General features: G+C 44.7%; 85 protein-coding genes, 3 pseudogenes and 2 riboswitches. Of the genes and pseudogenes, 53 read left to right on the forward strand and 35 right to left on the reverse strand.

The features are described 5' to 3' along the window. The first annotated feature begins 584 nt into the window (after positions 1–584). From AC0TWI_RS12745 to AC0TWI_RS12765, 5 genes are all read left to right on the forward strand, one after another. Complete coding sequence (locus tag AC0TWI_RS12745; RefSeq protein ID WP_488126718.1) at positions 585–4157, forward strand: AAA domain-containing protein; 3573 nt, start codon at positions 585–587, stop codon at positions 4155–4157. Continuing rightward, a complete protein-coding gene (locus AC0TWI_RS12750) occupies positions 4158–5639 on the forward strand; it encodes a phospholipase D-like domain-containing protein (RefSeq protein WP_488126719.1) in 1482 nt (493 codons plus the stop codon). Positions 5640–6565: 926 nt separating this feature from the next. Next, the gene (locus AC0TWI_RS12755) at positions 6566–7819 is read left to right on the forward strand and encodes an ATP-binding protein (RefSeq protein ID WP_488126798.1); all 1254 of its coding nucleotides are present in this window, start codon (positions 6566–6568) and stop codon (positions 7817–7819) included. Positions 7820–7958: 139 nt separating this feature from the next. After that, positions 7959–8543: a site-2 protease family protein gene (locus tag AC0TWI_RS12760; RefSeq protein WP_488126720.1), complete on the forward strand. Its 585-nt coding sequence runs from the start codon at positions 7959–7961 to the stop codon at positions 8541–8543. 14 nt (positions 8544–8557) lie between these two features. After that, entirely contained in the window at positions 8558–9193 is a 636-nt protein-coding gene (locus AC0TWI_RS12765) for a PadR family transcriptional regulator (RefSeq protein WP_488126721.1), read from the forward strand. Positions 9194–9226: 33 nt separating this feature from the next. Here AC0TWI_RS12765 and AC0TWI_RS12770 read toward each other — a convergent pair whose 3' ends face one another. The 7 genes from AC0TWI_RS12770 to AC0TWI_RS12800 form a co-directional block, all read right to left on the reverse strand. Further along, the gene (locus AC0TWI_RS12770; RefSeq protein WP_488126722.1) at positions 9227–9637 is read right to left on the reverse strand and encodes a DUF3021 domain-containing protein; all 411 of its coding nucleotides are present in this window, start codon (positions 9635–9637) and stop codon (positions 9227–9229) included. Between the two features lie 2 nt (positions 9638–9639). Then, positions 9640–10092 (reverse strand): LytTR family DNA-binding domain-containing protein, encoded by a 453-nt coding sequence (locus AC0TWI_RS12775; RefSeq protein WP_488126723.1) that lies wholly within the window; start codon positions 10090–10092, stop codon positions 9640–9642. Positions 10093–10150: 58 nt separating this feature from the next. After that, on the reverse strand, positions 10151–10879 hold the full coding sequence (locus AC0TWI_RS12780; RefSeq protein ID WP_488126724.1) for an ABC transporter permease: 729 nt from the start codon (positions 10877–10879) through the stop codon (positions 10151–10153). Positions 10880–10893: 14 nt separating this feature from the next. Then, positions 10894–11613: an ABC transporter ATP-binding protein gene (locus AC0TWI_RS12785; RefSeq protein WP_488126725.1), complete on the reverse strand. Its 720-nt coding sequence runs from the start codon at positions 11611–11613 to the stop codon at positions 10894–10896. Between the two features lie 141 nt (positions 11614–11754). Further along, the gene (locus AC0TWI_RS12790; RefSeq protein ID WP_488126726.1) at positions 11755–13347 is read right to left on the reverse strand and encodes a YndJ family protein; all 1593 of its coding nucleotides are present in this window, start codon (positions 13345–13347) and stop codon (positions 11755–11757) included. Continuing rightward, positions 13340–13945, reverse strand: a complete 606-nt coding sequence (locus AC0TWI_RS12795) for a DUF4166 domain-containing protein (RefSeq protein WP_488126727.1) — start codon at positions 13943–13945, stop codon at positions 13340–13342. The genes AC0TWI_RS12790 and AC0TWI_RS12795 overlap by 8 nt, the downstream gene beginning before the upstream one ends. Positions 13946–13947: 2 nt before the next feature. Beyond that, positions 13948–14859, reverse strand: a complete 912-nt coding sequence (locus tag AC0TWI_RS12800; protein WP_488126728.1) for a DoxX-like family protein — start codon at positions 14857–14859, stop codon at positions 13948–13950. A 200-nt stretch (positions 14860–15059) separates the two neighbouring features. On the opposite strand from AC0TWI_RS12800, the gene AC0TWI_RS12805 reads away from it, so the two are divergent. After that, positions 15060–15539 carry a CarD family transcriptional regulator gene (locus AC0TWI_RS12805; RefSeq protein ID WP_488126729.1) on the forward strand — a complete coding sequence of 160 codons (480 nt, stop codon included), beginning with the start codon at positions 15060–15062 and terminating at the stop codon, positions 15537–15539. Positions 15540–15641: 102 nt separating this feature from the next. Next, complete coding sequence (locus AC0TWI_RS12810) at positions 15642–16457, forward strand: DUF368 domain-containing protein (protein ID WP_488126730.1); 816 nt, start codon at positions 15642–15644, stop codon at positions 16455–16457. Positions 16458–16495: 38 nt separating this feature from the next. Here AC0TWI_RS12810 and opp4C read toward each other — a convergent pair whose 3' ends face one another. The 6 genes from opp4C to AC0TWI_RS12840 all read right to left on the reverse strand — a co-directional run bounded on the left by opp4C (position 16496) and on the right by AC0TWI_RS12840 (position 22757). Then, positions 16496–17407, reverse strand: a complete 912-nt coding sequence (opp4C, locus tag AC0TWI_RS12815) for an oligopeptide ABC transporter permease (protein ID WP_488126731.1) — start codon at positions 17405–17407, stop codon at positions 16496–16498. A gap of 12 nt (positions 17408–17419) precedes the next feature. After that, positions 17420–18370 (reverse strand): ABC transporter permease, encoded by a 951-nt coding sequence (locus AC0TWI_RS12820; RefSeq protein ID WP_488126732.1) that lies wholly within the window; start codon positions 18368–18370, stop codon positions 17420–17422. A gap of 133 nt (positions 18371–18503) precedes the next feature. Continuing rightward, positions 18504–20171 carry a peptide-binding protein gene (locus AC0TWI_RS12825; protein ID WP_488126733.1) on the reverse strand — a complete coding sequence of 556 codons (1668 nt, stop codon included), beginning with the start codon at positions 20169–20171 and terminating at the stop codon, positions 18504–18506. Between the two features lie 81 nt (positions 20172–20252). Continuing rightward, on the reverse strand, positions 20253–21278 hold the full coding sequence (locus AC0TWI_RS12830; protein ID WP_488126734.1) for an ABC transporter ATP-binding protein: 1026 nt from the start codon (positions 21276–21278) through the stop codon (positions 20253–20255). Beyond that, on the reverse strand, positions 21275–22258 hold the full coding sequence (locus AC0TWI_RS12835; RefSeq protein ID WP_488126735.1) for an ABC transporter ATP-binding protein: 984 nt from the start codon (positions 22256–22258) through the stop codon (positions 21275–21277). Before AC0TWI_RS12835 ends, AC0TWI_RS12830 begins: the two co-directional genes overlap by 4 nt. Positions 22259–22610: 352 nt before the next feature. Next, a complete protein-coding gene (locus tag AC0TWI_RS12840) occupies positions 22611–22757 on the reverse strand; it encodes a lmo0937 family membrane protein (RefSeq protein WP_488126736.1) in 147 nt (48 codons plus the stop codon). 120 nt (positions 22758–22877) lie between these two features. On the opposite strand from AC0TWI_RS12840, the gene AC0TWI_RS12845 reads away from it, so the two are divergent. The 3 genes from AC0TWI_RS12845 (at position 22878) to AC0TWI_RS12855 (ending at position 25524) form a co-directional block, all read left to right on the forward strand. Beyond that, complete coding sequence (locus AC0TWI_RS12845; protein WP_488126737.1) at positions 22878–23327, forward strand: GNAT family N-acetyltransferase; 450 nt, start codon at positions 22878–22880, stop codon at positions 23325–23327. 103 nt (positions 23328–23430) lie between these two features. After that, positions 23431–24873 (forward strand): phospholipase D family protein, encoded by a 1443-nt coding sequence (locus AC0TWI_RS12850; protein ID WP_488126738.1) that lies wholly within the window; start codon positions 23431–23433, stop codon positions 24871–24873. Positions 24874–24921: 48 nt separating this feature from the next. Further along, a complete protein-coding gene (locus AC0TWI_RS12855) occupies positions 24922–25524 on the forward strand; it encodes a spore coat protein (protein ID WP_488126739.1) in 603 nt (200 codons plus the stop codon). 68 nt (positions 25525–25592) lie between these two features. Here AC0TWI_RS12855 and AC0TWI_RS12860 read toward each other — a convergent pair whose 3' ends face one another. Then, entirely contained in the window at positions 25593–25910 is a 318-nt protein-coding gene (locus AC0TWI_RS12860) for a thioredoxin family protein (RefSeq protein ID WP_488126740.1), read from the reverse strand. A gap of 221 nt (positions 25911–26131) precedes the next feature. Here AC0TWI_RS12860 and AC0TWI_RS12865 point away from each other — a divergent pair, with 221 nt between their 5' ends. Beyond that, on the forward strand, positions 26132–27304 hold the full coding sequence (locus AC0TWI_RS12865; protein WP_488126741.1) for an FtsW/RodA/SpoVE family cell cycle protein: 1173 nt from the start codon (positions 26132–26134) through the stop codon (positions 27302–27304). 61 nt (positions 27305–27365) lie between these two features. On the opposite strand, the gene AC0TWI_RS12870 is transcribed toward AC0TWI_RS12865, so the two are convergent. The 6 genes and pseudogenes from AC0TWI_RS12870 to AC0TWI_RS12895 form a co-directional block, all read right to left on the reverse strand. Next, the gene (locus AC0TWI_RS12870; protein ID WP_488126742.1) at positions 27366–28694 is read right to left on the reverse strand and encodes a (Fe-S)-binding protein; all 1329 of its coding nucleotides are present in this window, start codon (positions 28692–28694) and stop codon (positions 27366–27368) included. Then, entirely contained in the window at positions 28691–30103 is a 1413-nt protein-coding gene (glcD, locus tag AC0TWI_RS12875) for a glycolate oxidase subunit GlcD (protein ID WP_488126743.1), read from the reverse strand. The genes AC0TWI_RS12870 and glcD overlap by 4 nt, the downstream gene beginning before the upstream one ends. 614 nt (positions 30104–30717) lie before the next feature. Beyond that, the gene (locus AC0TWI_RS12880) at positions 30718–30870 is read right to left on the reverse strand and encodes a hypothetical protein (protein ID WP_488126744.1); all 153 of its coding nucleotides are present in this window, start codon (positions 30868–30870) and stop codon (positions 30718–30720) included. Positions 30871–30908: 38 nt separating this feature from the next. Continuing rightward, positions 30909–31111: pseudogene (locus tag AC0TWI_RS12885) on the reverse strand (transposase); the annotation flags it as partial. Positions 31112–31467: 356 nt separating this feature from the next. Then, a complete protein-coding gene (locus AC0TWI_RS12890) occupies positions 31468–31800 on the reverse strand; it encodes a spore coat protein (RefSeq protein WP_488126745.1) in 333 nt (110 codons plus the stop codon). 11 nt (positions 31801–31811) lie between these two features. Then, positions 31812–32090, reverse strand: a complete 279-nt coding sequence (locus AC0TWI_RS12895) for a hypothetical protein (RefSeq protein WP_488126746.1) — start codon at positions 32088–32090, stop codon at positions 31812–31814. A gap of 298 nt (positions 32091–32388) precedes the next feature. On the opposite strand from AC0TWI_RS12895, the gene AC0TWI_RS12900 reads away from it, so the two are divergent. The 16 genes from AC0TWI_RS12900 to sufB all read left to right on the forward strand — a co-directional run bounded on the left by AC0TWI_RS12900 (position 32389) and on the right by sufB (position 47921). Then, positions 32389–34728, forward strand: coding sequence for a 3-hydroxyacyl-CoA dehydrogenase/enoyl-CoA hydratase family protein (locus AC0TWI_RS12900; RefSeq protein ID WP_488126799.1), 2340 nt, complete (start codon positions 32389–32391; stop codon positions 34726–34728). 33 nt (positions 34729–34761) lie between these two features. Continuing rightward, positions 34762–35937: an acetyl-CoA C-acetyltransferase gene (locus AC0TWI_RS12905; protein ID WP_488126747.1), complete on the forward strand. Its 1176-nt coding sequence runs from the start codon at positions 34762–34764 to the stop codon at positions 35935–35937. Positions 35938–35965: 28 nt separating this feature from the next. After that, positions 35966–37750, forward strand: a complete 1785-nt coding sequence (locus AC0TWI_RS12910) for an acyl-CoA dehydrogenase family protein (protein ID WP_488126748.1) — start codon at positions 35966–35968, stop codon at positions 37748–37750. Positions 37751–37834: 84 nt separating this feature from the next. Then, positions 37835–38200: an arsenate reductase family protein gene (locus tag AC0TWI_RS12915; protein ID WP_488126749.1), complete on the forward strand. Its 366-nt coding sequence runs from the start codon at positions 37835–37837 to the stop codon at positions 38198–38200. Between the two features lie 75 nt (positions 38201–38275). Continuing rightward, positions 38276–38659 (forward strand): glycine cleavage system protein GcvH, encoded by a 384-nt coding sequence (gene gcvH, locus AC0TWI_RS12920; RefSeq protein WP_488126750.1) that lies wholly within the window; start codon positions 38276–38278, stop codon positions 38657–38659. Between the two features lie 72 nt (positions 38660–38731). After that, positions 38732–39082, forward strand: a complete 351-nt coding sequence (locus AC0TWI_RS12925) for a toprim domain-containing protein (protein ID WP_488126751.1) — start codon at positions 38732–38734, stop codon at positions 39080–39082. A 9-nt stretch (positions 39083–39091) separates the two neighbouring features. Further along, positions 39092–39403, forward strand: coding sequence for a thioredoxin family protein (locus AC0TWI_RS12930; RefSeq protein WP_488126752.1), 312 nt, complete (start codon positions 39092–39094; stop codon positions 39401–39403). A gap of 105 nt (positions 39404–39508) precedes the next feature. After that, positions 39509–39614, forward strand: a riboswitch (SAM riboswitch). A gap of 77 nt (positions 39615–39691) precedes the next feature. Further along, complete coding sequence (locus AC0TWI_RS12935; RefSeq protein WP_488126753.1) at positions 39692–40720, forward strand: methionine ABC transporter ATP-binding protein; 1029 nt, start codon at positions 39692–39694, stop codon at positions 40718–40720. Beyond that, positions 40713–41381, forward strand: a complete 669-nt coding sequence (locus tag AC0TWI_RS12940) for a methionine ABC transporter permease (protein WP_488126754.1) — start codon at positions 40713–40715, stop codon at positions 41379–41381. Before AC0TWI_RS12935 ends, AC0TWI_RS12940 begins: the two co-directional genes overlap by 8 nt. Positions 41382–41410: 29 nt before the next feature. Beyond that, entirely contained in the window at positions 41411–42277 is an 867-nt protein-coding gene (locus tag AC0TWI_RS12945; protein ID WP_488126755.1) for a MetQ/NlpA family ABC transporter substrate-binding protein, read from the forward strand. 136 nt (positions 42278–42413) lie between these two features. Further along, positions 42414–42560, forward strand: coding sequence for a YuzK family famiily protein (locus AC0TWI_RS12950; RefSeq protein ID WP_488126800.1), 147 nt, complete (start codon positions 42414–42416; stop codon positions 42558–42560). A 172-nt stretch (positions 42561–42732) separates the two neighbouring features. Then, complete coding sequence (gene sufC, locus AC0TWI_RS12955) at positions 42733–43518, forward strand: Fe-S cluster assembly ATPase SufC (protein ID WP_488126801.1); 786 nt, start codon at positions 42733–42735, stop codon at positions 43516–43518. A 17-nt stretch (positions 43519–43535) separates the two neighbouring features. Next, positions 43536–44849, forward strand: coding sequence for a Fe-S cluster assembly protein SufD (gene sufD, locus AC0TWI_RS12960; RefSeq protein ID WP_488126756.1), 1314 nt, complete (start codon positions 43536–43538; stop codon positions 44847–44849). Beyond that, a complete protein-coding gene (locus AC0TWI_RS12965; RefSeq protein ID WP_488126757.1) occupies positions 44849–46078 on the forward strand; it encodes a cysteine desulfurase in 1230 nt (409 codons plus the stop codon). Before sufD ends, AC0TWI_RS12965 begins: the two co-directional genes overlap by 1 nt. Continuing rightward, on the forward strand, positions 46068–46508 hold the full coding sequence (gene sufU / locus AC0TWI_RS12970) for a Fe-S cluster assembly sulfur transfer protein SufU (protein ID WP_488126758.1): 441 nt from the start codon (positions 46068–46070) through the stop codon (positions 46506–46508). The genes AC0TWI_RS12965 and sufU overlap by 11 nt, the downstream gene beginning before the upstream one ends. Before the next feature lie 15 nt (positions 46509–46523). Then, complete coding sequence (sufB, locus tag AC0TWI_RS12975; RefSeq protein WP_488126759.1) at positions 46524–47921, forward strand: Fe-S cluster assembly protein SufB; 1398 nt, start codon at positions 46524–46526, stop codon at positions 47919–47921. A 229-nt stretch (positions 47922–48150) separates the two neighbouring features. Here the strand turns inward: sufB and AC0TWI_RS12980 are convergent, their stop codons facing one another. The 5 genes and pseudogenes from AC0TWI_RS12980 to AC0TWI_RS13000 form a co-directional block, all read right to left on the reverse strand. Beyond that, positions 48151–48282 carry an anti-repressor SinI family protein gene (locus AC0TWI_RS12980; RefSeq protein WP_488126760.1) on the reverse strand — a complete coding sequence of 44 codons (132 nt, stop codon included), beginning with the start codon at positions 48280–48282 and terminating at the stop codon, positions 48151–48153. A 200-nt stretch (positions 48283–48482) separates the two neighbouring features. Further along, positions 48483–51032: a winged helix-turn-helix domain-containing protein gene (locus AC0TWI_RS12985; RefSeq protein WP_488126761.1), complete on the reverse strand. Its 2550-nt coding sequence runs from the start codon at positions 51030–51032 to the stop codon at positions 48483–48485. Between the two features lie 556 nt (positions 51033–51588). After that, positions 51589–51781 (reverse strand): annotated as a pseudogene (locus tag AC0TWI_RS12990) (MgtC/SapB family protein); the annotation flags it as partial. An 83-nt stretch (positions 51782–51864) separates the two neighbouring features. Then, positions 51865–52983, reverse strand: a complete 1119-nt coding sequence (locus AC0TWI_RS12995) for a 5-methyltetrahydropteroyltriglutamate--homocysteine S-methyltransferase (protein WP_488126762.1) — start codon at positions 52981–52983, stop codon at positions 51865–51867. Between the two features lie 88 nt (positions 52984–53071). Continuing rightward, a riboswitch (SAM riboswitch) is annotated at positions 53072–53170 on the reverse strand. 278 nt (positions 53171–53448) lie between these two features. Continuing rightward, the gene (locus tag AC0TWI_RS13000; RefSeq protein WP_488126763.1) at positions 53449–54159 is read right to left on the reverse strand and encodes a ZIP family metal transporter; all 711 of its coding nucleotides are present in this window, start codon (positions 54157–54159) and stop codon (positions 53449–53451) included. A 366-nt stretch (positions 54160–54525) separates the two neighbouring features. Here AC0TWI_RS13000 and AC0TWI_RS13005 point away from each other — a divergent pair, with 366 nt between their 5' ends. From AC0TWI_RS13005 to AC0TWI_RS13035, 7 genes are all read left to right on the forward strand, one after another. Next, positions 54526–55371 carry a DUF72 domain-containing protein gene (locus AC0TWI_RS13005; RefSeq protein ID WP_488126764.1) on the forward strand — a complete coding sequence of 282 codons (846 nt, stop codon included), beginning with the start codon at positions 54526–54528 and terminating at the stop codon, positions 55369–55371. Positions 55372–55393: 22 nt separating this feature from the next. Further along, positions 55394–56794, forward strand: coding sequence for a bifunctional metallophosphatase/5'-nucleotidase (locus AC0TWI_RS13010; protein ID WP_488126765.1), 1401 nt, complete (start codon positions 55394–55396; stop codon positions 56792–56794). 78 nt (positions 56795–56872) lie between these two features. Beyond that, a complete protein-coding gene (locus AC0TWI_RS13015; RefSeq protein ID WP_488126766.1) occupies positions 56873–57175 on the forward strand; it encodes a YunC family protein in 303 nt (100 codons plus the stop codon). An 85-nt stretch (positions 57176–57260) separates the two neighbouring features. After that, a complete protein-coding gene (yunB, locus tag AC0TWI_RS13020) occupies positions 57261–58019 on the forward strand; it encodes a sporulation protein YunB (protein WP_488126767.1) in 759 nt (252 codons plus the stop codon). Between the two features lie 219 nt (positions 58020–58238). Then, a complete protein-coding gene (locus AC0TWI_RS13025; RefSeq protein WP_488126768.1) occupies positions 58239–59834 on the forward strand; it encodes a Na+/H+ antiporter NhaC family protein in 1596 nt (531 codons plus the stop codon). Between the two features lie 223 nt (positions 59835–60057). Then, entirely contained in the window at positions 60058–61578 is a 1521-nt protein-coding gene (locus tag AC0TWI_RS13030; RefSeq protein ID WP_488126769.1) for a sodium-dependent transporter, read from the forward strand. Continuing rightward, positions 61578–61685 (forward strand): methionine/alanine import family NSS transporter small subunit, encoded by a 108-nt coding sequence (locus tag AC0TWI_RS13035; RefSeq protein ID WP_488126770.1) that lies wholly within the window; start codon positions 61578–61580, stop codon positions 61683–61685. The genes AC0TWI_RS13030 and AC0TWI_RS13035 overlap by 1 nt, the downstream gene beginning before the upstream one ends. A 36-nt stretch (positions 61686–61721) precedes the next feature. Here AC0TWI_RS13035 and AC0TWI_RS13040 read toward each other — a convergent pair whose 3' ends face one another. Beyond that, positions 61722–62699: a M23 family metallopeptidase gene (locus tag AC0TWI_RS13040; RefSeq protein ID WP_488126771.1), complete on the reverse strand. Its 978-nt coding sequence runs from the start codon at positions 62697–62699 to the stop codon at positions 61722–61724. Between the two features lie 80 nt (positions 62700–62779). Continuing rightward, positions 62780–63451, reverse strand: a complete 672-nt coding sequence (locus AC0TWI_RS13045; RefSeq protein WP_488126772.1) for a YhcN/YlaJ family sporulation lipoprotein — start codon at positions 63449–63451, stop codon at positions 62780–62782. Positions 63452–63567: 116 nt separating this feature from the next. On the opposite strand from AC0TWI_RS13045, the gene AC0TWI_RS13050 reads away from it, so the two are divergent. Then, entirely contained in the window at positions 63568–63843 is a 276-nt protein-coding gene (locus tag AC0TWI_RS13050) for a YutD family protein (protein ID WP_488126773.1), read from the forward strand. A 38-nt stretch (positions 63844–63881) separates the two neighbouring features. Here AC0TWI_RS13050 and AC0TWI_RS13055 read toward each other — a convergent pair whose 3' ends face one another. Continuing rightward, the gene (locus tag AC0TWI_RS13055) at positions 63882–64187 is read right to left on the reverse strand and encodes a cytosolic protein (RefSeq protein WP_488126774.1); all 306 of its coding nucleotides are present in this window, start codon (positions 64185–64187) and stop codon (positions 63882–63884) included. Positions 64188–64272: 85 nt separating this feature from the next. On the opposite strand from AC0TWI_RS13055, the gene AC0TWI_RS13060 reads away from it, so the two are divergent. After that, positions 64273–64710 carry a DUF86 domain-containing protein gene (locus AC0TWI_RS13060; protein ID WP_488126775.1) on the forward strand — a complete coding sequence of 146 codons (438 nt, stop codon included), beginning with the start codon at positions 64273–64275 and terminating at the stop codon, positions 64708–64710. 27 nt (positions 64711–64737) lie between these two features. Next, positions 64738–65502, forward strand: coding sequence for a TIGR01457 family HAD-type hydrolase (locus AC0TWI_RS13065; RefSeq protein ID WP_488126776.1), 765 nt, complete (start codon positions 64738–64740; stop codon positions 65500–65502). A gap of 44 nt (positions 65503–65546) precedes the next feature. On the opposite strand, the gene AC0TWI_RS13070 is transcribed toward AC0TWI_RS13065, so the two are convergent. Beyond that, a complete protein-coding gene (locus AC0TWI_RS13070; RefSeq protein WP_488126777.1) occupies positions 65547–66050 on the reverse strand; it encodes a phosphatidylglycerophosphatase A family protein in 504 nt (167 codons plus the stop codon). 104 nt (positions 66051–66154) lie between these two features. Here AC0TWI_RS13070 and yutH point away from each other — a divergent pair, with 104 nt between their 5' ends. Then, a complete protein-coding gene (gene yutH, locus AC0TWI_RS13075) occupies positions 66155–67144 on the forward strand; it encodes a spore coat putative kinase YutH (protein WP_488126778.1) in 990 nt (329 codons plus the stop codon). Between the two features lie 212 nt (positions 67145–67356). Here yutH and AC0TWI_RS13080 read toward each other — a convergent pair. Beyond that, a pseudogene (locus AC0TWI_RS13080) lies at positions 67357–67697 on the reverse strand (NifU family protein). A gap of 23 nt (positions 67698–67720) precedes the next feature. Here AC0TWI_RS13080 and AC0TWI_RS13085 point away from each other — a divergent pair. Beyond that, positions 67721–68041 (forward strand): YuzD family protein, encoded by a 321-nt coding sequence (locus AC0TWI_RS13085; protein WP_488126779.1) that lies wholly within the window; start codon positions 67721–67723, stop codon positions 68039–68041. Between the two features lie 221 nt (positions 68042–68262). Here AC0TWI_RS13085 and AC0TWI_RS13090 read toward each other — a convergent pair whose 3' ends face one another. Further along, positions 68263–69330 (reverse strand): NAD(P)/FAD-dependent oxidoreductase, encoded by a 1068-nt coding sequence (locus tag AC0TWI_RS13090; RefSeq protein WP_488126780.1) that lies wholly within the window; start codon positions 69328–69330, stop codon positions 68263–68265. Between the two features lie 192 nt (positions 69331–69522). Between AC0TWI_RS13090 and AC0TWI_RS13095 the strand changes: the two genes are divergently transcribed. Both AC0TWI_RS13095 and AC0TWI_RS13100 read left to right on the forward strand, forming a co-directional pair. Beyond that, positions 69523–69759: a YuzB family protein gene (locus tag AC0TWI_RS13095; protein ID WP_488126781.1), complete on the forward strand. Its 237-nt coding sequence runs from the start codon at positions 69523–69525 to the stop codon at positions 69757–69759. Between the two features lie 82 nt (positions 69760–69841). After that, on the forward strand, positions 69842–70204 hold the full coding sequence (locus AC0TWI_RS13100; protein ID WP_488126782.1) for a HesB/IscA family protein: 363 nt from the start codon (positions 69842–69844) through the stop codon (positions 70202–70204). Between the two features lie 427 nt (positions 70205–70631). On the opposite strand, the gene AC0TWI_RS13105 is transcribed toward AC0TWI_RS13100, so the two are convergent. Next, positions 70632–71627 carry an NAD(P)/FAD-dependent oxidoreductase gene (locus AC0TWI_RS13105; protein WP_488126783.1) on the reverse strand — a complete coding sequence of 332 codons (996 nt, stop codon included), beginning with the start codon at positions 71625–71627 and terminating at the stop codon, positions 70632–70634. A gap of 327 nt (positions 71628–71954) precedes the next feature. Between AC0TWI_RS13105 and AC0TWI_RS13110 the strand changes: the two genes are divergently transcribed. The 4 genes from AC0TWI_RS13110 (at position 71955) to AC0TWI_RS13125 (ending at position 75003) form a co-directional block, all read left to right on the forward strand. Continuing rightward, the gene (locus AC0TWI_RS13110) at positions 71955–73175 is read left to right on the forward strand and encodes an NAD(P)/FAD-dependent oxidoreductase (RefSeq protein WP_488126784.1); all 1221 of its coding nucleotides are present in this window, start codon (positions 71955–71957) and stop codon (positions 73173–73175) included. An 84-nt stretch (positions 73176–73259) separates the two neighbouring features. Beyond that, positions 73260–73742, forward strand: coding sequence for an NUDIX domain-containing protein (locus tag AC0TWI_RS13115; protein ID WP_488126785.1), 483 nt, complete (start codon positions 73260–73262; stop codon positions 73740–73742). 90 nt (positions 73743–73832) lie between these two features. Beyond that, positions 73833–74156 (forward strand): YuiB family protein, encoded by a 324-nt coding sequence (locus AC0TWI_RS13120; protein ID WP_488126786.1) that lies wholly within the window; start codon positions 73833–73835, stop codon positions 74154–74156. A 142-nt stretch (positions 74157–74298) separates the two neighbouring features. After that, on the forward strand, positions 74299–75003 hold the full coding sequence (locus AC0TWI_RS13125; protein ID WP_488126787.1) for a 3D domain-containing protein: 705 nt from the start codon (positions 74299–74301) through the stop codon (positions 75001–75003). A 44-nt stretch (positions 75004–75047) separates the two neighbouring features. On the opposite strand, the gene AC0TWI_RS13130 is transcribed toward AC0TWI_RS13125, so the two are convergent. Then, complete coding sequence (locus tag AC0TWI_RS13130) at positions 75048–75530, reverse strand: divergent PAP2 family protein (protein ID WP_488126788.1); 483 nt, start codon at positions 75528–75530, stop codon at positions 75048–75050. Between the two features lie 204 nt (positions 75531–75734). Between AC0TWI_RS13130 and AC0TWI_RS13135 the strand changes: the two genes are divergently transcribed. From AC0TWI_RS13135 to AC0TWI_RS13160, 6 genes are all read left to right on the forward strand, one after another. After that, complete coding sequence (locus tag AC0TWI_RS13135) at positions 75735–77243, forward strand: leucyl aminopeptidase (RefSeq protein ID WP_488126789.1); 1509 nt, start codon at positions 75735–75737, stop codon at positions 77241–77243. Positions 77244–77432: 189 nt separating this feature from the next. After that, entirely contained in the window at positions 77433–78752 is a 1320-nt protein-coding gene (locus tag AC0TWI_RS13140; protein WP_488126790.1) for a Na+/H+ antiporter family protein, read from the forward strand. A 92-nt stretch (positions 78753–78844) separates the two neighbouring features. Then, positions 78845–79063, forward strand: a complete 219-nt coding sequence (locus tag AC0TWI_RS13145; RefSeq protein ID WP_488126791.1) for a hypothetical protein — start codon at positions 78845–78847, stop codon at positions 79061–79063. Positions 79064–79167: 104 nt separating this feature from the next. Then, positions 79168–79551 (forward strand): hotdog fold thioesterase, encoded by a 384-nt coding sequence (locus tag AC0TWI_RS13150; protein WP_488126792.1) that lies wholly within the window; start codon positions 79168–79170, stop codon positions 79549–79551. A 110-nt stretch (positions 79552–79661) separates the two neighbouring features. Then, positions 79662–80030 carry a DUF2188 domain-containing protein gene (locus AC0TWI_RS13155; RefSeq protein ID WP_488126793.1) on the forward strand — a complete coding sequence of 123 codons (369 nt, stop codon included), beginning with the start codon at positions 79662–79664 and terminating at the stop codon, positions 80028–80030. Between the two features lie 163 nt (positions 80031–80193). Next, positions 80194–81402, forward strand: a complete 1209-nt coding sequence (locus tag AC0TWI_RS13160) for an MFS transporter (RefSeq protein WP_488126802.1) — start codon at positions 80194–80196, stop codon at positions 81400–81402. Between the two features lie 38 nt (positions 81403–81440). On the opposite strand, the gene AC0TWI_RS13165 is transcribed toward AC0TWI_RS13160, so the two are convergent. Both AC0TWI_RS13165 and kapB read right to left on the reverse strand, forming a co-directional pair. After that, on the reverse strand, positions 81441–82859 hold the full coding sequence (locus AC0TWI_RS13165) for a PAS domain S-box protein (protein ID WP_488126794.1): 1419 nt from the start codon (positions 82857–82859) through the stop codon (positions 81441–81443). A gap of 102 nt (positions 82860–82961) precedes the next feature. Continuing rightward, entirely contained in the window at positions 82962–83354 is a 393-nt protein-coding gene (gene kapB / locus AC0TWI_RS13170) for a kinase-associated lipoprotein KapB (protein ID WP_488126795.1), read from the reverse strand. A gap of 112 nt (positions 83355–83466) precedes the next feature. Here kapB and AC0TWI_RS13175 point away from each other — a divergent pair, with 112 nt between their 5' ends. Next, positions 83467–84243, forward strand: a complete 777-nt coding sequence (locus tag AC0TWI_RS13175) for a peptidylprolyl isomerase (RefSeq protein WP_488126796.1) — start codon at positions 83467–83469, stop codon at positions 84241–84243. Positions 84244–84431: 188 nt separating this feature from the next. Continuing rightward, a complete protein-coding gene (locus tag AC0TWI_RS13180) occupies positions 84432–84659 on the forward strand; it encodes a hypothetical protein (protein WP_488126797.1) in 228 nt (75 codons plus the stop codon). Positions 84660–84800 lie beyond the last annotated feature (141 nt).

Genomic DNA, 84800 nt, shown 5'->3' on the forward strand with positions numbered 1-84800 from the left:
ACAATAATATCTTCTCCATCTCTCCAAGCCCCCAGCTAAGTTATCTTGAAGCACAAGCATAACTTAACAGGAGTGATATTTGATAGAAGAGTGTTTATTCCTGTTTAGCAAGAACTGTTAACTTTAGTTTAGCAGTCACACTATCCTGTTACTGTTTTTTTTCATAACATTCAATCCAAATATTACAGATTTCCAAATGCTTTTTAGCAGTATATTTTTTATACGTTCCTTTACGTACTTCTAGTTGAATTTAGCAAGCTCAGCTTTTGTTTTAAACCTACTCTTTGTAGTAGACATCTATATACCTATTAACGGATCTGTACCTAAATATATCTTAACTTGATATCGTGTTTCTTTATTAAACTTAATTTCGTAAGACATTATTAAATTATGAACGTAAATTAGGTGATTATTAATAAAAACGAAAATAATAAGAGGAAAGAATATCTAGAATTGAATTATACAAAAGCATTTAAAAACACACATATAAAATGGTTCTTTTGTTATGACTTTCTTCCTTTTTCTTCACAAAATGTAATATAATTATATTATATTTTGTTCAGAAGAAAGAAGAGGTGTCTACAATGAAATTTATTAAAGATAGGTATAAGATTTTAAAAAAATTGAACGGTGGTAATATGTCTAATGTATACTTATGCATAGATTTCGATCGAGATCAAGAAACAGTTGTAATTAAAACATTTGAGTGGACAGACAATGACTCTACTGATTTATATAAGGCACTTTTTAATAGAGAAATAGAAAATTTAGAGAAACTTCAAAATGAGCATATAGTTCACCTTTTAGAAAAAGGTATAGATATAGAAAATAAATTGAACTATATTGTTTTAGAATATTTTGCTGGAGATTCTTTAAATAAAGTAATTTATAATGGATTATTTAGTGAAAAACAAAAGATAAAAATTATATTAGATATTTTAGAAGGGTTAGATTATGCACATTCTAAAGGTGTAATACATAGAGATATTAAACCATCAAATATTCTAATAAACGAGTCGAATGAAATAAAAATAATCGATTTTGGTATAAGTAAGATTAAAAACAGTATGTATAAAGATTTTACAATGAAAAATTACTTAACACCAAAGTATGCATCTCCTGAACAATTTCTATTAAAAAATATAGATTTTAGAAGTGATATTTATTCGGTAGGAATTGTTATTGCTGAAATTTTGTTGGAAAAAGAATTTGAATTTGAAGAAAATATCATTGATTATGTAAAAAATAGCGAATTGGATGAACGTTATATAAGCATAATATTATCAATGATAACTGTAGAAGTTGATAATCGTATTAATACAGTGAGCGAATTAAGAAATAGGTTTCAAGAATTTAATAAAAAAGAAAGTAAAGTTTATGGATTAGGATTTGCAGATTCAGTTCTAAAAAGACTATGTCAGTTTGGTTACCTCGAAAATGAAAGTCGTAGTGAAGCTAGTAGACTTATTGCTAATGATCTGAGTACGTCAATAATTTATATGGCTAATGATAATAATTTGAGAAGTGACCAGAATACTTATAAATTGTACGGAAAGCAATATGAATATAAGTGTGTAGTTGATAAAAGAACGGATACTACATTTACAATTATAGCAATACATTTCCCAAGTAAATCTCAACATACAACCAACAAAGAATGGGCAATTACTCAGGATGGTGAATTTGAAGTTTGTGTTAGTGTAACTAAAGATAATGATTTCGATAATATTCATGAATTGATTTCAAACTTTGAACTCGAATATAGAGCGAAAAAACTAAAAAATGATCAAGAAATTAGTGAAAAAAATAGTATACAAAGATGGGAAAAAGTACTTCGTGTATTAGAACAAGATATTGAAGAAAATAAATCTACATTGCAATATCGTAACTTTGAAGTAGACTCTTTGGGAGAGAAAGTCATTGTTGAACTAAAAAATGAGATTTCAGAAAAAGTATTTGATGATGAACAGTTGTTATGTATGACTTCAGCGTATAGCATAAATAGAACTAAATTAGCAGGATATTGTATAGACTCCGACGGTGATAAGCTTATTATTCAACTTAGTAAAGATGCAAGTCCAGATGATTTTGCTAAGTCAGGGGAGATTTCTGTTGATAATAGAATGATAGAAACAGCACTAAATCGACAAAAGAAAGCTCTCAAATCTATTCAGTATAGGGAGTTAAGTAACCCTAAAATTGCAGATTTATTAATTAATCCTGAAGAGGCCATGTTTTCCGATTTGTTTATTGATTTGGAATATTATAGTGAAATGGACGATTCTAAGCAAAAAGCTGTTGAAAAGGCAATGTTAGCTAAAGACATGTTTATATTACAAGGGCCGCCTGGCACAGGGAAAACTACTTTTATAAGTGAACTTGTTAATCAAATATATAAAGAGAATCCAGATAGTAAAGTATTAATTTCTTCTCAATCAAACGTAGCTGTAGATCATGCATTAAATAAAATTAAAGATATGCTACCGAAATTATCTCTTTTACGTATAGGTAGAAAAGAAAAGTTATCGTTAGGTGCAGAAAAATATATGATTGAGGAACAATTGTTTGAATTAATTGAGGGTATTAAAAAGAACAGTTTAGAGTATATAGATGGCTTAAAAAGTCATATTAATTTAGATGATTCTTTAATAGAAAAGTATGAAAAAATTATTGAAATAGACCGTTTAAAAGAAAACTTAGAAACGGTAGATGAAGAAATTTTAAAAACTCAAACTAGACTCGACATTATTATAAAAAATTATGATGAGCTTAATAAGTTAAATGATGAACTGGAAAAGATTATTCATACCTTTAATAAAGAAACCAAGGAATCGGATGATATTGAATTAAATAAGATTAGCAAAATGTTTAGGGATAAATTTATAAATTTTGGTAACCAATTTTTACTTAATTTAGATAAAGTAAAGAACTTATCAGGTGAAAAAAATGAACTTGAAAATTCTTTAATTGAAACTATGTACAAATCTGATGAAGTTAAGCGTCAATTGAAAGATGGATATCTATATTTGGATGTCGAAGATACAGAACAACTATTTAATTTGAGAGAAGAAGTAAACTATACTATGCAAGGAAACAAAGAAGAGTTAGAGTTTATTTCTAAAATTGAAGGTATTCAAAGTGAATGGTTTTCACGTATAGGTACAGACGAAAAATTATTAGATGTATTGATAAAAAGAACCAATATAATAGGGGCAACGTGTTTAGGAATTTCAAGTCTTTCATACAATAGTGATATTGTTTTTGATTGGGTAATAATTGACGAAGCTGGAAGAGCAACAGCTCCAGAATTACTAGTGCCAATTACATTGGGTAAAAAAATAGTCTTAGTAGGCGATCATAAACAATTGCCCCCTATTTTAGATAAAAATATACAAAATTTAGATTTACAACAAATAAATATTAAATTAAAGGATTTAGAAAAAAGTTTATTCGAAGAATTAATGTTAAATATTAACGATAATTGTGTTGGTAGATTGGAACAACAGTATAGAATGCATCCTGCTATAGGTAACTTAGTAAGTAAAGTATTTTATGAAGGAATGTTAGAATCCAAGACGACGGTAACTCAAAGAGACCATGGTATTAAAAAATGGACTGGAAAAGGTGCTGTGTGGCTTACAACTGCTAAAAGTCCAAAAAGATATGAACAAATTATAAAAAGTAATTCACATCAAACATATCAAAATGAATTCGAGGTTAATGTTATTTTTACAAAATTATTAGATATGGAGAATGAATACTCTGCTAAAAATTTATTTAAAGATGTTGGAATTATTGCAGGATATCAGGCTCAAAAATCCCTAATTCGTAAAGAATTTGAAACCAAATATAAAGATAAATTTAAATTTCTAAATATCGAAATTAATACTGTAGATGCCTTTCAAGGAAGGGAAACTGATATAATTTTTTATAGTATTGTAAGAAGTAATGAAAAAGGTAAAATTGGGTTTTTAAGTGATGCTAGACGTTTAAATGTAGCCTTATCTAGATCGAAAGAGTTACTAATTATTGTTGGTGATCACCTTTCAGTAACTAAAGAATCTATGACGTTTGATAATTTAGAAAATCCTTTTTTAAAAGTATACGAATATATTACTTTAAATGAAAATATTTGTTCTTTAGAGGAGGTATTATAGATGATAGAAAAATTAGCGGAGAAATACAAAGATTCAGTTCCTGAAGGGAAGTTAATGAAGTATGTTTATGCAGCTTTTCCTGTATATAAAGTTCATCTTAATATAACGCTCCTCAAGAAGAAAGATATAGGTATAGTAGAAGAATTTATACTGAAATTATTAGATATAAATATTAATGATATAGCGCAAATGTCAAATATTTTAGGCATTGAAACTAAACTCATTATGGATTCTATTGCAGTTTTATTTAAAGATGATTTAGTGGTTATCTTAAATGATAAACCAAAGATAACAGATAAAGGTAAGGACGTTTTACGTAATTCGAAATTAATAGTACCTGAACAAGTAAGCTTTCATTTTTTAATAGATGGTTTTACGGGAGAAGCCTTACCCCATAAAGCGTCTTATTCAGCAAAAGAGGTAAAACAAAAAGATTTCCATGTGTTGTTACCAGATAAGGAAATGCCTGTTGTAAAAGAGATTGCATTTAATGATATTGCAAAATTAATTAAAAAACATAGATCTGAATCCTTAGATGATACATTTAATGGAGATTTAATTTCTATTAATGAAATAGAAAAGGCTTATACTATGTATAAAAAAAGGAGCTTATTAGTTTTCTTAGATAAGAATAATAACTTAGATGTAAAAATATTTGATGGTTTAGATAGAGAAGTTGAATATGAAAATATACTTTTAAAAATGCAAGAATCTGGATTAAATCAAATTCCGCTTGATAAAAAAGACAAAATTGATGATATAAAAGTCACTAATGATTTAACGCAACTAATTACAGAAGAAACAATTCAACAAGCTAAGGCAAACATTATTGAAAGTAAAAATACAAAGATAAATGAATTCGTTGTAACGAGGTTAATTAAAGAGCACGAGAGTATTTTGAAAAATCCAGATGACTTACCAGAAGAGGAAGTATACTCAAAAACACAAGAAATTAAAATTCTAAAAAAACAGCTAGACGAGTTGAAAAACAATAAAGTAAATACTACGAGATTTATAGAGACATATGAGCATAGATCTATTCTAATTAATGCTTTAAAGAAATCAAAAAAACTAGTGGTAATATTATCTCCTTGGATAAAATTTAGTGGTTTTGATAATGAACTCCAAAATGAAATAAAAAGTTGTTTAAGACGTGGCGTTAGGGTAGTTATTGGTTATGGTATAGACATAAAAGATGATAGTGATCCAAGAGCTATTGAAAAAATAAATGATATGAAAAAACGAAAGTATGGGAATAAATTAACTTTTAAAAAATTAGGGAACACTCATGAGAAAGTCTTATTAGTTGATGGTGAATACGTCGTAATTACTAGCTTTAATTGGCTATCGTTTAGAGGGAACCCAAATTGGGGCTTCCGTCAAGAGTCTGGAGTTTATACGGAGAATAAGGATACAATTAATCAAGTAATTAATAGTGTCAGTGAAAGGATGGAAATACAAATTGAAAACTTTTTGAAATAGAATAATAAAAAAGGTATTGATGATGTACAAATTTTCTTAGATACAAAGGAAGGTCAAGTTTTACATACACATAGGCTATATTACAGAATGAAAACAATGATTTTATCAAAAGCAAAATCACGATTCATTTATTATGAAGAAAAGATAGGGTTTCTAATGGCAAACTTAATCCTAAAAATATTTGTTTATTGGGCTTTCTTTTGAAGAAAAATAATGTTTTGTTTGATGCATACGAAGGGATGTTCAGGAACTGAAGGATTTATATAATTTACAAGTTATATCACTTAAAGCTTAAGTTATACAGGAATCTTTAAAAAGACTATTAGATTACTTAATTGAATAGTTAGTGTTTGGCTATTGATATTTATAAAATATCTCCGTATGCATTTTTGTAAACCTAGCTATTTCCTGGTTAGTCTAATAAATGGAGGGGCGAAAACCTTTGAATTGCCTAATATTGAGGAGTTTCTAAGTAACTATGTAAGAATATCCGCCGTCTCCATTTTAATTGTTATGGAACTATGAGAATATAACCGTAAAGCCATCCTTGGAGGATGGCTTTTTCTAATAGAGATCAAAAACATCCCAGCTGATCCCTTTCGACCTATTAGAAGTGCCTACTTAATCTCTGTGCAACTTCTGTGCAAACTTTTGTGCTATGAAAATTGTTCAGTGTGCTTCTGTTTTGTTGCAAAAGAGTGCGATTAATGATAATATTTTTGCTAGAAAGTACAGTTTTTCTGTTAATTGTTGCAATTTGCATAGAGAACTTCGTTTCGTCATCCGCTTTTTTGGATTCACGCCTTGTCCATGCTATCTTTTCCACCAAATCTATGATTGGTGGATGTTCTTTTTATTAGGGGAAATTACTGAATATTACAATTTGCACAAAAGCTGCCATATAGAAAGGATTATATGTATTGAATGTGGGACTTAACCTTTTATTGAATTTATTACTTATCATCTTGATCACGAGCATTCAGCAGTTCTGGATAGAGAGCCGGCCGCGCAATAGATTTGAAAGTAAATGGTTGATCCTGCTTTCAGCTGCTTTCATCATCCTGTTTTCTATGGCGTTCAGCACGCATGAGGTGGATGGTTTGCAATTTGATTTGCGCAGGGTGCCCCTTTGGTTCGGAACTTTATACGGAGGCCCTTTTGTCGGGCTCGCTTTGGCATCTGAAACGGTACTGATCAAGCTTTTGTATGGGACTCCGGGTCTTGACGGAACAGTCATCAGCACATTTGCCTTACTATTGGCGACAATGGTGATACGAAACTATTATTTTAAATGGACCCTCTTCGTTAAAATGGCTGTAGGGGCAGGCATCAATGTCATATTTTCAATCGTCGTTATTCAGCTTTATGGAGTCGGCGACTATAATCCTTGGCAGCTGTCCATAGGCTATATACTGACAAATGTTACGGGAATTTTGTTTGTCGGGCTGTCAATGGCCTTGTTGAGCAAGAATTATAAATACAGGATGAAGCTTCACCAGGATGCAAAACAGGAGATTATCAGCCATCTGGCTGCTTCTGTGAATGATCAAGTGAAGAATCCTTTAGCCACGATAAGAGGGCTGTTGCAATTGCTTGAAAGCGACCCATCTTCAACTCCGGAAAAGCGATCGGAGTTTTATAAGCTTGCGATTGAAGAAATAGATCGGATTGATGAGGTCATAACCGATTACTCGATTTTTGCAAACCCATACTATGATGGCCTTCAGGTGTTGAATACGAGAACATTGATTGCTGAAGCACGGGAAGAAATCCAATCGCTCGCCGATCAGGCAGGTATCCATGTTGATGATATGAATGTCGGCAGCTGTTATTTCCTTGGGGAAGGCAAGCAGATGAAGCAAGTAGTTGTTAACCTGATGAAAAACAGCATAGAAGCAATGGATAGAGAAGGAATCCTTCATCTTTCAGCAGAGTACAGCAAGCGCCAATGCATCATTCGTGTAAAGGATAACGGGTCTGGGATGGATGAGGAAACACTTGATCGACTTGGAGAGCCTTATTTTTCAACGACTCAGGCCGGTTCTGGGCTAGGGATGATGATAGTTTTCAAAGTGGTCGAGAGCCTTGACGGGAGAATTGATATTACAAGCAAGGTAAGGGAAGGGACGGAGGTCACTCTTTCTTTTCCGGCAGTAAAGCAACCGCATATTCACCAATGATCTGGACAGCGAGAAATGGCCGGCAATATTGCTGGCCATTTTTATTGCCATGATTATAAATATTTATATATAAATATTTACATATTAAAAAGAATGCATTATGCTGTGGATACATCATCCTAGCAAGGGGGATTCAAATATGTATCTGTTTTACTTTCTCGTTGGTTATTTTGCATTGTATTCGGTAATTTGGTTACATGAAGTGGGCCACGGTGTCATGTACGCCAAATACAATTGCAAGCTCAATCCTTTTCATGTGCAGGTACCATTGTATTTGTTTTTTTCAACGCCGAGGCCGATTGATGAGGAAAGAGCACGTGCTCTCAGTTATAAACAACTTTTTCATGTAGGAATTGCTGGAATTGTGTTGAATTTATTGATTGGAGTTCCACTTTCTATCGTGTTGTTGATCTTGGAGTTCCCACATACGATCGGCTATTTTTTCGTGTTTTCATTTGCTTTGTTTCACTTGGTCGAAGCGGCGACGTACCTCGTTATCAGCAATCTGTTTCTTTCAAGTGATATGCTGCTCGTTCAACAATACAGACCAGCGTACAGACTGCCGTGCATGATAATTGGCTTATTTACGGTGCTGCTTATCTGCGTTTTTCTATATACTTGTCCAGAGAGCTGGAGGCTTGTGCTAGTCCTATTTACAAGTATCATCACAATCAGCATGGGAGCCGGACGGATTGTCTTTACAAAAATTAGCTTGTCCAGATAAAAGGAGGAAAGAGAATGTCATTGCGTCATGGGATATTAGGGTTGCTTAGTAAGTGGGAGGCATCGGGATACGACATAAAAAAAGAATTTGATGAGTATATGAGTGTGTTTTGGCATTCACATTTATCACAGATTTATCCGGAATTAGCGAAGCTCGAGAAGGCGGGGCTTGTAAAAAGCAGGCTCGTACCCCAAGAGGGGAAGCCGGATAAAAAGATGTATGCCATTACAGACGAAGGAAAGGCTGAGCTTTTTGAATGGATGACAAAGCAGCCGGATTCTCCGAAGATTAAGGATCCTTTTCTGATGCAAACGTATTTCATGGACAATTTATCACCAGAAGAAGCGATCTATCATCTTACCTATTATCGGAAAGAGAGAGAAAAACGGCTTGAAAGTATGGAGAAGATCGTAAAGGAGAAAATGAAAAGCCTCAAGGAGAGAAATGTATTTTCTGGGCGGATTCTATTTGCCATGGCGGTTATGGTCAGGGGAATGGAAGAGGAGAGGCAATATATTTCATGGTGCAGCAGAACAATTGAACTTGTGGAATCATCCCAATTCATTTGGGACGATGAAACAACAACCCATACATATGCTGATGCTGAAAATCTGATCCGCAAGTATGCCGGACCCGACTTTCTTGAATAACGGAACAGAGCCGGCGAGATGTCCGGCTCTTTCTTAAAGTCCATTTAATTCTTCATTCAGCTTGTCAGCTGTTTTCCTGAAATAAAGGTAGAATGCGGTCCAAATTATGGCATAGATGACGAGAAAGAGGAGACCGAATCCGGCAATCGCTACCCCGGTGAATGGCACCCAGCCTACCCAAAAGCCAACGAAGAAAAATAGAATGCAAACCGAAATGAAGTGGTACAATGTTGCTCGGGACAATGACAGCCTCTCGTTTTCGAAAAACAAAGGAGTGACCGTATAAAACCAGCCGCAGGCAATAGAGCCGAGCGCATTTTTCGCCAAAATGGCGGAATCCAGCGTTTCTTTTTTTCCAATATAGATGATGGCGAAAATCATCAGCAAGGCCAGAAATGAGCCGAAAAAGATCCCAAGCACGCTTCTTTGAATGAATGTTTTCATTCTCATTTCCTCCTGTTCATCTTTAGGGCTTCTTTGATGCCGCTCACATATGTACGTGAGACATATTCTTTTGCACCTGATTTAAAGTAGACACATAACGTTCCATTAAATGACGCTTCAAAGCGGCTCAGTTCATGCAAATTGGCAATGACGGATTTGGATAGCCGGATAAATTTCGAGGATGGCAGCATTTCCTCAAGTTCATAAAGCTTTTCCCTGAGAGAGTAGGAGCCAGTTGCCGTCACGGCTACAACCCCCTCGTTTTCAGTATGAAAATAGTGGATATCCTCAGGCTTCAGTATATGCTGCATTTCCTCAATCCTGCCGACAAGGAATTCGGTCTTCCGCCCTTTGACGAAGTCGACAATTTCCTTGACGTTATCATCCAGCTCCTGGCAATGAATGGTTACTCGCGTTTCGCTGTGGCTGCTGTCAATGTCTAAAGATACCTTCATACCCATGCCCCCCTCTATCTATACTTCTATCGTACCATCAGAAGGGCTTAGTTACGAATCATTTTTTTCTTCTCAGGAGAATCAGGCAGACAGCTGTAACACCTACTGTATAAGCGATTGACAGCAGTGCCGAGCGGTCGAAGGGCAGCCCGTTCCAAACAATGGTGAAAAGCTGATTCATATGATAAAGGGGATTCAGTTCCGCTATCATTTGTACGGACTTTGGCATCATATCAATCGGCAGTGAGAATCCGCCGGTGATCATCACGATTTGGAAAGCGACGATCGAAAACACTAGAGCACTGTTCATCGAGTTGAAAAAGGAAAAGATGGCAGATGACATGATGAGCAGCACGGCATTCAATAATATGAAAGCAAGATAGGATAAAAGAAACTGCATCCAACTGATAGAGAGACCATAGACTGCTAAACCGATTCCTGTAACGAGCATGTAGCCGAAGCTGGTAATGATGACTGATTTGGCGATGCTGGACAATAAGAGAATCTTTTGCGGAACAGGGGAAAGACTGATCCGTTTTTCAACACCTGTCGTCCGGTGCACAACTTGTTCAAACCCGAAGGCGAAGAAGGTGACGCCGAACGTGATGAGGAGAATGAATGAAGGGGTATAAGTCTCGGCATAGCTTAAATTCCCCGCGTATGTTGCATTTCCAAACAATTCTCCCATGAAAAGGTATGTGACCGGCGGTACGATAATGGTAAAGACTAGATAGAACAACTCCCGTGAAAACATAATCAAGTCGTATTTCAATTGCGTTGCAAACATATTTAATTCCTCCCTTATTGTGCTACTTTTTCAAGATAGAAATGGTGGATCGATTTGTGGCCGGATGCGAGTATGTCAGTCGTTTCCGCAAATACTTCGGCTTTTCCTTCATTTAAGAGCATGACTTTGTCACAGTACAATTCAATTTCGTCCATATTATGAGTTGTTAAGATCACCGTTCCTCCAGTCCGTTTGTTGTAATCGGTAATGTAAGACCAGAGCGTGTTGCGCATATGCGGGTCAAGGCCGGTTGTCGGCTCGTCGAGTATGAGCATTTTCGGTTCGGATAAAAAGGCGATCGCCAAGCTGACAATTTGCTTCCAGCCTCCTGAAAGTTTATCAAAATAGGTTTTCCGATGAGGCTCAAGTCTGAAGTCCTGGATCATCTTGTCAATGTCCGCTTTCGAACGATAATAAGCCTTGAATAATTTCAGCAGCTCTTGGACTTTCAATGTTTTATAAAATTGAGTCGGCTGCAGAACCGCGGAAATTTGCTGGCGGATTTGTTCAAGCGAGTTGGTTGGCAGTTCCGCTATATTTTGATCAAAAAGGAGGACTTCTCCTTCGTCAAATTGTTTAAGTGTCATCAGAATTTCAAGAAAGGTGGATTTTCCGGCTCCGTTTTTACCAATAACCCCGATGATTTCCCCGGGCCCGGCTTCAAAGTCGATTCCATTCAGTACAGTTTTTTCCCCGTAAGCTTTTCGCAAATTCTTTACTTCGACGATTGTCATTCGTCATCCCTCCAACTTGTTTGTACTCTTAGTATAAGAAGGGATAAAAGAAAAAGCCGCCAATTTTCAGTGACCCGCATGTATTTGACGGTCACTTGCAAAAATTGAGCGGCGAATTGCAGATCATAAAAAACAACCTGCTTAGCGAATACGGTAAATCTCATATTCAATTTTTAAAAAGGGAATTTGAAAAATCCACATCTGGTGAATGGCAGTCAATGTATCAGGATCCTTTTCTTGAACGATGAAGCATTCCTCAATCGGGAGCTTCATGGTAAAGCGGGAAAAGCTTACATAGATGCCAGCCTGCGTGCTTGGCGATGTTCTGCCTGAGCTTGAACTCGTAAGCTTTAAGGAATGTCCGCATTGTTCCAATGCCAGAATGCCTGTCATCGTCGACCAGGGGAGGGGAAGGGCTATGTTCATGTATGTCTGGTCGGCAGTATGCAAGGAATAGAGCGCAAGGAATGCCGTCTCGCCATATATATCCCGAACCCAAGCGCGCACGTCCCTTCGTCCATCCATACCGCTCTGAACCGGATAGAGACCGCCTTTCATTTCGACCGGTTTCTGAGACAAAGGCAAGTTGATCTGTTCGGTCCATCTGCTGAAAACCCGGTAAACTGCAGCCGAGGGAATAAACCAAGGTGCCCATTTTACCCGGGCAAACAAATGATAATCAATCGTGTTTTCATAGAAGTGGATAATGGAAGGAGAAAGAGTTTTTGTATCGATTGCCGGTTCATATGCTGACATATCTTCCACAAGGCCATACACTGTTTTTTGACTGTGGAAATCTTGTATTTGGCTGAGCAGCTGCCGGCCGATTTTTCTCTTCCCGCGGATTTTGCTGACAGGAAACTCTTTGGCCGGAGAAGGAAGAGGAGGTTGCAATCCCCAGCCGATAACACCGAGCAGTCCGAAGATGACAGCATTTGCTGCTCCGTGAAAGATCAGCATGGCATTGATTGAAACAGACCGAAATGCAAAGAAGAGCGACAGGACAATCGTAATGGCGAGCCCTGCAAAAGAGGTCCGGATGCAAAAGGCTTGAGCTCTGCTGGCAAATCGGACTTTGAACGCTAAAACGATCAGTCCATAGATACCGATACTATAAAGAATGACCGACAGGACTTCCAGCCATTGTGAAACGGCTATCCCCGCAGCGACAAGGAGGGGTGACAGGATGAGGACAAGACTCACTGCTGTGTACCCTCCAGGTTTTCGGATCCTTCCGAGTAATCCTGTGTAAACAGGCAGAAGGCAGGCGGAATAATGAAAATGGATGGCTGTCAGCCAGGTAATAAGCGGCGGATAGCCTGTATTCCACTCTGCGGTATAGGCGAGAAACCACCCTCCGCCCATAATCAGGAAAATGAGTCCAATAGTAATCGAAAATTCTTCGATTGCCGTAAAGCCGGTATGAAGAAATCGCCAGATCCCGTAGAGTCCAATACAGATGGTAAAAGCAAAGTATACACCTGCAAGAACTGTCTTCATTGCAGGCTCCTCGATGAGCGGAAGCATGGATACGGCTAGATAGACGGGGATGGCTATATAGGGGTAAACCCTTGAAAACCATTTCCTTTCCCTTACGATGATTTTAAGTATGAGCGGTAAGAGAACGAGCTGGGCAAATGTCAGCAAAAGATAAGGCCAGGCAAAGCCGCTGAGTGCGGCAGCGGCTAAAAAAATAAAAAGATGCAAAATCAGATACCTGCTGTTGTTAATCAAGAGCAAATACCCCCTTATATAGGAACAATGTTCCGATTAACGGATTGGCGACATGGACGTCAATGCAATACTTACTGATGGAGTCATCGTAATTCTCCAATACAGCAGCATCTGCCTGCAGGAGGCGCGGCAGCGGTATGCTCGTCTTTCCGAGGATAAGTTTCTGGCCAGATGAGCGTATAGCCAAACCGCCATTCTCTGCTACAGAGAGATGCAGATCGGAATAGAGCAAAGCCGGTTCGCCGAGATAGTCTTGAATTACACTCCGACGCGAATCCAAGCTCATCAGTGCATTAAAGTATCTTGGTCCTTCCGGAAAGTAAAAAATCCTTTCCCAGTGTACTTGCTGCTCTTGGTTTTTGCCTTTAGCAGGCGTATTTATAATGGTAAAAGGTACATCATGCCCCCGCTCGGAAAATAGCAGTTTTTTCCCCTTGTAGAGCCGGCTGAATGGAGCAGCGATCAGCGGGACTCCTCTTATGTAATTCATCGTTCCATGCGCCGATGCAGGCCGGTTGTCTGTAAAAGCGTAACGATGCTGGAGCATGGGATGCAGGCGCTTGAAATCGTCACCCAGTACGTATTCATAAATTGACAAGTTTACCTTCTCCTCCTGCGGCAGTTTCTCGCGGTTGGCACATCTTTGCTGACGAGAAAACCAACGATCGATAGTGTAATCAATGCGGCATGAAAAGTTATCGGGCTGAAAGGATGAGCCAAGTATTTCGGCAAAGCGATCAGCGCCGAAATCGATAGAAAAGGGAAGGCAATCATCTGCAATAGATAGAAATTCCTTTTCCTTCGGGATAAGAACATGACGATGCCAAACACAAGCTCAGCAAACCCGATACCCGCTGTCAGCCAGTATGCTGTCCGCTCCTGCACGGGCAGAAAATATTGCAGCATCCACAATTCCTCCGGGTCGGCAAACAACAGCTTCGGAACGAGGCCATGATAGGTCCAGATGAATAAAAAAATAAGGGCGATCAACCAACTGCAAAAAAAGCGCAAGTATTGAGAAGAAGGGGTCTCCTTTTTCTCAATCCATCTCTTTAGCACATCAAAGCTGAGGGCAGTGGCCCAGCCGATGAGAGGGCGGAAGACAATAAGGTCAAATAGAGCGCCAAGGCGTCCGAAATTCGTTTTGTAATCATATTGTGTAAAAAACTGGACATGCTTATCTTGGGGGATATATTTCCAATATCCGCTGCCACTTTTGATCAGTGAGCTGGATTGATCGGTGCCGAATTGCAAGCTGGAGGTTTTGGAACCATCACTCCCATCGGCTGAACCCCCATGCCTTCCCCAGCCGCTTACCTTCATGCCGAATCCAATCTTTGTTTCGTAAATGAAAGCTTGCTTGCCCGGCTGCGCTTCAGGAGTACTGGAAATCGAACTAAACCGCAAATCCCACTGCTCATGCAAATCAGGCTGTTGGGTGAACTTCCAAACCTCATCGAGTCTTCCCTCAATCAACGTCTCAACAAATATGGATTTTCTTTTCACGCTCATCACACCTTCCATCCACATCTTACCATTAAATGATGCAATATGTACTCGTTACTTTCATGCGTTAAAGCGACAATAATTCATTTGAAATTCTCGTTAAAAAGGTATTGACTGAATACAATAATTCATGGTATCATAATAAATTTGCTATTAAATTTCAGTGTGATACAATAGAGATACAAGTAAATGTGGGGGTGGCCTATTTGTTTGGAATTGGCGATAAGATTTTTTACCCGATGCATGGTGCAGGTGAAATCACGGGCATTGAAGAGAAAGAGGTTCTCGGAAAGACCCAGGAATATTGCATGATTGAAATACCAGCCAGCAATTTGGATGTGATGATTCCAATGGGGAAACTTAAGGATTCCGGAATTAGGTTGCTCGTCGACAGAGAGACGATTAAGGAAATTTTGTACAACTTCCAAAATGTGGATTCAAATTGTAATTTGCCCTGGAAGGAAAGGTATAGAAAAAATACCGAGAAGATGAAGACGGGCCAGTTTCGTGATGGAGCTGAAGTGTTGCGTGATCTGTTGCATCGTGAAAGAGAAAAGCCCCTTAATTCAAGTGAAAAGCAGATGCTGAATGAGGCGAAGAAGATATTGGTCAGTGAATTGGCGCTAATCAAGGATATCAGTGAAGGCCAGGCAGCGGATATGCTTACATTAAGCTGGGAAGCGTAAAGCTCCCGGTTTTTTTATTCCTGTCTTTGAAAGAAAGAGTTTTTCTAGGTTATCCATGTATAATGGACTTAGAATGATTAGAACAAAAGGAGATATTATTGTATGGAGTGGAAAAATCTTTACCGAGGGCTGCTGATGGGAATCAGCGACCTGATTCCCGGTGTGAGCGGCGGGACGATCGCTGTTGTTCTTGGAATTTATGATCGCCTGCTTGAATCAATCAGTGGTTTCTTTAGCAAGGAGTGGAAAAAGCATATCGGCTTTCTCATTCCGTTGGCGATCGGAATGGGGTCTGCTCTGCTGCTGCTCAGCAGGGTGATGGATTATTTGCTGAAAGAACATTATCAGCCTACACAATTTTTCTTTATCGGCCTGATAATAGGGGTCATTCCTTTTATTATCCGATTGGCAGATGTGAAGACGAACTTTTCAGTTGGACATCTGGTGGTCATGCTACTGGCAGCAGCGGCTGTAGGTTCAATGGCATTTATGCAGATTGATAGAGATCCGGCACCCATCTCGGAACTTCATTTCATGTCAGCGCTTGGATTGTTCCTATCCGGCTGGCTGGCGAGTATGGCGATGCTGCTGCCGGGAATTAGCGGTTCGTTTATTTTGCTGATGATCGGTGTTTATTCTACTGCTATAAACGCACTGTCAACACTGAATCTCCCGATCATTGCTGTGATAGGGGCAGGCGTCGTTGTTGGATTTATCATAAGCAGTAAGGCAATCCGCTTTTTGCTAAGCAGTTTTCCGCACGTTACCTATGCAGCGATTCTTGGATTGATCATTGGTTCGCTTTTCCTTGTTTATCCGGGCTTGAATATGAGTGTGCCCTCACTGGTTGCTAGTATCGCCACCTTTATCCTTGGTCTATGCTTAGCGCTGTTTTTCGGTGCGAAAAGTCCAGAATGAAAAAAACCAGTTGAGCGTGCTCAACTGGTTTTTTAATATTAGTCATTTTTCGGATCAAGGGCATCGCGCAGGCCGTCACCGACAAAGTTGAAGCAAAGTACGGTAATCAAAATCATCAGGCCTGGAAAGATTGGGTACCAAGGGGCCCTTTTCATAACCGTAATGCTTTGTGAGTCCTGAAGCATATTGCCCCAGCTCGGTGTAGGAGGGTTAATACCCAATCCCAGGTAGCTGAGACTGGCCTCGGATAGGATAACGGATCCTACTAAAAGGGTCGCTGCTACGATGATCGGACCCAAGGCGTTCGGCAAAATATGGCTGAAAATGATTTTCGATGGCCGCGTGCCGATTGTCCGGGATGCCAATACAAACTCCCTCGAACGGAGGGACAGGAACTCTCCCCGCACAAGCCTGGCTGTTCCGGTCCAGGACGTCAGTGCAAAAATGAGAATCAGTGTTTTGACGCTTGGTTGGAAGATAGTTACAACAGTAATCAAAAGGAATAAACTTGGAATGGAAATGATGATATCAACGAAACGCATCAAAATTCCATCGATGATTCCTCCATAATAACCAGCAAGTGCTCCGACAGTAATACCAATTACGAGTGCCCCGGCCACAGAGGCGAACCCGACGAGTAGAGAAATCCGTCCGCCATAAAGGAGGCGGGTCAAGATGTCACGGCCGAAACGGTCGGTTCCGAGCCAAAATTCACTTCCGGGTGCTGCCAGTTTATTGGCCATGCTCGTTTTTGCATAGTCATGAGGAGCAATTAAGGGAGCAAGCGCACAGAGTACAATAATAATGAACAATACGACTGCGCCGAACACGGCAAGCTTGTTTTTCGTAAATTTGCGGATGAAAATTTTTGTTAATGTATCAGGCTTGTCCATTAAATTGGGATTTAATTCAAGCTCATTTGCTGATGGTTCTGTATTTAAGTTTGCCATCCTTAACCCCCCTTAATACTCGATGCGCGGATCGAAGACTGCATAAAGAATATCCGCCAATAAATTTCCTATGACAACAAAAACTGCAGAAATGACCGTCAAGGCCATGATAACCGGATAGTCACGCGTAAACGCGGACTCAATAAACAATCTGCCGATTCCCGGCCAGCTGAATACTTGTTCTGTAATGGCAGCTCCGCCAATGAATGAAGGGAGCATTAGGCCAAAAATCGTAATGATCGGAATCAAACCATTCCGCAGGCCATGCTTTAGAACGATTTTTCCTTCTTTGAAGCCCTTTGATTTTGCAGTCCGGATATAATCCTGGTGCAATACGTCGAGCATACTGGAGCGTGTATACCTTGTCAGGGCAGCCATGTCCGCTGTAGCCAGGACAAATGCCGGCATGATCAAGTGATGGAGCCTGTCCCAAATACTAAAGTCGGCATTTAGGGTTGAGACCCCTCCGGTAGGGAACCATCCGAGCTGGACACCAAAGAACATAATCATCATTAAAGCGAGCCAGAAGTTCGGGATGGACACGCCGAGGAATGAAAAAACAGTAACTGAATAATCTAGTTTCGTATAGGGTCGCATCGCCGATATGATCCCCAAAGGGACGGCAATCAAAATGGCGATCAAGGTGGAGACGACCATCAATAATAACGTATTTGGCAAACGGTTCAGAATCATTTCGCTGACCGGTACGCCGCGGCGGATAATTGAGTCACCGAAGTCTCCTTGTACCATATGACCGAGCCATCTTACGTATTGAACGGGAACAGGGTCGTCAAGCCCGTATTTTTCTCTGAATTTGAGTTTGTCTTCGGGTTTCATCGAAGGATCCATTAATAAGCTTGTCGGATCTCCAGGGGCAAATTGAATGATGGCAAATGATATGATGGTAATTCCGAGCAGGAGTGGAATGGCCATTAGCAACCGCCGAATAATGTATGAGATCATTGCCTGTTTCTCCTTCCGATTTCGTATATCTGAATATGCCGCCTCAGCCGCATGAGCTTTCAAAGTTAAAAATACTCAATAGAAAAAGGGGAAACGGGTATCCATTTCCCCTTTTCTGCATTCCAGCTATAAATTATTCTTTGTCAAGCCACCATTTGTTGATGCCGTAAAGCGCATTTTTCGCGTGGAATTCATAACCTTTAAGTTCTGCCGGCATAGCACGGAATTCTGTTGGATAGTAAAGGAATGTGTAAGGCTGGTCTTCAGCAAGACCTTGCTGGATTTTACCGATTTGCTCCTTACGCTTTTCTTTGTCGCGCTCTTGAAGCTGCTGATCCATCAATTTGTCAAGCTCTGGGTTAGAGTAGCCTGCAAAGTTGAGACCTGCTTCGATTTCTTTCGTGTGGAAGATACCGCTTGGATCTGGGTCAGTTGCAAGGCTCCAGCCCAATACGATTGCGTCAAAGTTCCAAACGCCTGGGTCGATGTCAGCGATCAACGAGCTGAACTCAACGATTTGCGGCTTCGCTTCGATGCCGACTTCTTTCAATTGCTCTTGGATCAGAACCGCGATGTCTTCACGGATTTTGTTACCTTGGTTTGTTTTTACTTCAAATGAGAACTTCTTGCCGTCTTTTTCAAGAATACCGTCAGAACCTGGCTTCCAGCCTGCTTCTTCAAGCATTTTCTTTGCTTTTTCCGGATCGTATTCGAACTTAGGAACGTCAGGATTGTAAGCCCAGCTCAATGGACTTTCAGGAACGTCTGCAACTTCTCCGTTTCCTTCCATGATGTTCTCAACGATTGAATCACGGTCGATAGCATGAGTGATCGCCTGGCGAACTTCTTTGTCCTTGAACAAATCATTACGCAAGTTGTAGCCAAGGAAAGAGTAGGAAAGTGCCAAACCTTCTTCAATTTTCAATTCTGCTGCATCTACGAAATCACGCACTGTTTCGATGTCTGATCCAGGAATGCCTGCATAGAAATCGATGTCGCGGTTTTGAAGCTGTGTCAGGATCGCATTTGCATCAGGAACAATTTTCATTGTTACAGAATCAAGATGCGGGCGGCCTTGGTAGTAGTCATCGAAAGCAACAACTTTAACATGTTGGCCGTCTTTCCACTCTTCGAATTTGAATGGACCAGAACCGATCGGCTTCTTTGTGTTGAATTCATTCTCGCCGAGATCAGCAATCGGAACTTCGCCAAGGATGTGCTCAGGCAGAATGCCGAAGCTCAATCCGACTGTAGGGAACTGCACGTCAACTTGTTTCAGAGTGAATTTGATTGTCAGGTCATCGACCTTTTCAACGCTCTGCAAGCTTTCAAAGTAGGATTTACGTGGTCCATCATACTCATCGCTCAAAGGAATATTGTACGTGAATACAACATCATCAGCTGTCAACTGCTCGCCGTCATGGAATTTGATTCCGTCGCGGAGTTTGACTGTATATGTCAGTCCATCTTCGGATTCTTCTACGCTTTCAGCCATTGCATTGTCAGTAGTAGGATTGAACTCAAGGTCAGATCCGACCAGGCTGTCATAGATTAAGCCTTCGATATCAGAGCTGGTTGCATCACTTGAATAAAGACCATTGAACATAGTCGGATTGCCCGTGGAACCAATTACGAGGTCTCCTCCGTCAACCGGTTCCCCTGAAGCCTCTTCCTCTTTCGGTTTGTCATTGCCAGATTCCTTAGAGTTGTCATCGTTGCCGGCTTTGTTTCCGCCGCAGGCAGCCAAAATCATTGATAATGCGAGCATTAAGCTCAACAGTAGCCATGCTGGTTTTTTCATTTTTTTCCCCCCGTAATTATTTTTTGACTGGCTAGCTTACAAGTTAGGCTCCTATGAATCACCCCTTTCAAGTGGCAGCTCTTATTGTTGCTGGTAAAGGTGGCATGCTACAAAATGTTCAGGTTTGACTTCTTGGAATACCGGTACTTGTTTCCGGCAGATATCCATTGCTGCAGGGCAGCGAGTATGGAATACACAACCCGTTGGCGGATTGGCCGGGCTTGGCAGTTCGCCTTTCAACACAATTCTTTCGCGTCTTTGGACGCCCTTTTTCCTCGGGACAGGGACAGCGGACAAAAGAGCCTGTGTATACGGATGAAGCGGCTCCTCATATAGATCATTCTTCTTCGCTAATTCCATCATTTTACCAAGGTACATGACACCGACCCGGTCGCTTATATGGCGGACAACACTCAGGTCATGAGAGATGAAAATATACGTTAAGCCGAATTCCTCTTGCAGATCTTCCATCAGGTTGATGATTTGCGCCTGGATGGAAACGTCCAGAGCAGAAACGGCTTCATCGGCAATGATCAGATCAGGGTTGAGGGCGAGTGCACGTGCGATTCCGATCCGCTGACGCTGACCGCCGGAAAATTCATGTGGATACCGATTGATGAAGGAAGGATTGAATCCAACTCTTTCTAGAATCTCTGCCGTCTTTTCCTCGCGGTCTCTGCGGTTGTACATTTTGTGCGTGATCATCGGCTCGGTCAGAATCGATTTCAGGGTTTTTCGTGGGTTCATAGACGCATATGGGTCTTGGAAAATCATCTGAATGTTTTTTCTCACGGATTTGCTTAATTCACTTTCACGCATATGTGAGATGTCTTGACCGTTGAAAATGATGCTCCCTTCCGTCGGGTCATACAACCTGATCAGCGTTCTGCCGGCTGTAGATTTGCCGCACCCGGATTCTCCTACGATGCCGAGCGTTTCGCCTTTTTTTACGAACAGAGAGATACCGTCAACGGCTTTTACGTGACCGACTGTACGCTGGAAGACACCTGCTTTGATCGGAAAATATTTTTTTAAATTGTTTACTTCCAATAAATATTCTGAATTATTATTAGATCCGGCAATTGTTTTCTCTTCAGTTGTGATCATGCTTTTGCCTCCTCTTTATCGTATAAGAAACAGCGTACAGAACGCTGATCATCGATTGCCATCAAACTTGGCACTTCTTGGAGGCAGCGGTCGAATGCATGAGGGCAGCGAGGGGCAAATCGGCAGCCTTTCGGGAAATTTTCCGGAGAAGGAACATTTCCCTCAATCGGAATCAGTCTTTCCGCATCGTCGTCAACAGATGGAATGGATTCCATCAGGCCGACAGAATAGGGATGGAGCGGCTCCATGAACAATTCTTCCACGGGGGCGGATTCAACAACCTGGCCGCAGTACATGACGAGCACCCGATCCGCAATGTCAGATACAACCCCCAAATCATGAGTGATGATAAGAATGGATGTCTCAAATTTTGTGCTCAGATCCTTCATCAGGTCGAGAATCTGTGCTTGGATCGTCACGTCCAGTGCTGTTGTCGGCTCATCGGCAATCAGAAGCTTTGGATCACAGCTCATTGCCATTGCGATCATGACCCGCTGCCTCATACCGCCGGATAGACGGTGCGGAAAATCATGAATAATTTCTTCTGCTCTCGAGAAGCCTACCAGCTTTAGCAGGTCAACTGCTTTTCTCGTTGCTTCTTTTTTTGTCATTTTTTTATGGTACATCAACACTTCCGTAATCTGCTCGCCGATTGTCAAGACAGGATTCAGGGAAGTCATCGGCTCCTGGAAAATCATCGAGATATCATTGCCGCGTACTTTGCACATCTCATCTTCCGTCAACTTTGTTAAATCATTCCCATTAAATAAAATTTCCCCGTCGACAATTTTGCCGGGAGGGCTAGGGATGAGTCTCATGATGGAAAGGGAGGTAATACTTTTGCCAGAGCCGGATTCGCCGACTAGTGCAACGGTTTCCCCTTTATTGATCGTTATATCAACGCCGTCTACTGCCGGGACAACCTTTTTTCTATTAAAAAAATGTGTTTTCAGATTTTTCACTTCGAGCAGTGGAGACAAACTATTCACCTTCCTTAATATCTTCTCGTCAGTTCCACCCGTGATGCTTGATTTTTCTGAAAATTATTATCAGAAAAACAATATTGAATGCATTAGAACTATATCAATATATTAAAATTTTCAGGCAAGAGGGTTTCTCATAAGTATAGTATTACAAACTCATTACGATTACAATATCTTTTTTAAAAAAACAGATAACGATCTGTCTGAATACTATAAAATATCCAGAGTTTGCGCTATTAATGTAACCGTTTTCTTTTTAGAATGCAATAACTCTATTTTATGTATGACTATTTTTCGAATAAGTATTCGGAAATAATGCATAAAAAAAACCTCTCGGCTCTGCGAGAGGCTAAACATGTTTTCTTCCTGTAAACAGCTGGATAACGAAGATGATGCCGGCGATGACGAGCAGAATGTGGATCAGGCCGCCAGCAAACTTGGTAAGAAATCCAATTAACCATAGTACGAGTAAGATACCGATAATTGTCCAGAGCATATTAATCCTCCTTGTCCTCTTTGCTTATAACGTACCCTTTCGAATGAAAAATAAAACAAATTGCTGTTTATTTTTCGGAGGCTATAGTATTGTTTACAGAAAAATACAGGGAGGACTATGATGGATTGGCAAATGAAAGCGTTCAATGAGATGACAAATGAGGAGTTATATGAAGTTTTGCAAGAGCGTGTAAATGTCTTTGTTGTCGAACAGACATGTCCTTATCCGGAGATTGACGGGCATGATTTCCAGGCACTGCATTTTACCGGCAAAGAAAATGGAGAGCTGGCCGCCTATTTGCGGATTTTGCCGCAAGGTGCAACATATGAGCAAGCGGCCCTTGGACGGATTCTAGTAAAACGCGATTACCGCGGTCGAGGACTTGCACAGGAAATGATTCGCAAAGCATTGGATTTCATGCGCGAACAATGGAAGGAAAAAGAGGTAAGAATCCAAGCCCAGAATCATTTGCGATCCTTTTATGAATCATTTGGATTTTCAGCGATATCTGGAGTATACGATGAAGATGGGATTCCGCATATCGATATGATTGTGACATTTGAAGATTGATAGACTTGGGTGAAACAGGAAGTCTCCAGATGGGGACTCCCTGTTTTTTTATACACAAAAAAGGGAATATACCAAGCCAGGAAGCGAATATGGAGGTCAGCAGATGAAGATAAAGCGAGAAAAGCGGTTTTGGATCAAAGCAGCGCTCCTGCTATTTATTGTCCTTTATTTCAGCGTAATCATTTATCAGGAAAAGAAACCTCTGCCTGAAGGGGTTTCCTATGAAGGAAGGTGGCATCAGGTTTCGGACGAAGATCTCACCTTCTTGTATGATTTGACCTATAAGAAAAATGGCAGGACTGTGAAAGAACAGAATCTTTTCAAAGAAGTTTTCAGAATGATTGATGAAGCTGAGGATTTTATAGTACTGGACTTTTTTCTTTATAACGATTACTACGACAAGGGGCAGAGTTTTCCTCCGCTAAGTAAAAGTCTGACGGAAAAGTTGCTTGAGAAAAAAAGGAAAAATCCTGAAGTCGACATTACGCTGATCACGGACGAAATCAATACTTCGTACGGATCCCACCGAAACTGGCAATTTGAAGCGCTCCAAAAAGCCGGAATTGACGTGCTGATCACGGACGTCGAGCCTCTGCGCGATTCCAATCCTTTGTATTCCGCGGGCTGGCGGCTGTTCTTTCAATGGTTTGGCACAGAGGGAAGAGGGAGAATCCCGAATATGATGGCGAACGAAGCCCCTGACATGACGGCTCGCTCTTATTTGAAGCTGTTGAACATCAAGGCCAATCATCGGAAAACAGTGACGACTGAAAACGGAGCAATGGTGCTTTCGGCTAATCCTCATGACGCAAGTGCAGACCATTCGAATATCGGCTTTTACGTACGCGGTCCTATCGCGGAAGATCTGCTTGAATCAGAACGGGCTGCGGCAATGCTTGCAAACGGAGGCGAGCTTCCCCGCTATGAAGGCACGCAAAAATTAAAGGGAGAGTTGCGGGCAAAGATTGTGACGGAGGGGAAGGTGCTGAAAGAAGCGCTGAATGAAATCAACAGCTCGGGAGCAGGAGATGAGATTTGGCTGGCGATGTTTTATCTGGCAGAACGGAAAACAGTCGACGCCATTTTAAATGCTGAAAAAAGAGGAGCCAAGATCCGAATAATTCTGGACCCGAATGAGAATGCGTTTGGATCCAAAAAGGGAGGTCTGCCTAACCGCCCAGTTGCCCGTGAACTCGCAGAAAAAACCAAAAACGGGATTAAAATTCGCTGGTACAATACCGGTGAGGAACAATATCATCCGAAGCTTCTATATATAAAGAAAAAAAACGGAGGGGTTTCAGCAATCGGCGGATCGACTAATTTTACTTCAAGGAATATGGACGACTTTAATCTGGAGACGGATCTGTACGTGAAGGCACCAGCGAACTCAAAGTTTGCGGAGGAGCTTGATCGATATTTAGCCCGGCAGTGGAAAAATGAAGACGGCGAATTCACGCTGAATTTCAGTGAGTATCAAAGTGTCCTGACACCGCTCCAGCAGGTTGTTTACTTTTTGCAGAAGATCTTTTATTTCACCACGTATTGAATAACCCTGCCCCGATTGTCTCAAGATAAAGGTCGGAGGTGAGTAGGTGTGAATTTGGCATCACACGAGTTGAATGATCTAAGTGAATTGATTATGAGTTGTTTTAACACGGTCACTTGTATGGGGAATTTTATACAGCACGCACAGGACCCTGAACTGAAAGCAATGCTGACAAGGCATTATCCGAAGCATATCGTGGATTACAATTTGAAGGTAGAATTTGTGAAAAGTGCATCGGTACCTGACATTACTAAGTTTCAGCCGGATCCGCTCAAGGTTCCAACTGCCCAAGTAGTTCAGGCATCCGGCACCGTAATGCCCGCAGCGGCCCCGCGTACGAATGCTTCTGCATTAAATGACAGGGAAATTGCGACAGCCTATCTGCTGAATCAGAAAGCGGCGGCCAAAAATTATGCTTCCGCAGTACTGGAGTGTGCCCACCCTGAACTCCGGACCTTTTTGGAAAATGCGTTTTTGAACAGCAGCAGGCATAGCTATGAAATATGGCAGTACATGAAGAGCAGAGGCTACTATCCGCTTGCACCGGCTCCGCAAGAGGCGATCGGGATGATCGGCAATATGTATCAGCTTGTACAGCAAATGCCGCCGCCTTCCATGGGAGCCCCTGGACAACAGCCGTTTGTTCAGTAAGCAGAATCAGCTGAAAATAGCAGCGAGCCAGATTCAATAGGAGAGAATCTGGCTCGCTTTATTTTTCCTTATTTCACGCTGTCTAGGAATTCATTCACCTGTTCAGGTGTTTTTGCTTTTGCACTGTGCAGATGGGCCGTTTTTTCGCCTTCTTTAAAGATGAGCAGGCTTGGAATGCCCATGACATCATATTTTTGGCCGATCTCCGGAAACTCATCCCGGTTGATTTCAAACCATTTATATTCGGAGTGCTGGTCAATGATGTCTCCGATGAACATATCCATACGTCTGCAATCCGGGCACCAGCCTGTTACAAACTTAACGATGACCGGTTCAGATGAAGAGATGGTTTCTTCGAATTGTTCTGTGCTCTTAATGACTTCCATTATAGAGACCTCCTTTTGAGTCAATTGTAATCTTCAATCGCTATGTAGACAATTTTTTTGGCTTGGGGAGCTTAGAGGGAAACCTCCATAATTTGTTCCTTTCATAGTTTGCTATCATTCGGTATAATGATAGGATGATCTATGCGCTCATTTTTATGGAATGGGCAATGGAAAAGCTCAAAATCTACATATAATCCTTCAATTAAAGAGGAGACGGAGTTATGACTTCTCAAAAGAAACAAATGCCGAAATTAGATTACGGAATCATTCTGACGCTTATGCTGATGGCAATTGTCAGTTTCGTTTCCATCTATAGTGCTCAGACGACAGACCAGTATGCAGCAAACCATTTGAAAATGCAGGCGATGTGGTATGTTGTCACGACGATCATGATTGCGGTCGTCATCAGGCTTGATTCTGATCAGCTGAAAAAAATTACATGGTATGCATATGGAATTGGGTTGCTATCACTCGTAGTCCTCTTTTTTGCTCCGGTAACAAAGGTTACACCGTTAATAAATGGTTCGCAGAGCTGGTATAGACTACCGGGACTTGGCCAGATTCAGCCGTCTGAGCTGATGAAAACCTTCGTGATTGTCGCCTTGGCAAAAGTGGTGGCGGACCACCAAGAGAAGTTTCTGAGAAAAACAATCAAGACTGACTTATGGCTGATGGTGAAGCTCGGTGTTGTAGTCGGCCTCCCGCTAATCTTCGTCATCATGCAGCCAGACCTCGGAACATCTTTGGCGTTCATGTCCATATTTCTTGGTGTGATATTTGTCTCGGGAATTACATGGAAGTTGCTTTTGCCAATATTCTCGTTCTTTGCGGCAGTTGGCGGAACAGTCATGTATTTTGCGATCTGGAAACCGGAATGGCTGAAATATATTGGGGTCAAGCAATATCAATTCAAGCGGATCTACTCCTGGCTTGATCCATATACATACCGTACAGACGAAGGGTTCCAGCTTGTCAATTCTTTATTGGCAATCGGATCGGGACAGACGAGCGGAAAAGGGTTCCAAAACCGGGAAGTGTATTTGCCGGAAGGACATACGGACTTCATATTCAGCACGATTGGTGAGGAGTTCGGTTTTATCGGCGGGAGCATTGTCATCAGTCTTTTCTTTATGCTGATTTACCAGATCACGAGAACAGGGCTGGAGACGAAAAATCCATTTTACTCTTATATTTGTGTTGGTGTCATTTCGGTGCTTGCTTTCCACGTTGTCGAAAATATTGGAATGACAATCGGGCTGCTTCCGATTACAGGTATCCCGTTGCCGTTTATTTCTTATGGGGGAAGTTCCTTGCTCGGCAATATGCTCGCAATGGGGATTGTTTTGTCGATTCGCTTCCATTATAAAAAGTATATGTTTTCATCTGGCGAATAAGCGCCGGATAGAGAAAAACCGCCCGGCATTTATTAGCCGGGCGGATTTTTTTTGAAAAGTTTTATCCTTCTGCAGCTTGGAGGAGCAAGTCGGCAATGTGGACAGCATCCACTTTTCCTTGCAGGCCTGCCCGCTCAATTCCGAGCTTCATCTGCAGAAGACAGCCGGGATTTGCCGTGACAATCACTCCGGGTTGGACGGATTGGACATGGACCATTTTATGGTCAAGAATCTGCATCGACATTTCGGGCTCCACAATATTGTAAATACCAGCAGAACCACAGCATCTGTCTGCTTCCGGCATCTCCCTGAATTCTGCTTCCTGGATTGATTGGAGCAGAGTTCTTGGAGCAGCCGCAGTTTTCATTACGTTGCGGAGATGGCAGGAGTCCTGGTAAGTGAGCACGGTGCCTGGCAGACGCAATTCATGCTGTTTGTGGAAATCCAGCTCATACAGAATTTCCGAAATGTCTTTCAGCTTTTCGGTGAAGTTCTTTGCACGCTGGTGCCACTCAGGATCGTCAGCAAGCAGATGATCATATCCGACGAGAAATCCGCCGCAGCCTCCTGCATTCGTAACGATATAATCGGCATTCGCAGCTTCGAATGCTTCAATGTTTTTCTTCGCCATTTCCGCGGCTTTTGCTTTTTCTCCGCTATGGCCATGCAAGGCACCACAGCAGCCCTGATTTTTCGGAATGGTGACATCACAGCCCGCCATTTGCAGCAGTTTCATTGTTGCATCATTCGTTTTCATAAACATCGTATCCATCAGGCAGCCAGAGAAAAACGCAACGGTCGTCTTTTTGGCAGTTTTGGCCGGCAGAAACTGCGGCCGATTTTTCATAGCTTTTCTCTTCGGCACTTGGGGGAGGACTTTTTCCATCCCTGCAAGATTTTCCGGGAACAGCTTCATAAAACCGATTTTTCGTACGGTCTTCTGTAGGCCGGACCGCTGGTAAAAGCCGAGCAGGCCGGTCAGGTTGACCATCCGCTCCTGATGAGGGAACAGGCCGTTAAAAACGGTGCTTCTCACGGCTTTGACAGGCAGGCTCTGATTTTTTGTCTGCCAGATGATATCCCGTGCATCTTCAAGCAGCATGCCATAATTTACGCCGGCAGGGCATGCAGGCTCACAGGCTCTGCAGCCGAGACAGAGATCGAGAGATTCCTCAACCTCATCGTCAAACTCGATCAAGCCGTCCGCCACCGCTTTCATTAAAGCGATTCGGCCGCGCGGAGAGTGCTTTTCATTGCTCTGTGTCTCAAAATAGGTTGGACAAGCGGGCAGGCAGAACCCGCAGCGCATGCAGTTGAGCAGTTCATCCATATCCATCTTTTCAGCGAATTGCTCCTGGATTGTCCGACGTTCGACTGTTGATAATGTCATTTTGTAACCACCACTCGTTTTCTGCTTGTTTTTGCAAACATTTTCCCCGGATTCATAATGTTGTTCGGGTCAAACGCCTGCTTGATTGCTTTCATCAGATTTACGCCCTCTTCGCCGAGTTTCCACTCCAAATATGGCGCTTTAACGAGACCGACACCGTGCTCGCCGGTAATCGTTCCGCCGAGATCGATGGCCGCTGCAAAAATTTCCTCAAAAGCAAGTTCGACTCTTTCCATCTCATCTTTGTTTCGAATGTCAGTCGGGCAGGTCGGATGAAGGTTTCCATCCCCTGCATGGCCGAATGTAGCAATCTTTACTTCATATTTAGCGGCAATTTGCTCAATCGCTTCTACCATTCTTGCAATTTCAGACCGAGGAACGGTTGCGTCCTCAAGAATTGTCGTAGGTGCCAGTCTCGCCAAAGCGGAAAGTGCTGCACGCCGGGCTGCAGTCAATTTGGCGGCCGTTTCTGCATCGGCAGCCAGTTCGACGGAGAGCGCTCCTTCCTCTTCGCATACTTGGGCGATTTTTGCCATATCTTGCTGGACAAGCTCTTCAGGGCCGTCTTGTTCAATCAGAAGGACGGCTTTCACATCAGTCGGCAGTCCGATTTTGGCAAAGTCCTCTACGGCCTTCAATGTAGGCTGGTCTAAAAACTCGAGTGTTGCCGGGATGATCTTCGCTGCGATGATTTTAGAAACGGAACGGGCGGCCTCTTCCAGACTCTCGTACTGGGCGAGTAACGTTTTCTTTGTGTCAGGCATCGGGATCAGCTTAAGTGTCGCCTCTGTAATAACAGCAAGCGTTCCTTCCGAGCCGACAAGGAGGCGGGTCAAATCATAGCCGGCTACATCTTTTGCCAGCTTGCCGCCCGTCCGAATGAGTTCACCGTTCGGCAAGACGGCTTCCAATGCGAGTACATAGTCACGTGTAACCCCATATTTCAGCCCGCGCAGCCCTCCGGAGTTTTCATTGATATTCCCGCCAATAGTAGAAATACTCATAGAGCTTGGGTCCGGCGGATAGAAAAGCCCTCTGGCTTCAACTGCTTTGATCAAATCAATCGTAATCAGGCCGGGCTGGACTGTAATCGTTAAGTTTTCCTCATCGATTTCAAGAATGCGGTTCATGTGTTTGAACAGCAGCACGATTCCCCCCTCGACAGGGCAGGTGCCGGCACAAAGATTGGTTCCGGAACCGCGGGGCACAATCGGCACTCTATGCTCATTGCAAAGACGGACAATTGAAGCTACCTCTTCTGTATTACGCGGTGCAATTACGGCTTCTGGAAGTGCCTGGAATTGCGGGGCCGCATCATATGAATATACTAATCTCCCAGTCTGGGATTCATCAAAATTTTCCTCGCCGACAATGGAAATCAGCGCGTTTTTAAAAGCGGATGAAAGCATCACATTTCCTCCATTCTTCGTTCTCTTCCTATTATAACAAGAATGGCAAGGTTGTGAAATTGTGTTTCATAATTGGTGGCATAAATAACGAAATGTAAAAACAAAGCGGAGCTGCCCAGAAAGTCAGTGAATACTACTGAGCTTTTCTGTGACTGCCCTTCATCTGTGTAGGTAAAAGTAGGTATGCGGTTCCGGTTGCTGTTTTCCGTTCCGGGGCACGCTTTCCGGGGGGCTAGGCTTGAGCTTCGGGCCAACAGGATGTTGGTCATGCAGGCAATGCGACAGGACGTCGCGTTCTTGTCTGCCTCAGTCGCTTCGCGCCTTGCCGGGATCTCAAGACCAAGCTAGTCCCGCAGGACCCGCAGGACCCAGAAATAGCTTCAGTGAATAATCGTCTCACGAAGGAAAGGCAGAGCCTTTTTGAGGAGTCGGCCTCTGCACTCCAAGCAACGAATATGCAGGAGGGAAAACAATAAGCCTTTCTAACATGAAAAAACAGGAAAAATCGCTTTCCTTTGTGGAATAAGTCAACTCACCACATTCAAAAGAGGCGTGTATTGTCCGTATAACGACTGAACATTCCTCATTTCATTTTGTTTCCTTACTCGAGCATGTCAAGATCCTTTTTCAGATTGACCGCAATTGACTGCTTGAATTTCAATGCCAAATAATCCCGCTGCCGGGGCTGTTTTGTACCCGTACGGATGTTTCAGCTTGCTGTTTTTCATCTTAATCTTGTACCGTTTTCGTACGAGTTTCTTAAACATTTCTGTATCCTGAAAAGCAGTCAGTGCCTTAATCAGAAATCGGAGATGAATATTAAAAGCAGGTAATTGACCATCGAGAGAGAGGAATCGCATTCCGCCCGTTATCCAGACGGTATTTCGTTTCTAAGTGTGAAGGAAAATCAATGGGCTAATTTATCTGGCGGAGCATGTTGTCCTTCGGTACGACAAAGTCATATACGGTGAGGAACGGACTGAGATTGAGGGTATCTTGGTTTGAGATCGTGGGGAAACACCATCTTTGTTACTTAGGATCAGTATCCAGGATGAATGGGGGCTTTTGGAATGGAAAATGGATATTTGAAGTAGGGGAATCCAGTGGATCGGAGTGCAAGGCGGTGACTCCTGCGGGATTAAGCGCGAAGCGTTAGGAGGCTCACCCGCGCCCCGCGGAAAGCGTCCGCCTGGAACGCAGATTCACGGTTTAAAGCGGAAAACCGAGAATGAGGAATCGCCCCATTCTCGGTTTCCAGTTCTAATATAGACTTTTTTAGTGGCCTCATAATGAAAGGGGGCCCTGGAGTTAACCTGTCTTCAAAGGTGCACAGGTCATGCGAGTAAGCGAGTTTTTTGCAATCGTTATTGCAGTTGTCCATTCCCATAAGGGAATTGCGATGAGTAGCCAGTGTGCTGCTCGTATGATTGCTGAATTTTCTGCTCATTCTGAGCTTCGAAGCCGTACCAGCCGTGTTTGAACATGGTTTCGAACAGTTTCCGCTGGGCATGCTGGGTCTCGTTGAAGATGGTCAACAAGTCATCGTATAAATGCTGATGGCTCGCTTCGTGGAGCGCGACGGCATACGAACGGTTCATGTATTTTTCAGTTGAAAGCATATCGTTGATCCAGTCACGTTCGTTCATTTCTGGCGTTTTCTGCAATTGGGTTGCAGGATTTTGGATTTTATTCGGCATGGGAACACCTCCTATTGTGTGATTTGATTGTTATGCTGTTTTTCCTGCAGATGGGCAGTAAGCATTTGATAATGACGCTGATGCATTTTTCCGCATTCATTGATTGCTGCCACAACATCGCTGCTTTGGCATTGGCCGGCGGCGAAATGGGCCTTTTTCATCGCAAGCAGATTCCACGCGAGCATATCATTGATATAGGCGAAGTCTTTCGTGGTGATCACATGCGGCGGCTGTTCCATAAGCGGCTGCTGCTGTGAGCCGCTAAGCCCCTGGGATGTCTGTTGGTCCATCATATAGCCTCCTTTTTTCATTGTCATGCTTATCATGGCTTCCACAAATGGTTTTTATGTGCAGGTGGGCAGCGGACAAAAGATAAAGAGAGGATTACTGTTAATTTCAAAAATAAAAAAAATATGAAGTAAACGATTGCAAGCCAGAATTATTTTCGCTATAGTAAATATAGGCAAACTCATTCGAATCAATTTTTTTTAATATGAAAATGAATGAGTATTCATTCAAAAGTATTTGAAGGGGGAATTTGCATTGACGATCCAGATTAAAAAGGCAGCTGTCCTCGGCTCGGGTGTCATGGGTTCCGGCATCGCCGCCCATTTGGCGAATACGGGCATACAGACGCTGCTGCTTGATATCGTACCAAAGGAATTGACAGCCGAGGATGAAAAGAAGGGGCTGACAGAGGAGAGCAAAGCATTCAGAAATAAATTTGCCCAATCGGCCATACAGAAACTGGTGAAGCAAAAACCTGCCCCGCTTACAAGCAAAGATAGCCTTCAATTGATTGAGGCAGGAAACCTTGAGGATGACCTCGAGAAGCTGGCTGATGTGGATTGGATCATTGAAGTAGTTGTCGAAAACTTGGCAGTGAAAAAAGAGCTTTTCGAAAAGATCGACAAGGTCCGCAAGCCGGGAACAATCATCAGTTCCAATACATCAGGAATTTCTGTTAATGCGATGGCTGAAGGCCGATCCGACGATTTCCAAAAACATTTTCTCGGCACACACTTTTTTAATCCGCCGCGCTATCTGAAACTGCTTGAAGTGATTCCGGCAAAACATACAAACCCTGAAGTGGTGTCATTCATGAAGGAATTCGGTGAAGACGTGCTCGGAAAGGGTGTCGTTATCGCCAAAGATACGCCGAACTTCATTGCCAACCGCATCGGAACGTATGGCTTGCTCATCACGGTCCGTGAAATGCAAAAAGGCGGTTTCAGTGTCGGTGAGGTAGATTCGATTACAGGCACACTGATCGGCCGGCCGAAAAGTGCCACTTTCCGCACGCTTGATGTGGTCGGATTGGATACGTTCATCCATGTAGCCAACAATGTCCACGAACAAGTGGATGGGGAAGAGAAGAAGGTTTTTGAAGTACCGGAATTCATGCTGAAGATGCGTGACAACGGTTGGCTTGGCAGCAAATCCGGCCAAGGCTTTTATCTGAAGAAGGGCAAGGAGATCCTCGAATTGAATCCGGAAACGCTGGAATACGAGGAAAGAAAGAAGCTGAAAACGCCTGCCCTTGAAATGGCAAAGCAAGAAAAAGGCACAGCGCGCAAAATGAAAGCGCTTATGTATTCAGATGACCGTGCCGGAAAGCTATTATGGAATATTACTGCTCCAGTCCTCGCCATTTCGGCAGAGCTGCTCGGTGACATCGCTGACGACATCGTATCAATTGATCAAGCGATGAAATGGGGCTTCGGCTGGAAGATGGGACCGTTTGAGACATGGGACGCACTCGGTGTCGGTAAGTCCGTTGAAAAGATGGAAAAAGAAGGCTTGTCCGTTCCGTCCTGGGTAAAGGAAATGCTCGAAAACGGAATCACTTCTTTCTACAAAGAGGAGGAAGGCAAAGAATATTTTTACCATAACGGAGAGTATAAAGAAGTAGTTGCGAATCCGAAGGCAATTAAACTGGATCTATTGAAGAAACAGGGAAAGCTGCTTAAGAAAAATACAGGTGCCAGCCTGATTGATCTTGGAGACGGAGTCGTCCTGCTTGAATTCCATTCGCCAAATAATGCGATCGGCTTCGATATCGTCCAAATGATCAATTATGCGGTAGAAGAGACTGAGAAAAACTATAAAGGCCTCGTCATTGGAAATCAGGCGAAAAACTTCTGCGTCGGAGCCAATTTGGCAATGATCCTGATGGCGGCTCAGGATGACGATATTTTTGAGATTGATATGATTGTCCGCCAGTTCCAGCAGGCGATGCTGAAAATCAAATACAGCTCGAAACCTGTTGTTGCTGCACCGTTTGGCATGACACTCGGCGGAGGCTCCGAAGTTTGTCTTCCGGCGGCGAAAATCCAGGCTGCACCGGAAACATATATGGGCCTAGTGGAAGCGGGCGTCGGTCTCATCCCAGGCGGTGGGGGCAATAAGGAACTCTATATGAAGACGCTGCGGGAGCTGCCGAAAGGCATTGAAGTCGACCTGCAGAAAGTTGCAATCCATGTATTCGAAACAATTGCCACAGCGAAAGTATCTACATCTGCAGCAGAAGCAAGAGAAAACGGCTTCCTCGGCTGCCGGGATGCCATCAGCGCAAACGGTGACCATCAGATTTACGATGCGAAGCAAGCGGTACTCGCGCTATATGAAGAAGGCTATAAACCGCCAGTCCGCGGGAAAGTTCCGGTAACAGGGGAAACCGGCTATGCGGCGCTGCTGCTTGGCGCAGAAGCAATGAAGCTTTCGGGCTATATCTCAGAACATGATATGAAGCTCGCCAAAAAGCTCGCATATGTGATCGCTGGAGGCAATGTACCGTACGGCACGGAAGTCGATGAGCAATACTTGCTCGACCTTGAACGCGAGGCATTCCTGAGCCTTGTCGCTGAACCGAAGAGCCAGCAGCGGATGCAGCATATGCTTGTGAAGGGTAAGCCATTAAGAAATTGATTGACAGTTTAAGAGGAAAAGAGGGGGATCAACATGCGTGAAGCGGTCATAGTAGCAGGTGCAAGAACACCAGTCGGCAGAGCGAAAAAAGGAACACTTGCCCATACGCGTCCCGATGATCTGGGCGCTCTGGCAGTAAAGGAAACATTGAAGCGTGCGGGGAATTACGAAGGGAATATTGATGATCTGATCTTTGGCTGTGCGATGCCGGAAGCAGAACAGGGCTTGAACATGGCACGGAATATCGGCGGGCTTGCAGGCCTTCCGGATACCGTCCCGGCTATCACAATCAACCGATATTGCTCTTCGGGGCTTCAGTCGATCGCTTATGCTGCGGAAAGGATCATGCTCGGTGCGTCCGACACGATCATCGCCGGCGGTGCCGAATCGATGAGCCTCGTCCCGATGATGGGACATAATGTCCGGCCGAACATCAAACTTGCCGAGACAGCGCCTGAGTACTATATGGGCATGGGCCATACGGCGGAAGAAGTGGCGAAGAAATTCGGCATATCGCGGGAAGACCAAGATGCATTTGCCGTCCGCAGCCATGAAAAAGCCGCTAAGGCGATTGCAGAAGGTAAATTTGCCGATGAAATCGTTCCTGTTGAAGTGATTCAGCGGACGGTCGGGGCAGACCATAAGCTGAAAGAACGGAAAATCGAGTTTACAACAGATGAGGGGGTCCGCCCAGGTACAAATATGGAAGTGCTCGGAAAGCTGCGCCCCGCATTCTCTATTACAGGTACAGTGACAGCCGGAAACTCCTCGCAAACAAGCGATGGTGCTGCAGCTGTCATGGTGATGGACAGGGAAAAGGCGAATTCGCTCGGCCTTGCCCCAATGGCGAAGTTCCACTCGTTCGCAGTAGCTGGGGTTCCGCCGGAAATTATGGGAATTGGGCCGGTAGAAGCAATACCGAAGGCACTGAAGCTTGCAGGACTTGAACTCTCGGATATTGGGCTTTTTGAATTGAATGAGGCGTTCGCCTCCCAGTCGATCCAAGTCATCCGTCAATTGGGAATCAATGAGGAGATTGTCAATGTGAACGGAGGAGCGATTGCACTTGGCCATCCGCTTGGCTGTACGGGAACGAAGCTTACATTATCGCTCGCTCATGAGATGAAGCGCCGCGATGTCCAGTTCGGTGTCGTGACGATGTGCATCGGCGGAGGAATGGGAGCAGCAGGCGTATTCGAACTATTATAAATGAAGGAACATAAGGAGGAGAAGAAGTATGACAAACGAAACTTCGAAATTGGTTAAAGGCGGCGCTTTTCTAATCGAGGATATTACACCTGAGCAAGTATTCACTCCGGATGATTACACGGATGAGCATAAAATGATTGCAAAAACGAGCGAGGACTTCGTCGTCAATGAAGTTCTCCCTGAAGTGGAATATTTGGAAAACCATGAGTTCGACCGGACAGTAAGGCTTCTCAAAGAAGCAGGAGAACTCGGACTGCTTGGTGCGGATGTGCCTGAAGAATACGGCGGCCTCGCACTCGACAAGGTCAGCTCTGCCCTGATCACAGAAAAAATGGCACGTGCAGGCGGATTTTCGCTTTCCCACGGCGCCCATGTCGGCATCGGCTCCTTGCCGATCGTCCTATTCGGAAATGAAGAACAGAAACAAAAATATTTGCCGAAGCTGGCTTCAGGGGATTTGCTTGCTGCCTATGCATTGACAGAGCCTGGTTCAGGATCTGATGCGCTTGGTGCCAAAACGACTGCGAAATTGAACGAAGCGGGCACACATTACATTCTGAACGGTGAAAAACAATGGATTACAAACTCTGCTTTTGCTGACGTATTCGTTGTTTATGCAAAAATTGACGGCGAGAAATTCACCGCTTTTATTGTAGAAAGGGAATATCCGGGCGTATCGACCGGCCCGGAAGAAAAGAAGCTGGGGATCAAGAGCTCGTCAACGAGAACGTTGATTTTGGAAGATGCTGAAGTTCCGGTAGTGAACCTGCTTGGCGAGATTGGCAAAGGTCATAAGATCGCCTTCAATATTTTGAATATCGGCCGCTACAAACTGGGTGTGGGCTCAGTCGGAGCATCGAAGCGTGCGCTTGAAATCACGTTGCAATATGCCAACCAAAGAAAACAATTCAAAACGCCGATTTCCCAGTTCAACCTGACGAAAGAAAAATTCGGAACGCTTGCTTCGGAGTTGTACGCAGCCGAGAGCTCCGTTTATCGGACAGTCGGTCTTTTCGAGGAGCGGATGGGGCAGCTGACGGACGAGCAAGTGAAGGACGGCGCTGAAGTAGCAAATGCCATCGCCGAATATGCAATCGAATGCTCGCTGAACAAAGTGTTCGCCTCCGAAGTCCTTGATCATATTGTCGATGAAGGCGTTCAGATCCATGGCGGGTACGGATATATGCAAGAATACGAGATTGAACGTGCATACCGCGACTCCAGGATCAACCGGATTTTTGAAGGAACGAATGAAATCAATCGCTTAATCGTCCCAGGCACATTCCTGAAGAAGGCGTTTAAAGGGGAATTGCCTCTACTGGAAAAAGCCCAATCCCTGCAAGAGGAACTGATGATGCTGATGCCGGAAGAGCCGGGTGATGAGCCGCTTGCACAGGAAAAGCAGCTTGTCCAAGGTGCAAAAAAAGCCGCTTTGATGATTGCCGGCCTGGCTGCACAGAAATATGGCCAGCAGCTGGAGCAAGAGCAGGAGATTCTTGCAAAGCTGGCAGACATTGTATCCCTTGCCTATGCAATGGAGTCGGCCGTACTGCGTACGGAAAAAGCGATCGCCAAGAACGGACTGGAAAAGAACAAGCAAAAGCTTCTGTATTCTGAAATCTTCTGCCAGGATTCGATTGTAACAGTTGAACAGCTGGCAAAAGAAAGCCTTGTCGCCATCGAAAGCGGTGATACATTCCGAATGATGAATTCAGCGCTCCGCAAACTTCTTCGCCACACGCCAATCAATGTGATTGCGAAAAAACGAGAAGCGGCAGACCGTTTGATTGAAGCAGAACGCTATATCGTATAATCTATAAGCAATACCGGCCGCCAGTCGGCCGGTATTTTCCTGTGCGGGCTGCCCCGCAACTATAGTATGAAGGAGACGATTGCATTGCTGAAAGTCTATTCCTACCCGCCGTGCGGTACATGCCGGAAAGCCAAAAAGTGGCTTGAGGAGCACGGGATCAGCTTTGAGGAGATACATATAGTAGAAGAAACACCGACAAAAGAGGAGATTCGTGTCCTGTACGAGAAGAGCGGATTGGAATTGAAGAAGTTTTTCAACACAAGCGGGCAAAAGTACAGGGAATTGGGATTGAAGGATAAAATCAAAACGGCTTCGCAGGATGAAATGTTCGAATGGCTGGCAAGCGACGGGATGCTGCTGAAACGGCCGATCGTCACAGACGGCGAAAGAGTAACCGTCGGGTTTAACGAAGAGCAATTTGCGGAGCAATGGGGAAAAGCAGGCAAGTGAACGATAGATTGTTCTCTTGATTTACCGACCTGCATTATGTACATTTAAATAGAAGAAAAGGATGGAGGGATATGGATGAGCACACCAAATGAATTGAAATACTCCGAAGAACATGAATGGGTAAAAGAAGAAGGGGACAAGGTCCGCATCGGCATCACACATTTTGCCCAAGCCGAGCTTGGCGACATCGTTTTTGTCGAGCTTCCTGAAGTGGGTGACACAGTGACAGCGGACGAGCCGTTCGGCAGCGTGGAATCCGTTAAAACAGTATCAGAGCTCTATGCTCCGATCAGCGGCAAAGTTGTCGAAGTGAATGAAGAACTGAGCGACAGCCCTGAATTCGTAAACGAATCACCATATGAAAAAGCGTGGATGATCGTCATCGAACCATCCGACCGCGGTGAATTTGAAAGTCTTATGACTGCAGAAGAATACAGCAATATGACAAACGAAGCCTAATACAGTATGCACCCGGACTGCCATCCAGGTGCATTGCTTTTCATATATGAACATTGCCATGGAGATGAAGGAATGGACATAGATCCGGAAAAGGTCATCATTGTAGAGGGTTTAAGCGACAAGAAAAAGATTCGGAAAATCATCAGTGAACCGGTTCAAATCATTTGCACGAACGGGACAATCAGCATGGCCCGGCTTGATGAACTGATTGATGAGATGGACGGAAAAGACATTTATATTCTTGTCGACGCCGATGCCTCCGGAGAGAGTTTGCGTAAGCAATTCCGACGCGAATTTCCGGAAGCAAGCCATATGTATATCGACAGGACCTTTAAAGAAGTAGCTGCCGCGCCATATCGCCATCTTGCTTCGGTGCTGATCAGCGCAGGCATTGATGTCCATGCTGAATTTTTGGAAGGATGAACTGCATCTATGGAAGAATGGACAAAAGAAGAAATCATAAGTTCAAGTGAAGGCGAGGAAACCGTCCTCGTCTATTTATACACCCCTCTATGCGGAACATGCCAGGTAGCCGGGAAAATGATAGAGGTTACTTCCTATCTGATTCCTGAGGCACGGTTTGGGAAGGCCGACTTAAACTATCTGCCTGAGATTGCGGAGCGTTTTCAGATAGAAAGTGTTCCTTGCCTCCTCATTTTTCAAAATGGCCAGTTGCAAGAAAAAATCTACGCGTTTCACTCGGTCCCTTACCTCCAGGAAAAAATCCGCAGCTATCTCGGCTAGAAGAAAAAGGGAAGGGTGGAATCTTTTTTTCTGACCGATCAAGTTGACGAATAAAAACCCCCATGCTAAAATCACATGTATAGCTAAAGTAATTTAATATTGTTACTCTTATCGAGAGAGGTGGAGGGATGTGCCCGATGATACCCGGCAACCGTCAATTTATTGAAATGGTGCCAATTCACACTGAGCAATTTGCTCGGAGAGATGAGAAAGGACTTACTACGAACCTACGCCTTTCTGCTCTTATGCTGGAAGGCTTTTTATTTTTTTGGGAAATTGGGTGAGCTTATGATTAGTATTAAAAATGCCAGTAAGCTTTTTACAACAAAAAGCGGCGAAATCCAAGCGGTTGACGAAGTCTCGCTCGATATTCAAAAAGGAGAGATTTTCGGGGTAATCGGATATTCTGGAGCCGGAAAAAGTACGCTCATCCGTATGCTGAACGGATTGGAGATTCCAACGTCCGGTTCCGTCTCTGTCGAAGGAATGGAAGTTTCGAAGATTAAGGGCGGCGAATTGCGGAAAGCGAGACAAAATATCGGGATGATATTCCAGCATTTTAATCTGCTTTGGTCGCGGACGGTAGGCGAGAATATCGCTTTTCCACTTGAAATCGCAGGGGTTCCTGCACAGGAGAGGAAGAAGCGGGTAAAGGAGTTAATCCGTCTCGTCGGATTGGATGGCCGGGAGGATGCGTACCCTCAGCAGTTGAGCGGCGGCCAGAAGCAGCGTGTCGGCATTGCCAGAGCGCTGGCCAATAATCCGAAGGTTCTCCTTTGTGATGAAGCGACATCAGCACTCGACCCGCAAACGACAGAGTCGATCCTCGACCTGCTTGTCAGCATCAATAAAGAATTTGGCCTGACAATCGTGCTGATCACGCATGAAATGCACGTCATCCGGAAGATCTGCCACCGGGTAGCGGTGATGGAGAGCGGCCGTGTCGTTGAAGTTGGAAATGTGCTCGATATTTTCAGGCAGCCGAAAGCCGACATCACAAAGAAGTTCGTCAAACAGGTATCGGGCCGAAACGAGTCGGATGAAGCTTCCGAAGCTCCTCTGGCAGGCAGCCCGGATGGGAAAACCATCAAGCTGACCTTTTTCGGAAAAGCTGCCGAGCAGCCGGTCATCACTGAATTGATCAGAGGGTTCGAGCTGACCGTCAGCATTCTGCAAGGAAATATATCCCAAACGCAGAATGGAGCATACGGTGTGCTGTATGTCCACATTGACGGGGATGAAGCTGAGCTTAACCGGGCGATGGAATTTTTGCACGTACAGGAAGTCGGCGTAGAGGCGGTGAGTGCAAATGTTTGAGACATTACTGCCTAATGTCGATTGGGCGAAAATGTGGATTGCTACAAAGCAGACGCTCTACATGACGGGAATGTCCGTAGTGGCAACATTTATCCTAGGCATTGCGCTTGGTCTGCTGCTCTTCCTTTCATCAAAGGGGAATATTTGGCAAAACGGATTTCTAAACACGGTCACGTCAGCAGTCGTCAACATATTCAGATCGATTCCTTTCATCATTTTGATTGTGCTGCTCATCCCGTTTACGAAATTCCTGCTCGGTACGATGAGGGGTGAAAATGCCGCTTTGGTGTCGCTAATCATCGGTGCTGCTCCTTTCTATGCAAGGATGGTGGAAATCGGGCTGCGCGAGATTGACAAGGGCGTGATTGAAGCGGCAAAAGCAATGGGTGCAAAAACAAGTACAATCATCTTTAAAGTATTGCTGCCAGAGTCAATGCCGGCGCTCATATCTGGGATTACAGTTACAGCGATCGCTCTTGTCGGTTATACGGCAATGGCTGGGGTAATCGGCGCAGGCGGTCTCGGGAACCTTGCCTATCTGGAAGGATTCCAGCGGACGAGACACGATGTCACGCTTGTGGCAACAATCATCGTACTGGTAATCGTGTTTATCATCCAATTCATTGGAGATTTCATTACAAAAAAACTAGATAAGCGCTGAACGCGCCTGTCGACGGAGGAGAAGAGAAAATGAAGAAGTGGCTACTGGGTCTGTTTGTCCTTGTTTTGGCTGCTGCACTCGCAGCATGCGGAACTGGCGGGGATAAGAATGAATCATCTGATGGAAATAGCGGAAGTGAATCTGCAGGGGAAAAGGAAAGCAGCAAGCTGATCGTCGGGGCTTCAAATGTGCCGCATGCCGAGATTCTTGAAAAGGCGAAACCGCTTTTGAAGGATAAAGGCATTGATTTGGAAGTTGAAGTGTTCCAGGACTATGTTTTGCCGAACGAAGCATTGGAATCGAAGGAAATTGACGCAAACTACTTTCAGCACATCCCGTATTTGAAGAGCCAAATGGCTGATCACGGTTATGATTTTGTGAATGCCGGGGGTATTCATATCGAGCCGATTGGTGTATACTCCAAAAAGTATAAATCACTTGATGAACTGCCTGACGGTGCGGAAATTATCATGAGCAGCTCTGTTGCAGACCATGGCCGCATGCTTTCCTTACTTGAAAAAGAAGGGCTGATCAAGCTGAAAGACGGCGTGGAAAAGACAGAAGCGCATATTGAAGACATCGAAGACAATCCGAAAAAACTGAAATTCTCTTATGAGTATGAAGCAGCATTGCTTCCGCAAATCTATAATAACGATGAAGGCGATGCAGTTTTGATCAACTCTAACTATGCTATTGATGCAAAGTTGAATCCTTTAAAAGATTCGATTGCTATTGAAGATAAAGATTCTCCATATGTTAACGTAATCGCAGTCCGCAAAGGCGATGAGAATGACGAGAGGATCAAAGCGCTTGTTGAAGTGCTTCATTCCAAAGAAATTCAAGATTTCATCCTTGAAGAGTGGGATGGTTCGGTTGTTCCGGTATCAGAAAAATAATGGTTTATCCGTTCTCGCAAAGGGTATGGCTACAATGTGCCAAAAAAATCAGGCTGAACTCAGTCTGAATAAATGAAGGGATTGGTTTTTTATTAATACGCTCGATCTGGAATACACCAACTGTATGGAAAAAGCGATGCACGGAGCCCACGGCGTGGGTTACGAAAGGTACAAACAGGAACATTTGGTGAGGATGAGAATCGAGAAAAGGCGAGAACAGGAATACGCCGATTCACAAAAAATGACGGCAAACCTATTACGGACAACACATACGAATATATAAGAAGAAACAAGAACAAGCGGAAAAACGGCGCGCCTAAACGGGCGGGCCGTTTTTCCGTCATCAATTCTCTCTGCTAGTTGATAATAATTTTAATATGAGATAAGATAAGTATTGAGAATAAATTGAGAATGAACTCAGCAAAATAAAACACTTTCTATATAACGGAGGTATGATCATGGCTTCAACTTTAACAATCAAAGATCTTCACGTGGAGATCGAAGGAAAAGAAATTCTTAAGGGTGTAAACCTTGAAATAAAAGGCGGAGAAATCCATGCAGTAATGGGACCAAACGGAACAGGGAAGTCCACATTGTCAGCTGCTATCATGGGTCATCCGAAATACGAAGTTACAAAAGGGACGATTACACTTGACGGTGAAGACGTGCTGGAAATGGAAGTTGACGAGCGCGCTCGTGCAGGCCTGTTCCTCGCCATGCAGTATCCAAGTGAGATCAGCGGTGTAACCAATGCCGATTTCCTCCGTTCTTCTATCAATGCCCGCAGAGAAGAGGGACAGGAAGTCTCATTGATGAAATTCATCCGTGAGATGGACAAGAAAATGGAGCTGCTCGAAATGGATCCGAACATGGCGCAGCGTTATTTGAATGAAGGCTTCTCGGGCGGTGAAAAGAAACGCAACGAAATCCTTCAGCTTATGATGCTTGAGCCGAAAATCGCTATCCTTGATGAAATCGACTCCGGCCTTGACATCGATGCATTGAAAGTCGTTTCCAAAGGGATCAATGAAATGCGCTCCCCAGATTTCGGCTGCATGATCATCACTCACTATCAGCGTCTTCTTAACTACATCACACCTGACTTCGTGCATGTCATGATGCAGGGCCGTGTAGTCAAATCCGGAGGTCCGGAACTGGCACAGCGCCTTGAAGCGGAAGGTTATGATTGGATCAAGGCAGAACTGGGCATCGAAGACGAAACTGTCGGCCAAGAAGCATAAGTGTTAGGAGGATCATGATGACAATCAAAACAAAAATGACAATAGATCAGGATTATATTCGCTCTTTTTCTACTGAAAAAGGCGAGCCGGCCTGGCTGACGGAGCTCCGCACGAATGCATTTGCGAAAGCGGAGGAACTCCCGCTTCCAAGACCGGACAAAACGAAGATTGCCAATTGGAATTTCACTGAATTCGCCAAGCATCATGCGGAGGGCCGCACCCTTTCTTCGCTTGAGGAACTGCCTGAAGCAGCAAAAGCGGCTGTCAATACTGAGGCGGGCAATGAGAATCTGTATATCCAGCATAACGGTTCTGCTGCATACCTCTCACTATCAGAGACATTGAAAGCTCAGGGCGTTATTTTCACTGATATTTTCACAGCAGCAAAAGAACATGGCGATCTGCTGCAAAAATATTTCATGACAGAAGCCGTAAAGACGGATGAACATAAGCTGACCGCTTTGCATGCTGCTCTATTGAATGGCGGTGCCTTCCTTTACATTCCAAAGAATGTGGAAGTTACGGAACCGATCCAAGCAGTATATATTTACGACGATGCGGAAGCAGCTATGTTTAACCATGTGCTCGTCGTTGCAGACGACAACAGTTCGGTCACATTCGTGGAAAACTATGTGTCCACGAATGAAACGGTTGAGGACAGTGTTATCAACATTGTGGCGGAAGTGATTGCCAAAGACAATGCGAAAATTGTCTTCGGCTGTGTCGATACTCTTCCTGCAGGGGCTACAGTCTATGTCAATCGCCGCGGAACGACAGGCCGTGATGCGAACATCGATTGGGCGCTCGGCATGATGAATGACAGCCATACCATTTTTGAAAACACAACAAACCTGATGGGCGACGGCTCAAACAGCCATGCGAAAACCGTCGTTGTCGGCCGGGGCAAGCAAACCCAGAACTTCACGACAAGCATTGTCCATCATGGCAAAAATACAGAAGGCTTTATTTTGAAGCATGGCGTTATGAAAGATGCTGCTACATCCATTTTCAACGGAATTGGAAAGATTGAAAATGGAGCAACCAAATCAAATGCTGTGCAGGAATCCCGTGTATTGATGCTCAGCGAGAAAGCACGCGGCGACGCGAACCCGATTCTTTTGATTGATGAAGATGACGTAATGGCCGGCCACGCAGCCTCTGTCGGACGTGTTGATCCGCTCCAGCTTTACTATCTGATGAGCCGCGGAATCACACAGGCCGAAGCAGAGAGACTTGTCATTCATGGCTTCCTTGCGCCGGTCGTTGAGAAGCTGCCGATTGAAGCAGTTAAGAATCAGCTGACTGATATTATCGAAAGGAAAGTCAGATAATGAATAGATCCGAGGTTCGCAAACTATTTCCAATCCTGGACCAGGAAGTAAATGGGCACCCGCTCGTCTATCTCGACAGTGCTGCGACCTCTCAAAAGCCTATACAGGTGATTGAAGCAGTTGACGACTATTACCGCGGATACAATTCGAATGTCCACCGCGGAGTCCATACCCTCGGAACGAGAGCGACAGACCGTTATGAAGGCGCGCGGGAAAAGGTACGCAAATTTATCAATGCCAACTCTTCGGCGGAAGTCATCTTCACCCGCGGAACGACAACAGCCATCAATATGGTTGCCGCGTCCTACGGGCCTGCCAATGTGCGGGAAGGCGATGAAATTGTCATAACCTATATGGAGCACCACAGCAACATCATCCCTTGGCAGCAGCTTGCCAAGAAGACAGGAGCGGTACTGAAGTATTTGCCGCTTCTGGCGGATGGCACGATTGATATGGAAGAAGCCGAGAAGATCATCACAGCAAAAACAAAAATTGTTTCAGTTATGCAGGTCTCAAATGTGCTCGGCATCATCAATCCTGTGAAAGAAATCGCAGAGATTGCCCATCGCAACGGAGCCATCATGGTCGTAGACGGTGCACAGAGCGCTCCGCATATGAAAGTGGACGTCCAGGATCTTGATTGCGACTTCTTCGCTTTTTCGGGTCATAAAATGTGCGGCCCGACTGGCATCGGCGTATTGTATGGCAAGCGCGAGCTGCTGGAGGAGATGGAGCCGGTCGAGTTTGGCGGAGAAATGATCGACTTTGTCGGCTTGCAGGAGTCGACCTGGAAAGAGCTTCCTTGGAAGTTCGAAGCCGGCACGCCGATCATTGCCGGAGCAATCGGGCTCGGCGCTGCCATCGACTTTTTGAACGAGGTAGGGCTGGATACCATCCTTGAGCATGAGCATAAACTTGCCGCATATGCCTTGGAGAAGATGTCTGCGATCGAAGGCTGCACAATTTACGGACCGAAAGAGGCGGACCGCCGTGCGGGTGTTATCACGTTTAACCTTGACGATGTTCATCCGCACGATGTGGCTACTGTGCTTGACTCCGAAGGGATTGCTGTCAGGGCCGGTCACCACTGTGCACAGCCGCTGATGAAATGGCTTGAAGTGTCGGCAACAGCGAGAGCCAGCTTTTACCTATACAACACGGAACAAGACATCGACAGGCTTGTAGAAGGGCTTGTTAAAACAAAGGAGTATTTCACGAATGTCTTTTAATAACTTGGATACCCTCTACCGACAAGTCATTATGGACCATTATAAAAACCCGCGGAATAAAGGCACCCTAGAGGATGGAAGCATGACAGTCGACATGAACAACCCGACATGCGGCGACCGGATCCGGCTGACGATGAAAGTCGAAGACGGGAAAGTGACCGACGCCAAGTTCGATGGGGAAGGGTGTTCCATTTCCATGGCGTCCGCATCGATGATGACACAGACGGTCATCGGGCAGGACGTCAGCGATGCCATTGAGCTCTCGCATATCTTTTCGGAAATGATCCAAGGGAAAGAATATGACGAGGGGAACCTTGACCTCGGCGACATGGAGGCACTCCAGGGTGTCGCCAAATTCCCGGCCCGGATCAAATGTGCAACCCTTGCATGGAAGGCCTTGGAAAAAGGACTGGAGAACGGGAATAATTGAATGGAGGAATGATGTATGGCTAAGAAAGCTCCAGATATCGGAGATTACAAATATGGCTTCAGCGACAAAGACGTCTCCATTTTCCGCTCAAAGCGGGGATTGACGCGCGAAATCGTTGAAGAGATTTCAAAAATGAAGGAAGAGCCGCAATGGATGCTCGATTTCCGCCTGAAGTCACTGGAACACTTTTATAAAATGCCGATGCCACAATGGGGCGGCGATCTGTCTTCCTTGAACTTTGACGAAATCACTTACTATGTAAAACCGTCCGAACAGGCTGAGCGAAGCTGGGATGAGGTGCCGGAAGAGATCAAGCGCACATTTGATAAGCTTGGTATTCCTGAAGCTGAGCAGAAATATCTTGCCGGTGTATCAGCTCAGTATGAATCAGAAGTGGTCTACCACAACATGAAAGAAGATCTTGAAAATATGGGGATCGTCTTTAAAGATACAGACTCCGCGCTCCGTGAAAATGAAGACATTTTCCGTGAGCACTGGGCAACAGTCATTCCGCCGACAGACAATAAATTTGCCGCGCTGAACTCTGCTGTCTGGTCCGGCGGATCGTTCATATACGTGCCGCCTGGCGTGAAAGTTGACACACCGCTGCAAGCTTATTTCCGGATCAACTCCGAGAATATGGGCCAATTCGAGCGGACGCTCATCATCGTTGATGAAGGAGCTTCTGTCCACTATGTAGAGGGCTGTACAGCACCTGTCTACACAACGAATTCTTTGCATAGTGCAGTTGTTGAAATCATCATCAAAAAAGACGCATACTGCCGTTACACAACGATCCAAAACTGGGCGAACAACGTCTTTAACCTCGTAACAAAGCGTGCAGTCTGCGAAGAGCGCGCAACAATGGAATGGATCGACGGCAACATCGGTTCGAAGCTGACGATGAAATACCCGGCTGTCCTGCTGAAAGGCGAAGGCGCTCGCGGATTGACATTGTCGATTGCATTGGCAGGAAAGGGCCAGCATCAGGATGCAGGCGCAAAAATGATGCACTTGGCACCGAACACGTCATCTACAATCGTGTCCAAATCAATTTCCAAGCATGGCGGAAAAGTGACTTACCGCGGAATCGTCCACTTCGGACGCAAAGCGGATGGCGCACGTTCCAACATCGAGTGCGACACATTGATCATGGACAACAAATCGACTTCCGACACGATTCCATACAACGAAATTTTGAACGACAACATTTCACTCGAGCACGAAGCGAAAGTGTCGAAGGTATCAGAAGAACAACTTTTCTACTTGATGAGCCGCGGCGTTTCCGAAGAAGAAGCGACCGAAATGATCGTCATGGGCTTCATCGAGCCGTTCACAAAAGAACTGCCGATGGAATATGCCGTTGAAATGAACCGCCTGATCAAGTTCGAGATGGAAGGGTCTATCGGTTAAATCGGCTGTAATCCTTGGTAACAAAGGATTTGACTGATACGAATAGGCAGCAAAAACCATCTGCATACCGTTTTTTTGCCGATTCAGATTACATGAAGAAGACGAACTTTTGAAGTTCGTCTTCTTCTATTTTTCAGGTATATAAGGATAAGTTCTGATACTTGTGGCAAGTGGGGGGAATAGATCAAAAAAAAGACCTTCGAGGCCCCTGATGTGTGGAATATGCATGTTAATGATGGCGAATCTCTTTTTCGGTTTTTTTAAGCTGATTAAGTAAAAATGCTTCTACATCCCGAATGCTTAGACCCAATTCTTTTGCTTCATAAATTAATTTCACCCATTCTTGATCCAATTTAACCACTAACTTTCCCTCCATTACTATACAAGGTAAAGGCGTTTTTTATAATATATACCATTTTCTTTCCATCCCGATATTGAGGAATGTTAATACTTGATCATTATGTTTTTCCTGTTTGCCTATAAATGAAAAAACACATCCCGGAATAAGATGTGCTAGCAAATAAAGGCTTATATGAATGTTAGCGGATCCTGAAAGTTGGCTTATAGATCCCATTCTTTCGCAAGTAAAATTGCTTGAGTTCGAGATTGAACTTCAAGCTTGCTGTAAATAGTCGTTAAATAGACTCGTATCGTTCCTTCCGATAGAAAAAGTTTCGCTGCGATCTCTCGGTTCGAAGCACCACTGGCTAACAAACGGAGTACATCCCTTTCACGGGGGGTGAGTAAATGTATCCTGAATGTCTCGGTATGCTTGTAACCATGATTTAATAACTCTTCAATAGCGGTGAGGGGAACAGATTGCCACTCTTCAGTTCCATTCTTTTGCCGAAAATCTGCATATTTTTTTAGTAACGGGATCAGATCCAGCTCATCCGAAAAAGTTCTTTTGTAGCAATAGGTTACGCCTAACTCCATTGCTTTATGGATGGTGCTGAAGGCTAATGAATTATGATGCACTTTCATATAGCATAGTGCTTCAAGTAATGATGCTTCGATAATCGTTGAAATTTGATTCTCGATTAACGCTTTTTCCTTTACACGAATAATGATTGGCAAAGCCTCTTGAACGTGATTCGTTGCCAGTAAATATCGGACGTATACGAGAAGCCAGAGTTCTTGGCCCAACTCGATTTTTAACATGTCCGGCCTTTTTGTTTTGAACAGTTCTGCCTCGGCTTTTTTTATGTTGGATTCCATCAAATAACAATGCGCCTTCATCGCTTGCAATGAACGAATCCAATACCACTCATTCACACCCTGCATGGCATGATCCAACACGGCCTGAGCAGCGGTGAATTGTTTCATTGCAGCATAAATCCTGCTTTTTAATATATACAGAGGAATGGATAATCCCGCGTCCTGAAAACGATGGGCATATTTCAAACCGCCTTCTATTTCATGTAATGCATCTTCAAGCAAATTCGCCTCGTACATGATCTCAGCTAACACCCCGTAGCTGTATCCCATCATATTCTGTTCTTTAAAATCGCTTTGACGCAGGAAATCTGCGAACGCAATTGCATGATTTACTGGAGATAGCTTTCCCTTTGCTCCCATTAATGTTCTGGATAATTTTGGTTCAAACTGATTGTATTGAATCGGAATATGATCCCAGCGGGAACTTGTCCGCCCTGTTTTAAGCTGTGTTACTATTATCTCTACCACTTTCTCAGGATTATCACCGATCGTCATAAGCACATATGCTTTTAAGGTAGTGAAGATACTAACAACTCCTTGATGATCAGCATGTTCCATCCATCGATCAGCAGCATGCCTTTGTTCAAGTTCATCAATTATTTGTTGAGCTGCCTGTAATTCAGGAATTGAGGTTAGAGCGATCGTGTACATAACAAGAGTTTCATAGGGAAGGGGATATTTATTTTTTCGAAGGGTATCCACCCATCTAATAAATGTAGTTGTTTGACCTGTAGTGAAAATATCTACAAGGTAGGCAGTAATCCATGAATCCGCCAAATCAAAAATTTGGTGCTGCAAAACTAACTCAATGGCCGAAATATAATCGCCCTTTTCACGAAAAAGTGTTCCTGCTTTTTGACAAACCGCTCTCACTTGTTCCTCACTATAAAAGTTTCTCATTTTTGTTTGAAGAACATCTGCAAATAAATGATGATACCGAAATACAGGGGGAATTGACGACATTCGAACTGTAAATACACCTTTTTCTTCTAGCTCGACTAATATGTCGCAGCTGTCTGAACGATTGGTTAATAAATCGCAAATCTGTGGTTCCAGCATGTTAAGGATGGACGTTTGCAAAAGAAAATGCTGAGTATCGGGAGGAAGGGTTTCAAAAATTTCATCGATTAGAAAATCGGCTACAAACGGATGTGATCCATCAAACCTACCTTCATTTATTCCATTATTCATAATGGATAAGCTCGCCAACTGAATACCAGCTGCCCATCCCTCCGTAATATCCAATACATTTTGAAAAACATTTTCTTCATTGATTTTGAGATTTTTTTCTTCATACAATTTTTTAACTTCTTCATAGGTAAAACACAATTGTAGGAGCCCGATTTCTGTAAGTGTTGAATCCATACGCCATCTGGCTAATGGAAGCGGCGGACGGGTACGGCTTAAAATGTAAATGCGCGTGTTATTCGGCAAGTAATCTATAAAGCGAATCATCATATCATTAATAACCGGGTGTTCAATGACGTGATAATCATCCAGGACAATATGCAAATTTTCTTTAAGCGAGCTAATTTCATTTAAGAAAGAATCAATGATAAGTTCAGAAGGTGGATGTAAGTTGGAAGAAAACAGCGGCAGCAACCGTTTATCCAAATCATTGTTAAGAGAGTTAGATACAGATTGTATAACATATTTCCAAAAGCGAACTGGATCATTATCAAGACTATCAATTGAGAACCAGGAAGTAGGTTCGCTAATCTTGCTTATCCACTGGCTCAGGATTGTTGTTTTCCCATAACCGCCTGGGGCTTGGACAACCGTTAATTTTGCGGATTTCCCATTCTGTAAGAGTTGGAGCAGTCTCTCCCGCTCGAGAGCGGTTTTGGTAATTGCAGGTACTTCAGTTTTTGAGTACAACCAAATAGTATCCATTTATTTCCTCCATCAAAAGTCAATTTGACAATTTGCGGCAATATATCAACGCTTGACTTTTTGCTATAATGTAATATATTACCTGATTGAGTCGGCACTCCAGTCTTTTGTCTATAGTCAATAAGTCACTGTAACCAAATTATAAGCGATTTAGTGATAAACGAATACTCAATTTAGAATTATTAAAAAGTTTTTATCTTGGTAGAGGGTTTGGTGAAGAACAACCTTAAAAAGTAAAAGCGGGGCACCCCTTGCAACTTATGGTTAATCAATGCGGGGAGGGTTATTATGAAAGTATTCGGTATTTAATCAATTATGTTTACTTTCTTGGGAGTCATCTTTTTCGGCTTTCATTGGTTAGTAGAAGTTATTATGAACCAATTGTAATGATTGGAGTTGTCTTTTTTGTGAGTTATCTAGGATTTTATTGCTTTCTCTAAAAAGGAAAAAGGAACTGTAACATTCATTTCACTCGCCTCATTTGCAATCATCCTCTTTTTAGTTGCTTGGTTTGAGCCGTTCCAAGTTGTCCGGATCATGATGTGGCTTAAAAATATTGCCTAGCAAGAATCGTCTCTGCTCCTAAAAAGCCAACGCCGCTAATCACCTCCAGCTGCAATCCGGATCGGATCCAATTCGATGGAGCTATTTGACAAAACATCGTAAAAGGCATATTTAAATACAACCATTGCGAGTGCACTTCCTGCCGCAACCAAAAAATGCGTACGCAATCCAGCTTCTTTCGAGCGCTTTTTCTCGTTCGTAGATTAGCGTAACCCTATCAATAGTAATGCCCCATTACATATAACCTGTAACGGGGCATGAACATTGTTTATTTCCAAACGTCGGATGCAATTTTAACGACATGTCGGATTTTATTCCACTGCTCCTCTTCCGTAATGCGGTTGCCTTCTTCAGTTGAGGCAAAACCACATTGGGGACTTAAACATAGCTGACGGATGTTCACGTATTTCTCTGCTTCTGAAATCCGCTGTTTTATCATTTCCTCATCCTCGAGTTCTGCTGTCTTGGATGTAATGAGTCCTAAAACGACATGCTGGTCCTTAATGAAACGCAATGGGTGAAAATCACCTGCACGTTCGTTGTCAAATTCTAAAAAGAATGCATCGACATTGACACGAGAGAATAATTCCTCAGCAATCGGCTCGTAACCGCCTTGGTACAGCCATGAAGATTTGAAGTTTCCTCGGCAAATATGCAGGGTAATTGCCATATCCTCCGGTTTATTTGCGACAGCTTCGATTGTAATATCAGCAAATTTTTTGATTAATTCATCCGGGTCATATCCCTTAGCTTTGATTCGTTCTCTAAACTCATCACTAAACAACGCGCCCCAACTCGTATCATCTAGCTGTAAATAGCGGCAGCCTGCATCATAGAAAGCCTGAATCGCTTCTCTGTAAACCTGGATTATATCTTGGGCAGCATCATCTAATGATGGGTAAGCAGGTTCGTCGAGGTAGGCCTGGCTGGCAACGACTCCAGAGTAAAAAATCATATTCGGTCCTGGAATCGTAATTTTAGCAACATGGTCTCCGGCTATGCTTTTGAGATAAGCAAAGTCATCTAAAAATGGATGATTATGCGGGAACTTCAATTTGGAGTGTACCGTATAAACTTTGGCTTTTTTCATCGCTCCGTTGAATAAGCCAGTTGCATCAATATCAAATACCTTAATTCCCTCTAAAGCTTCAATGAAATCCAAATGCCAATATGTTCTTCTGAATTCACCGTCTGTTACGGCGCTAAGACCTGATTCTTTCTGTCTTTCAACAAGTTTTGCAATTTCCGCATTCTCAATCAAACGCAATTCTGCCTTTGTTATTTCACCTTTTTGATGTTGAGCCCGTGCGTCTTTTAAAACCTGCGGGCGAAGGAAGCTTCCGACGTGGTCTGCTCTAAACGGTGCTTTTGTTAATGTAATGGACATGTGCGATTCCTACTTTCTTTTTTGATTCAAGGAAATAAAAAACCTCTTCTATAAAAATAAGAAGAGGTATCGGCATCCGCTAGTACTCTTCTTATCTCCAAGCTAACGCTTCTGGAATTAGCACAGTACTGATTAGTCTGTTGCTGAGGCTTCAAAGGGCCAGTCCCTCCACCTCTCTGGATAAGAAATTCACATATTTAAATGAATGTTTAAACAACATAGTAAACTGCCAACTATGAAATGTCAATATATAGCTTGGCTCCATAAAATTCTAACACAAATGGGAAACCATATGATCATGTACTTGGTAATCAAGAATGAAGAGCATGCATTGTATGGGCATCCAGATCGTTGGAACAACAGTTTAGAGAAACGGCTCTAGTCGTCTACAAAGATTTTCACAGTTGTCCCGCCAACGAGGTATGAAGATAATGAACATTTCTTTAGAAGCCTATACCTCATTACTTAAATATGTTGACTGAAAAAGTAAATTATGCCCATACCCAGCAATAATAGAAAAGAAGAAGCGAAGACATGGACCTTTTTATACGTAGTGATAATAAATTCCCAAACAGCGGTAAAGCATAAAAAGCCTATAGCGATGCCTAATATGAGTCCATTCAGTTTGAGTGTCAGATCCAAAACGCTGCCAATGATCGAAAATAAGAGAAAAAGGCCGGAGATGATCAGACAAAAGGAGAGAAAGATACGGAAATTAAAGTGCTTTCTTTTTGAATTTAGCAGAGAAACCATAATAGCTAAACCTTCCGGTACTTGGTGCAGCAAAATGGCCATTACAAATGATGAAGACAGTAGTTGATTGTCCAAATTTGAACCGATTGCTAAACCAGTCGGGATATTATGGATAGCTATTGCAGTGACTAAAAACAATGCGGATCTGTAAGGTAAAGGAGGCAGCTGGTCGAAGAAATTGTGAAGACACATGCACAACAGTATGCCTAATGAAGTACCTAGTGCAACACTAACCAAACCAAACTCTGTAACAGAATGTGGCACCAGCTCTAAAACAATCAATCCTACTAACACTCCTCCACAGAGAAGATACAAATGCTGAACTTTTATTCTAGAGAATTTATAAAGAATCAAAGCAAGAAGTGCAGCAAAGCTGGTTCCCAAAAAAATTAAACTGCTAAGCAAATAATTAGCCGTACTCATAGTTGCCTCCTGTTAATAAAGAAGTTTATTCTCATTCATGCTAATGGCCAAATCGTCACTGATTAATATGTAAGTTCACCCCAAGTTATGTTGGCAAGTTGGACTATATAAGCGAACACTACATGGGTAGATGTTTATGTGCTATTTATTGTGAGTGGTAAGATATGTCTTACAATCGTAGCCGGCAGCACATATCCTGCGAGGCTTCGAAATACTCCAGCACCACCATCAGCTTAAAAGACTCTTTCCATTTGACCAATAGAACGGGACATGCGCCTAGAGGCTGTTTTCATTTCCCTTCCAATCGGGTACAAGGTAAAATAGAGTATCCAAGAATGTAAAGTACGTGTGGAAAGGGGTGTAGGCATGATTTATATCGGAGTTACCGGCTGGGGTGATCATGATACACTCTATCCGGAGAAAGTCGCGGCACGAGATAAGTTAAAAGAATATGCCTCCTATTTTCCGATTGTGGAAGTGGATGCTACGTTTTATGCAATCCAGCCGCAGCGGAATGTGGAAAAGTGGGTAAGGGAGACGCCAGAAGGATTTCGTTTTATCGTGAAGGCCTATCAGGGGATGACCGGGCATCAGCGCGGAGAAATTCCCTTCTCTTCTAAAGAAGAAATGTTTGCAGCATTTTCAGCAATGATTGGGACCTTTCAAGAGAGCGGGAAATTAGCGATGGTTCTCTTTCAGTTTCCGCCATGGTTTGATTGTACAAAGGAGAATGTCCAATACTTGCGATACTGCCGGGAAATGCTGCCAGGGCTGCCGCTTGCGCTCGAATTCCGAAATAGGACATGGTATGAACCGCAATATATGGACAGAACCATGCTGTTTATGGAGGAAGAAGGCTGGATCCATACGGTCTGCGACGAGCCTCAGGCAGGCACCGGCTCTGTTCCTATGGTACTGAAAGCGACCGACAAAGAGAAGACACTCGTCCGCCTCCATGGCCGGAATGAGGCGGCTTGGCGGAAGCCGAACGGAAAAAACTGGCGGGAGGTCCGTTATCTTTATCGGTATAATGAGCAGGAACTTCTCGAGTGGAAAGAGAACTTGCTTAAATTAGGTAAGCAATCGAAAAATATTTACGTGCTCTTTAATAATAATTCCGGCGGCGATGCTGCGGACAATGCACTGAGGCTGATCGAGATGCTTGGGTTGGAGTATGACAATCTTGCACCAAGGCAATTGGATCTGTTCTAGAGAAAGATGGGAAGTGGAAACAATGAAGGACGTCATACATATCTACCATACGAATGATGTTCACAGTCATTTTGAAAATTGGCCGCGGATTGCTGATTATCTTGCTGAAGGTCGGAAAAAGAAGAAGGAGATGGGGGAAGAGGTCCTTCTGTTTGACATCGGTGATTTTGTCGATAGATGGCATCCTTATACAGAAGGGACACTAGGCAAGGGAAATGTCGGATTGCTGAACAAGGCGGGCTACGACGCTGCCGCAATTGGCAATAATGAAGGAATTACTCTCTCCCATGAGGCGCTTGACGGGCTTTATGAAAAAGCCCGTTTTGATGTGATCTGCGCAAATCTGTACTATCCGGGAAAAGTGCGTCCGGCTTGGGTAAAGCCTTATAAAATTTATGAAACAGCAGCGGGAACAAAGATCGGTGTCACAGCTGTCACTGCTTATTACCAGAAGCTATATGAACTTTTAGGCTGGGAGCTGACAGAGCCGATCACCGAACTTGCCATGCAGCTGAACGAACTGAAGGGACATGCAGATATCATTATTGTTTTGTCTCATCTTGGTATCCATGATGACGAACGGCTGGCCGCTGTTTTTCCGGAGATCGACCTTATCCTTGGTGCCCATACTCACCATCTTTTGCCTAACGGGAAAAGGGTGAATAATACGCTGCTTGCAGCCGCTGGGAGGTACGGCGAATATATCGGCTCGGTCACTCTTACATATGACAGAAATCGCAGGATGCTTGCGGAAAGCGAAGCTGCCGTTGTAGAAACTGCTGCAATCCCGCAGCCTGCAGATGCGGAAGACTTTATCGCCGGATTGCAGAGGGAAGGGCTAAAGCTGCTTGACGAAAAAGTTGCCTTGCTGCCTGAACCGCTTGCCTTCTCGTGGACCAAACCTTTGCCTCTATCCGATCTCCTTTGTGATGCTTTGCATGATTGGTGCGGCGGAGACTGTACCATGATCAATTCGGGTCTTGTTTTAAAGGCGCTTGATAAAGGGCCAGTCACAAAGGCTGATATTCACCGGATGCTGCCCCATCCCATCAATCCATGCACAGTGAAATTAACCGGGGCTGAGCTGAAGGAGATTATCCTTCACGCCATGCAACAGGACTGGGCTGATTTAGAGCTGAAAGGCCTAGGGTTTAGAGGAAAGGTGATGGGGAATTTTGTTTTCCGCGGAATTGAAGTCGATCCTAGTAAAAGGGAAATTAGGATAGCAGGCAAAAAGCTTATCCCTGAGCAAACCTATATATTGGCTACAGCTGACCTGTTCACGTTTGGCCCCTTCTTTCCGGAAATCAGGCACGCCGAGGAGAAAAAATACTTTATGCCGGAATTCTTAAGGGATGTGTTTAGGAAGAAGCTTGAATTGCTTTTTCCTATGTCTGATCCGCCGTCTGCCAACAGAGGCTGAGACTCCGATAAATAGGCACCCTATGGCTTGAACGCTTGCTCGCTTTCTTCATACATATAATGTGAAGGGAGTGAGGAGATGGTTTCCATTGAGCCGATCATTCTGGGAGGGCATACATTTCTCGCCGTCACCGTATTCCTTCCGAAAACCACCTTGCTGACAATCTCCAATGATCAAGGCTACATTATGTGCGGGGCGCTTGATGTAGGACTGTTGAATGAAAAGTTGAAAGACCGCGGCATTGTTGCCGGCAGAGCGGTCGGTGTCAAAACGATCGAGCAATTACTGAATGCGCCGCTGGAATCGGTCACCATCGCTGCCGAGGAATTGGGCATTCGGGCAGGAATGGCCGGACGGGAAGCACTGCTTAAAATGACATAGCTCCTGAGAGGGGGCTGTGAAGATAAATACTTGCCCTATATCCTCCTTTTTGTGCATATGATTGCATGGAAAGGGGGATATTTCATTGGCAGCCTTTCGCATGAAAAAAATCCGTAAAGGTCCGCTCCCATTCCGTTATGTTTTGCTGCTGACGCTCGTCTTTTTTATTTTCTCAACAGCTGCTGGTCTCTGGATTGTCAATAAAGGGATTAAGCCGACACTTGTCGGATATGCGGAATCACAAACAAGGAAAATTGCTCCGCTTGTCATCAACAGGGCGATCAGTGAAGTCCTCCCCGGGTTGAAGAACCCGGAAGAGATCATGAAGACCGTACCTGATGGAGCGGGGGGGACAACCACAAATTTTAATATCGAGACGATAAACACTGTCCGTGCAGAGCTTGCAAATGCGGTCCAGCATAATTTGAAAGTGGTTGAGAAAGGGAATCTGCAGGCGCTTGAATCAGAAGCGGGTGTTGAATTTGATGAAGAAAAATCCATTTTAGGGGACGGAATCGTCTATTCGGTGCCTCTTGGACAGGCAACGAAAAATGCGCTGCTCGGAAATCTCGGTCCACGGATTCCAATTAAATTTACTGCTGTGGGTGATGTTCAGACCGATGTGAAAACGGATGTGCAATCTTATGGAATCAATAATGTTTTTGTTGTCGTTTCAATTGAGGTAGAGGTGATGGTGCAAATTATTATCCCTTTTTCAACTTCTACAACGACAGTCAAAGAAACCGTACCGGTCGCCATCAATTACCTCCCCGGAAAGGTTCCCCAATTTTACAATGGGGGAGGCCCGGTCCCTCCGTCCATCCAGTTGCCGGGTTCTCCATAGCCGCGCTCCTCCGGAAGGTTTTTAAATTCCTTGGAAGGGGTACATACACCATACAGGCATTCCATTTCAGCGGGTCAACGGAAGTGGCGCCAAGCATGTTTTTTAATTCGGCGCCAGCTGTAGATCATCGCCGGAATGAGACGCAAAAATGGTGGGTATCAATTGAGCTTCCGGCTAATCCGGACCGATTGGGCTTTTCCAAAAAACCAGGAGGAACATATGGAGAATTCTTTCTTAACATTGGTGCCGCCGCTGCTTGCCATCCTGATGGCAGTTTTGACGAGGCGGGTATTGCTGTCTCTTGGGACAGGGATTGTCGCATCTGCATTCATGATAGAGAAAGGACAGCTTGGTGCAACTGCCGGCAAAATCTGGGAAGCAATCAAGGGACTTTTTATTGAAGATGGAAGTTTGAATAATTGGAATATATATATCATTACATTTTTGCTGATACTTGGGATGGTGACCACCTTGACGAATATCGCCGGAGGAAGCCGTGCGTTCGGTGAGTGGGCAATGACGAAAGTAAAAGGCCGCGCGGGCGCCCAAGTGCTCGCTGCGATAATGGGGATTGTTATTTTTATCGATGATTATTTTAATGCGCTTGCTGTCGGCCAGGTGTCAAGACCGGTTACCGACCGTTATAAAGTTTCGAGGGCAAAGCTAGCCTACATAATAGACTCGACCTCTGCGCCTATTTGTGTAATTGCCCCTATTTCGAGCTGGGGAGCCTATATTATCGGGCTGGTGGGGTCTGTACTTGCTGCTCACCAAGTGACGAATATTTCAGCATTCACTGCGTTTATAAAAATGATTCCAATGAATCTTTACGTATGGGCTTCACTCGCTCTCGTATTCATTTTTGCCCTGACAAAAGTTGATTTCGGTGCAATGAGAAAACATGAAGAGCGGGCAATCGAAACAGGCAAGACGTATGATGCCGAGAAAGAAATACCGGGTGAAGTGAAGGAAGATGTGCCAATCAGCGATAAAGGAACTATCGGTGATCTTGTATGGCCCCTTGTTGCTTTATTTGCCGGTACGCTCGGCGGCATATTATTGAGCGGTTGGAGAGAGACTTCCGGAAGCAAGTCAATGATGGAGATATTCGGGAATGCGGATGTATCTGAAGCTTTAATATATGGAGGAATCATTGGAATCGTCGTTACGATTGGCTTGTTCTTAAAACAGAGGGCAAAGCATCGTTCAGTAACGATCGGGCAATTGTTCCTTGGGCTAATGCTCGGTATTAAATCGATGATGCCGGCAATTATGATTTTACTCTTTGCTTGGCTTCTCAGCGGGATGGTCGAAGAGTTGGGGACAGGAGCCTATCTGGCAAGCCTTGTTGAGAATTCAAATCTTAGTGCTTCCATGCTGCTGCCGTTTCTGTTTATCGGGGCAGGGATTATTGCATTCTCTACAGGAACTTCGTGGGGCTCATTCGGCATCCTGTTGCCGATTGCCGGGCAGATTATGGCAGTGGCGGATATCAACCTTCTGCTTCCAGCTATGGCTGCTGTGCTTGCCGGGGCAGTGTTCGGCGACCACTGCTCCCCGATTTCCGATACGACCATTCTTTCTTCTACAGGTGCAGGCTCGAACCATATTGACCACGTGACGACTCAGCTGCCTTACGCCTTATTGGCGGCTGGCATGTCTGCGGTCGGGTATCTTGTAATCGGGCTGACAGATAACGCGATATTCGGATTGATCACCGTCATCATTCTATTGATCCTCTTTACGGCCGTTGCCCATAAAGGACGGGGATTCAAGCCGGAATTCACAAGCAAGGCACCAGCCGAAAAGGCATAGGATAAGCCTCAACAAAAGAGCAAGCCTCTGAGACGCAAACTGCGCTCAGAGGCTTTTATTGTTAGAGGATAATTTGAGTAGAAAGTGATGATAGATATGACCGATGAGTTTCCTGAAAATTCATTTTGACATTATAGGCTAGACTCTGTATACTGATTTTAGATTTAATGAAATTATCAGAATAATAACCTTACCCATTTATATGGGGGACTGGAGGAAATGTATGGAGAAGCGAGCGCAGTTTGGATCTAGAGCCGGTTTCATTTTCGCGGCTGTAGGCTCTGCAATCGGCCTGGGGAATATTTGGCGTTTTCCCGCTGTGGCCTATGATAATGGAGGAGGGGCCTTTTTCCTGCCTTACTTATTTGCCCTCCTGACCGCGGGAATTCCGCTGCTGATCCTTGAATTTACGATAGGGCACAAATATAGGGGATCTGCTCCTTTATCATTGGCGAGACTCAGAAAAGGCGGAGAATGGATCGGCTGGTGGCAGATCTGCATCTCGTTTGTCATTGCCACTTATTATTCAGTGATCATCGCATGGGCGCTATCTTACACTTATTTTTCTTTTAATTTAAAATGGGGCGATGATACAACATCTTTCCTAATCGGAGATTATCTGAAGGTAAGCGATCCGTCTACAATGGGCAGCTTCGTACCAGGTGTACTGATACCGCTCCTCATTGTCTGGGCACTCGTACTTGGCATCCTTTTTGCCGGGGTCCGGAAAGGGATTGAAGCCGCGACGAAAATCATGATACCGCTTCTTGTTGTCCTCTTTATGATCATCGTCGTCAGGGCGATGACTCTTGACGGGGCAATTGAAGGACTGAACCAGTTCTTCAAGCCAGACTGGGGCACCATCATGAACGGAAAAGTCTGGGTTGCAGCGTATGGACAGATTTTCTTCAGCTTGTCGATCGGATTTGCGATTATGATTACTTATTCCAGCTACTTGCCGAAGAAATCAGACATCACAAACAGTGCGTTCATTACTGGTTTCGCCAACTCATCGTTTGAGCTTCTGGCGGGATTTGGAGTATTTGCTGCACTCGGCTTTATGGCAGCGCAGCAGGGGGTGCCTGTTAATGAGGTTGTAAAGGGCGGGGTATTGCTAGCGTTTTCCGTTTTCCCAACCATTATTAACGAGCTTCCGGCATTTCAGCAGGCGTTCGGTATCCTCTTCTTTGTCTCACTGACATTGGCGGGCCTGACGTCGCTGATCTCTATCACAGAGACATATGTTGCGGGCATCCAAGAAAAGTGGAATATCTCACGCAGTAAGGCGGTTGCGATCGGCGGCGGTCTGACAGCGATCGTATCTCTAGCTTTTGCCACACAAAACGGACTGAATCTTCTTGATGTTGCTGACTATTTCATCAATCAATTCGGTGTAGCGATGGCTGGCCTGTTCGAAGTTATCTTCGTTGCTTGGTTTGCAAGGGAGCTGAAATCACTTCAGGCACATGCCGATTCCGTTTCGGATATCCGCCTTGGTGCTTGGTGGAGGTTCTGTTTGTCAATTGTAACGCCGCTTGTGCTCGGTTATATGATGTTCGACAATTTGCGCCAGAACCTGATCGGAGAATACGGCGGAGGAGATTATCCGCGTGAATTCCTCTTTACGTTTGGATGGACTGTAGCAATTGCCGCCATGATAGCGGGCGTTCTGCTCACAATCAAACCATGGCAGCCCAAAGCGCTCAGTGCCGCTTCTTATGAGCAAAAGAAGGAGGTATCGTGATGAGTGGAAGTGCAATCACAATGATGATTCTTGGAGTCGTCATTATCTGGGGCGGTTTAGGGGCCAGTGTGGCGCTCGCCATTTCGAAAGCGAGAAAAAAAGCATAGAAAACAGGAAGCTTCGGTTCAGATACCGAAGCTTCCTTATTTTGAATTCCGTTCCCATACACGGAGATGGGGATATGGATCGAAAGCCCACTCTTTCCGACCGTCATCTTTGTACATTCCGAAATGAAGATGGGGAGGGAATTTCCCTGAAGTGCCTGGAGGGCCGTAACCTGAGCTCCCTACACTACCTATCACTTGGCCGGGCTTGACGACATCACCGATGGAAAGTTCTTTCGCAAAACCATTTAGATGAGCGTAGTAATGGTACGTATTGTTCAGGTCCCGGATGCCCACCCGCCACCCGCCATATTTGTTCCATCCTTTCAGCTCGACGACTCCGTATGCAACAGCGCGGACTGGCACCCCATACCCTGCAAAAAGGTCTGTTCCTTCATGAATCCTTCTTCCTCCCCATCCGCGTCTGTCCCCCCATGTACTCCTGTAACTGTATATGGACTTACGGGGAAGCGGAAATGCTTTTTCCTCCAGGTCAATCCGTCCCATGGTGCGGTAGATGAGCGCATTACCGGAAATGGCACTGACCGTTTTATCTCGTTTGTACATATTCCATAGCGCCTGGCGGAAACGTGTGTCGTCAACTCCGTATGAGGCAATCCGGTCTGCAAGTGTAAAAAGCAGATCTTCGGGGTTTTCTGCATCGGCTTTACCATCTCCATCACCGTCCAGACCATCACCCCCAAAAAAAGTGATGGATAGTATGTCCTGATCTTCGCGGTAAGGATTGAGCAGTCCAGTCCATTCTTCAGGCCGAATGTAGAAACCTGTGAGCGGGCCGGGCTTCGGAAGGTCTTTCCTCACATAGCGGATGCTGCGTTCATATTGGTCTACGGCCGCCAAATAATACCAAGGCACCTGTGTAGCGGCCTCTGTCTTTTTATATAAGTCCATTCTTTCTGTATACATATCCGTGTTTTTTGTTTTTTCCTTTGCAGTTACTGTCAAAGGATGAATCAGCAGAAGGAGGGCCAAGGCAACCGCCCAAAAATAATGCATGTTGTCGCACCTCTTTTATCGATGATGTGATAGAAGGGAAAAGAGGGACTGTCCGAACAAGACAGTCCGTATGATCCTTTTCACTGATTTGCTTCCCACTGTTGGCGATAGTTGGATCGGTCCAGATGTTTATTTAATTCTCCGCGTCCTTCTCCATTGGCATTTTCGCCTATACTCATATCCCTGCCTTGCGGGGAACGGTTAAGCATGAGGTTCACGACGCTCTTGACAGATTCGTCCTTTGTCGTAAAGGTCGTATTCATCGAACCGATGTTTTCGACATTTTGGCGAAGAGCCGGATCATCCGTCAAATAAACATGGTACCAGCGAGGGATGGCGGACATTGCTGTTCTCTTCACTTGATCGGCCGTTTCAAACCTTGCTTTTTCGTCATCGTTATCCACTGTATAGGCGATCAAGACTTCCTGATCTGTAACTACGACGCTGCAATCCGTGACGTTCGGGAGCTGTACGGCCATCTTGCTAATATTATTTGCTGCCGTTTCACGGTTCATCCATTTAACAGGCTCGGCATTGGAGCCAGTGTCCGTCGGACTTTTCACCTGTCGAACAAAACCGAATTGTTCCCCGTCATGGGCCTGATTCGGATTGTACATATCGTTCTTATCCGCAACGTTTAACGAGTTGCCGCTCTTTCTGTATACACCCCGGTCATCATCGAATTTATCTCCGCCGCATCCGCCGAGCATGACGGCTGTTGCCATTGTCATTGCCATCCAATGTTTTTTCATTGGAGAAACACCCCCTCAATTACGTAGGGTGCACAGAAAGGAAAAGATTTTACTTAGTAATTAGTGGAGAATGAGCTATAATTCAAGTAACAGTAAAAAAAAGCGGGTGGGATCGTATGATCGTTGTTCAAAATCAGCGATATGAATTAGTTGAAGAATTTCGCGATGGATATAATGAGGAAGCTTTCCAGGCAAGATACAGTGAGATATTGACAAAGTATGATTATATATTGGGCGATTGGGGATATGGACAGCTTCGTTTGAAAGGTTTTTTCTCTGACCGGAATCAAAAGGCGTCCTATGACACAAAAATTGCGACCATTAAGGAATACCTATACGAGTATTGCAATTTCGGCTGCTCCTACTTTGTAGTCAAAAAGGTGGAAAAGTAAACGGGACTCGCTTTGTTCCAGCTGGTCCCAAGTTTTCGCTATACGTCTTCGTACGGAGGTTCCGTATTCTGGTTCGGATCATCGTGTGTCGGATGGGCACCGGGAAAGTTTCGGGGATCACCCTGATGCAGAGATTTGTTTTCATAATTAAAATTACTGTAGGGACGCTGCCCTTCACGCCAGGGAGTGGATTTATTCTCCACCTTCGAATGCTCCCCGCGTGGAGCACCATACGGACCTTCAGGGTAATCCTCAGGTATGATGAAGTTGCGCTGCGTTTCAACATTCGAAACATCTGTATATTTTATTTCTTCTTTGTCCTTTTTCTTATTGTGACTGTCCATTTCTGCTGCCTCCTTTTGGCAGTATGATTCCCTTTTCGGACAAGTTCATTCAGGAATAAAGGCAGGAGGAATGGAGGTTGACGAAATGTATTTTGTAGATAGAGAAAAAATTGAAGAAACCCTCGACTTTATGGAAGTTCAGCTCGAGCACCTGCATGAACAATCACAATGGGAGACCCCGAATGAAAAGGCAGCATTGGAGCGGTTTGCCCAAACGGTAATCGAATCGATCCTTGATGCGGGGAATGCCATGATTGACGGCTTTATCATGCGCGACCCTGGCAGCTATGAGGACATTGTCGATATTCTCTGGGATGAGAAAGTGATTGATGATGAGCAGAAAGAGGTCTTGAAAACAGTAATCAATTGCCGAAAAATGCTCGTACAGCAATATACAAAGGTAGATCACCAAAAAATTCAACATGTATTTTCTGAAAATCGGGAGCCGATCGGCCGTTTTGCTCCGGCTGTCCGGGAGTATTTGAATACGCAGCTCGGCCCTGTATCAGCATTCAGAAAATAATAAGCGGCAGTCTGGGAGTGATTTTGATTGAAAAAGTATCGCGGTTATTTGATCGATTTGGACGGAACAATGTACAGAGGTTCAGAAAAAATTGAGGAGGCTGCGGATTTTGTGGCTTCGCTCCGAAGAGAGGGTCTTCCGTACCTTTATGTAACGAATAACTCCTCAAAAACCCCTGCGCAGGTCGCAGAACATTTACGGCAATTCGATATCGATGCCCACGAACATGAGGTGTTCACCACTTCGATGGCAACAGCCAATTATTTGTATGAGAGAAAGCCGGAAGCGAAGGTATTTGCGATAGGGGAGGAAGGAATCCGTGCCGCTCTTACTGAGAGAGGGTTTCTGCTTACGGATGAAAAACCGGATGCAGTCATTATTGGCATTGATCGGGACATCAATTATGAAAAACTTGCCATCGCATGTCTTGCCGTAAGAGATGGAGCCATCTTCATTTCGACGAATGGAGACATCGCCTTGCCGACTGAAAGAGGGCTGATGCCGGGGAATGGGGCTTTAACTTCGGTCATTTCCGTTTCCACACAGACAGAACCGATCTTCATTGGCAAGCCGCATACGATTATTATGGACCAAGCCCTCCAGGCGCTTGGGACGGCCAAAGAGGAGACGATTATGGTCGGGGATAATTATGATACGGATATATTGGCCGGTATCCGCTACGGAATGGATACCTTATGGGTTAACACTGGCGTCACATCGAAAGAACAGCTTCTGAAGCAGACTCAGCAACCGACTCATGCAGTCGATTCATTGGCAGATTGGAAAATATGATTGAAAAGGGCTGATCCGGTCGGATCAGCCCTTTCTTCATGCTATTATTCAACGCCTCGGGCACTGTGGGCAAGCCGGCTTGAAGCTGCCGCTGCAATCGCCCCAACAATATCATCGAGGAATGTATGGCATTCCCCGGTGGAATGGTCATTCAATCTTTCGAGAATTCCAGGCTTTTGCTTATCAATGTATCCGTAATTGGTGAATCCAATCGAGCCATATACATTGACGATGGAAAAAGCGAGAATTTCATCGACGCCATACAGGCTTTCATCGCTGTTGATAATCGATTGGAGCGGTTCGGCCAGCTGCCCTTTTTCAGCGAGCACATCGAGCTGGATTCCCGTCAAAATTGCGTTTTGCACTTCTCTTTTTTTCAAGACGCGATCAATATTATAAATACAATCCTCTATTTTCAAGTCAGGATGGTACTTTTTCTGTAAGTACATGACCAGTTCGGCGATATCTTCAATCTCCACGCCGCGCTCAACAAGCATGCGCCGTGCTGTTTCTTCCAATACTGTAATTTCTCTTTGATTGTTGTCCATAATTCTCATCCTTTCATGTTTTGGGAAAAAAACCAGTTCATCCTCATATACATAGAGATAGCGGGTTTGCGGCCGCTGATGATTTTTTAAAAGAGGGATGAATGATGGCACATAACATTCTCGAGCGTTTTTTTGGAATCAAGCCGGAGAAGGTACTCTTAATTGGCCGGCAAGAGCGCTATCTTTTTCAAGATACACTTTATACTATTGTTCCTACAGCCAAGATGGAACAGGAAGCGTTAATTGAATTATATGAGATGTCTGAGCACATGGCAAAGTTTGGAGACCGGAAAACAGCTGTTTTTGTTCAGGCAACGGATGGTTCCTTTCTCATCCGCGAAAAGGATGAAAATTTTGTGGTATTGAAAAATGAGCATCGTCCTTCGACACGGAAACGGAATACGGGACGGAGTTTGGCAAGATTCCACTTGCGGGGGCAGGCATTGGAAACACCGATAAAGACAGTGAACAGAATTGGGCAGTGGAGGGCGCTTTGGGGCAAACGGGTTGATCAGATGGAGAAGGTTTGGGGAGGTATGGTACAGGAAAGGCCGTCTGAACCGTTTCACGAGGTGTTCATCGACTCTTTTCCTTATTACATGGGTCTTGCCGAAAATGCCATTCAATATGTAGCGGATACGGAACTTGATGAGGAACCGGGAATGATGGACAGAGGAACGATCTGCCATGAACGGTTTGATGAAGCGGAGTGGGAGACGGGTATCCGCAATCCATTCACCTGGGTGTTTGATCATCCAGCAAGAGATGCAGCAGAGTGGGTAAGAGCTCGCTACTTCCAAAATAGCCGGACGCTGCAGAGGGAGATGGATTCATTCATCGGGGGATATCAGTCGGTCATGCCCCTGTCCCCCTTCTTTATGCGGCTTGTCTATGCCAGGCTCTTGTTCCCGCTCCATTATTTCGAGACGGTGGAAGAATACTTCAGAACTCCTTCTTATGAAAGGAAAAAGAGGCTGGAGGAGAGACTTCAGGCGATGCTGAGGGATGCGCGTGAGTATGAGGGGTTTCTTAGCAATTTTTACGGACTGGCAAAAACGGGCGGCTATCCGTACCCGATTCCGGAATGGCTGTAACTAAGAAAAGCGGAAGATGTGCTTGAAATGGGAAGCATAAAGGGGATGGCAGGGGGATTTTTTAACTGTTGCTGTCCTCTTTTAAGCTTCTTACAGAGAGGCGATGGGCAGTTTCATTCTCAAATAGCCATTTTGTCTTCTCAACGGATGCTGCCTGATTCTGGGGAGCGCAAAAGAAAAAGCGATCCGGCATGGCACGGATCGCTTCATTATTAAAAGACCTGTTCTACCTCTACAATGCCAGGAACCTCTTCGACCAAGGCCCTTTCGATTCCAGCTTTCAGTGTAATGGTGGAGCTTGGGCAAGTCCCGCATGCACCGAGAAGACGCAGCCTGACAATCCCTTCATCTACATCGACAAGCTCACAGTCACCGCCGTCACGAAGCAGGAACGGACGCAATTTATCGAGAACTTCTTGCACCTGTTCTGTTGTTGTCTGTTCAGACATTGTTATCGACTCCTTTCCTTATAACCATTATAATCAGTATAAGAGAAAAAATCTATCCCATAAGACCGTTTAACAGAAGGACGCCGAAAAACGGGCTTACTCATTTTTGCCAAGGGGGGAGAAATCAATGAAAGAAGCAGAAATTTTCGTATATGGAGCCGAGGTCATTTGTGCAAGCTGCGTAAATCTGCCATCATCGAAGGATACCTATGAGTGGCTGGAAGCAGCCATCTCAAGAAAGTATCCGGAGCAGCCCTTTTCCATCCGCTATGTCGATATTTTTAATCCGGAGGGAGAGGCGGCAGTGAAGGATTTTGCAGCCAAGGTGATTGAGGAAGACCTTTTTTATCCTGTTGTTACAATTGGCGGGAAAGTCGTTGGAGAGGGAAATCCAAAACTGAAGGATATTTATGCGGAATTGGAGAGCTATGGCTACAGAGCAGGTTGAATAGCAAAAAAAAGGCCCCGATATCCGGGCTGCCGACCTTTTTGGGACAGAGGGGCAGCTTGGGTTTCCTATAGGGCCTTTGGATTTAATGGATGTTCACAACATATTTGATTCGTTTTCAAGTCGGAAAAAGCAACCAAAAACCCGTACATATTTGAAATGTACGGGTGGAAATTTGGGCCATAGCCCCTGACCCTTGGTTGAATGGATTAATTGCAGGCTCAGCCTTTATGGTATTTATACATCCACAGAACACCAGATTTTAATATTCTGGCAATGCGGCCTGTAATGCCGAATTCGTTCATCGATCCGAACCCTTGTTTTTTGCCTAATGAACCAAGTACGCCTTTCAATTTGATCGTCGGCAATTCTTCAGGCAGTTCTTGGCCTTCCCAGCGTTTTCTCATCACCTGGACAATTTGTTCTGCCTGTCCCTCCGCCAGTTGTGCACTTGGCGCGTAAGGAAGGCTGGCACAGTCTCCAACTACATAGACATTCTCATCATCTGGCAAGTTATGATACTTTGTCAGTACGACACGGCCCTGTTTGTCCTTCTCAACAGCCATTTCTCTCACAATGCGGCTTGGCTGAATGCCAGCCGTCCATACGATGACGTCAGTTGGTACCGGCTCATCATGATTATAGAGGATGCCTTCTTCAACCTTCGTAATATTCGCTTCGTTCACGACATCCACGCCATTTGTGGAAAACCAGTTTTGTACATAACGGCTTACTCTTTCCGGAAATGTCGGCAGGACCGTCTTTCCACGGTCAAAAAGCTTTACGATAAGATCCGGTCGGCTTTCCCGTAATTCGCTTGCCAGTTCAATTCCGCTTAGCCCGCCGCCTACGATACTGACGACCGAGTTGGCAGCGAGATTGTTCAATGTCTGGTACGTATCACGCGCCTTGCCAATGGTTTGAATTGAATGCGTATACACATCTGCGCCGGGTACATTATGATATTTGTCTTCGCAGCCGAGACCGACAATCAGATAATCATAGGATATCGAACGGCCGTCTTCCAGCTGGACCGCTTTTCCCTCAAGGTCAATCTTTGAAGCCTCTCCATATACTTTCTCAAGCCTTTCAAAGTCAGGGAAGGACACCCGGACTTCCTGATCCGAGACCGTTCCTGCGGCTAGAGCATAGTACTCTGTTTTTAATGAGTGGTATGGAACGCGGTCAATCAGCGTGATCGACACATCGTCAGGCAAGTGCTGAGGCAATAATTCGCCTAGTACGCGCATATTGCCATATCCGCCACCCAGCAGAACTAATTTTTTCATGCAACTATCTCCTTTTGCCGTCTACTTGAATGATAGTAAAAATAATTACATAGGATAACACATTATCTATATTCCACGTAAAAGTATAGCTGATTTCCATATTATATACAACCAGCGTTTTCACGAATAAACGCGATCGTTGACTATATGCGGATAAGCGAGTAGGATTATGGTTGTTAATGAGGTGATGGGATGAATCCGATTATTGAGTTCTGCATCAGCAATCTTGGCAGCGGCGGGTATGAGGCTTTGGAAATACTGGAGAATGATCCCGATCTCGATATTATCGAATATGGCTGCCTGGATCATTGTGAATTATGCGGAGAGACTTTATATGCGCTCGTCAATGGTGAGGTCGTGACAGGTGAAACGCCTGAAGGATTAGTACAAGCCATTTATCAATATATAGAAGACAATCCTATGTTCTGAACGTTCGGGTTGAGCGGTTGGGCGAAAAGGGTATATACTAAGATATAGATGTAGCATAAGCTGAAATAGGGGGGTGCAGAAGATGAGTGAAATCATTACGTTGACGGAAGCGGCAGCCTTGCAGATCAAGGACATGATTAAGCAGAGCGGCGAGGAAGAGGTCTTCTTTCGTTTCTCCATTAATGGCGGCGGCTGCAGCGGCTTGTCCTACGGCATGAGCCTGGATCCAGAAAGACAAGATAAGGATACGTATTTTGAACAGCAGGGGATCGGTATTGTCATCGACGATGAAACTGCGCCGATCGTTACTGGGACGGTCATCGATTATAAGCAGTCGCTCATGGGCGGCGGGTTTACGATAAACAATCCGAACGCGCTTGTTTCTTGCGGCTGCGGCTCATCCTTCCGTACGAAGGATAAGGTCGGAAGTCCGGAGAAGTGCTAAACGGTTATCATGGAAAAAGCGATTGGGATGCTGATTCAGCATCCTCAATCGCTTTTTTTGAGGGATTTGGAGTTAAAAGACAAGCAAAGCGGGGATACACCCACCCGCTCTTTTCCTCCAGCGCTTGTCGCCGATAAGCAGGCGCCTCCGCTTTTCGCTTGTCCAGGTCCGGCTGCCAGCGACTAGCAGATTTCAGGATTCTTCCTACGATAAGTCAACATCGGCTCCTACGTCGCCGTGTTTCCTTTATCTCGTCAGAATCCTTCCAATCTGTACGTCGCTAAACGGCATCCTCCGCTTTTCGTTGTCTAGCTCCGGGGGCTAGGGGCTCGAGGTCACAAGCCAAGAAGGAAGAAAGGCTGGAAAGCGCCTTTTTTCCTTCTCGTCTTGTGCTTGTCGCCCCTGGGCAAGCGCCCTCCGCTTTTCTTTACTCAAACATCGACGTGCTATGCATTGGTTGTAGTCTTGCTTTAGGGTCGATGTAGGCTTTGGCGTTGCTGACGGCTGTTGGGGCTTCGCCGAAGCCGGTGGCGATGAGTTTTACTTTGCCCTCATAGGTTGTGATGTCACCTGCGGCATAGATGCCTGGGATGTTTGTTTCCATTTTGCTGTTGACGACGATCGAGTTTTTCTCGATTTCCAATCCCCATTCCTTGATCGGGCCGAGGGAGGAGACGAAGCCGTAGTTGACGATGAGTGAATCGAGTTCAAGGGCATGTTTTGTATCGCCTTTAACTTCTTCGATAATCAATTCACGGATCGCTTCTTCATCACAAGTGATGTCTGCTGCTGTAAAAGGAGTTTTGATGTCGACGCTTGATTCCCGCAATTGAACGACACTGCTTTCATGAGCGCGGAACTTGTCGCGGCGGTGGACGAGCGTCACTTTTTCAGCAATTGGTTCCAGCATTAGTGCCCAGTCGACAGCAGAGTCTCCGCCGCCAAGGATTACAACTTTTTTGCCGGCAAAGGACTCCATATCATCTACGAAGTAATGTAAGTTTTTCCCTTCGTATTGTGCGGCTGCTTCATGCTCAAGTCTCCTTGGCTGGAAGGCTCCGATTCCCGCTGTGATGATAATCGATTTTGTGTAATGGACCTCCTGGTCAGTCGACAACTTGAAGCTGCCGTCCTCCAGCCGTTCCAATTTATCGACAGCCTGGCCGAGACATACAGTCGGAGAGAACATTTTCAGCTGTTCTTTCAAATTATGTACAAGGTCATTGGCTTTCACCTTCGGGAAACCGGCGACATCGTATATATATTTTTCAGGATAGAGGGTTGCGAGCTGGCCGCCCAGCTGAGGAAGGCTTTCAATAATTTTTACGCTTGCGTTGCGCATACCACCGTAAAAGGCGGTGAATAAGCCTGTTGGGCCTCCTCCAATAATGGTCATATCATAAACTTTCAGATCTTCCTTCAAATCAAACCCCTCCATTAGGTATAAATTCATCTTTTTTATCATAGCATATCCTTGCTTTTCCTGCCTTGTCTAATCTTCTGAGAGCAGGGTAATTCATCATTTTTCCTCTATATCCTATCTGAATTTTCCTATGTTTAATTTCGGGTGAGAAATTGCTTGAAAAACGAAGATAAAGGGAATATGATGTACTTGAGACAAAATGTTAAAGATTTATGACGTTTTTCCGTCAATCTATCGATATACGTGAAATGCATCACATAAAGCATGATGCCCTGCATTTCCTCCGTATGTCCTACACAATACTATGCAAAGGTGGAAGTGATGATCTTGAATAGGCCAAAGATTGTAGTATTAGGCGCCGGATACGGCGGTTTAATGACAGTGACCCGGCTCCAAAAGCAGCTTGGTAACAGTGAAGCCGACATTATCCTTGTGAATAAAAATGACTACCATTATGAAACAACCTGGCTTCATGAGGCTTCTGCAGGTACATTGCCTGCCGATCGTGTCCGTTACGATGTAAAAAATGTAATTGATTCCAGCAAGGTTCAATTCATTCAGGCAACTGCAGAGAAGATCGATATGCAGGGCAAAAAGGTTGTTTTGGACAATGGTGAGATTTCTTACGATTATCTCGTCGTCTCTCTTGGTGCCGCTCCGGAAACATTCGGCATCAAAGGTCTCGACAAATATGCATTCTCTATCGTGAACGTAGATGCTGCGCGCCAAATCCGGGAACACATCGAATACCAATTCGCGACTTACCGGGCTGAAGGGCAGACAAACCCTGAGCGCCTGACGATCGTAGTCGGCGGTGCCGGTTTCACAGGAATCGAGTTCCTTGGTGAACTTGGAAACAGAATTCCGGAATTATGCCGTGAATATGACATCGACCAGAAAATGGTCCGCGTTGTTTGCGTAGAGGCAGCTCCGTCTGCACTTCCTGGTTTCGATCCGGAACTTGTCCAGTATGCAATGGCGAACTTGGAGAGAAAAGGCATTGAATTCATGATCGGAACAGCGATCAAAGAGGCAACACCTGAGGGTATCATCGTCGGCAAAGGCGAAGATGAAACGGAAGAAATCAAAGCGGCGACAGTTGTTTGGGCAGCTGGCGTGCGGGGTAATCCAATCATCGAAGAATCCGGCATTGAAAATATGCGCGGACGCGTAAAAGTTGACACCAACTTGCGGGTTCCGGGACAAGAAGATGTCTTCATCATCGGTGACTGCTCGCTGATCATCAATGAAGAGATCAACCGCCCTTACCCTCCAACAGCGCAGATTGCTATGCAGCAGGGTGAACTTGTTGCCCGCAATATTACAAAGCTTGTCAAAGGCAATGCTCATCTCGATACATTCGCTTTCGACAACAAAGGTACCGTCTGCTCTTTGGGCGATGACGATGCCATCGGCGTTGTATTCGGCAAAAAAGTGACAGGCACTAAAGCTTCCTTTATGAAGAAAATGGTCGATAACCGTGCATTGTATATGATCGGCGGTATTCCATTGACTTTGAAAAAGGGCAAATTTAACTTGCTGAAATAAACAATAGACAAAAAAGGCAGAATCCACTCGTTGATTCTGCCTTTTTTGTTATGCTTGAGAGAGTAGCGGAAGGGGGAAAAATGGTTGAGCAGAGAGCGAGGGAACGTTTGGCTAGGTGTCGCGGGAATTGTGATTGATGATCAAGGAAGATGGCTCGTTGTGAAAAAGAGGTACGGAGGCCTGCTTGGAAAATGGTCGCTGCCAGCCGGTTTTGTCCAGCCTGGAGAAACCGCGGATCATGCAGCTATAAGGGAAATAAGAGAAGAAACGGGGATTGCCTGTTCCATTATTGGTATGGCCGGCCTGCGGACAGGAGTGCTCCATGAAAGCATAAGCGATAATATGCTGGTCTTCCTTTGCAAGCCAGAGAGCGAGACTATCGTCGTACAGGAGGAAGAATTACTTGATGCCCGATGGATGGATGCCGAACGATTGATGGAGGACAGGCAGACGTCAGTGCTGATTCATGAATTAATCGGAGCCAAAGAGCAAAATTACCAAAAGCTGATTGCCGGTTTGGATCCCGGAAGTCAATTTGGATATACGGCCTATAAGCTTTTTTTATAATTTGTCATGAATTCTTCGTTTTACTCAATTGACGCTCAAGTGATCATTCAGTACACTTGAGTATAGTGTGTAAGCAAGGGGGAACCATCAATGCCGATGACCATACCGGTTTTGATCATATCAATGCTGTTGTTTTTTGTACTGTTCTTCGGAATCGGATTTTTGCTGAATATGCTGCTTCGGATGACTTGGATCATGGCGATCGTGTACCCTGTCATCGCGTTATTGATCATAGATAATGTGGATTTCAGTGATTATTTTAAAAAGCCGAGAACTTCATTTCAAAGTTTAGCAGATAGTGTCACATCACTGGCTGCCGCCGATATCACCATCCTGGCCAGCGGGCTGGCAGGAGCGATAGTCGCGGGCTTTACGATGAGGATGCTGAGGAAAAAAGGATATCAGATGTTTTAAAAACTGCAGTCTGCCGGCCCACTTTGACCGGCAGACTGCTTTTTTTGTATGGAAGAACCGCGATGCAAGCGGTCCTATTTTATTCGATTATGAATATTTCTTCTCAAATTGGGAAAACATTAAATTTGAGAGGAGTGTATACATGGTTAAGACAAAAATAATGGGTTACCGATTCATTATTGCCGTTTTATTTTTCCTGGCATTGATTGCGACGGCAGAGGCGGCTACAGGCTTGGATGCCAAAGCGATTTCTAAATACATACTCATCGACGGGGGTTCACCTTCATCGGAAGGCAGTATCGGTCATAGGAAAAAAGAGGCAAGCTTATCTTTAAAGTCCATCTATCGTTCTGCAAGCAATTTTACATACAAACCCTATCAGGCATCCGCCCGGAAGGTCCCTTCCCTTGAAGAAGAAATGGACTGGTCCATCTATCCGGTCAAATCGGTGACAGCTACGGGCTATACCGCAGGGATTGAATCAACGGGGAAATTACCCGGACACCCAACTTATGGAATTACATATTCAGGCGTCAAAGTAAAGCGTGATTTGTATTCGACGATAGCAGCTGATCCATCGGTTTTTCCGATCGGCACAATTTTGTTCATACCGAAGTATGGCTACGGAGTCGTCGCTGATACAGGCTCCGCCATAAAAGGAGATAAAATCGATCTTTACTATGAGACGGTCGACGATGTATATAACGAGTGGGGCAAGCAGCAAGTGGATGTATATGTGGTGAAGATGGGCATGGGACGTCTGTCTGAAGAAGAGTTGGTCGCGCTTAACGAAGATGAAGCGATGCAAGTATTTCGAACAACGTATTTAAAATCGGAGAATGAATAAACAGAACCTGCAGACGATGTCTGCAGGTTTTTTCGAATGCCCAGTCACAAGAAGAGGTAGATGACCAGGGCCAACGCGATGCCGGTTACTGCTCCGAAAAACACTTCGATTGGCTTGTGGCCGAGCAGCTCCTTCAATTTCTGCAGGCTTTCTTTCTTTTCTGATGTTTCTTTTTTATGCCAGACCTTTGTTTCCTCAAGCATCAGGGCAAAATCCGCGGCAAGCCGGTTAAGGACAATCGCTTGCTCGCCTGCATGGCGACGGACACCGGACGCGTCAAACATGACAACCATTCCAAAAATAGCAGAGATGGCGAATAAATGGGAACCTAGACCGTCTTCAAGCGCTATTGCTGTCGATAATGCAGCGACTGCTGCCGAATGCGAACTCGGCATGCCGCCGGTTGAGGTGAGCAAGGACCAGTCAATTTTCCGTTTTGAAATGAAGTGCAAAGGCACCTTGACGAATTGAGCGAATAATATTGCCGTTAGTGCTGCCCAGAATGGGAAATTATGAAAAAAAGCCATCAGGACCATCCTCTCTTCCGCTCGATGAAGTTGTATCTTATATACTATCATAAGTATTAGCCGGAACCATCTCATGTACTCAAAGGTATCTATTTACGACCAACAGCAAGGGATGGAACGGTTGAAGGCATCACTTCATTGTCAGACTTGGAATTGTGTGTGCTTCTGGAATTTTCGGTATAATAAGCGTTGGAGGTGTTTGGAATGTTTTTTGTGAAAAATGAAAGTCCTTATACAGTTCAGGAGGAGTGCATGATTGTCGGGCTGCAGGACCAGCCGGATAAATTTTCTGGAGAGCTGGAAGAATTGGACGGCCAATTCGGGGGAGAATTGACTGAGTTGGTGAAGTCCGGTGACCTTTCCGCAAAGCTGAAGGAGGTCACAGTCATCCATGGCCTGGGCAAAGGAAAGAGCAAGAGATACTTATTTGTCGGTCTGGGCAGGGAGAAGGAGCTGACCTATGATCGGTTACGTGAAGCTTTCGGCGCTGCTGCGAAAAAGACAGCAGGAATGCGGATTGAGTCGCTCTCTGCTGCATTAGATTCCTTCCAAACGGAAAAAATCACGGCAGAAGACTGCGCTACTGGATTCAGTGAAGCTTTTACGCTCGCTACATATGAATTTTCTGGGTATCGGCAAAAGTCCAACGAACCCGATGTAAAGATCGAACGTATTTCCGTTTACACAAAAAGCGGCCAGACGGAGATCCAAGCTGCCTTGGAGGTCGGGGAGGCTTATGGAGTTGGAACGAATTCCGCCAGAACACTGGTGAACACACCTGGCAATATGATGACGGCGACTGATCTTGCTGAACATGCGGCAAAACTTGCAGAACGATATAATTTTGAATTGGAAGTTTTGGAGAAGGCCGACATGGAAAGGCTCGGCATGGGGGCTTTCCTTGCGGTCAACCAAGGTTCCGCCGAACCGCCAAAGATGATCGTACTCAAATATCAGGGGCGCGATGAGTGGAAGGATGTCCTTGGTTTTGTCGGCAAAGGGGTTACATTTGATACCGGGGGCTATTCATTAAAACCGAAGGATGGAATTGTCGGAATGAAGACCGATATGGGGGGAGCCGCTGCAGTGCTAGGCGCAATGGAAACCGTCGGCATGCTCCAACCGGAACAAAATATCGTTGCAGTCATTCCTTCAACGGACAATATGGTGAGCAGCCGGGCTTTCAAGCCGGATGATGTGATCACTTCAATGAGCGGCAAGACGATTGAAGTACTGAACACTGATGCCGAAGGCCGTCTTGTCCTGGCTGATGCCGTCACCTATGCGAAACAGCATGGAGCAAACTATCTTGTTGATGTGGCGACATTGACAGGAGGTGTCATCGTGGCGCTCGGCCTCGATAAAACCGGGGCTTTAACGAATAATGAATCCCTTTTTGAAGAGGTACTTCAGGCTTCCTATGAGGCAGGCGAGTTCATCTGGCGCCTTCCGTATACAGAAAAGGACAAGGAACGAGTGCGCGGAAGCAAGATCGCCGATTTGAACAATTCACCGGGAAGGGAAGGCCATGCGATCATGGGCGGAGCATTTATCGGTGAATTTGCCGAAGGAACACCATGGGTGCATTTGGATATTGCCGGTACAGCAACGACTAATAAAGCGACAGACCTTGGCCCGGCCGGTGCAACAGGTGTAATGTCAAGGACGCTCGCCATTCTTGCCGAAAGATTCGAGCCGCAAAACGATAAATAAGCAGGAGATAAGCCTGCCTGAATACAAGTAACAAAATAGCATCACTTCACTTTGGAAGCCCTAAAAATGCCTCCCAAAGTGAAGTGATGTTTTTCTTTCCTTGACAGTGTGGAGGGAAGGGTGTAATCTGAAAAATATACTTTATTACTCTACCAATTTACCATGCTAAAGCAAAGAGAGGGAGCATCCATGAATGCGGTAATTATTGCAGTAATTGTCATGCTGATTTTAAGCTTAACGAGGGTGAACGTCGTTCTTGCTCTTGCAGCAGGAGCGCTTGCAGGGGGACTTTCAGGGGGATTGGGTCTGCAGGGGACCGTCGATACCTTTGCCGATGGTGTCGGTGGAGGGGCGAAAATCGCTTTAAGCTATGCCTTGCTGGGAGGATTTGCCGTTGCCATTTCCCGAACAGGACTGCCGAAGTGGATCGTGGATATTCTGCTAAAAGCCGTCGAAAAGCAAGGTGATTCAAAAGGAAAAAAGCTGTCCAAAGCACTTATCATCATTGTGATTCTGATTATTTCCTGTTTCTCTCAAAATATCATCCCTATTCATATCGCCTTCATTCCATTGCTTGTTCCACCGCTCCTTTATATCTTGAATGAACTGCAGATTGACCGCCGCCTGATTGCGTGTGTGCTGACATTCGGCCTTACGGCTCCATACATTCTGCTGCCGGTCGGTTTCGGCCAGTTGTTTCAGCAGCTGCTCGCCGACAACATCACCCAGAGCGGCCTTCCGGTGCAAATCGGTCAAATTTCCAAAGCAATGATCATTCCGGTAGCAGGGATGGCTGCAGGCCTTATATTTGCAATTTTTGTTTCATACCGTAAACCGAGGAAGTATAAGCAAATCGATCAAGCGGAAGAAAGCGGCAGAAGGATGGAGTATACGAAAAAAGGGCTGCTCTTTTCCATCATCGCCATCATCGCGACAATGGCCATCCAAATATGGACAGATTCCATGATATACGGAGCCATTGCCGGTATCCTCGTCCTGTATGCAAGCGGGAGCGTCCGATGGAATGAGGCGGATTCCCTGCTGACCGAAGGGATGCAAATGATGGCTTTTATTGGTTTTGTCATGATTTCCGCTTCCGGGTTTTCCGAGGTGCTGAATGAAACAGGGCAGGTGGAAAGTCTCGTGCAAGAATCGGTCAAGCTGATCGGAGATAACCGGGCACTCGGTTCTTTTCTAATGCTGTTGATCGGGCTGCTCGTTACGATGGGCATCGGCTCGTCCTTTTCGACGATCCCAATCATTACCACCATTTTTGTACCGCTTGCTCTTGAGCTAGGTTTCAGCCCAATGGCGACCATCTGCATTGTAGGCACGGCAGCTGCTCTCGGGGATGCGGGCTCGCCAGCTTCTGACTCGACACTTGGACCGACAGCCGGATTGAATACAGATGGGCAGCACAATCATATTTGGGACTCCTGTGTACCGACATTCCTGCACTATAATCTCCCGTTATTGCTGTTCGGATGGGCGGCCTCCTTATTCTTTTGATGAAAGGAAAGGCGATTGCCCATGCCTTTGCCTCCTTTTCTGCATAAACAAGTAGTGAAGGGCTTTTCGCTCATACAAAAGGAGGTAAAGCGATGATGAATTACTATCGCAGTCCCGGACCGCATGACGAGCGTTTTTTCTTTGGCGCTCCTCTTCTCGGCGGGTTTGTCGGCGGGCTTCTTGGCAGTGCTTTGGTTAGGCCAAGACCATTCCCGTATCCCTACCCTGTTCCTTATCCAGTAGCTCCGCCAATCTATGGCAGTTTTCCATATGGATCCGCTCCGTACGGCTTTGGCCCATATGGATATTGAAATAAGGAGTAACGAAAACAGCCCTCACTGCGGGCTGTTTTCCATTGTAAGCAGGATTCAGGCAGGCTGGCAGCGTATACATAGAGAGGAATGGAGGGATAACGGTGGATACAAATAAAACGTTGATCGATGCATTGGGGATTGAACTGCTTGAAATTGAAGCAGGACGGGTAGTTGCAGAAATGCCCGTCGATGAGAGAACGAGACAGCCTTTCGGCTATTTGCATGGAGGGGCGTCAGTAGCGCTTGCAGAAACAGTGGCGAGTGTAGGCGCCGCCTCGATGATTGATCTGGAGAAGGAAATTTGCTTCGGCCTGGAGATCAATGCCAACCATATACGTTCGGTAAGAGATGGCAAGGTAAGAGCAGTGGCGGAAGTGGCCCATCGTGGAAAAAGCACGATGGTCTGGACGATCGAAATTCGTGATGAAAAGGAAAATTTGATTTGTCTCTCTCGCTGCACAATGGCGATCGTTCCGAAGAAATAACAGCCTATTCCGCTGTTTAGCTATCCGCTGGACGGGAATATAAATTTAATAAACGCCAATACGATCTGACGAAGCTGTGGAAACTGCCCCAAGAAAGAGGAGGAAAAGCGATGCCTTGGTCGAAAGAGGATTATCCAGATTCGATGAAAAATCTGCCTGATGATGTCCGTGACAAGGCGATTGAAATAGCCAATGCCATCTTGGAGAAGGATAAAAAAGATGAGAGCAGGGCAATTGCCATTGGAATCGCCCAAGCAAGAAAATATATTGAAGGCGCTGATGATGATCGGCCAAAGTATGAGGTGACAGCGGATGGGGATGAATGGGTGCTGCGGAAAAAAGACAGTGAAAAAGTGATTAAGCGAGAAAAAACGAAGGAAGCTCTCCTTCCAGATGCAAAAGAATATGTGAACGAGCATGATGGGATCCTAGCCATCTATACTCATGGCGGAAGTTTGTCGCAAACCTTATACGAATGAGCGATGAGTAAAGTTTCTGGGGGCGGCATTCAGGCTGCCCTTTTTTGATGCGCTCTCCGAGAGCAGGGCGGCGTAACCGCTTCGAGTGTACCGGTTGAAATTTGCTGGAAATACGGTATAATATTTAGTATCACGAAATATTAGGGTTAAGAAGGTGTTTTCTATTAGTATGGAAAAACGGAATTTGCTGATCATGTGGATCTGTAACTTCCTCGTCGCAGCGAGTGCAACGATGATTATGCCTTTTTTGTCGCTGTATATCAGCACATTAGGAGACTTTAGCACAGAATATGTTCAAAGGTGGTCGGGATTTGTTTTTGGCGTAACATTCTTGGCTGCTTTTTTTGTTTCTCCCATCTGGGGGAGAATTGGAGATAAGTATGGCTTTAAAAGAATTTTACTTATAACCGGCTACGGAATCGCCATCAGTATTTTTTTGATGGGGGTCGCGAAAAGTGTCCCCGCTTTGTTTTTTGTAAGAATGCTGATGGGGGTTGTGACGGGCTTTATCCCGACTTCGATTGCTTTTATATCTAAGCAGACAGCGAAGGAGGAAGCGGGGAAAGTGCTTGGGACATTGCAAATGGGCAATGTTTCCGGGAGTTTATTCGGACCGCTTATCGGTGGAATGATGGCGGACAGTTTCGGTTTCCATTATACGTTCATCATTACCTCTGTCTCGATTATCATTGCAACAACGTTTGTTTTGTTCGGCATTCGCGAGAAAAAGGTACCTCAGGGCGAAAAGGCAAAACGCCCTCGCTCTCAGAAAGAAGTGCTTCACCATATCTTCAGCAACCGGATGCTCATTACAGTCATGGCAATTGCCCTAATCATCCAGGTAGGCAATTTTAGCATCCAGCCGCTGCTTGCACTCTATGTCAGTGAATTGACCCACGCGAGCAGCGTCGCTTTTCTGTCAGGCATGGCGTTTTCGGCCACTGGCTTTGGCAATCTGCTGCTGACAAGACGATGGGGCAAGCTCGGTGATGATATCGGCCATGAGAAAGTGTTGATGATCTTGCTTGTGCTGGCGGCGATCCTGATCGTTCCGCAGGCACTCGTAACACAGCTATGGCAGCTTGTCATCCTCAGGTTTTTGTTCGGGATGGCAGTCGGGGGCATGCTCCCATGCATTACAGCCTTCATCCGTCTGGATGCACCGCTTTCTATGCAGGGCGAAGTACTCGGCTACAACCAGAGTTTTCGCTTTTTGGGGAATGTCGCCGGGCCTGCGCTTGGTGGAGTCGTTGCAGGGCATATGGGCATATCATCTGTATTCTATGTCACAGGCTTTCTCTTCCTGTTCGCATTCGGCCTACTCTGGTGGAGCATTCGCCAGGATAATGAAAAAGTACGTGAGATTTATTAAAAAAACATGCGGCGATCCGCATGTTTTTTTGTGCTCTTTCATCCTTTTGGCAGCATCAGCTTTACTTTGGTGCCGCTGTTCTCTTTGCTACTGATCGCAAAGGTACCTTTATGATGCTTAATAATCTGATTGCAAATCATCAAGCCGAGACCTGTTCCTTTTTCTTTTGTGCTGAAAAAAGGTTCCTCCAGTCTTTGCAGGAAATCTTCCGGCACTCCGATACCTTCATCAATCACTTCGATTACGGCAAAATTGTCTTCCACGCTTGTCCGAATGGTAAGTTTTCCGCCGTCAGGCATCGCTTCCACTGCGTTCTTCACAAAGTTGATGAAGACCTGCTTCAGTTTCCCGGCTTCCCCTTGAATATAGGGATTTTCGAGCCTAAACTCGGAAACGGTTTCGATATTGTGAAGAAGAAATTCTGATCGGAACAGAAGCAATGTATCTTCCAAAAGATTTTCTATATGTATGGTTTCAATTACGGGACTTTGAGGTTTCGCCAAAAACAACAAATCACTGGCGATCTTCTCGATGCGTTCGAGTTCGCCAAGAATGACATCCAAGTACGAATTATGTTTTTCTTCTAAGGCCAGTTGGGTAAACCCTTTGATAACAGTGAGCGGGTTGCGGATTTCGTGAGCGATGCCGGCAGCAAGCTCGCCGACTACATGGAGCTTTTCGGTCCGTTCTATCATTGTTTCTGCTTTTCGCTGTTCGGTTACATCTCTGATGACAATCTGGTAGACTTCTCTGTCCCTGAAGGTGGAAGGGATGAGCTGGATCACCGCCCGCCGTTTTTTGCCATCGCAGCGGACCACGGTACATTCGATTGGGGAAGGGTCCGCATCTTGTCCGAATTTTTGCGTAAGACAATCGCGGTCATCAGGATGGATATGGTCTAACAGTGACTTACCGATCATTTCACCAGTCAAAGTAACCCCGAATAACTTCCTGCCCGTGCTATTCATATGAATCCAAAAACCTTCTTCTGTAATAATGCCTACGGTATCCTGAAAATTATCAGTTAATAAATGGAATTTTTCCTTCTCCTCTTTTAAGTCTTTTTCAGCCAGCTTGAAGGCGGTAATATCCCGCGAAAGGCACAGAAACTCTTCCGACCACTTGTTCATGAACGGCATACAGCTCGTCTCGAGCCAGATATAGTCCCCTTCCTTCCGCATAATCCTGTAATGGCATTGGCTTGATTGTCCAGACGTTTGGAAGAAAAGCTGCTTGATTTTGGGCAGGTCTACCGGATGGCAAAAATCAAAGATGGACTTACCTGCCAGCTCAGCCGGTTCATAACCGAGCAGGCGGCTGCAGGCGGGAGAAGTATACAAGAAACGGCCGTCTTTTGTATGGCTGGTGAACAGGTCGTTGGAAGAGTGGATAAACGCACGAAACATATCAAATTCATGAAAAATTGTTTTCTTGAGTAAAGCTGCTGATTCAGCCATCCTAAACCCTCCCTTTTGAAAAAGGCCACGAATATCTATATTTTCAAATTATACTGAAAACCATCGGTGAATCAATAAGCAAAATTGTCTATTTAGGATGAATCAGCAGTCGATCTTATACATGATTCGATATTCTTTCGCAATCTCATCCAATGCCTCCAAGCTTTTGCGGTTAAATGCATCATCTTGGTTCTCCTGCAAATTCTGTCGTAATTTTACGAATGATTCTTGCAACGAGCTGGGGTAATCCGGCAGTTCCCCATCAAACGGCCTGACCATTTTCAATGGAATATTTGCCTGTTCCCGGTAGGCGAGCGCTTTCCTTTCATGAAAAAACGGCACTTCAGCCTGTTTTGGATTATGCAGATCCCCTTGCATCGGATGGGTCAGAACGGCAAGGACACGGACAGTGTATGAATCCGGACGGACACCCGTAATTTCCCCGATGTACTTGCCGGTTTTATTAAAAGCAGTGACAATTTCTCCGATTTCCATTTTCCTACCTCCTTGCGTATAGATAAATCTTATTATGGATAAGAGAAGAAGAAAAGGGAAGAAGGATGATTTTTCTGCAAAAATCTTGTAAAGTGTTTTTGGAGGGGTGGCTATGAAGAAAAGTATGCTGCTTTTACTTATTCTGTTGCTTATGCTTTCCATTGCAGCATGCGGCACGAAGAAGAAAGAAAGCGGGGAAGAAAATAATAGCGGGTCCGGTACAACAGTGCAAGATGAAGTAAAGAACGACGATGCTCAGACGGAGCAGAAAGAAGGAGATGCAGACATGGCAGAAACAAAGAATTATCCTCAGCTCAGCACAGAAGTAACAGGGAACGAGAAGTTGGTGCAAATGAATACGAATCTTGGTTCGATCAAGATCAAGCTTTTCGCCGATCAGGCCCCAAAAACAGTTGAGAACTTCATGACCCATGCAAAAGACGGCTATTATGATGGAATCATTTTCCACCGTGTCATCAATGGCTTCATGATCCAAGGCGGAGATCCGACGGGAACGGGTCGCGGCGGAGAAAGTATTTACGGAGAATCTTTTGAAGATGAATTCTCTCCTGAACTGTTTAATTTGCGCGGAGCCCTATCCATGGCGAATGCTGGCCCGAATACAAATGGAAGCCAGTTTTTCATTGTCCAAGCTAAGGATGCACCAGCACCGAAAAAGGAATTTATCCGGGCGGGCTATCCTGAAGAGATTGCTGATGCCTATACAGCAAATGGGGGAACTCCTCATCTAGACGGCAAGCACACTGTTTTTGGGCAGGTCGTTGAAGGAATGGATATTGTCGACAAAATCGCAGGCGTTGCGACTGCTCCTGGTGACAAGCCTAAGGAAGATGTCGTCATCAATAACATCGAAATTATCAAAGAATAAAGCTGAAGGGACTGTCCTGAAAGTCGGTGAACACCGCTCTCTTGCAGTCCCTTTTCCTATGAATGGGGGGAATGTACGCTTTTCACACAATTGTCGTTGGTGAGGAAGAGAGAAACTTGTTATACTTGAGGTAGTTTTGAAGTTGCAGAACCCCGGGGATCCGTTTCTCCGAATCTGAATCGGAAAGGATGTTTCCTTTGCTTTCCCTATTGAAATCATATGTGCTGTTCATGCCTTTTTTATATTTTCCTGAAGATAAGACCGAGTACATCCCTGCTGCCATCACGATGGTGATTTTTGGGGCTGCGGCTGTCGGCACTTTCTTCCTCATCAAAAAAGTGTCTAGAAAACAGGAAGAGAAAACAAAAGAGATGGAACAACGGATTAATGAAGAACGCCAAAGAGAGCACCTGTAAAATGATATGCTCCCCCTTAAGTAGACAGATGAAAAAACAAAAATCTGTTGCTTAGGGGGGAGCCCTTTTTATGTCTGTATCGTTTGAAAAGAAACTGGAGGCATTACAGCTGTATGAGGAAGGATTCCATACCATTTCAGA

The sequence above is a fragment of the Lederbergia sp. B243.17 genome, from assembly GCF_057657925.1.

Excerpts from the sequence above, each read along its gene's own strand:
- AC0TWI_RS12745 (WP_488126718.1), top strand. The coding sequence starts at position 585 with ATGAAATTTATTAAAGATAGGTATAAGATTTTAAAAAAATTGAACGGT.
- AC0TWI_RS12750 (WP_488126719.1), top strand. The coding sequence starts at position 4,158 with ATGATAGAAAAATTAGCGGAGAAATACAAAGATTCAGTTCCTGAAGGG.
- AC0TWI_RS12760 (WP_488126720.1), top strand. The coding sequence starts at position 7,959 with ATGTATCTGTTTTACTTTCTCGTTGGTTATTTTGCATTGTATTCGGTA.
- AC0TWI_RS12765 (WP_488126721.1), top strand. The coding sequence starts at position 8,558 with ATGTCATTGCGTCATGGGATATTAGGGTTGCTTAGTAAGTGGGAGGCA.
- AC0TWI_RS12770 (WP_488126722.1), bottom strand. The coding sequence starts at position 9,637 with ATGAAAACATTCATTCAAAGAAGCGTGCTTGGGATCTTTTTCGGCTCA.
- AC0TWI_RS12775 (WP_488126723.1), bottom strand. The coding sequence starts at position 10,092 with ATGAAGGTATCTTTAGACATTGACAGCAGCCACAGCGAAACGCGAGTA.
- AC0TWI_RS12780 (WP_488126724.1), bottom strand. The coding sequence starts at position 10,879 with ATGTTTGCAACGCAATTGAAATACGACTTGATTATGTTTTCACGGGAG.
- AC0TWI_RS12785 (WP_488126725.1), bottom strand. The coding sequence starts at position 11,613 with ATGACAATCGTCGAAGTAAAGAATTTGCGAAAAGCTTACGGGGAAAAA.
- AC0TWI_RS12800 (WP_488126728.1), bottom strand. The coding sequence starts at position 14,859 with ATGAGCGTGAAAAGAAAATCCATATTTGTTGAGACGTTGATTGAGGGA.
- AC0TWI_RS12810 (WP_488126730.1), top strand. The coding sequence starts at position 15,642 with ATGGAGTGGAAAAATCTTTACCGAGGGCTGCTGATGGGAATCAGCGAC.
- opp4C (WP_488126731.1), bottom strand. The coding sequence starts at position 17,407 with ATGGCAAACTTAAATACAGAACCATCAGCAAATGAGCTTGAATTAAAT.
- AC0TWI_RS12820 (WP_488126732.1), bottom strand. The coding sequence starts at position 18,370 with ATGATCTCATACATTATTCGGCGGTTGCTAATGGCCATTCCACTCCTG.
- AC0TWI_RS12825 (WP_488126733.1), bottom strand. The coding sequence starts at position 20,171 with ATGAAAAAACCAGCATGGCTACTGTTGAGCTTAATGCTCGCATTATCA.
- AC0TWI_RS12830 (WP_488126734.1), bottom strand. The coding sequence starts at position 21,278 with ATGATCACAACTGAAGAGAAAACAATTGCCGGATCTAATAATAATTCA.
- AC0TWI_RS12840 (WP_488126736.1), bottom strand. The coding sequence starts at position 22,757 with ATGCTCTGGACAATTATCGGTATCTTACTCGTACTATGGTTAATTGGA.
- AC0TWI_RS12845 (WP_488126737.1), top strand. The coding sequence starts at position 22,878 with ATGGATTGGCAAATGAAAGCGTTCAATGAGATGACAAATGAGGAGTTA.
- AC0TWI_RS12850 (WP_488126738.1), top strand. The coding sequence starts at position 23,431 with ATGAAGATAAAGCGAGAAAAGCGGTTTTGGATCAAAGCAGCGCTCCTG.
- AC0TWI_RS12860 (WP_488126740.1), bottom strand. The coding sequence starts at position 25,910 with ATGGAAGTCATTAAGAGCACAGAACAATTCGAAGAAACCATCTCTTCA.
- AC0TWI_RS12865 (WP_488126741.1), top strand. The coding sequence starts at position 26,132 with ATGACTTCTCAAAAGAAACAAATGCCGAAATTAGATTACGGAATCATT.
- AC0TWI_RS12870 (WP_488126742.1), bottom strand. The coding sequence starts at position 28,694 with ATGACATTATCAACAGTCGAACGTCGGACAATCCAGGAGCAATTCGCT.
- glcD (WP_488126743.1), bottom strand. The coding sequence starts at position 30,103 with ATGCTTTCATCCGCTTTTAAAAACGCGCTGATTTCCATTGTCGGCGAG.
- AC0TWI_RS12880 (WP_488126744.1), bottom strand. The coding sequence starts at position 30,870 with ATGTTTAAGAAACTCGTACGAAAACGGTACAAGATTAAGATGAAAAAC.
- AC0TWI_RS12890 (WP_488126745.1), bottom strand. The coding sequence starts at position 31,800 with ATGCCGAATAAAATCCAAAATCCTGCAACCCAATTGCAGAAAACGCCA.
- AC0TWI_RS12895 (WP_488126746.1), bottom strand. The coding sequence starts at position 32,090 with ATGGACCAACAGACATCCCAGGGGCTTAGCGGCTCACAGCAGCAGCCG.
- AC0TWI_RS12900 (WP_488126799.1), top strand. The coding sequence starts at position 32,389 with ATGGGTTCCGGCATCGCCGCCCATTTGGCGAATACGGGCATACAGACG.
- AC0TWI_RS12905 (WP_488126747.1), top strand. The coding sequence starts at position 34,762 with ATGCGTGAAGCGGTCATAGTAGCAGGTGCAAGAACACCAGTCGGCAGA.
- AC0TWI_RS12910 (WP_488126748.1), top strand. The coding sequence starts at position 35,966 with ATGACAAACGAAACTTCGAAATTGGTTAAAGGCGGCGCTTTTCTAATC.
- gcvH (WP_488126750.1), top strand. The coding sequence starts at position 38,276 with ATGAGCACACCAAATGAATTGAAATACTCCGAAGAACATGAATGGGTA.
- AC0TWI_RS12925 (WP_488126751.1), top strand. The coding sequence starts at position 38,732 with ATGGACATAGATCCGGAAAAGGTCATCATTGTAGAGGGTTTAAGCGAC.
- AC0TWI_RS12930 (WP_488126752.1), top strand. The coding sequence starts at position 39,092 with ATGGAAGAATGGACAAAAGAAGAAATCATAAGTTCAAGTGAAGGCGAG.
- AC0TWI_RS12935 (WP_488126753.1), top strand. The coding sequence starts at position 39,692 with ATGATTAGTATTAAAAATGCCAGTAAGCTTTTTACAACAAAAAGCGGC.
- AC0TWI_RS12940 (WP_488126754.1), top strand. The coding sequence starts at position 40,713 with ATGTTTGAGACATTACTGCCTAATGTCGATTGGGCGAAAATGTGGATT.
- AC0TWI_RS12945 (WP_488126755.1), top strand. The coding sequence starts at position 41,411 with ATGAAGAAGTGGCTACTGGGTCTGTTTGTCCTTGTTTTGGCTGCTGCA.
- AC0TWI_RS12950 (WP_488126800.1), top strand. The coding sequence starts at position 42,414 with ATGCACGGAGCCCACGGCGTGGGTTACGAAAGGTACAAACAGGAACAT.
- sufD (WP_488126756.1), top strand. The coding sequence starts at position 43,536 with ATGACAATCAAAACAAAAATGACAATAGATCAGGATTATATTCGCTCT.
- AC0TWI_RS12965 (WP_488126757.1), top strand. The coding sequence starts at position 44,849 with ATGAATAGATCCGAGGTTCGCAAACTATTTCCAATCCTGGACCAGGAA.
- sufU (WP_488126758.1), top strand. The coding sequence starts at position 46,068 with ATGTCTTTTAATAACTTGGATACCCTCTACCGACAAGTCATTATGGAC.
- sufB (WP_488126759.1), top strand. The coding sequence starts at position 46,524 with ATGGCTAAGAAAGCTCCAGATATCGGAGATTACAAATATGGCTTCAGC.
- AC0TWI_RS12985 (WP_488126761.1), bottom strand. The coding sequence starts at position 51,032 with ATGGATACTATTTGGTTGTACTCAAAAACTGAAGTACCTGCAATTACC.
- AC0TWI_RS12995 (WP_488126762.1), bottom strand. The coding sequence starts at position 52,983 with ATGTCCATTACATTAACAAAAGCACCGTTTAGAGCAGACCACGTCGGA.
- AC0TWI_RS13000 (WP_488126763.1), bottom strand. The coding sequence starts at position 54,159 with ATGAGTACGGCTAATTATTTGCTTAGCAGTTTAATTTTTTTGGGAACC.
- AC0TWI_RS13005 (WP_488126764.1), top strand. The coding sequence starts at position 54,526 with ATGATTTATATCGGAGTTACCGGCTGGGGTGATCATGATACACTCTAT.
- AC0TWI_RS13010 (WP_488126765.1), top strand. The coding sequence starts at position 55,394 with ATGAAGGACGTCATACATATCTACCATACGAATGATGTTCACAGTCAT.
- AC0TWI_RS13015 (WP_488126766.1), top strand. The coding sequence starts at position 56,873 with ATGGTTTCCATTGAGCCGATCATTCTGGGAGGGCATACATTTCTCGCC.
- AC0TWI_RS13025 (WP_488126768.1), top strand. The coding sequence starts at position 58,239 with ATGGAGAATTCTTTCTTAACATTGGTGCCGCCGCTGCTTGCCATCCTG.
- AC0TWI_RS13030 (WP_488126769.1), top strand. The coding sequence starts at position 60,058 with ATGGAGAAGCGAGCGCAGTTTGGATCTAGAGCCGGTTTCATTTTCGCG.
- AC0TWI_RS13035 (WP_488126770.1), top strand. The coding sequence starts at position 61,578 with ATGAGTGGAAGTGCAATCACAATGATGATTCTTGGAGTCGTCATTATC.
- AC0TWI_RS13040 (WP_488126771.1), bottom strand. The coding sequence starts at position 62,699 with ATGCATTATTTTTGGGCGGTTGCCTTGGCCCTCCTTCTGCTGATTCAT.
- AC0TWI_RS13045 (WP_488126772.1), bottom strand. The coding sequence starts at position 63,451 with ATGAAAAAACATTGGATGGCAATGACAATGGCAACAGCCGTCATGCTC.
- AC0TWI_RS13050 (WP_488126773.1), top strand. The coding sequence starts at position 63,568 with ATGATCGTTGTTCAAAATCAGCGATATGAATTAGTTGAAGAATTTCGC.
- AC0TWI_RS13055 (WP_488126774.1), bottom strand. The coding sequence starts at position 64,187 with ATGGACAGTCACAATAAGAAAAAGGACAAAGAAGAAATAAAATATACA.
- AC0TWI_RS13060 (WP_488126775.1), top strand. The coding sequence starts at position 64,273 with ATGTATTTTGTAGATAGAGAAAAAATTGAAGAAACCCTCGACTTTATG.
- AC0TWI_RS13070 (WP_488126777.1), bottom strand. The coding sequence starts at position 66,050 with ATGGACAACAATCAAAGAGAAATTACAGTATTGGAAGAAACAGCACGG.
- yutH (WP_488126778.1), top strand. The coding sequence starts at position 66,155 with ATGGCACATAACATTCTCGAGCGTTTTTTTGGAATCAAGCCGGAGAAG.
- AC0TWI_RS13085 (WP_488126779.1), top strand. The coding sequence starts at position 67,721 with ATGAAAGAAGCAGAAATTTTCGTATATGGAGCCGAGGTCATTTGTGCA.
- AC0TWI_RS13090 (WP_488126780.1), bottom strand. The coding sequence starts at position 69,330 with ATGAAAAAATTAGTTCTGCTGGGTGGCGGATATGGCAATATGCGCGTA.
- AC0TWI_RS13095 (WP_488126781.1), top strand. The coding sequence starts at position 69,523 with ATGAATCCGATTATTGAGTTCTGCATCAGCAATCTTGGCAGCGGCGGG.
- AC0TWI_RS13100 (WP_488126782.1), top strand. The coding sequence starts at position 69,842 with ATGAGTGAAATCATTACGTTGACGGAAGCGGCAGCCTTGCAGATCAAG.
- AC0TWI_RS13120 (WP_488126786.1), top strand. The coding sequence starts at position 73,833 with ATGCCGATGACCATACCGGTTTTGATCATATCAATGCTGTTGTTTTTT.
- AC0TWI_RS13125 (WP_488126787.1), top strand. The coding sequence starts at position 74,299 with ATGGTTAAGACAAAAATAATGGGTTACCGATTCATTATTGCCGTTTTA.
- AC0TWI_RS13130 (WP_488126788.1), bottom strand. The coding sequence starts at position 75,530 with ATGGCTTTTTTTCATAATTTCCCATTCTGGGCAGCACTAACGGCAATA.
- AC0TWI_RS13135 (WP_488126789.1), top strand. The coding sequence starts at position 75,735 with ATGTTTTTTGTGAAAAATGAAAGTCCTTATACAGTTCAGGAGGAGTGC.
- AC0TWI_RS13140 (WP_488126790.1), top strand. The coding sequence starts at position 77,433 with ATGAATGCGGTAATTATTGCAGTAATTGTCATGCTGATTTTAAGCTTA.
- AC0TWI_RS13145 (WP_488126791.1), top strand. The coding sequence starts at position 78,845 with ATGATGAATTACTATCGCAGTCCCGGACCGCATGACGAGCGTTTTTTC.
- AC0TWI_RS13155 (WP_488126793.1), top strand. The coding sequence starts at position 79,662 with ATGCCTTGGTCGAAAGAGGATTATCCAGATTCGATGAAAAATCTGCCT.
- AC0TWI_RS13165 (WP_488126794.1), bottom strand. The coding sequence starts at position 82,859 with ATGGCTGAATCAGCAGCTTTACTCAAGAAAACAATTTTTCATGAATTT.
- kapB (WP_488126795.1), bottom strand. The coding sequence starts at position 83,354 with ATGGAAATCGGAGAAATTGTCACTGCTTTTAATAAAACCGGCAAGTAC.
- AC0TWI_RS13175 (WP_488126796.1), top strand. The coding sequence starts at position 83,467 with ATGAAGAAAAGTATGCTGCTTTTACTTATTCTGTTGCTTATGCTTTCC.
- AC0TWI_RS13180 (WP_488126797.1), top strand. The coding sequence starts at position 84,432 with ATGTTTCCTTTGCTTTCCCTATTGAAATCATATGTGCTGTTCATGCCT.